102 protein-coding genes, 1 tRNA gene and 1 pseudogene (2 of these 104 only partly in view) are annotated in these 113,825 nt (G+C 71.7%); 60 read left to right on the forward strand and 44 right to left on the reverse strand.

Going from position 1 to position 113,825, the window contains the following annotated elements; all coding sequences use genetic code 11:
- Positions 1-2,736: the 5' portion of an ATP-binding protein gene (locus OHA89_RS27195; RefSeq protein ID WP_266610285.1), read on the reverse strand. It extends 672 nt beyond the left edge of the window; the window shows 2,736 of its 3,408 coding nt (coding positions 1-2,736); its start codon is at positions 2,734-2,736; its stop codon lies beyond the left edge, outside the window.
- 5 nt (positions 2,737-2,741) lie between these two features.
- Positions 2,742-3,050 carry a CU044_2847 family protein gene (locus tag OHA89_RS27200; protein ID WP_266610287.1) on the reverse strand — a complete coding sequence of 103 codons (309 nt, stop codon included), beginning with the start codon at positions 3,048-3,050 and terminating at the stop codon, positions 2,742-2,744.
- A gap of 232 nt (positions 3,051-3,282) precedes the next feature.
- Between OHA89_RS27200 and OHA89_RS27205 the strand changes: the two genes are divergently transcribed.
- The 3 genes from OHA89_RS27205 (at position 3,283) to OHA89_RS27215 (ending at position 5,987) form a co-directional block, all read left to right on the forward strand.
- The gene (locus OHA89_RS27205; protein WP_266610289.1) at positions 3,283-3,507 is read left to right on the forward strand and encodes a hypothetical protein; all 225 of its coding nucleotides are present in this window, start codon (positions 3,283-3,285) and stop codon (positions 3,505-3,507) included.
- On the forward strand, positions 3,504-4,595 hold the full coding sequence (locus OHA89_RS27210; protein WP_406367315.1) for a hypothetical protein: 1,092 nt from the start codon (positions 3,504-3,506) through the stop codon (positions 4,593-4,595). The genes OHA89_RS27205 and OHA89_RS27210 overlap by 4 nt, the downstream gene beginning before the upstream one ends.
- A gap of 96 nt (positions 4,596-4,691) precedes the next feature.
- Positions 4,692-5,987: a DUF1906 domain-containing protein gene (locus OHA89_RS27215; protein ID WP_406367317.1), complete on the forward strand. Its 1,296-nt coding sequence runs from the start codon at positions 4,692-4,694 to the stop codon at positions 5,985-5,987.
- Here OHA89_RS27215 and OHA89_RS27220 read toward each other — a convergent pair.
- Together OHA89_RS27220 and OHA89_RS27225 are read right to left on the reverse strand one after the other, a co-directional pair.
- Complete coding sequence (locus OHA89_RS27220; RefSeq protein WP_266610295.1) at positions 5,984-6,508, reverse strand: pyridoxamine 5'-phosphate oxidase family protein; 525 nt, start codon at positions 6,506-6,508, stop codon at positions 5,984-5,986. The genes OHA89_RS27215 and OHA89_RS27220 overlap by 4 nt on opposite strands.
- A gap of 59 nt (positions 6,509-6,567) precedes the next feature.
- A complete protein-coding gene (locus OHA89_RS27225) occupies positions 6,568-7,134 on the reverse strand; it encodes a PadR family transcriptional regulator (protein ID WP_266610297.1) in 567 nt (188 codons plus the stop codon).
- A gap of 103 nt (positions 7,135-7,237) precedes the next feature.
- Between OHA89_RS27225 and OHA89_RS27230 the strand changes: the two genes are divergently transcribed.
- The 3 genes from OHA89_RS27230 to OHA89_RS27240 all read left to right on the forward strand — a co-directional run bounded on the left by OHA89_RS27230 (position 7,238) and on the right by OHA89_RS27240 (position 9,362).
- Positions 7,238-7,969, forward strand: coding sequence for an SDR family NAD(P)-dependent oxidoreductase (locus OHA89_RS27230; RefSeq protein WP_266610299.1), 732 nt, complete (start codon positions 7,238-7,240; stop codon positions 7,967-7,969).
- Positions 7,970-8,014: 45 nt separating this feature from the next.
- A complete protein-coding gene (locus tag OHA89_RS27235) occupies positions 8,015-8,566 on the forward strand; it encodes a hypothetical protein (protein ID WP_257556763.1) in 552 nt (183 codons plus the stop codon).
- A 67-nt stretch (positions 8,567-8,633) separates the two neighbouring features.
- Complete coding sequence (locus tag OHA89_RS27240; protein ID WP_406367319.1) at positions 8,634-9,362, forward strand: class I SAM-dependent methyltransferase; 729 nt, start codon at positions 8,634-8,636, stop codon at positions 9,360-9,362.
- Here the strand turns inward: OHA89_RS27240 and OHA89_RS27245 are convergent.
- Both OHA89_RS27245 and OHA89_RS27250 read right to left on the reverse strand, forming a co-directional pair.
- Complete coding sequence (locus OHA89_RS27245; protein WP_266610301.1) at positions 9,323-10,342, reverse strand: acyl-CoA dehydrogenase family protein; 1,020 nt, start codon at positions 10,340-10,342, stop codon at positions 9,323-9,325. The genes OHA89_RS27240 and OHA89_RS27245 overlap by 40 nt on opposite strands.
- Positions 10,342-11,487, reverse strand: coding sequence for an acyl-CoA dehydrogenase family protein (locus OHA89_RS27250; protein WP_266610302.1), 1,146 nt, complete (start codon positions 11,485-11,487; stop codon positions 10,342-10,344). Before OHA89_RS27250 ends, OHA89_RS27245 begins: the two co-directional genes overlap by 1 nt.
- Before the next feature lie 102 nt (positions 11,488-11,589).
- Between OHA89_RS27250 and OHA89_RS27255 the strand changes: the two genes are divergently transcribed.
- The 5 genes from OHA89_RS27255 to OHA89_RS27275 all read left to right on the forward strand — a co-directional run bounded on the left by OHA89_RS27255 (position 11,590) and on the right by OHA89_RS27275 (position 16,639).
- Entirely contained in the window at positions 11,590-12,372 is a 783-nt protein-coding gene (locus tag OHA89_RS27255) for an SDR family oxidoreductase (protein ID WP_266610303.1), read from the forward strand.
- Between the two features lie 63 nt (positions 12,373-12,435).
- Positions 12,436-13,086 carry a TetR/AcrR family transcriptional regulator gene (locus OHA89_RS27260; protein WP_374199302.1) on the forward strand — a complete coding sequence of 217 codons (651 nt, stop codon included), beginning with the start codon at positions 12,436-12,438 and terminating at the stop codon, positions 13,084-13,086.
- Positions 13,087-13,103: 17 nt separating this feature from the next.
- On the forward strand, positions 13,104-14,261 hold the full coding sequence (locus tag OHA89_RS27265) for an acetyl-CoA C-acetyltransferase (RefSeq protein ID WP_406367320.1): 1,158 nt from the start codon (positions 13,104-13,106) through the stop codon (positions 14,259-14,261).
- A gap of 393 nt (positions 14,262-14,654) precedes the next feature.
- Entirely contained in the window at positions 14,655-14,861 is a 207-nt protein-coding gene (locus OHA89_RS27270; RefSeq protein WP_030707191.1) for a cold-shock protein, read from the forward strand.
- A gap of 101 nt (positions 14,862-14,962) precedes the next feature.
- Complete coding sequence (locus tag OHA89_RS27275; RefSeq protein WP_266610308.1) at positions 14,963-16,639, forward strand: DEAD/DEAH box helicase; 1,677 nt, start codon at positions 14,963-14,965, stop codon at positions 16,637-16,639.
- Positions 16,640-16,709: 70 nt separating this feature from the next.
- Here the strand turns inward: OHA89_RS27275 and OHA89_RS27280 are convergent, their stop codons facing one another.
- The 5 genes from OHA89_RS27280 to OHA89_RS27300 are packed head-to-tail and all read right to left on the reverse strand — an operon-like array spanning position 16,710 to position 21,064.
- Complete coding sequence (locus OHA89_RS27280) at positions 16,710-17,639, reverse strand: tyrosine-protein phosphatase (RefSeq protein ID WP_266610310.1); 930 nt, start codon at positions 17,637-17,639, stop codon at positions 16,710-16,712.
- A 30-nt stretch (positions 17,640-17,669) separates the two neighbouring features.
- Positions 17,670-18,743, reverse strand: coding sequence for an NAD(P)H-dependent flavin oxidoreductase (locus OHA89_RS27285; RefSeq protein WP_406367321.1), 1,074 nt, complete (start codon positions 18,741-18,743; stop codon positions 17,670-17,672).
- 4 nt (positions 18,744-18,747) lie between these two features.
- A complete protein-coding gene (locus tag OHA89_RS27290) occupies positions 18,748-19,470 on the reverse strand; it encodes a CoA-transferase subunit beta (RefSeq protein ID WP_266610314.1) in 723 nt (240 codons plus the stop codon).
- Complete coding sequence (locus tag OHA89_RS27295) at positions 19,467-20,318, reverse strand: CoA transferase subunit A (RefSeq protein ID WP_215149963.1); 852 nt, start codon at positions 20,316-20,318, stop codon at positions 19,467-19,469. Before OHA89_RS27295 ends, OHA89_RS27290 begins: the two co-directional genes overlap by 4 nt.
- On the reverse strand, positions 20,315-21,064 hold the full coding sequence (locus OHA89_RS27300; RefSeq protein WP_266610318.1) for an enoyl-CoA hydratase family protein: 750 nt from the start codon (positions 21,062-21,064) through the stop codon (positions 20,315-20,317). Before OHA89_RS27300 ends, OHA89_RS27295 begins: the two co-directional genes overlap by 4 nt.
- Before the next feature lie 56 nt (positions 21,065-21,120).
- On the opposite strand from OHA89_RS27300, the gene OHA89_RS27305 reads away from it, so the two are divergent.
- Positions 21,121-21,885: an SDR family oxidoreductase gene (locus OHA89_RS27305; protein ID WP_266610319.1), complete on the forward strand. Its 765-nt coding sequence runs from the start codon at positions 21,121-21,123 to the stop codon at positions 21,883-21,885.
- A gap of 1 nt (position 21,886) precedes the next feature.
- Complete coding sequence (locus tag OHA89_RS27310) at positions 21,887-22,795, forward strand: SDR family oxidoreductase (RefSeq protein WP_266610321.1); 909 nt, start codon at positions 21,887-21,889, stop codon at positions 22,793-22,795.
- Positions 22,796-22,816: 21 nt separating this feature from the next.
- Here OHA89_RS27310 and OHA89_RS27315 read toward each other — a convergent pair whose 3' ends face one another.
- Positions 22,817-23,290 carry a MarR family winged helix-turn-helix transcriptional regulator gene (locus OHA89_RS27315; protein WP_215149958.1) on the reverse strand — a complete coding sequence of 158 codons (474 nt, stop codon included), beginning with the start codon at positions 23,288-23,290 and terminating at the stop codon, positions 22,817-22,819.
- A gap of 108 nt (positions 23,291-23,398) precedes the next feature.
- On the opposite strand from OHA89_RS27315, the gene OHA89_RS27320 reads away from it, so the two are divergent.
- Positions 23,399-24,877 carry an MFS transporter gene (locus tag OHA89_RS27320; RefSeq protein ID WP_406367322.1) on the forward strand — a complete coding sequence of 493 codons (1,479 nt, stop codon included), beginning with the start codon at positions 23,399-23,401 and terminating at the stop codon, positions 24,875-24,877.
- Between the two features lie 121 nt (positions 24,878-24,998).
- On the opposite strand, the gene OHA89_RS27325 is transcribed toward OHA89_RS27320, so the two are convergent.
- The gene (locus OHA89_RS27325; RefSeq protein WP_215149956.1) at positions 24,999-25,670 is read right to left on the reverse strand and encodes an HAD family acid phosphatase; all 672 of its coding nucleotides are present in this window, start codon (positions 25,668-25,670) and stop codon (positions 24,999-25,001) included.
- Positions 25,671-25,827: 157 nt separating this feature from the next.
- Positions 25,828-26,718 (reverse strand): hypothetical protein, encoded by an 891-nt coding sequence (locus OHA89_RS27330; RefSeq protein WP_266610324.1) that lies wholly within the window; start codon positions 26,716-26,718, stop codon positions 25,828-25,830.
- Between the two features lie 152 nt (positions 26,719-26,870).
- Here OHA89_RS27330 and OHA89_RS27335 point away from each other — a divergent pair, with 152 nt between their 5' ends.
- The 7 genes from OHA89_RS27335 to OHA89_RS27365 all read left to right on the forward strand — a co-directional run bounded on the left by OHA89_RS27335 (position 26,871) and on the right by OHA89_RS27365 (position 35,704).
- Positions 26,871-27,623, forward strand: a complete 753-nt coding sequence (locus OHA89_RS27335; protein WP_266610326.1) for a serine protease — start codon at positions 26,871-26,873, stop codon at positions 27,621-27,623.
- Between the two features lie 187 nt (positions 27,624-27,810).
- Complete coding sequence (locus tag OHA89_RS27340; protein WP_266610327.1) at positions 27,811-28,464, forward strand: response regulator transcription factor; 654 nt, start codon at positions 27,811-27,813, stop codon at positions 28,462-28,464.
- 10 nt (positions 28,465-28,474) lie between these two features.
- A complete protein-coding gene (locus OHA89_RS27345) occupies positions 28,475-29,638 on the forward strand; it encodes a histidine kinase (protein WP_323186022.1) in 1,164 nt (387 codons plus the stop codon).
- 89 nt (positions 29,639-29,727) lie between these two features.
- Complete coding sequence (locus tag OHA89_RS27350; RefSeq protein WP_215149952.1) at positions 29,728-30,057, forward strand: chorismate mutase; 330 nt, start codon at positions 29,728-29,730, stop codon at positions 30,055-30,057.
- 86 nt (positions 30,058-30,143) lie between these two features.
- On the forward strand, positions 30,144-32,672 hold the full coding sequence (gene pepN, locus OHA89_RS27355; protein ID WP_406367323.1) for an aminopeptidase N: 2,529 nt from the start codon (positions 30,144-30,146) through the stop codon (positions 32,670-32,672).
- Between the two features lie 237 nt (positions 32,673-32,909).
- Complete coding sequence (locus OHA89_RS27360) at positions 32,910-34,298, forward strand: aminotransferase class V-fold PLP-dependent enzyme (RefSeq protein ID WP_257556783.1); 1,389 nt, start codon at positions 32,910-32,912, stop codon at positions 34,296-34,298.
- Positions 34,295-35,704: a lysine N(6)-hydroxylase/L-ornithine N(5)-oxygenase family protein gene (locus OHA89_RS27365; protein ID WP_266610332.1), complete on the forward strand. Its 1,410-nt coding sequence runs from the start codon at positions 34,295-34,297 to the stop codon at positions 35,702-35,704. Before OHA89_RS27360 ends, OHA89_RS27365 begins: the two co-directional genes overlap by 4 nt.
- Before the next feature lie 13 nt (positions 35,705-35,717).
- Here the strand turns inward: OHA89_RS27365 and OHA89_RS27370 are convergent, their stop codons facing one another.
- On the reverse strand, positions 35,718-37,517 hold the full coding sequence (locus tag OHA89_RS27370) for a bifunctional metallophosphatase/5'-nucleotidase (protein ID WP_406367324.1): 1,800 nt from the start codon (positions 37,515-37,517) through the stop codon (positions 35,718-35,720).
- Between the two features lie 128 nt (positions 37,518-37,645).
- On the opposite strand from OHA89_RS27370, the gene OHA89_RS27375 reads away from it, so the two are divergent.
- Positions 37,646-38,347, forward strand: a complete 702-nt coding sequence (locus tag OHA89_RS27375) for an SIMPL domain-containing protein (protein ID WP_257556787.1) — start codon at positions 37,646-37,648, stop codon at positions 38,345-38,347.
- Between the two features lie 147 nt (positions 38,348-38,494).
- Complete coding sequence (gene pyk / locus OHA89_RS27380; RefSeq protein ID WP_406367325.1) at positions 38,495-39,922, forward strand: pyruvate kinase; 1,428 nt, start codon at positions 38,495-38,497, stop codon at positions 39,920-39,922.
- Positions 39,923-39,972: 50 nt separating this feature from the next.
- Here the strand turns inward: pyk and OHA89_RS27385 are convergent, their stop codons facing one another.
- Positions 39,973-40,224, reverse strand: coding sequence for an EF-hand domain-containing protein (locus tag OHA89_RS27385; protein ID WP_215149945.1), 252 nt, complete (start codon positions 40,222-40,224; stop codon positions 39,973-39,975).
- Positions 40,225-40,285: 61 nt separating this feature from the next.
- Here OHA89_RS27385 and OHA89_RS27390 point away from each other — a divergent pair, with 61 nt between their 5' ends.
- Complete coding sequence (locus OHA89_RS27390; RefSeq protein ID WP_406367326.1) at positions 40,286-40,741, forward strand: MarR family winged helix-turn-helix transcriptional regulator; 456 nt, start codon at positions 40,286-40,288, stop codon at positions 40,739-40,741.
- Here OHA89_RS27390 and OHA89_RS27395 read toward each other — a convergent pair.
- Both OHA89_RS27395 and OHA89_RS27400 read right to left on the reverse strand, forming a co-directional pair.
- Positions 40,738-41,460 (reverse strand): helix-turn-helix domain-containing protein, encoded by a 723-nt coding sequence (locus tag OHA89_RS27395; RefSeq protein WP_406367327.1) that lies wholly within the window; start codon positions 41,458-41,460, stop codon positions 40,738-40,740. The genes OHA89_RS27390 and OHA89_RS27395 overlap by 4 nt on opposite strands.
- 165 nt (positions 41,461-41,625) lie before the next feature.
- Positions 41,626-41,698: transfer RNA gene (locus OHA89_RS27400), tRNA-Leu, on the reverse strand.
- A 101-nt stretch (positions 41,699-41,799) separates the two neighbouring features.
- Between OHA89_RS27400 and OHA89_RS27405 the strand changes: the two genes are divergently transcribed.
- Both OHA89_RS27405 and OHA89_RS27410 read left to right on the forward strand, forming a co-directional pair.
- Positions 41,800-42,456 (forward strand): ANTAR domain-containing response regulator, encoded by a 657-nt coding sequence (locus OHA89_RS27405; protein ID WP_215149942.1) that lies wholly within the window; start codon positions 41,800-41,802, stop codon positions 42,454-42,456.
- 72 nt (positions 42,457-42,528) lie between these two features.
- A complete protein-coding gene (locus tag OHA89_RS27410) occupies positions 42,529-43,701 on the forward strand; it encodes a GDSL-type esterase/lipase family protein (protein WP_406367328.1) in 1,173 nt (390 codons plus the stop codon).
- 60 nt (positions 43,702-43,761) lie between these two features.
- Here OHA89_RS27410 and OHA89_RS27415 read toward each other — a convergent pair whose 3' ends face one another.
- The 8 genes from OHA89_RS27415 to OHA89_RS27450 form a co-directional block, all read right to left on the reverse strand.
- Positions 43,762-44,478, reverse strand: coding sequence for an ABC transporter ATP-binding protein (locus OHA89_RS27415; protein ID WP_257556792.1), 717 nt, complete (start codon positions 44,476-44,478; stop codon positions 43,762-43,764).
- Complete coding sequence (locus OHA89_RS27420; protein ID WP_406368608.1) at positions 44,475-45,461, reverse strand: ABC transporter ATP-binding protein; 987 nt, start codon at positions 45,459-45,461, stop codon at positions 44,475-44,477. Before OHA89_RS27420 ends, OHA89_RS27415 begins: the two co-directional genes overlap by 4 nt.
- A 5-nt stretch (positions 45,462-45,466) precedes the next feature.
- Positions 45,467-47,188 carry a branched-chain amino acid ABC transporter permease gene (locus OHA89_RS27425; RefSeq protein ID WP_406367329.1) on the reverse strand — a complete coding sequence of 574 codons (1,722 nt, stop codon included), beginning with the start codon at positions 47,186-47,188 and terminating at the stop codon, positions 45,467-45,469.
- 5 nt (positions 47,189-47,193) lie between these two features.
- Positions 47,194-48,126, reverse strand: a complete 933-nt coding sequence (locus OHA89_RS27430) for a branched-chain amino acid ABC transporter permease (RefSeq protein ID WP_215149937.1) — start codon at positions 48,124-48,126, stop codon at positions 47,194-47,196.
- Positions 48,127-48,262: 136 nt separating this feature from the next.
- Positions 48,263-49,498, reverse strand: coding sequence for a branched-chain amino acid ABC transporter substrate-binding protein (locus OHA89_RS27435; RefSeq protein ID WP_257556794.1), 1,236 nt, complete (start codon positions 49,496-49,498; stop codon positions 48,263-48,265).
- A gap of 551 nt (positions 49,499-50,049) precedes the next feature.
- Positions 50,050-50,451: a hypothetical protein gene (locus tag OHA89_RS27440; RefSeq protein ID WP_266610344.1), complete on the reverse strand. Its 402-nt coding sequence runs from the start codon at positions 50,449-50,451 to the stop codon at positions 50,050-50,052.
- Positions 50,452-50,623: 172 nt separating this feature from the next.
- Positions 50,624-51,097, reverse strand: coding sequence for a hotdog fold thioesterase (locus tag OHA89_RS27445; RefSeq protein WP_406367330.1), 474 nt, complete (start codon positions 51,095-51,097; stop codon positions 50,624-50,626).
- A 54-nt stretch (positions 51,098-51,151) separates the two neighbouring features.
- Positions 51,152-53,422: an FdhF/YdeP family oxidoreductase gene (locus OHA89_RS27450; RefSeq protein ID WP_406367331.1), complete on the reverse strand. Its 2,271-nt coding sequence runs from the start codon at positions 53,420-53,422 to the stop codon at positions 51,152-51,154.
- A 131-nt stretch (positions 53,423-53,553) separates the two neighbouring features.
- On the opposite strand from OHA89_RS27450, the gene polA reads away from it, so the two are divergent.
- Complete coding sequence (polA, locus tag OHA89_RS27455; RefSeq protein WP_406367332.1) at positions 53,554-56,277, forward strand: DNA polymerase I; 2,724 nt, start codon at positions 53,554-53,556, stop codon at positions 56,275-56,277.
- 36 nt (positions 56,278-56,313) lie between these two features.
- On the opposite strand, the gene OHA89_RS27460 is transcribed toward polA, so the two are convergent.
- Complete coding sequence (locus OHA89_RS27460; RefSeq protein WP_266610349.1) at positions 56,314-57,168, reverse strand: DUF4184 family protein; 855 nt, start codon at positions 57,166-57,168, stop codon at positions 56,314-56,316.
- A 147-nt stretch (positions 57,169-57,315) separates the two neighbouring features.
- Between OHA89_RS27460 and OHA89_RS27465 the strand changes: the two genes are divergently transcribed.
- From OHA89_RS27465 to OHA89_RS27475, 3 genes are all read left to right on the forward strand, one after another.
- A complete protein-coding gene (locus OHA89_RS27465) occupies positions 57,316-58,551 on the forward strand; it encodes a lytic transglycosylase domain-containing protein (RefSeq protein ID WP_406367333.1) in 1,236 nt (411 codons plus the stop codon).
- A 77-nt stretch (positions 58,552-58,628) separates the two neighbouring features.
- Positions 58,629-58,769, forward strand: a complete 141-nt coding sequence (locus OHA89_RS27470; RefSeq protein WP_215149930.1) for an SPW_0924 family protein — start codon at positions 58,629-58,631, stop codon at positions 58,767-58,769.
- Positions 58,770-58,783: 14 nt separating this feature from the next.
- The gene (locus OHA89_RS27475) at positions 58,784-59,758 is read left to right on the forward strand and encodes a DUF3068 domain-containing protein (protein WP_257556801.1); all 975 of its coding nucleotides are present in this window, start codon (positions 58,784-58,786) and stop codon (positions 59,756-59,758) included.
- On the opposite strand, the pseudogene hrpB reads toward OHA89_RS27475, so the two are convergent.
- Positions 59,748-62,338, reverse strand: a pseudogene (hrpB, locus tag OHA89_RS27480) (ATP-dependent helicase HrpB). The gene OHA89_RS27475 and the pseudogene hrpB overlap by 11 nt on opposite strands.
- A 4-nt stretch (positions 62,339-62,342) precedes the next feature.
- Positions 62,343-63,200 carry a class I SAM-dependent methyltransferase gene (locus OHA89_RS27485; RefSeq protein WP_215141544.1) on the reverse strand — a complete coding sequence of 286 codons (858 nt, stop codon included), beginning with the start codon at positions 63,198-63,200 and terminating at the stop codon, positions 62,343-62,345.
- 394 nt (positions 63,201-63,594) lie between these two features.
- Between OHA89_RS27485 and rpsA the strand changes: the two genes are divergently transcribed.
- The 4 genes from rpsA (at position 63,595) to OHA89_RS27505 (ending at position 67,396) form a co-directional block, all read left to right on the forward strand.
- A complete protein-coding gene (rpsA, locus tag OHA89_RS27490) occupies positions 63,595-65,103 on the forward strand; it encodes a 30S ribosomal protein S1 (RefSeq protein WP_266610356.1) in 1,509 nt (502 codons plus the stop codon).
- Between the two features lie 217 nt (positions 65,104-65,320).
- A complete protein-coding gene (locus OHA89_RS27495) occupies positions 65,321-66,259 on the forward strand; it encodes a PAC2 family protein (RefSeq protein ID WP_215141548.1) in 939 nt (312 codons plus the stop codon).
- Between the two features lie 49 nt (positions 66,260-66,308).
- Complete coding sequence (gene coaE / locus OHA89_RS27500; RefSeq protein WP_266610359.1) at positions 66,309-66,944, forward strand: dephospho-CoA kinase; 636 nt, start codon at positions 66,309-66,311, stop codon at positions 66,942-66,944.
- A 50-nt stretch (positions 66,945-66,994) separates the two neighbouring features.
- Positions 66,995-67,396, forward strand: a complete 402-nt coding sequence (locus tag OHA89_RS27505; RefSeq protein WP_215141553.1) for a tetratricopeptide repeat protein — start codon at positions 66,995-66,997, stop codon at positions 67,394-67,396.
- A gap of 195 nt (positions 67,397-67,591) precedes the next feature.
- On the opposite strand, the gene OHA89_RS27510 is transcribed toward OHA89_RS27505, so the two are convergent.
- Positions 67,592-67,849: a DUF6343 family protein gene (locus OHA89_RS27510; protein WP_215141573.1), complete on the reverse strand. Its 258-nt coding sequence runs from the start codon at positions 67,847-67,849 to the stop codon at positions 67,592-67,594.
- A gap of 76 nt (positions 67,850-67,925) precedes the next feature.
- Complete coding sequence (locus OHA89_RS27515) at positions 67,926-68,537, reverse strand: hypothetical protein (RefSeq protein ID WP_406367334.1); 612 nt, start codon at positions 68,535-68,537, stop codon at positions 67,926-67,928.
- A 203-nt stretch (positions 68,538-68,740) separates the two neighbouring features.
- Here OHA89_RS27515 and OHA89_RS27520 point away from each other — a divergent pair, with 203 nt between their 5' ends.
- The 3 genes from OHA89_RS27520 (at position 68,741) to OHA89_RS27530 (ending at position 74,076) form a co-directional block, all read left to right on the forward strand.
- Positions 68,741-69,904: a helix-turn-helix domain-containing protein gene (locus OHA89_RS27520; RefSeq protein ID WP_406367335.1), complete on the forward strand. Its 1,164-nt coding sequence runs from the start codon at positions 68,741-68,743 to the stop codon at positions 69,902-69,904.
- Positions 69,905-70,000: 96 nt separating this feature from the next.
- A complete protein-coding gene (locus OHA89_RS27525) occupies positions 70,001-72,808 on the forward strand; it encodes an SNF2-related protein (protein WP_406367336.1) in 2,808 nt (935 codons plus the stop codon).
- A complete protein-coding gene (locus tag OHA89_RS27530; protein ID WP_323186023.1) occupies positions 72,805-74,076 on the forward strand; it encodes an SWIM zinc finger family protein in 1,272 nt (423 codons plus the stop codon). The genes OHA89_RS27525 and OHA89_RS27530 overlap by 4 nt, the downstream gene beginning before the upstream one ends.
- On the opposite strand, the gene OHA89_RS27535 is transcribed toward OHA89_RS27530, so the two are convergent.
- On the reverse strand, positions 74,045-74,584 hold the full coding sequence (locus OHA89_RS27535; RefSeq protein ID WP_257556808.1) for a 2-oxo-4-hydroxy-4-carboxy-5-ureidoimidazoline decarboxylase: 540 nt from the start codon (positions 74,582-74,584) through the stop codon (positions 74,045-74,047). The two genes, OHA89_RS27530 and OHA89_RS27535, sit on opposite strands and share 32 nt — an antisense overlap.
- 162 nt (positions 74,585-74,746) lie before the next feature.
- On the opposite strand from OHA89_RS27535, the gene OHA89_RS27540 reads away from it, so the two are divergent.
- Positions 74,747-75,391: a chaplin gene (locus tag OHA89_RS27540; RefSeq protein WP_322975560.1), complete on the forward strand. Its 645-nt coding sequence runs from the start codon at positions 74,747-74,749 to the stop codon at positions 75,389-75,391.
- On the opposite strand, the gene OHA89_RS27545 is transcribed toward OHA89_RS27540, so the two are convergent.
- Positions 75,388-76,053, reverse strand: coding sequence for a DUF2293 domain-containing protein (locus OHA89_RS27545; RefSeq protein WP_266610369.1), 666 nt, complete (start codon positions 76,051-76,053; stop codon positions 75,388-75,390). The genes OHA89_RS27540 and OHA89_RS27545 overlap by 4 nt on opposite strands.
- A gap of 138 nt (positions 76,054-76,191) precedes the next feature.
- On the opposite strand from OHA89_RS27545, the gene OHA89_RS27550 reads away from it, so the two are divergent.
- Positions 76,192-76,560, forward strand: coding sequence for a cupin domain-containing protein (locus tag OHA89_RS27550; RefSeq protein WP_257556811.1), 369 nt, complete (start codon positions 76,192-76,194; stop codon positions 76,558-76,560).
- Between the two features lie 43 nt (positions 76,561-76,603).
- Here the strand turns inward: OHA89_RS27550 and OHA89_RS27555 are convergent, their stop codons facing one another.
- Positions 76,604-78,049: a WGR domain-containing protein gene (locus tag OHA89_RS27555; protein ID WP_266610370.1), complete on the reverse strand. Its 1,446-nt coding sequence runs from the start codon at positions 78,047-78,049 to the stop codon at positions 76,604-76,606.
- A 93-nt stretch (positions 78,050-78,142) separates the two neighbouring features.
- Here OHA89_RS27555 and OHA89_RS27560 point away from each other — a divergent pair, with 93 nt between their 5' ends.
- Complete coding sequence (locus OHA89_RS27560; protein ID WP_266610371.1) at positions 78,143-78,790, forward strand: uridine kinase; 648 nt, start codon at positions 78,143-78,145, stop codon at positions 78,788-78,790.
- Between the two features lie 20 nt (positions 78,791-78,810).
- On the opposite strand, the gene OHA89_RS27565 is transcribed toward OHA89_RS27560, so the two are convergent.
- Together OHA89_RS27565 and OHA89_RS27570 are read right to left on the reverse strand one after the other, a co-directional pair.
- Positions 78,811-79,725, reverse strand: coding sequence for a carbohydrate kinase family protein (locus OHA89_RS27565; protein WP_257556815.1), 915 nt, complete (start codon positions 79,723-79,725; stop codon positions 78,811-78,813).
- Entirely contained in the window at positions 79,722-80,639 is a 918-nt protein-coding gene (locus OHA89_RS27570) for a pseudouridine-5'-phosphate glycosidase (RefSeq protein ID WP_406367337.1), read from the reverse strand. Before OHA89_RS27570 ends, OHA89_RS27565 begins: the two co-directional genes overlap by 4 nt.
- A gap of 109 nt (positions 80,640-80,748) precedes the next feature.
- Here OHA89_RS27570 and OHA89_RS27575 point away from each other — a divergent pair, with 109 nt between their 5' ends.
- Both OHA89_RS27575 and OHA89_RS27580 read left to right on the forward strand, forming a co-directional pair.
- Positions 80,749-81,516: a class I SAM-dependent methyltransferase gene (locus OHA89_RS27575; RefSeq protein ID WP_266610372.1), complete on the forward strand. Its 768-nt coding sequence runs from the start codon at positions 80,749-80,751 to the stop codon at positions 81,514-81,516.
- A gap of 92 nt (positions 81,517-81,608) precedes the next feature.
- Positions 81,609-81,995, forward strand: a complete 387-nt coding sequence (locus OHA89_RS27580; RefSeq protein ID WP_215149163.1) for a cupin domain-containing protein — start codon at positions 81,609-81,611, stop codon at positions 81,993-81,995.
- On the opposite strand, the gene OHA89_RS27585 is transcribed toward OHA89_RS27580, so the two are convergent.
- The 3 genes from OHA89_RS27585 to OHA89_RS27595 form a co-directional block, all read right to left on the reverse strand.
- Entirely contained in the window at positions 81,985-83,283 is a 1,299-nt protein-coding gene (locus OHA89_RS27585; protein WP_266610376.1) for an MFS transporter, read from the reverse strand. The two genes, OHA89_RS27580 and OHA89_RS27585, sit on opposite strands and share 11 nt — an antisense overlap.
- Positions 83,284-83,416: 133 nt before the next feature.
- On the reverse strand, positions 83,417-83,980 hold the full coding sequence (locus OHA89_RS27590) for a methylated-DNA--[protein]-cysteine S-methyltransferase (RefSeq protein WP_266610378.1): 564 nt from the start codon (positions 83,978-83,980) through the stop codon (positions 83,417-83,419).
- Positions 83,981-84,050: 70 nt separating this feature from the next.
- Positions 84,051-84,962, reverse strand: coding sequence for a glycerophosphodiester phosphodiesterase family protein (locus tag OHA89_RS27595; RefSeq protein ID WP_266610380.1), 912 nt, complete (start codon positions 84,960-84,962; stop codon positions 84,051-84,053).
- 235 nt (positions 84,963-85,197) lie between these two features.
- Between OHA89_RS27595 and uvrB the strand changes: the two genes are divergently transcribed.
- From uvrB to OHA89_RS27615, 4 genes are all read left to right on the forward strand, one after another.
- A complete protein-coding gene (gene uvrB, locus OHA89_RS27600) occupies positions 85,198-87,342 on the forward strand; it encodes an excinuclease ABC subunit UvrB (RefSeq protein WP_215149159.1) in 2,145 nt (714 codons plus the stop codon).
- A gap of 88 nt (positions 87,343-87,430) precedes the next feature.
- Positions 87,431-88,009 carry a TerD family protein gene (locus OHA89_RS27605; protein ID WP_030762430.1) on the forward strand — a complete coding sequence of 193 codons (579 nt, stop codon included), beginning with the start codon at positions 87,431-87,433 and terminating at the stop codon, positions 88,007-88,009.
- A 28-nt stretch (positions 88,010-88,037) separates the two neighbouring features.
- On the forward strand, positions 88,038-89,966 hold the full coding sequence (locus OHA89_RS27610) for a TerD family protein (RefSeq protein ID WP_406367339.1): 1,929 nt from the start codon (positions 88,038-88,040) through the stop codon (positions 89,964-89,966).
- A gap of 270 nt (positions 89,967-90,236) precedes the next feature.
- Positions 90,237-91,220 carry a TerC family protein gene (locus OHA89_RS27615; protein WP_215149157.1) on the forward strand — a complete coding sequence of 328 codons (984 nt, stop codon included), beginning with the start codon at positions 90,237-90,239 and terminating at the stop codon, positions 91,218-91,220.
- 14 nt (positions 91,221-91,234) lie between these two features.
- On the opposite strand, the gene OHA89_RS27620 is transcribed toward OHA89_RS27615, so the two are convergent.
- From OHA89_RS27620 to OHA89_RS27630, 3 genes are all read right to left on the reverse strand, one after another.
- Positions 91,235-92,557: an MFS transporter gene (locus OHA89_RS27620; RefSeq protein WP_266612455.1), complete on the reverse strand. Its 1,323-nt coding sequence runs from the start codon at positions 92,555-92,557 to the stop codon at positions 91,235-91,237.
- A gap of 148 nt (positions 92,558-92,705) precedes the next feature.
- Positions 92,706-93,362, reverse strand: coding sequence for an MBL fold metallo-hydrolase (locus tag OHA89_RS27625; protein ID WP_266610383.1), 657 nt, complete (start codon positions 93,360-93,362; stop codon positions 92,706-92,708).
- A 41-nt stretch (positions 93,363-93,403) separates the two neighbouring features.
- Positions 93,404-94,096, reverse strand: a complete 693-nt coding sequence (locus OHA89_RS27630) for a maleylpyruvate isomerase family mycothiol-dependent enzyme (protein WP_257556836.1) — start codon at positions 94,094-94,096, stop codon at positions 93,404-93,406.
- Positions 94,097-94,281: 185 nt separating this feature from the next.
- Here OHA89_RS27630 and uvrA point away from each other — a divergent pair, with 185 nt between their 5' ends.
- Positions 94,282-97,260, forward strand: coding sequence for an excinuclease ABC subunit UvrA (gene uvrA, locus OHA89_RS27635; RefSeq protein ID WP_266610384.1), 2,979 nt, complete (start codon positions 94,282-94,284; stop codon positions 97,258-97,260).
- A 136-nt stretch (positions 97,261-97,396) separates the two neighbouring features.
- On the opposite strand, the gene OHA89_RS27640 is transcribed toward uvrA, so the two are convergent.
- Positions 97,397-98,278, reverse strand: a complete 882-nt coding sequence (locus tag OHA89_RS27640; RefSeq protein ID WP_257556838.1) for a carbohydrate kinase — start codon at positions 98,276-98,278, stop codon at positions 97,397-97,399.
- A 75-nt stretch (positions 98,279-98,353) separates the two neighbouring features.
- Between OHA89_RS27640 and OHA89_RS27645 the strand changes: the two genes are divergently transcribed.
- A complete protein-coding gene (locus OHA89_RS27645) occupies positions 98,354-98,785 on the forward strand; it encodes a Rieske (2Fe-2S) protein (protein WP_215142015.1) in 432 nt (143 codons plus the stop codon).
- 13 nt (positions 98,786-98,798) lie between these two features.
- Here the strand turns inward: OHA89_RS27645 and OHA89_RS27650 are convergent, their stop codons facing one another.
- Complete coding sequence (locus OHA89_RS27650) at positions 98,799-99,758, reverse strand: hypothetical protein (protein WP_266610385.1); 960 nt, start codon at positions 99,756-99,758, stop codon at positions 98,799-98,801.
- A gap of 228 nt (positions 99,759-99,986) precedes the next feature.
- Between OHA89_RS27650 and OHA89_RS27655 the strand changes: the two genes are divergently transcribed.
- The 12 genes from OHA89_RS27655 to OHA89_RS27710 form a co-directional block, all read left to right on the forward strand.
- Entirely contained in the window at positions 99,987-100,583 is a 597-nt protein-coding gene (locus OHA89_RS27655) for a papain-like cysteine protease family protein (RefSeq protein WP_215142019.1), read from the forward strand.
- 5 nt (positions 100,584-100,588) lie between these two features.
- A complete protein-coding gene (locus OHA89_RS27660) occupies positions 100,589-101,368 on the forward strand; it encodes a hypothetical protein (protein WP_406368611.1) in 780 nt (259 codons plus the stop codon).
- Positions 101,369-101,519: 151 nt separating this feature from the next.
- A complete protein-coding gene (gene uvrC / locus OHA89_RS27665) occupies positions 101,520-103,514 on the forward strand; it encodes an excinuclease ABC subunit UvrC (RefSeq protein WP_266610386.1) in 1,995 nt (664 codons plus the stop codon).
- A 33-nt stretch (positions 103,515-103,547) separates the two neighbouring features.
- Positions 103,548-104,495, forward strand: coding sequence for an RNase adapter RapZ (gene rapZ, locus OHA89_RS27670; RefSeq protein WP_030388929.1), 948 nt, complete (start codon positions 103,548-103,550; stop codon positions 104,493-104,495).
- Positions 104,492-105,556 (forward strand): uridine diphosphate-N-acetylglucosamine-binding protein YvcK, encoded by a 1,065-nt coding sequence (yvcK, locus tag OHA89_RS27675; RefSeq protein WP_266610387.1) that lies wholly within the window; start codon positions 104,492-104,494, stop codon positions 105,554-105,556. Before rapZ ends, yvcK begins: the two co-directional genes overlap by 4 nt.
- Complete coding sequence (gene whiA, locus OHA89_RS27680) at positions 105,547-106,542, forward strand: DNA-binding protein WhiA (RefSeq protein WP_030009075.1); 996 nt, start codon at positions 105,547-105,549, stop codon at positions 106,540-106,542. Before yvcK ends, whiA begins: the two co-directional genes overlap by 10 nt.
- A 157-nt stretch (positions 106,543-106,699) precedes the next feature.
- Entirely contained in the window at positions 106,700-109,660 is a 2,961-nt protein-coding gene (locus OHA89_RS27685) for a M14 family zinc carboxypeptidase (protein WP_406367340.1), read from the forward strand.
- A 231-nt stretch (positions 109,661-109,891) separates the two neighbouring features.
- Positions 109,892-110,896: a type I glyceraldehyde-3-phosphate dehydrogenase gene (gap, locus tag OHA89_RS27690; RefSeq protein WP_215142027.1), complete on the forward strand. Its 1,005-nt coding sequence runs from the start codon at positions 109,892-109,894 to the stop codon at positions 110,894-110,896.
- A gap of 139 nt (positions 110,897-111,035) precedes the next feature.
- Positions 111,036-112,247 carry a phosphoglycerate kinase gene (locus tag OHA89_RS27695; protein ID WP_266610389.1) on the forward strand — a complete coding sequence of 404 codons (1,212 nt, stop codon included), beginning with the start codon at positions 111,036-111,038 and terminating at the stop codon, positions 112,245-112,247.
- Positions 112,248-112,253: 6 nt separating this feature from the next.
- Positions 112,254-113,030, forward strand: a complete 777-nt coding sequence (tpiA, locus tag OHA89_RS27700; RefSeq protein ID WP_257556847.1) for a triose-phosphate isomerase — start codon at positions 112,254-112,256, stop codon at positions 113,028-113,030.
- Between the two features lie 141 nt (positions 113,031-113,171).
- Positions 113,172-113,402 carry a preprotein translocase subunit SecG gene (gene secG / locus OHA89_RS27705; protein WP_215142070.1) on the forward strand — a complete coding sequence of 77 codons (231 nt, stop codon included), beginning with the start codon at positions 113,172-113,174 and terminating at the stop codon, positions 113,400-113,402.
- Between the two features lie 182 nt (positions 113,403-113,584).
- Positions 113,585-113,825: the 5' portion of an RNA polymerase-binding protein RbpA gene (locus tag OHA89_RS27710; protein ID WP_007263454.1), read on the forward strand. It continues 95 nt past the right edge of the window; only the first 241 of its 336 coding nucleotides appear in the window; its start codon is at positions 113,585-113,587; its stop codon lies beyond the right edge, outside the window.

Genomic DNA, 113,825 nt, shown 5'->3' on the forward strand with positions numbered 1-113,825 from the left:
GATTCCGGTGCCCGTGTCGGCGACCGAGAAGGCGATGAGCTTCGCCGCCTTCATGTCGGCGAGCCGGCTGTGGACGGGCGGCGGCACGTCCGGGCCGGCCGGCTGGATGTCGAGCCGTACCTCGCCGCGGTCGGTGAACTTCACGGCGTTGGCGAGCAGGCTCCGCAGGATCTGGAGCAGCCGCTGTTCGTCCGCGAGCAGGGTCTCCGGCAGCTCCGGCGCCACCCGCACGTGCAGACCCAGTCCCTTCTCCTCCGCCAGGGGCGAGAACGCCGCGTCGAGGTGGTCGGCGACCTGGAGGAGCGGCACCCGGACCGGGACGATCTGCATCCGGCCCGTCTCCGCGTCGGAGAGGTCGAGGATGTCGTCCAGCAGGGAGAGCAGGTCGTGGCCCGCCCCCTGGATGGCCCGGGCGTACTCGACCTGCTTCGCGGTGAGCGTCCCGGCGGCGTTGTCGGCGAGTTCCTGGGCCAGGAGCTGCAGGGAACTCAGCGGAGTGCGCAGCTCGTGCGACATGTTGGCCAGGAACTCGCTCTTGTGCCGGATCTCCAGGGCCAGCAGTTCGTACTGCTCCTGCAAGGTCTGCCGGGCCTCTTCGATCCGGACGGACTGGACCTCGATCTCGCTGTTCTTGCGGGCCAGCCGCGCCGCCTTCTCCTCCAGTTGCCGGTTCGCGGCCTGGAGCGCCCCCTGCCGGTTCTCCAGCATCGTGGACCGCTCGCGCCACTGCTCGGTCAGCTCCTGCGACTTGGTCAGCATCACCTCGTTGTGCCGCTGGACGAGGACGGCGGCCGTGCTGCGCTCGATGAACTCGCTCACCACGGTGGGTACGTCGGTGCTGCGCTCGCTCAGCCAGTGTTCCGCCTCCGACACCCGGGTCGCGGAGAGCAGGTCTCCGTCCGCGGCCCGCTCCTCCATGACGGCGAGCCACTGCTGGAAGTCGGCGTCGGCGTCGACCCAGTCGGCGAGCCTGATCCATTCCCTGATCAGCGCCTCGTGGGCGATCTCCGCCGTCCCCGGCCCGGTCGTCCCGAGCACCACCAGCCGCCGGTCGGGCTCCGCCAGGAGCTGGGCGACGTGCCAGTCCCGGTCCAGATGGGCCTTCAGGGCCGTCACCCGGACCGCGCTGCTCGCCCCGCCGCGGGCCCGCACCATGGACAGCAGCACCCGCCGGATCCGGGCCTCGTCCAGCTGCCGGGCCAGGAACTGGAAGGCCTTCTCGGCGTGCCGGTTGAGCGCCCCCGAGACTCCGCCCAGGGCGTGGTACCCGTCGAAGGTGATCTTCCGTTCCTGCTGCATGGGCCAGAGCTCGGTGAGCGCGAACTCGAGCAGCGGGAGGCTGCCCGGGGCCTTGGCCGCCTCGGCGGCGATGGCCTCGGCGACGCCCTGGCTGTAGACGACTCCGGCCGCGGCGGCCGGTTCGACGATCACCCGGGTCAGCGCCGCCTCGTCCAGCGGGGAGACGTTGAGCTGGCGGTCCTGGATGCGCGGACCGACGGTGGGCAGGTCCAGCAGGTCCGGCAGGAAGTCGGACCGCAGGGTGCAGACGAGCCGGACCGGCGTGTCGTCCATGGTGTCCGGCTCGGGGAACATCCGCTCCAGGAACTCCTGCCGCCGTCCGTGTGCGCCGTTGCTGAGGACTTCCTCGAACTGGTCGCCGATGAGGGCGAGCCGGCGGCCGGTGAGCAGGGCGATCCGGGTGGCGACCGGCCAGAACCCCTCTTCCCGCAGGGAGCGCGCCCGGCTCTCCAGCCGCTCCAGCGTGTGCTGGGCGCCGGGATCCTCCAGGTCCAGCAGCGCGCGGGCCACCGAGTCGTACGGGGCGGATCCCGGCCGGAAGCTCGCGACGGTCCATCCGTCGGCGGCCAGGGCCGGTTCCAGACCGGCCCCGACCAGCGAGGACTTGCCGACCCCGGAAGGCCCGGCCACCACGACACAGGGCTGGTGCACGAGCATCGCCCGGAGCCGTTCGATCTCCCTCTCCCGGCCCACGAACACACCGGCCCGGGCATCGGCCGCGGTGAACGCCTGCAGGCCCCGGTAGGGGCACGGGGGCAGCACGCTGCGTTCCAGTACCTCCGGCCAGGCCGATGCCATTTCCGACAGGGGCACGGCGTACGCGTCCTCGTGCTCGCCGCCCCGGCTCGCGACGGCCAGCATGCCGATCACCGCGTCCCCCCAGCGGTCCGACATGATCGCGGCCGCACCGCTGTAGCCGGGCTGGGTGCGCAGCGCGGACTCACTGGACGTGTCGAGCTGGACCAGGCCGCCGCCGACGGCGCCCCGCAGGACACAGCTGCTCCAGGCGCCGTTGGCCTTGCGCGGGGGAGTCCCCGGATAGCCGAAGACGGACACCTCGGTGCTCTCCGCGAGTCCGTTCCTGGGGTCGACGAGCCGGGCCGGTCCGGCTCCCACCGGCAGGGTGTCTCCGCCCACCAGTACGAGTCCGGCGATGTCGCGGCCCGGCCGCCCGGGCCCCGGAGGCGGATCCCAGGCCGTGACCCGGCAGTTGCGCAGCGGAGCTCCCTCGGCATCGCCGAGCAGCACGAACTCGACCTGGATGCGCGCCTCGTCACCGGGCCGGTCGGAGGTCCCCTTCTGCCGTCCCAGGGCCACGTTGACGACGTGCGCGCAGGTCACGATGTGCTTGTCGCCCACGACGAAGCCCACCCCGACGGGAACGTCGGAGGTGCCCTGCCGGATCTTGACGACGAACCCGTCGCGCCGCGCCCCCATCCGGCTCAGGCGCGGTGCCAGACGAGACGGACGGCGAAGTTCACCTCTGCCGTGCCCTTGGCGACGATGACGCCGGTCTCGCCGCCCATCTTCAGCCCGAACTCGATCTCGGCCTCGTCCGGGCCCAGTTCACGTACGGTCCGGGCGACCTTCGCCAGCGTGGGCTTCACCCGGTCCAGGGCGTCCTGCACCGAGACGCCGGCCCGTCCCATCAGTCCGTCCCCGGCCGCCGCCATCTCCAGGTCGGATCCGGCTAATTCGCCGTCGACCTCGAACACGACGGCGGTCTCTTCGCCGCCGTCCTCCAGCGTCATGCCAATGAGCTGTCCTGCCACGTTCGCCACGCCCCCCATGGCTCCGGGACCGCCTGCGGTCCCCCCTCACCCGACACGCACATCCTGGGGCACCCCGGACCCGTCGCGCAGGGTTATGGCCCAGTTGTGCGGCCGCGCGGGAGAAGGTTCCGCTACCCGCGAGTATTGACTAATAGTCAATACGGGACCACGCTCGGGGCGAGCCGTCGTCTCCGGCATGGGAGGTCGCCCCGTGAGTGTGGAACAGGAACTGGGTCGGTTGGGTGCGCAGTTGGGGGGAGTCGAGCCCCCCGAGTCGTTCCGGGACCTGGACGCCGCGGAGCTGGCGCTGCTCGTCGACGCGCTCCGCGCGGAGCGGGCGCGCCAGGACGGCGGGCTGAACGAGGCCGCCGAGGAGGCGCTCAAACTCGTGCCCGCCCTCGCGCGCGGGGCCGTACGCAAGGTGCTGTTCCGGTGAGCCGGGCCGAGGCGGAGAAGGCCGCCCGGCTGGTGGGCCTGGAGGCCGACGGGCTCGGCTTCCTGCGGCGGCTGCCCAGCGCGGACGTACGCAGGTTCCGCGAGCAGGCGAGCGCCGCGCTGAACGACGGCGCGCCCGAGATGCTCGACCGGATCGCCGCCGCCACCAAGCTGGTGCCCGCCGGGATCGCCGCCGCCATCTCCCAGAAGGCGCTGGGTCCCAGGCTGGCCGCCGCCGTCGCCGGACGCCTGGAGGCGTCACGCGCCGCCGACATCATCGCCAAGCTGCCGGTCTCCTTCACCGCCGAGTCGTGCGCCCACCTCGACCCCAGGAAGATCGCCGGGATCGTGGACCGGCTCGACGAGGGGCTGGTCGTACGGATCGCCGTCGTCCTCGCCGAGCGGCGCGACCACCTCACCATGGGCCGGTTCGTCGGGCACATGAGGGATCAGGTGCTCGGCCGGATCCTGGAGCAGGTCGGCGACACCGACGTGCTGCGCGCCGGGTTCTACGTCGATCAGCCGGAGCGGCTCCCGCGCATCCTGGAGCTGATGGGCGACGAGCGGCTCGCCTCGGTGGTACGGGCCGCCGCGGCCGCCGGGCTCTGGGAGGAGGCCCTCGCCGTCGCCGCCGCCGTCGGCGGGGAGCAGCGACTGCGCATCGCCCAGCTAACCGCCCGCCTTGACGGGCCCGAACTGGCCTCACTCGTGCGGGTGACTCACGAAGCGGGGCTCTGGGAGACGCTGCTGCCGCTGGTCGCACTGCTCGGCGAGGAGGACCGGCTCGCCGTGGCCCGGCTGGAGCCCCTGCGGGATCCGCAGGTGCTGGCCGGGGTGGTCCGGGCCGTCGTGGCGACCGGACTGTGGGGCGAGTTCCTGCCGCTGGCCGGCGTGCTGCCCGCCGACGCGCGCAAGGTGGTCGCGGACGCCGCCGCCGGGCTCGGCGACGCCGAACTGGACGCGCTGGTCCGGGAGGTCGACAAGCAGGACCTGTGGGAGCTGGTACTGCCCCTGGTCGAGCTCATGGACGAGACGGGCAAGCAGCGGATCTTCGACCTGCCCGCCTTCCAGGACCAGCCGGCGCCGTAGGGCGTGTCCTAGGCCACGCGCACTGGGCCGTACGGACCATCTGCGGGGCTCCTCGGCGAAGTTGAGGGGCCCCGCCGTCTGGTAACTATCCGGATCATGGCCCCCATCCGAACGCTGCTGAGCGGCCTCCTCGGCGCCGCCCTGCTGGTCCCCGTCCTCCCCTCGGCGACGACCGCCGCCGCCGACGCGCGAACCATCGACTACGGCGGTCTGCGCCTCGCCGTCCCGGCCGACTGGCGGGTCGTCGACCTCGACCTCGACCCCGACGCCTGCCTGCGCCTGGACCTGCCCACCCTCTACCTCGGCCACGCCGGCAACCAGAGCCAGTGCACCGGCCGGGCCGTCATCAGCCGCGCGGACACCCTCCACCTCGAACCCCTCGACGGAGCACCGCAGCGCGCCGACATCCCCACCATCGCCGTGGACTCCGGGACCACCCTGCCCGAGACCCCGCCCCGGTCCGACAGCAACGAGGTGCGGTACGCCCTGCTCCGGCCCGGGGTCATGGCCACCGTCTCCTACGGGGCCGCGCCCGACGCCGTACGCCGGGTCCTGGCGCGCGCCCGCGCCGTGACCCCCGGAGCCCCGGCGGCCCCCAGGCCCCCCGCCGAGCCCGCACTGGCCACCGACGGCACGGAGCCCCGCAACGCCCAGGAACCCTTCACCGGCGAGGGCTTCGACGCCTGCACCGCCCCCACCCAGAAGTCCATGGACACCTGGCGGGCCGATTCCCCCTTCCGGGCGGTCGGCATCTACATCGGCGGCCGTGCCCGGGCCTGCGCCCAGCCGCAGCTCACCGCCGACTGGGTACGGCGGCAGGCCGACGCGGGCTGGCACCTCATGCCGATCTGGGTGGGCCCGCAGCCCTGGAACAGCTCCAGCACCGGCCTGTCCACCGACCCCTCCGAGGCCGACGAGCAGGGCCGGTCCGCCGCCGACGGCGCGTCGGCCGCGGCCGCGTCGCTGGGCCTGCCCCCGGGCACGGTGCTCTACAACGACCTGGAGAACTACACCGACCGCGAGACCTGGGACGCCCCGGTCGTCGCCTACCTGACCGCGTGGACGGTCCGGCTGCACGAGCTCGGCTACCGCTCCGCCGCCTACGTCTCGGCGAGCTCCGGGGCCAAGACGCTGAGCGCCCACCACCACCAGGCCCCCGAGGCCATGCCGGACGTGCTGTGGGTCGCCCGCTGGAACGGCGCGGCCTCCGTCGGCGACGCCGACATGGGCCTGCCCGCCGGCACCCCGCAGTGGGCCGGCCGGTGCCGCGCCCACCAGTTCCGCGGCGACCACGACGCCACCTACGGCGGAGTCAAGATCAACATCGACCGCAACTGGGTCGACATCGACCCGTCCGCCATCGGGACGGGCGACGTCCTCCCGCTGGCCTAGGAAGCGTCCGGAGCCGGCGGGTCCTCCCGCGGCGGCTCGTCGTCGTCGCCCCGGCGGAGGGTGTGGATGCCACCCGCCGGGGTCCAGGTCCGCAGCACCAGGTCATCGCCCTCCACGATGATGTGGACGACCTCCGTCAGCTCGGCGTGGAAGAGGTGGAAGGGGTGCGGGGTCTCCGTCTCCTCCGCGTACCGGTGCAGCTCGGGCGGGTCCACCAGCTCCACCGCGCGCCCGGAGATCCGTACGTCCCCGTCCGGGATCGTCTCGCCCTCGCCCGGATTGCTGTGCAGGGCGAAGCGCGGGTCGCGCTGGAGGTCCCGGGCCTTCATCGAGCCCGGCATCATGCCGAGCCACAGCTCCCCACCGCGGATGTCGACGTTCAGCCCGGCGACGCGGGGGGAGCCGTCCTTGCGGAGGGTGGCCAGGACGTGGTGCGGATACTGGGCGAAGCGGGCCTGGACGGCCGCTGCGAACTCCGGCTCCGCCTTCTCGAACGCTGCCCAGTTGTTCGTCGTCGTCATACGTCCATCAAAGCGCGTGGCCACGGACGCCGCTGCTCAGGCGCGCACGGTGCCCCCGTCTATGGGTGCCGGCCGCGCCCGCTGCTCAGTGCGTCGAGGTCGTCCAGCATGGCGGCCGCGAGGTCGCGCTCGGAGGCGTAGTACCGCTCGGCCCACTTGAGGGTCAGCGCCGGGTACGCCCCGGCCCGTTCGGCGTCGGCCAGCGCGCGGTCGCGCATCGACTCGGCGAACTCCTGGTGTTGTACGAGGACTTCGCGCATCTGCTCCGGCGCCAGCAGGTGGCCCAGCCACAGGCGCAGCATCGGGCCGTGCTTGAGGACGGGCGGGTCGAGCGGGGCCTCGCGGACCCATTCCCGGACGGCCGTCATGCCCGCGTTGGTGATCCGGTACACCCGCTTGTCGCGCGTGCCGCTCTCCTGGGAGACCGTCCGCGAGACGGCGTAGCCGGCCTTCTCCAGGCGCTTGAGCTCGCTGTAGATCTGGCTGAAGGACGGGCTCCAGTAGAAGAACCGCAAGGACCGGTCCGACCGCTTCTTCACGTCGTAGCCGGAGAGCTCCTCCCCGAAGGAGAGCAGGCCGAGCACCGCCCAGCCGGTCGCGGGGAGCGTGCTCGTCTCGTCTGCCACGCAGCGCAGTCTACGACCGGTCTTCGCAGTGGCCCTTCCTTCGGCAAGCTATGACTGTTAGAAGTATTCCTAATTGAAGGGTGAGCGGGAGAGGGGTGGAACCGTGGGCGTCTCCCTCGAGGGGAAGGTCGTCGTCATCACCGGCGCCGGGCGCGGCCAGGGCGCGGCCGAGGCCCGGCTGTGCGCGGAGGCGGGGGCGCGGGTCGTCGTCACGGACGTACGGGAGGACGAGGGCCGGGCGGTGGCCGCGGAACTCGGCGGCCAGGGGCTGTACGTACGGCACGACGTGGCCGACCCGGACAGCTGGGCGCAGGTCGTCCGGTCGGCGGTCGCGGCCTTCGGCACGATCTCGGCGCTGGTCAACAACGCGGCCCTGTGGCGCACGGCCCACGTCGAACAGCAGCGGCTCGACGACTTCGAGACGCTGCTGCGGGTCAACCTGCTGGGGCCGTTCCTCGGCATCCAGGCGGTCGCGCCCGTACTGCGGACGGGCGGCGGCGGATCCGTCGTCAACATCTCCTCGACGGCCGGACTGGTCGGGATCCCGGGCCACGCGGCCTACGGCTCCACCAAGTTCGGGCTGCGCGGGCTGACCCGGTCGGCGGCGCTGGACCTGGCCGCGGACCGGATCCGGGTCAACTCGGTGCACCCGGGCGCCATCGACACGCCGATGGTGGCCGAAGCGGTCGCGGGCCGGGACTGGTCGCACGTGCCACTGGGGCGCATGGGGCGGCCGGAGGAGGTCGGGGAGCTGGTCCTCTTCCTCTGCTCGGACGCGTCCTCGTACGTCACCGGCACGGAGTTCACGGTGGACGGCGGCATGACCACGGGATGACGGCCCGCCGGGCGGTGTCCGCACGGCCCCGGGCATGATGTGTCCATGTCTGAACTGATGCGGCGGCTCGCGGGCGCGCTGCTCCGCAACTGCCTGCTCCTGGCAGCCGAGTTCGGTGCGATCCTGCTGCTGCGAGGCCCCGGGGGACACTGGGTCCCGATCCTGCTGGCCGTCTTCGTCATCGGCGCGGCCGTACCGCACGGCACCGACGCGGAGTTCGTGGCCCGCAGCGCCGTCGCACTCGTCGCGGTGGGGGTCGCGGTGCTCGGCGGTATCACCTGGGAGGGCCGGACCCTCCACGACCGCGGCCGCGAGGAGACGGCGGTGGTCGTGGAACGCACCATGGCGGAGGACGGCTCCAGCCGTTCCCCGTCCCTGCGGCTGCGCACGGAGGCCGGCCGCGACCTCCCCGGGCCGGTGGCGATGGACCTGCCCGTCGGTGCGCGGCTGGCGGTGACCGTGGATCCCGGCAGCCCGGTCTGGTCCCTCGGCGCGCGCCCGGCCGAACCGCGCTGGGAGGCGGCGGGCACCGGCGCGCTCCTCCTGCTCCAGACGGCCACCCTCGGCCGGCTCTCGCTGCGCCGCCCCCGCGACTGAAACCACGGTGGCCCGCCACCCGTCGCACACGGTGGTGTCGAGGGACGTGATCGAAAACAATGGCCGCATGACGAAACGCGCCCGGTCCTTCGACGCCGCCGCCGCGCTGTACGGCGCGAACCGGCCCGGCTATCCGCCCGCCCTCTTCGACGCCGTCGAGGAGCTCGCCGGCCGGCCGCTCGCCGGGGCACGGGTGGCCGACGTAGGGGCGGGTACCGGGATCGCCACCGGGCTGCTGCGGGCCCGCGGGGCAGAGGTCGTCGCCGTGGAGCCGGGGGACGGGATGGCCGACGAGTTCCGGCGGGCCAACCCGGGGATCCCGCTCGTGCGCGGGGACGGCGACCGGCTGCCGCTGGCGAGCGGCGCGTTCGACCTCCTCACCTATGCCCAGGCCTGGCACTGGACCGACCCCGCCCGTTCGGTCCCGGAGGCCCGCCGCGTGCTGCGCCCGGGCGGCGCGCTCGCGCTCTGGTGGAACGACCTGGACTGCGCCGTCCCCTGGATCGCCGAGCAGGACGCCCGGATCCGCGAGTACCTGAAGGTGATCGGGCTGCCCGCCCGTGAATCCCTGGAGGGGCTCGACCTCACCACCCGGGAGGTCCGCTGGTCGCGGCGGATCCCGCTGGACACCCATCTCGCCAACCAGGCCAGCCACTCCGCGTTCCTCCTCCTCGGCGAGGCCGTCACCGGGGAGTTCATGGCGGCCGAGCGGGAGCGGCTGCTGGCCCTCTTCCCGGACGGAACGGTCGAAGAGTCCTACGTGGTCACCCTTCGCGTCGCCCGCATCGGCGTCTGAAGGACCGCCGCCCGGCAGGCCGCGGGCGTGCCCCACGCGTCCCGCAGCGGGCGGGCCTTGCGCAGCCACAGCGACAGGTCCAGCTCCTCCGTGTAGCCGACCGCACCGTGCAGCTGCAGGGCCGTCCGCGCCGCCGCGTACGCCGCCTCGCCCGCGGTGAGCTTCGCCGCCGCCACGTCACCCGGGGCCGTCGACAGAGCCGCCGCCCACAGCAGCGGCCGGGCGAACTCCAGGCCCAGCAGGGTGTCCGCCAGCCGGTGCTTGACCGCCTGGAAGGATCCGATCGGCGCGCCGAACTGGGTGCGCTGCTTGGCGTACTCCACCGTCCGGGCCAGCAGTGCCTCGCCGACGCCCAGGCACTGGGCCGCCGTCAGCAGCCGCGCCCAGCGGGCGGCCGTCTCCGCCGCCGCCGTCACGGCCGGGCCCGCGGCGAGGAGTTCCCCGCCCGCCGGGACCGAGAGCCCGCGGGCCGGGTCCAGCGAGGCCAGCCGCCCGCCCTCAGGAACGCCTTCCGGCACGCCTTCCGACAGGCGGAGTTCGCCCGCCGCCGACACCGTGAAGCAGTACGTCGCCGCGTCCGCGTCCAGGGCGTACGGGCTCCCGCCCGGCAGCGTCAGCGTGGCCGAGGCCCCGCCCGCGACCAGCCCCGGGAGGAAGCGTTTCGCCGGCCCCTCGTCCCCCAGCTCGGACAGGAGCACCGACGCGGCCGCCGTCTCCACCACCGGCCCCGGCACCCCGGCCCGGCCCAGCTCCACGAAGCCGAGGGACAGCTCCAGCGGCAGCAGGCCGGCGCCGTCGTACGACTCCGCAGCCGCCAGCGCGAACAGCCCCGTACCGGCGAGGCGGGACCACAGCGCCCGCCCGGGCCCGTGCTCGCCGCCCGCCCAGGCCCGTACGACGGCGGGCACGTCCGCCGCGCCCAGCAGGGAGCGCAGGGTGCGCGCGAAGTCCGACTGCTCGTCGGTCGGCAGGAAGCGCATCAGCGGCGGCCCTTCGGAAGGCCGAGCAGCCGCTCGGCGATGATGTCGCGCTGGATCTCGTTCGTCCCGGCGTAGATCGGCCCGGCCAGCGAGAAGACCCACGGTTCGGCCCACGCGCCCTCCGCGAGCTCCGCGTCCGCGCCCAGCAGGTCCAGCGCCGTCTCGTGCAGGGCGATGTCGTACTGCGACCAGAACACCTTGTTCAGGCTCGACTCGGCGCCGACGGTCTCACCGGCCGCGAACCGCGAGGCACCGGCCCAGGTGAACAGCTCGTAGGCGCGCGCCCCGACCACCGCGTCCGCCACCCGGTCCCGCAGCGCTGTATCGGCGGGATCCCCGGCCGACTCCCACAGCGCGACCAGGCGGTCCGCCGCCGCCAGGAACCGGCCCGGGGCGCGCAGCGTGAGCCCCCGCTCGTTGCCCGTCGTCGACATCGCGATCCGCCAGCCCTGCCCCGGCTCCCCGATCACGTCCGCGTCCGGTACGAAGACCTGGTCCAGGAACAGCTCCGCGAAGGCGGGCTTGCCGTCGAGACGGCCGATGGGCCGCACCGTCACCCCCGGCGCCCGCAGGTCGAACATCAGGTACGTCAGCCCCTGGTGCTGCTTCGGCGCGTCCGGGTCGGTGCGGAAGATGCCGAAGGCGCGGTCCGCGAAGGCCGCCCGCGAGGACCAGGTCTTCTGCCCGGACAGCAGCCAGCCGCCCTCCGTCCGGACCGCCCGCGACTTCAGCGAGGCCAGGTCGGAGCCCGACTCCGGCTCCGACCAGGCCTGCGCCCAGATCACCTCGCCGCTCGCCATCGGCGGCAGTACCCGCTCCCGCTGCTCCTCGCTCGCGTGGTCGAAGAGGGTCGGGGCGAGGAGGTTGATGCCGTTCTGCGAGACCCGGCCGGGCGCGCCCGCAGCCCAGTACTCCTCCTCGAACACCAGCCACTTGACGATGTCCACGCCCCGGCCCCCGTACTCCTCGGGCCAGGACACCACCGACCAGCGGTCCGCGTGCAGCAGCCCCTCCCACTCCCGGTGCGCCGCGAAGCCCTCCGCCGTCTCCAGGGAGGGCAGGGGGGAGGCGGGAACGTGCTCGGACAGCCAGGCCCGGGCCTCGGCCCGGAAGGCCGCCACCTCCGCCGTCTGGGTGAGGTCCATCAGGGCCCGCCTCCTTGAACGCCTTCACGGAACGCCTTCACGCTTCCCTAACAACTGTTTGGTAGGTTAACGTACGGCCATGAGCAGCGTCGAGGAGTTCGCATGAACGAGCCCCGGTACACCGCCGGCCACCACCTGCTGAAGGACCGCACCGCCGTCATCACCGCCGCCGCCGGCGCCGGGATCGGCGGCGCCACCGCCCGCCGCTTCCTGGAGGAGGGCGCCCGGATCCTCATCGGCGACGCCCACGCCCGCCGCCTCAAGGAGACCGAGGACGCGCTCGCCGCCGAGTTCGGGGCCGACCGCGTCACCTCCCTCCCCTGCGACGTCACCGACGAGGAACAGGTACGGGCCCTCTTCGCGCACGCCGAGCAGACCCACGGCAGCCTCGACATCGTCGTCAACAACGCCGGCCTCGGCGGCACCGCCGACCTCGTCGACATGACCGACGACCAGTGGTCCCGCGTCCTCGACGTCACCCTGAACGGCACCTTCCGCTGCACCCGCGCCGCGCTGCGCTCGCTCAAGGCGTCCGGGCGGGGCGGGGTCGTCGTCAACAACGCCTCCGTCGTCGGCTGGCGCGCCCAGACCGGCCAGGCCCACTACGCCGCCGCCAAGGCCGGCGTGATGGCCCTGACCCGCTGCGCGGCGCTGGAGGCCGCCGAGTTCGGCGTACGGATCAACGCCGTCGCGCCGAGCCTGGCCATGCACCCGCACCTGGTGAAGGTGACCAGCGAGGAGCTGCTCGCCGAACTCACCGCCCGCGAGGCCTTCGGCCGGTACGCCGAGCCCTGGGAGGTCGCCAACGTCATCGTCTTCCTGGCCAGCGGCTACTCGTCGTACATGACGGGCGAAACCGTCTCGGTCAGCAGCCAGCGCGCCTAGGGGGTGTCTTGTGGATCACGCCGGGCTGATCCACAAGACACCCCCTGGCACCACAATGGGCGCGTGCCTACGAACAAGTCGACGAACCAGCCGGCGGCCGACCCGGCCCCGAAGAAGAAGCCGCAGGTGACGGCCTCGCCCGAGCGGCGCCGCGAGCTCCTCGACACGGCGGCCGAGGTTTTCGCCGCCCAGGGCTACAACGCCACCACCGTCCGCAAGATCGCCGACGCCGCCGGGATGCTCGCCGGCAGCCTCTACTACCACTTCGATTCCAAGGAATCGATGCTCGACGAGATCCTCTCCGCCTTCCTGACCGAACTCTGGGAGGGCTACGACACCGTCCTCGCCGCCGGCCTCGGCCCCAGGGAGACCATCGAGGCCCTCGTCACCGAGTCCTTCCGCGAGATCGACCGGCACCGCGCCGCCGTCGCGATCTACCAGAAGGAGTCCCGCACCCTCTCCGCGCAGCCCCGCTTCCACTACCTCTCCGACTCGCAGCAGAAGTTCGAGAAGGCCTGGCTGGGGACGCTGGAGCGGGGGGTCGCCGCGCAGGTCTTCCGCGCCGACCTCGACATCCGCCTCACCTACCGCTTCGTACGCGACACGGTGTGGGTGGCGGCCTCCTGGTACCGGCCGGGCGGCCAGCACAGCCCCGAGGAGATCGCCCGGCAGTACCTCTCGATGGTGCTGGACGGGATCGCCGTACGCCCCTGAACCGTCAAGGAGTCGTCATGCCCGAGGCCTACATAGTCGATGCCGTACGCACCCCCGTGGGGCGCCGGAACGGCGGCCTGTCCCTGGTCCATCCCGCCGACCTGGGCGCGCACGTCCTGAAGGCGCTGGTCGAGCGGTCCGGGGTGGACCCGGCCGCCGTGGAGGACGTGGTGTTCGGCTGCCTCGACACGGTGGGACCGCAGGCCGGGGACATCGCCCGGACCGCGTGGCTCGCGGCCGGCCTGCCCGAGGAGGTGCCCGGGGTCACCGTCGACCGCCAGTGCGGGTCCTCGCAGCAGGCGGTGCACTTCGCGGCGCAGGGCGTGCTCTCCGGGACCCAGGACCTGGTGGTCGCGGGCGGCACCCAGAACATGTCGATGATCCCGATCGCCTTCGCCTCCCGGCAGGCCGCCGAGCCGCTCGGCCTCACCGAAGGTCCGTACGCGGGATCGGCCGGCTGGCGGGCCCGGTACGGCGACGCCCCGGTGAACCAGTTCCACGGCGCCCAGCTGATCGCCGAGAAGTGGGGCATCTCGCGGCGCGACATGGAGGAATTCGCGCTCCGGTCGCACCAGCGGGCGATCCGGGCGATCGACGAGGGCCGCTTCTCCCGGGAGACGGTGGCGTACGGGGACGTGGTGGCCGACGAGGGCCCGCGCCGGGACACGACGCTGGAGAAGATGGCGGGCCTGAAGCCGGTGGTCGAGGGCGGCACGATCACCGCCGCCGTCTCCTCCCAAGTCTCGGACGGCGCCGCGGCCATGCTGATCGCCTCCGAGCGGGCGGTACGGGAACACGGCCTGCGGCCGCGGGCCCGCATCCACCACCTCTCGGTCCGGGGCGAGGACCCGATCCGCATGCTGTCGGCGCCGATCCCGGCCACGGCCCACGCGCTGAAGAAGACCGGAATGTCGCTGGCCGACATCGACCTGGTGGAGATCAACGAGGCGTTCGCCCCGGTGGTCCTGGCCTGGCTGAAGGAGACCGGGGCCGACCCGGAGAAGGTCAACGTCAACGGCGGCGCGATCGCCCTGGGCCATCCGCTGGGCGCGACCGGCGTGAAGCTGATGACGACGCTGCTGCACGAGCTGGAGCGCACCGGCGGCCGCTTCGGCCTCCAGACCATGTGCGAGGGCGGCGGCCAGGCCAACGTGACGATCATCGAGCGGCTGTAGCCACGACGGGGGCAGGGGCCTCGCCGGTCGGAGACCGGCGCAGGCTGCCGAAGCCCGTAAGGCCCCCTGGGGCCGAGCGGTGCGAGGGGGCCGTGGGGGAGGGGGCCATGTGCGAGGGCGGCGGCCAGGCCAACGTGACGATCATCGAGCGGCTCTAGGGGGTGTCTTGAGGTCCGCCCGGCGCCGGGCGGACCGGGCCCCTCCGCGCGGGAAGGGCGCAGGTCACACCCACTGATCGACACGACCGCGCCGAGGTGTGCTAGCTTAGAGCTCGTTGCAGTTGTGGTACCCATGAACTTTATGTGCGCCTGACGGGAATGTTCCTCAGGCGCTTTTATTGTTTTGCCGGAATCTCCGGATGGGGCCCTTTGCCGCCTATTCAGGAGATTCAAAATGGCACTTGGCACCGTGAAGTGGTTCAACTCGGAAAAGGGCTTCGGCTTCATCGAGCAGGACGGTGGCGGCCCGGACGTCTTCGCCCACTACTCGAACATCGCCACCCAGGGCTTCCGTGAGCTCCAGGAGGGTCAGCGCGTCTCCTTCGACGTGACCCAGGGCCAGAAGGGCCCCCAGGCGGAGAACATCCTCCCCGCCAACTAAGTATTTCAGCTCGCCGGGGTCCGCACCGTGAGGTGCGGGCCCCGGCTTGTCTGCTGTTTCGACCTTTGTTTTACCTGCCGGTTTCAGGAGGGCTTTCTCGCATGACCCAATCCAGCTCCGCACGACCCAGCCGCCGCCCCACCCGGGGTCGAGGTGCGGCCCAGGGGCGTCCGAAGTCTGGCGCGGGACGGCAGAAGTCCGCCCCCGTTGCCAGGCCCCAAGAATTCACCATGCCCGAACCGCTGACCCCGGCGCTCCCGCCGGTCGCCGCGTTCGAGGACATGGACATGCCCGAGGCGCTGCTGAAGACCCTCGCCGCCCAGGGCGTCACCGAGCCGTTCCCGATCCAGGCCGCGACGCTGCCGAACTCCCTCGCCGGCCGTGACCTGCTCGGCCGCGGCCGCACCGGCTCCGGCAAGACGCTGGCCTTCGGCCTGGCGCTGCTGGCCCGCACCGCCGGCCACCGCGCGCAGCCGAAGCAGCCGCTCGCCCTGGTCCTCGTACCGACCCGTGAGCTCGCGCAGCAGGTGACCGACGCCCTGGCCCCGTACGCCACGGCCGTCAACCTGCGCATCGCGACCGTCGTCGGCGGCATGTCGATCAACCGGCAGTCGGGCGCCCTGCGCCGCGGCGCCGAGGTGCTCGTCGCCACCCCCGGCCGTCTGAAGGACCTCATCGACCGCGGTGACGCCGACCTCTCGCAGGTCGCGATCACCGTCCTGGACGAGGCCGACCAGATGACCGACATGGGCTTCATGCCGCAGGTCACCGCGCTGCTCAAGCAGGTGCGGGCCGACGGCCAGACCATGCTGTTCTCGGCGACGCTGGACAAGAACATCGACAAGCTCGTCAAGATGTTCCTGCACGACCCGGTCGCCTTCTCCGTCGACCCGTCCGCCGGTGCGGTCAGCACGATGGAGCACCACGTCCTGTACGTCCTGGACGAGACCGACAAGAAGGCCGTGGCGACGCGTATAGCCGCTCGCGACGGCCGGGTGATCATGTTCGTCGACACCAAGCGCGGCGTGGACCGCATGGTCAAGAAGCTGCTGGCGGACGGCGTCCGCGCCTCCGGCCTGCACGGCGGGCGCTCGCAGCCGCAGCGCAACCGCACCCTCGACTGGTTCAAGACGGGCGAGGTCACCGCGCTGGTGGCCACGAACGTCGCGGCGCGCGGCATCCACATCGACGACCTCGACCTCGTCGTCAACGTGGACCCGCCGACCGACCACAAGGACTACCTGCACCGCGGCGGCCGTACCGCCCGCGCCGGTGAGTCCGGCAGCGTGGTCACCCTGGTGCTGCCCGACCAGAAGCGGGACATGACCCGCCTCATGTCGGACGCCGGGATCTCCCCGCGCACCGCGCAGATCAGGTCCTCCGACGCGGAGCTGGCCCGGCTGACCGGCGCCAAGGAGCCCTCGGGCATCCCCGTGGTGCTGGACGTGCCGCAGCCGACCGCGCCGAAGCCCCGCAACGGCTCCGGCTCGGGCTCCGGCTCGCGCCGCCGCTCCGGCGGACCCCGTACCGGCTCCGCCACGGGCGGCGCCCCGGCGGCCGGCGGCCGCGGCCGCCGCTCCGGCGGTGGCGGCTCCGGGCAGGCCCCGGCGGCCTCCGGGTCGGGCCAGGCCCGTCGTGGCCAGGGCAGCGGCGGCGGGGCCACCGGCTCCGCCGGCCAGGGCCGGCGTACCGGGGGCGGCGCCTCCGGTGGCGCGGCCGCGGCTTCCGCGCGCAGCCGGGTCGGCTCCGGCGGCCAGGGCCGCCGCCGGGCGGTCTGACCCCACCCGTAGAGACGTACGACCACGCCGGGCAGTGCTTTGTGAGCACTGCCCGGCGTCGTGCTGTCCGCTAGCGGACCATCTTGTTCTGGAGCCTCGCCAGCGTCCGCAGGTCCAGGCCGAGGCCGTCCGTCAGGTAGCCGTAGAAGCTGCCGTAGTCGGCCTCCAACTGCGCCGTCGCGGAGTCCAGGTAGTCCTGGCGGACCTCCTGGAGCGGGATCAGCAGGTCCGGGTTCTGCATCCGCCCGGACTGCTTGAGGCCCGCCCGCAGCTGGGCGTCGTACGCGGCGCGGAAGGTGTTCGACGCCAGGTAGTCGCGTCCGGCCGCGTCCTCGGGGACCGCCAGCGCGCGCAGCAGGACGTAGCTCATCCAGCCGGTGCGGTCCTTGCCGGAGGTGCAGTGGAACAGGAGCGGGCCCTGCCCGCCGTCCGCGATCTCCCGCAGGGTCGCCGCGAACTGCGCCCGGTTCTCGGGGCTGGTCACGAAGGTGCGGTAGATGTCGCGCATGTAGGCCTCGGCGCGGCCGCCGCCGAGCATCTGCTCCTGCTTGACGGGGTCACCGCTGGAGATCGCGCCGACGAGGGTCCCGTAGAGGCCGAGGTCGCTGACCGGGCGCGAGGTGGCAGAGAGCCCGGGCGGCAGCTTGTCGGCGCCGTCGTACTGGAGCTCCATCGGGATGCGGAAGTCGACGACCTTCGTGAGGCCGAGACCGGAGACCGTGGTGAGGTCCGCGGCGGTCAGCTTGCTCAGCGCGTCGGACCGGTAGACCAGCCCCTGGCGGATCTGCCCGCCGGTGTAGGTGCGGTAGCCGCCGATGTCCCGGACGTTGACGGCGCCCTGGAGGGGGATCTGGCGGATCGCCTCGGCCCGCAGGTGGTGGCGGAAGCCCGCGCCGGCCGCCGGCGCCGCGGATGCGGTGGCGGAGGCGGCGGGCAGGGTTCCGACGGCGAGGGCGGCGGCGGCCGCCGCGGTCGCCAGGCGGATTCTGGCACGGCTCATGGAGGCAACTCCCGTGACGGAGAAGGGGGATCACCCTGGTGGTGGCAGGGTGCGGAGCGAGTGCAGTGCTTCGAGTGCCTGTTGTGCCTCGGCCATGACGCGGGAGACGAGCTCCGCGCAGGACGGGAGATCCTCGATCACGCCCGCGATCTGGCCCGATGCCATGACGCCGAGGTCCGTACGGCCCTCGACCATGGACGCCTTGAGGAGCATGGGGGTGTTCGCGGCGAGCAGCACCTGGCTCCACGACAGGTCCTTGCCGTGCTTCATCGCGAGACCGTCGCGCACCATCTGCGGCCAGCTCAGGCCGGACAGTTTCCGGAAGCCCGCCGCGTGCCGGACCGCCCGCGCCAGCGCCCTGGCGCGGCCCGCCCGCTCCAGGGAGTCGACCAGCTCGGTGCGGAGCATCCGGTGCGGCAGCCCGTCGACGGCCGTGGTGACGGTGACGTCCTTGACCGTGGCCTTCAGGTACTCGGCCTTGACCGCGTCCGGGACGGTGGAGTCCGAGGTCAGCAGGAACCGGGTGCCCATCGCGATGCCGGCGGCCCCGTACGCCAGGGCCGCGACCAGGCCGCGGCCGTCGCCGAAACCGCCCGCCGCGACCACCGGGATGTCCACGGCGTCGACGACCTGCGGCAGAAGTACGGTCGTGGCCACGTCCCCGGTGTGCCCGCCGCCCTCCCCGCCCTGCACGATCACCGCGTCGGCGCCCCAGGCGGCCACCTTCTCGGCGTGCCGCCGGGCCCCGATCGAGGGGATGACGACCACGCCCGCGTCCTTGAGCCGCGCGATCAGCTCCCGGGAGGGCGCGAGGGCGAACGAAGCCACCCGCACCCCCTCGTCGATGATCAGCTGGGCGCGTTCGGCCGCGTCCCCGGCGTCCGCGCGCAGGTTGACCCCGAAGGGGGTGCCCTCCGGGACCCGGGACCTGACCTCCCGGACCGCCGACCGCAGCTGATCCAAGGTCATCGTCGCCGAGGCCAGGATCCCCAGGGCCCCGGCGCCCGCCGCGGCCGACACCAGGCGGGGTCCGGCGACCCAGCCCATGCCCGTCTGCACGATCGGGTGCGCTACCCCGACCAGCTTGGTGAATGCCGTCTCCATCGGCTCAGACCCGCACTTCGCGGTCGCGCAGGCCCTTGGGGTCGATGACCTCGCGGATCAGGCGCAGCTCCTCGGCGGTCGGCTCCCGCGTGTACGGGACCTGGCCGTCGACGGCCAGGTCGAAGCCGGTGGCCGACCGGACCTGATCGACGGTGACCCCGGGGTGGACGGAGACCAGGCGCATCGAGCGGTCGGGGCCGCTGAAGTCGAAGACGCCGAGATCGCTGACCACCCGGGGCAGGCGGTGGTAGCGGGTCACCCCGGCCGCCTCGGCGCGGTCGTAGCCGACGCCGCTGACCATGTCGACCCGCTCGACGAAGACCCGGGTGGAGTGCTTGGGGATCCAGTAACTCACCGGGTTGTTGAGGGTGTTGACGGGCGCCCCGCGCACCCCGAGGAGCTGGCGGGCAGGCTTCGCCCAGTCGCCGATGCAGGAGATGTTCTGGTTGCCGAAACGGTCGATCTGGCTGGCGCCCATCATCACGTGGCGCCTGCCGCCGGTGACCATGGTCAGGTGGCGCCGGTACGGGAGCCAGCCCTCGGCCGTGCCGTCGAGTCCGACGAGCATGGCCTCGCCGTCGGTCAGGAGCAGGTCGGGGGAGAAGGTCCGCTTCGCGAGCCGGGCACCGAAGGAGGGGACCAGGCCCATCGGGCTGGCGAGCACCTCGCCGTTGTCGCGCCAGGCCTCGGCACATGAGATCACACAGTATTCCGAACGACTGATCACTGCTGCTCCTCGTGCCAGGTCCGGACGGCGGACTGGTAGTCGTGCTCGCTCGCCCCCGACAGGAAGCGCTCGGCGAACTCGGGCCAGGGGGTGGTCGCGTAGAGCTTCTGGAAGGCCTCGTCGCGGTCGTAGTCGGGGACGCAGGAGGTGAAGTGCGCGCCGTTCGGGGTCTCGACGACCCCGGTGACGGAGTGCCGGCTGACGAGGAGGGACTGCGGGGGACCGGCCTTGGTGAGCTCGGCGGTCTCCACGAGCTGTTCGCAGGAGACGTACGCGGCGTCGGCGGCCTCGCAGAACAGGTCGTCGAAGTACGGGTCCGGGCCCAGGTACTGGGCGTTGCCGAGGCGGTCGGCGCGGCTCAGGTGGACCAGGGCGGCGTCCATCCGAAGGGCCGGGACGGCGACGAGCTCCTCGCCGTCGGCGTACGGGGAGGTGACGGTCCGAAGCTCCGGGTTGACCCGCATCACGTCGGAGCCGAGGCCGGCCCGGACGGGGAGGAACGGCAGCCGGTTGGCGGCGGCGTGCAGGCCCCACATGAACATGGCCTCGTCGAGCTCGGTGAGGGTGAAGGCGGCGCGCTCGCGGGCGGCCCGGAAATGGGGCTCCAGCGGGATCGAGTCGAGGGTGGCGAAGGGGGCGACGAGCCTGCGGATCCGGCCCGCGGCGGCCAGCAGGCCCACGTCGGGGCCACCGTACGAGATCACCGTGAGATCGGTGATCTCGGAGCGGAGCAGTGCTCGCACCAGGGCCATGGGCTTGCGCCGCGAACCCCAGCCGCCGATGCCGAGGGTCATACCGCTGCGCAGCTGCCCGACCACCTCTTCGGGGGTCATGCTCTTGTCGGTCATGAACTCGCTTCCTTCCCGAAAGTGTCGCGGACCCGGTCGGCGACCCCGCTGAGGTTGGCCTCGAAGGTGAAGCCCTGCTCGAAGCGGTAGCTGCGGCGCACGTCGACCGGGTCGATGCCGTTGATGGCCGCCTTGGCCAGCCGGATCAGGTAGCCGTCCTTCCGGGCGATCTCGGCGGCCAGTTCCAGGGCGGCGGCCCGCAGTTCCCCGCGGGGGACCACCTTCCAGACCGAGCCGTGCGCGTGCAGTTCGGCCGCGGTCGCGGTGCGCGAGGTGTAGTACAGCGCGCGCATCAGGTGCTGCGGCACGAGACGGGCCAGGTGGGTGGCGGCGCCCAGCGCGCCCCGGTCCAGCTCGGGCAGTCCGAAGGTCGCGTCCTCGCTCGCCACGATCGCGTCGGCGTTGCCGACGAGGCCGATGCCGCCGCCCAGGCAGAACCCGTTCACGGCCGCGACCACCGGCACCTCGCACTCGTACACGGCGGCGAAGGCCTCGTAGCAGCCCCGGTTGGCGCCGATGAGCGAGGCGTGGCCGGCGTCGCGCTGCATCTCCTTGATGTCGACACCGGCGTTGAAGCCACGGCCCTCGGCGGCGAGGACGACGCAGCGGACCTCGGGGTCGCGGCCGGCGCCGCGCAGGGCGTCGGCGAGGTCGTACCAGCCCTGCACGGGGAGCGCGTTGACGGGTGGGAAGTCGACTGTGACGAGTGCGATGCCCTTGCCCGGGCTCGAGGTGGAGACACCCATGAGAGGATCAGCTACCTTTCCACCAAACATTTGTTAGGTGAGGAAGGTAGCAGCCTATGGAGCTCGACGGGAGGGTCGCCGTCGTCACCGGCGGGACCCGGGGCGTCGGCGCCGGGATCGCCCGGTCGTTCCTCGCGGCGGGAGCCGAGGTCGTCGTCTGCGCGCGGCGGCCCCCGGAGGAACCCGTCTCCGCGGACGGCCGCAAGGCCTCCTTCGCCGCCGTCGACCTGCGCAATCCGGCGGCCGTGCAGGACTTCTTCGGCGCGGTCGCGCGCCGGTACGGGCGCCTCGACTGCCTGGTCAACAACGCGGGCGGCACCCCGTACCGGCTGCTGGGGGAGGGCGAGGCGGAACGCCACGCCAGGGTCGTCGAGCTGAACCTGCTGGCGCCGATGACGGCCTCCCTCGCCGCCTACCCGTGGCTGCGGGAGGCACGTGGCTCGGTGGTGATGATCGGCAGCGTCAGCGGCACCCGGCCCTCCCCGGGCACGGCGGCGTACGGGGCGGCGAAGGCGGGGCTGGAGAACCTGGCCCGCTCCATGGCCGTGGAGTGGGCCCCCGAGGTACGGGTGAACTCGCTGGTCCTGGGCATGGTGCGGACCGAGCTGTCGCACCTGCACTACGGGGACGAGGCCGGGATCGCGGCGGTCGGCGCGACCGTACCGCTGGGGCGGCTGGCGGAACCCTCGGACGTGGGGGAGGCGGCGGTGTTCCTGGCCTCGGGCCGGGCGGGGTACGTGAGCGGGGCGAGCCTGCTCGTGCACGGGGGCGGGGAACGCCCCGCGTTTCTGGATGCGGCAACCGTGAACAAGGAGAGCTGAGATGGCGGGACTGTGCGAAGGCAGGGTCGTGATCGTGACGGGCGCGGGGCGGGGGCTGGGGCGGGCCCACGCGCTGGCATTCGCGGCGGAGGGGGCCAAGGTCGTCGTCAACGACCTGGGAGTGGGGCTGGACGGGCTGCCCGGGCCGGATTCCCCGGCCGGCCTGGTCGTCTCCGAAATCCAGGCGCTCGGCGGGGAGGCGGTGGCGCACGGCGGGGACATCGCCACGGGCGAGGGGGCGTCCTCGCTGGTGGAGTGCGCGGTCTCGGCGTTCGGGAGGCTGGACACGCTGGTCAACAACGCCGGGTTCCTGCGGGACCGGATGCTGGTGAACCTGGACGAGGACGACTGGGACGCCGTCATGCGGGTCCACCTGAAGGGGCACTTCCTGCCGCTGCGGGCGGCGGCAGCGTGGTGGCGGGCGGAGGCGAAGGCCGGCCGGCCGGTGGCCGCCCGGGTGGTCAACACCTCTTCGGGGGCGGGGCTGTTGGGCTCGGTGGGGCAGGGGAACTACAGCGCGGCCAAGGCCGGGATCCTGGGGCTCACGCTGGTCGCGGCCGCGGAGATGGGCCGGTACGGAGTCCAGGTCAACGCGATCGCCCCGGCGGCGCGGACCCGGATGACGGAGCAGACCTTCGCGCAGACCATGGCCGCGCCGGTCGCCGGGGCGTTCGACGCGATGGCCCCCGAGAACGTCTCCCCGCTGGTGGTGTGGCTCGGTTCCGAGGCCTCGGCCGGTGTCACGGGGCGGGTCTTCGAGGCGGAGGGCGGCCGCATCACGGTCATGGAGGGCTGGCGCCCCGGCCCCACCGCCGACCGGGACGCCCGCTGGACCCCCGCCGAGGCGGGCGAGGCCACCGTGAAACTCCTCGCCGCGGCGGAGTCCCCGCTCCCGGTCTACGGCTCCTGATGGCGGCCGGGCGGAGCCCGGTCAGGCGTCCGACAGGCGGGCCGCCGCGCGGCGTTGGCGGGTGTTCGAGCCGCGGAGGAAGCGGATCACCGTTTCCAGTTCCTCCGTGGTGAACTCCCCGCACAGTCCGGCGACTTCGCGGGCCCAGTCCTCGTACACCGGCTCCAGCTCGCGGATCTTCTCCGGGCGGACCTCCACCACCACCCGCCGCTTGTCCGTGGGGTGTTCGGCCCGGCGCACGTAACCCTTGCGTTCCAGCCGGTCCACCAGCCCCGTCACCGAGGCCGGGGCCAGGCCCGACTGCCCGGCCAGGTCCTTCGCCGTGAGCGGGCCGTGGCGCAGCAGCAGGTCGATGGTCTTCGCCTCCGTCGCGCCCAGGCCGCGCCTGGCCGCCACCGCCTCGTGGAACATCACCGTCACCGCGCTGGTCTCCCGGCCGGTGCGGTTCAGCTCCTCCAGTACCGCGGCGCGGCGCGCGTCCGCCTCATCGCTCATGAAGGCACCGTACCAAGAATTTAGTTCGCACGAACGAAAGAGTTGCGATCACGCCTGCCCGCGTGTCAGTCTTTCGTTCGCCCGAACGAAATAATTCCGGAGGCCGTCATGATGACCCCCCATCCACGCCGCTGGGCCGCCGCCGTCGTCATGATGGTCGCCGCGCTCATGGACCTCCTCGACGTGACCATCGTCAACGTCGCCATCCCCTCCATCGGCCGTGACCTGCACGCCTCGCAGAGCGCCCTGCAGTGGCTCGTCTCCGCCTACCTGCTCGGCTTCGCCGCCACCCTGATCGTCTCCGGCCACCTCGGCGACCGGTACGGCCGCAAGGCGCTCTTCCTGGCCGGGACGGCGGGCTTCGGCCTCGCCAGCCTGGCCTGCGGCCTCGCCCAGAGCCCCGGCCAGCTGATCGCCGCCCGCGCCGCCCAGGGCGTGATGGCCGCCCTGCTGATGCCCCAGGTGCTCGGTTCCTTCCGCACCCTCTTCCAGGGCAAGGAGCGCGGCGCCGTCTTCGGCATGTACGGAGCCGTCGCCGGCTTCGCCGCGGCCATCGGACTGCTGCTCGGCGGCCTGCTCACCGACGCCGACCTCTTGGGCTGGGGCTGGCGCTCCGTCTTCCTCGTCAACGTGCCCGTCGCCGTGGCCACCCTCGCCGCCGGCGCGGTGCTGGTCCCCGCCACCCGCGAGCGCGGCGCCGGGCGGCCCGACCTGCTCGGCAGCATCGTCCTCGCCGCCGGCCTGATCGCCATCGTGCTGCCGCTGGTCCAGGGCGAGGCCAACGGCTGGCCGCTGTGGGGCTGGCTGTGCCTGGCCGCCGGAGTGCTCGCCGTCGTCGGCCTCGGCATCCTCGAAGCCCGGCGGCGCGGGGCGACCGTACCGCTGCTGCCCGTCCGGGCGTTCCGGCTGCCCGCCTTCTCCTTCGGCCTCGCCGTCCAACTGCTGTTCTCCGTCGGCATGCAGGGCTTCTTCCTGATCTTCGCGATCTGGCTCCAGGGCGGCGAGGGCTACACCCCGATGCAGGCGGGCCTGGTCACCGTCGCCTTCTCGGCCGGCGGCTTCCTCACCGCCCCGGCCGCCGGCGCCCTCGCCGTGCGCTTCGGCCGCCTCGTACTCGTCGGCGGCGCGCTGATGATGGCGGGCGGTTTCGCCGGGGTCTGGTACGCCGTCGCCCACTCCACCGAGGCGCACGCCGGTGCCTGGCCGCTGGTGCCCGGCCTGCTCGTCGCGGGCGCCGGGCTCGGCTTCCTCGTGGTGCCGCTGGTGAACGTGGTGCTGTCCGCCGTCCCCGCCGACATCGCGGGCGGCGCCTCCGGAATCTTCTCCACCGCCCAGCAGTTCGGCGGCGCCCTCGGCGCGGCCGTCATCGGCTCCGTCTTCTTCGGCGCCCTCGCCGGTGGCGGCCCGACCCACGCCCTGACCACCGCGATGCCCTGGGTGAGCGCCGGCTTCCTGCTCAGCGCGGTGCTGTGCCTGGCCCTGCCGCGCACTGCGATCTCACCGGAGGTGGAGGCAGGGGCGGAGGCAGGGGCGGAGGCAGGGACCGGGGCCGAGGGGCGGCCCGGGGTCGAGCCCGTGGTGGCGTAAGCGGGGTGCGTACGGGAAACACGTGCGGGCCGCGGTCACCGACCGCGGCCCGCACACGTTCCTCGGATTCCTCGGATTCCTCGGATTCCTCGGATTCCTCGGATTCCTCGGATTCCTCGGATCAGGACAGCTTGCCGTCGTAGTCCGGCAGCTTGACGGTGAGTTCGGCGTGGCCGCCGACCAGGTCGCTCGCGTTGTTCCCGATGTTGGCGATGATCGTGTAGCCGCGGCCCTCGATCTCGGCGCGCTTGCCCGTCTTGTACGCGCTCACCTCGTCGAACAGGTCCGGCAGATCACGGACGTAGAGCCCCGAGACCGGGTAGCCGACGGCCTTGAGGTTGCGCTCGGTGAGGGAGTAGATGATCCCGGGGCGGGCGGTGACGAAGAAGATCGCCACCCCGCGGTCGTTGGCGTACCGGGTCAGCTCGCGGACCTTGGCGATCGCGGGCGTCGGGAAGGTCCAGAACCAGTGGAAGTCCGTCTCCAGCGAGGAGTTGTCGATGTCGAGGACGATCGCGGGCTTCTCGCCGGCGGGCGAGGCGGCGATGCGCTGCTCGATGGCGGGGCGGACCGCGTCGATGACGGTGGCGACGTCGCGCTGCCAGGTGGCGTAGTCGATGCCGAGGATCGCCGCGTTGCCGCCGGGCGCGGAGGCCGAGACCGACGCGGGTGCGGCGGCCGGGGCCGGGGCCGCCTCGGCGGCGGTGGCGGGCAGCAGGGTCAGGACGGCGGCCGCGACGGCCACGCCGGCTGCGGTGGTACGGGTCGTGCGGGTGCGGCGGGTGCTGCGCATGGGGGGCGCTCCTCGGTCACGTCTTGGCATGTACGCGACCAGAGTTGGCCAGATTCACCCCCATGTCTACTGGCCGGTAGGAAACTTTTCGTGGCCGGGCGGTGAATCAAGGTGAATTCCGCCCCGACAGGCGCCCGGACAGGGCGCCCGGACGGTCCTAGGTGTCGCACTCCAGCACCGTGCGGCACAGCCCGCACCGGGCCCTGAGCGGCCCGCGCACCGGGAGTCGCAGCCGCTGCCCGCACACCGGGCAGGGGAAGCTCACCAGCAGCCCCGCGCCGTCCGGCTCGAAGCGGTACGCCGACCCGTCCGCCGGGGGAGTGCCGGTGCGCCGCGCCCTCGCGTACCGGCGCCGGGCGTGCGCGGAGGCGGCGGCGAGCGGGGCCCGGCGCCGCTCCCGCTCGGCCAGGGCGCGGCCGCGCACGTACGCCTCGTACGCCTGCGGGCTGCTGAACCAGGTGGAGAGGTCCTCGCCGAACAGGCCGGCGCGCCTGGCCAGGACGTAGCCGAACTCCTCCGGGGTGAGGTAGCCGAGCTTCTGGTGGGTGAGCGCGTCCTCGCGGTAGGCGTCGAGCAGCAGCCAGCCGGCCCCGAGGAACGCGGCGGCGGTGTCGGTGAGGATCTCGTTCTCCGCGGTGGTGGGCAAGCGCAGGTCCAGGCGGTGCAGCAGGACGTGGGTGACCTCGTGGGCCAGGGCGGCGGCCAGGTCGCGGCGGTGGACCCGGAAGCGGTCGCTGACCTCGACGAAGTACTCGGGGCCCGCGGCCAGTTCCACCGTGGCCGCGTCCCGCATCGGCCGGAAGGCGACCACCATGCGGGCGTCGGGCAGCCGCAGGGCGCGCACCATCGCGGAGGCCACCCGGTGGGCCCCCAGGTGTAGGTCCTCGTCGCGGCCGAAGGCCGCGTCGGCGGGGGCGAAGCTCGTGTCGTAGGCCCGGATCCCGTCGGGGGTCAGCCGGCGGAACAGCGCCGTGATCGAGGCGCGGACCGTTTCCAGGTGCGGAAATCCGTGCTCGACCGGGCTGCTGTGCCTGCTGTTCTCCGTCATGCCGCCCCCAGAGCGGGAAGTTGTCCGAAAACGCGTTCTTGATGCCCGCCATACATCAGATGTGTCATGGACTCGTCATTCACCCAATGACGCGCACGGCCCAACCCCCCACGAAAGGCAGTGTGTTGACTGTGTCTACCCTCGTGCGGTTCATGAAGCGCACCCTCGCCGTCGGCGCCGTCGCCCTCGCGGCCGTCAGCCTCCAGCCCGGCACCGCCAGCGCCGGCCCGGCCCCCGTCGTCGGCGGCACCCGCGCCGCCCAGGGCGAATTCCCCTTCATGGTCCGCCTCTCCATGGGATGCGGCGGCGCCCTCTACACCCAGCAGATCGTCCTCACCGCCGCCCACTGTGTGAACGGCTCCGGCAACAACACCTCCATCACCGCCACCGCCGGAGTCGTCGACCTCAACAGCTCCAGCGCCATCAAGGTCAGGTCCACCAAGGTCAAGCAGGCCCCCGGCTACAACGGCAGCGGCAAGGACTGGGCCCTGATCAAGCTCGCCCAGCCCATCAACCTGCCCACCCTCAAGATCGCCGAGACCAAGCAGTACGACAACGGCACCTTCACCGTCGCCGGCTGGGGCGCCACCCGCGAAGGCGGCGGCCAGCAGCGCTACCTCATGAAGGCCACCGTCCCCTTCGTCTCCGACGCCAGCTGCCAGGCCTCGTACGGCAGCTCCCTCATCCCGAGCGAAGAGATCTGCGCCGGCTTCGCCCAGGGCGGCGTCGACACCTGCCAGGGCGACTCCGGCGGCCCCATGTTCCGCCGCGACAGCGCCAACGCCTGGATCCAGGTCGGCATAGTCAGCTGGGGCGAAGGCTGCGCCCGGCCCGACTACCCCGGCGTCTACACCGAGGTCTCCACCTTCGCCGCCGCGATCAAGAGCGCCGCGGCCGCCATGTAGCACCCGCCCCTCGTCCTTCCGGCCCCCTGAGAACGGGCCGGAAGGACGAGGCCCCGCGCCCCGTGCGTACGTATCGTCGGCAGCAGTACCGCCCGATGGTCCCCTGTGCGGTTGCGGGCCGGCGCCCGCACCGGTCCCATGGGAACGAAGCGCAGGCGGCAGCGGGCGACAGTGGGGCAGGCAACGCATGGCGATCAGAGTGGTCATCGCGGACGACCAGGAAATGGTCAGGACCGGCTTCCGCATGATCCTCGAAAGCCAGCCGGACATCGAGGTCGTCGCCGACGTCGTCGACGGCGAAGCCGCCCTCACCGCCGTCGCCGAGCACCGGCCCGACGTACTGCTCCTCGACATCCGCATGCCGAAGCTCGACGGCCTCGAAGTCACCCGCCGCCTCTCCGGCCAGGACACCCCGCACATCGTCATCGTCACCACCTTCGACCTCGACGAATACGTCCACGCGGCACTCCACGGCGGAGCATCCGGCTTCCTCCTGAAAGACGCCAGCCCGGCCATGCTGGTTGAAGCGGTACGCGCCGCGGCCGTCGGCGACTCACTCGTCTCGCCCGCCATCACGGTGCGGCTGCTGCGCGAAATGGCCCCACAGACCGCGGCCACCCGGACCCGCCGCCCCGCGGAACCCCTCACGGAACGGGAACGCGAAGTCGTACGCTGCCTCGCGCGCGGGCTCACCAACGCCGAGATCGCCGCCGAACTCTTCGTCTCCCTGTCCACCGTCAAAACCCACCTGGCCAACGTCCAGGCCAAACTCGACGCCCGCAACCGCGTCGAGATCGCCGCCTGGGCATGGGAAAGCGGCCTGGCCGCCACCACGGCGTGACCCCGCCCCCGTGAGCCCCCTGGCGGGATGGGCCCGCCGCCACCCCCACACCGCCGACGCCATCCGCCTCGGCCTCTCCCTCGTCCTCCTCGCCCTCGTCACCTTCGAAGGCGTCGTCCTCGCCCGCCAGCCCAGCCTCCCCCACGCCGCCGTCTGGGCATCCGGCATCCTCGTCTGCCTCAGCGCCGCACCCTGGCCCCGCATCCCCCTCCTCACCCGAGCCTGGTTCGCCGCCGCCGTCACCTGGACCGTCACCCTCTCCCTAATCTTCGGCGACCACCCCCTCATCGTCTGGGGCGGCGGCGAGGCCATCGCCCTCCTCGTCCTGCTCTCCCAGGTCCTGCTCCGCGCCCCCGCCCGCACCGCCGCCGTCCTCGGCCCGCTCCTCGGCCTCGGCTGCATGGCCGTACCCATACGCGACACCGACCCCGGCCGCTTCACCCTCCTCTTCTCCGTCCTCACCGTCGTCGTCGGCGCCTACTCCCTCCTCCTGCGCCTCCAGTCCGACCAGCGCGTACGCGACCTGCGCGCCGTCCGCACCGCCGAACGCCTGGAACTCGCCCGCGAGCTCCACGACCTCGTCGCCCACCACGTCACCGGCATCGTCGTCGAGGCCCGCGCCGCCCGCTTCACCAAGGTCTCCGCCGAACGCGCCGCCGAGATCTTCGGCCGCATCGAAACCGCCGGCGACGAAGCCCTCGGCTCCATGCGCCGCCTCGTCAAGATCCTCCGCGAGAACGACGACGGCGAAACCACCGCAGGACACGGCGCCACCAGCCCCGTCGCCGGCCTCGCCGACATCCGCGAACTCACCGAACGCTTCTCCCGCAGCGGCCCGCCCGTCGTCCTCTACATCGAAGAAGGCCTCGAAACCCGCCTCCCCGGCCACGTGGCCGCCACCGCCCACCGCATCGTCCTGGAAGCCCTCACCAACATCGGCAAGCACGCCGCCACCGCCACCGCCGTCCGCATCGGCCTGCGCACCCTCCCCGTAGGCCTCGAAGTCCGCATCGCCGACGACGGCGGCCACCCCGCCAAACTCTCCGACAACGCCCGCGGCGGCGGCTACGGCCTCGCCGGAATGGCCGAACGCGCCGAAGCCCTCGGCGGCTCCCTCACCGCCGGCCCCACCCCCGAAGGCGGCTGGCTCGTCACCGCGATCCTGCCGCTGTGACAGGAATCGGTCACAGATCTGACCAGTACCCGTCTCACGGATCGACTGCCCCGGGAACCACCCGCCCCCGCCACGTATTCTCGGGAACCATGAACAACAGCGACATCGACAACGGGATCGACGAAACCGTCGCCGCCGAACTCGCCCGCCTGCGGGACAGCATCGACAACATCGACGCGGCCGTGGTCCACATGCTCGCCGAGCGGTTCAAGTGCACCCAGCAGGTCGGCCACCTCAAGGCCAGGCACCAGCTCCCCCCGGCCGACCCGGGCCGCGAGGCCAGCCAGATCGCCCGGCTCCGCCAGCTCGCCGAGAACGCCAAACTCGACCCGGCCTTCGCCGAAAAACTCCTCAACTTCATCATCGCCGAGGTCATCCGCCACCACGAGACCATCGCAGCCGGCGAAGACCAGACCTGACAGGCCCCGGCAGGCCCTGGACGATCGCTCGGACAGGACCTGGAACCCGCTGGGGCCCAGCCGGCCCTTGCGGCAGCATGGGCCCCATGTCCGCACTGACGCGCAACGAAGCGCAGCTCCGAGCACAGCTCCTCGACGTCCACCACTACGTCGTCGGCCTCGACCTCACCGCCGGCGACGACACCTTCGAGTCCGCCACCGTCATCCGGTTCACCGCCAACACCGCCGGAGACACCTTCCTGGAGCTGAAACCGGACCTCCTGCACTCCGTCGCCCTCGACGGCAACCCCCTCGACCCCGCCGCCCTCGACGGCAACCGCCTCCCGCTCACCGGCCTCACCGAAGGCCCCCACGAGCTGCGCGTCGACGCCCGCATGCGCTACTCCCGCACCGGCGAGGGCCTGCACCGCTTCACCGACCCCGCCGACGGGGAGACGTACGTCTACTCCCAGATGTTCATGGACGACGTCCAGCGGGTCTTCCCGGCCTTCGACCAGCCCGACCTCAAGGCCGTCTTCGAATTCACCGTCGCCGCCCCCGCCCACTGGACCGTCCTCGCCAACGGCGTCACCACACGCCTCGCCGACCGGGACACCGACGGCGCCGGCATCTGGCAGTCCGCCGCCACCCCCGTCATCTCCACCTACCTCGCCGCCGTCGCCGCAGGCCCCTGGCACAGCGTGACCACCGAACACGCCGGACTGCCCTTCGGCATCCACTGCCGCCAGTCCCTCGCCCCCCACCTGGACGCCGACGCCGACGAAATCCTCTCCCTCACCAAGGACTGCTTCGACCGCTACCAGGAAAAATTCACCGAGCCCTACCCCTTCGACTCCTACGACCAGGCCTTCGTACCCGAGTTCAACGCCGGAGCCATGGAGAACCCCGGCCTCGTCACCTTCCGCGACGAGTTCATCTACCGCTCCGCCGTCACCGACACCGAACGCCAGACCCGCGCCATGGTCATCGCCCACGAGATGGCCCACATGTGGTTCGGCGACCTCGTCACCCTCGCCTGGTTCGACGACATCTGGCTCAACGAATCCTTCGCCGAATACATGGGCTACCAGACCCTCACCGAAGCCACCCGCTTCACCGACACCTGGACCGAATTCGGCGTCACCCGCAAGGCCTGGGGCTACGACGCCGACCAGCGCCCCTCCACCCACCCCGTCGCCCCCGACCCCGACGACGTCCCCGACACCGCCTCCGCCCTCCTCAACTTCGACGGCATCTCCTACGCCAAGGGCGCCTCCGCCCTGCGCCAACTCGTCACCTGGCTCGGCGAAAAGGACTTCCTCGCCGGGATCAACACCCACTTCGCCCGCCACAAGTTCGCCAACGCCTCCCTCGCCGACTTCGTCGACTCCCTCGCCGCCCACACCGAACGCGACGTCCACGCCTGGGCCCGGATCTGGCTGCGCACCACCGGCATCGACACCCTCACCCCACAGATCGAGGAGAGCACCGACGACGGCGACGGCCCCGGCGGCTGGACCCTCACCGTCGACCGCAAGGGCAGCCGCCCCCACCGCATCACCGCCGGCGTCTACCACCACGACCCCGCCGACGCCCGCACCCTGGAGCGCACCGAACTCCTCCACCTCGACGTCCCCTCCGACGAGGTCCTCTCCGCCACCGGCCCGCGCCCGGCCCTCCTCGTCCTCAACGACGGCGACCTCACCTACGCCAAGGTCCGCCTCGACGAGACCTCCGTGGAAACCGTCCTGCGCGGCCTCTCCGGCATCCCCGACGCCCTCACCCGCACCGTCGTCTGGAACTCCCTGCGCGACATGGTCCGCGACGGCGAACTCGCCCCCGGCGACTACCTGGCCACCGCCGAAGCACACCTGCCCGAGGAACACGACCTGGCCCTCGTCCAGGGCGTCCTCACCTTCGCCCGCACCCAGATCGCCACCCGCTACGTCGCCCCCGAACAGCGCACCGAGGCCCTCGCCACCATCACCTCCATCGCCCGCGACCTGCTGCGGCGCACCGAGGACGGCTCAGACCCCGGCCTGCGCCTGACCGCCGTACGGACCCTCATCGACAGCGCCACCCAGCCCGACACCCCGGCCGCCTGGCTCGCCGACGACGCCGTCCCCGGCGGGCCCGCCCTCGACCCCGAGCTGCGCTGGCGCATCCTGGCCCGCCTCGCCGTCCTCGGCGCCATCGGGGAACACGACATCGACGCCGCCGTCGCCGACGACCCCAGCGCCACCGGCCAGGAAGGCGCGGCCCGCTGCCGCGCAGCCCTCCCCACGGCGCAGGCCAAAGCCGCCGCCTGGGACCGCCTCTTCCACGACGACACCCTCTCCAACTACCTCTTCACCGCCACCGCCCAGGGCTTCTGGCAGCCCGAACAGACCGACCTCGTACGGGAGTACGTGCCCCGCTTCTACCCCGAGGCCGTCGCCCTCGCCGCCCGCCGCGGCCCGGCCATCGGCGAAGCCGCCGGCCGCTGGGCCTTCCCGGCCTACGCCGTGGACGAGGCCAACCTCCAGGCCGGCCACGCCTGCCTCACCGACCCGGACATCCTCCCCCTCCTGCGCCGCAAACTCGTCGACCAACTCGACGACCTCGCCCGCGCCCTGAGGGTGGTCCGCACCGCTTAAGCCCCGCCGGCGATTGAGGCGCGGGGGTCTGGGGGCGGAGCCCCCGGGAAGGGGCGGGGTGGGGGAGAGGCTCCGCGCAGCGGCACCCCCGCCCCGCCCCGCAGGGATCGGCAGGGACCGTCCGGGACCGGCCGGAAATCGATCCCGGACAAACCCCGGCGGTTACCCCATTCGGGTCGGATCGTTGTACCGGCCGGGTGCCCCCGCCCCGCACCCCTCCCAGCCCCGGAGGACCCGATGACCGCGCCGCCCGGCACACTGCCCCCGCTCGCCGGCGGAGCCAACGGCCCCGCGGCCCTGCGGCCCCTCCTCGACACCGTCCTCGAAGCCCTCCGCACCGGAGCCGAGGAGCGCGGCGGGCCACTCCCGGCCGGCGGCCCCGACACCCTCGCGGCCCGCGTCCAGGCCGCACTGGGCGACGTACTCCCCACCAAGGGAACCGGGGACCACGAAGCGCTCCGGACCCTCGTCCACACCCTCGCCGCCGGCGCCGCAGACCCCGCCGACCCCCTCTGCGCAGCCCACCTGCACGGCCCGCCCCTCGCCGTCGCGGCCGCCGCCGACCTCGCCGCCAGCGCCCTCAACCCCTCCCTCGACTCCTGGGACCAGGCCCCCGCCGCCTCCGCCATCGAGGCCCTCGTCACCCGCGCACTCGCCGCCGAGTTCTACGACACCCCCCACGCCGACGCCCTCGTCACCACCGGCGGCACCGAAGCCAACCAACTCGCCCTGCTCCTCGCCCGCGAACGCCACGGCCCACGCCTCACCGTCCTGCACGGCGCCAACGCCCACCACTCCATCCCCCGAGCCGCCTGGCTCCTCGGCCTCCCCCCGGCCACCACCATCCCCACCCCCACCGGCACCCTCGACCCCGCCGACCTCGCCCGAACCCTCGCCGCCACCACCGGCCCCACCCTCGTCACCGCGACCGCCGGCACCACCGACGCCGGACTCATCGATCCCCTCCACCGCATCGCTGACCTCTGCGACCGCCACGGCGCCGACCTCCACATCGACGCCGCCTACGGAGGACCGCTCGCCCTCAGCCCCCGCCACCGCGACAAGGTCACCGGCCTCGCACGAGCCACATCCCTCACCATCGACCTCCACAAACTCGGCTGGCAACCCGTCGCCGCCGGACTCCTCGCCGTCCCCGACACCACCCTCCTCGCCCCCCTCGCCCACCAAGCCGACTACCTCAACGCCACCGACGACACCGAAGCCGGCCTGCCCGACCTCCTCGGCCGCTCCCTGCGCACCACCCGCCGCCCCGACATCCTCAAGATCGCCACCACCCTGCGCTCACTCGGCCGCGACGGCCTCACCCACCTCATCGACCACACCTGCGCACTCGCCCACCACCTCGCCACACGCCTCGACGCCCACCCCCACTTCGAACTCCACGCACCCCCCACCCTCACCACCGTGCTCTTCCGGCCCACCCACGCCGATGACACCCAGGTCGCCACCCTGCGCCGCACCCTCCTGCACGAAGGCCGCGCCGTCCTCGGCCGCACCCACGCCGACGGCCGCCTCTGGCTCAAAGCCACCCTGCTCAACCCGCACACCACCGCGGGGGACCTGGACACCCTCATCGCCCTCCTGGAAGGCAGCACCCACCGATGACCGCCCAGCTCGATGCCCCCCACGACCTCGTCGGAATCGGCATCGGCCCCTTCAACCTGTCCCTCGCGGCCCTCGCCCACGGCCTGCCGCACCAAGGAGCAGGCGAACTCGCCACCGCCTTCTACGACCAGCGCCGCGACTTCCGCTGGCACCCCGGACTCCTCATCGACGGAGCCACCCTCCAAGTCCCCTTCCTCGCCGACCTGGTCACCCTCGCCGACCCGGCCAGCCCCTGGAGCTTCCTCAACTACCTCAAGCACAAGGAACGGCTCTTCCCGTTCTACTTCGCCGAGCAGTTCCACATCCAGCGCGCCGAATACGACGCCTACTGCCGCTGGGTCGCCGGCCGCGTCCCCGGACTCCACTTCGGCCACCAGGTCGACGCCGTCCGCTGGAACCCCGAACGCGACCTCTTCGAAGTCGACTTCACCCAACTCGACCCCGACGGCGAAGCCGAAGCCCTCGGCCGCACCTACACCCGCCACCTCGCCCTCGGCATCGGCACCGCCCCCTACATCCCCGAACCCCTGCGCCCCCTCGCCGAAGCCCCCACCGTCCCCGTCATCCACTCCGCCGACTACCTCGACAACCGCCAACGCATCCTCAGCGCCGAACACGTCACCGTCATCGGATCAGGCCAGTCCGGCGCCGAAGTCTTCCTCGACCTCCTGCGCGCCCGCCCCGCCGGCCGCGAACGCCTCACCTGGCTCGCCCGCACCCCCTCCTTCGCCCCCATGGAGTACTCCAAGCTCGGCCTCGAACACTTCACCCCCGACTACACCCGCTACTTCCACGCCCTGACCGAACCCGTCCGCGACAAGCTCGTCCCCGCCCAATGGCAACTCCACAAGGGCATCGACGCCGACACCATCGCCGCCATCCACGACGAGCTCTACCGCCGCACCCTCCACGGCGGCTGGCCCGACACCGTCCTCACCCCCGGAGTCAGCGTCCGCACCGCCGGCCGCGTCGCCACCACCAAAGTCGAACTCCACCTCGAACACGTCGAACAAGGCACCCGCTCCCGCCTCACCACCGACGCCGTCATCCTCGCCACCGGCTACAAGGAACGACCGCTCACCAGCCTCCTCGCAGGCCTCGACCCCTACCTGCGCAAGGACTCCTCCGACCGCCCCCGCATCGACGACCGCTACCGGATGATCACCGACCCCGCCGTCACCGGCAGCATCTTCGTCCAGAACGGCGAACGCCACACCCACGGCGTCGGAGCCCCCGACCTCGGCCTCGCCGCCTGGCGCAGCGCCGCCATCCTCAACACCCTCACGGGCAAAGAGCCCTACCCCCAGCCCACCCGAACCGCCTTCACCACCTTCGGCCTCGACCAGCGGGAGCACACCCGCCCCCAACCCGCAGGCGAACTGCTCCCACTGGTCGAACACCCCTAGGAAGACCGCCGATCTAGAAGACCGGCACACCCTCCCGAGTCAACCGCCACGCCACCGAAGCGAACTGCGCCGGATCCACCGTCCCCTTCGCCTTCACCCACTGGATGATCGTGTTACGGATCTCGTCCGAATCCGCCCACAACTGCCTGGCCTGCGGAACATGCGGGAAGTTCCCGCCACCCGAGGCCCGGTAGTTGTTCACCGCCAGCACGAACTGCCCCGCCGGATCCACCGGCTTCCCCTCGAACGACAACCCCACGATCCGCGAACCCACCGGCTGCGCCACATCGATGTCGTACGTGAACCCGTACACCGCGTCGTAGTTGTAGTCCGGCGTGCCCTCGGAGTTCGTCAGCTTCGCCGGATCCACCACCTCACCCGGCGCCGTCCGCACGTAATACCGCGCCGAATACTCCAGATAGTCCTTCACCTGCGCACCCGTGAGCAGCCGCGCCTCCAGCGTGTTCTCGAACGGGTACAAGCCCGCCGCATCCCTGATCGTCACCTGCCCGGCCGGGATCGCCGCCGTACGCGAGAAGCACGAAGCCTGCGACACCACCGGAAGCCCCGCCCACTGCGTACCGGAAAGAGCCGCCCGCACCGTCTCCGCCTGCACATGGTTGATCAAATCGATGATCGCCACGTCCTTGACCGGACCCTCCGCCGCAGACATCGCCTGCGTCGAGGTACCGATCACCTGGTTCACATACGCCACGACCTTGCGGTGCTCGTCCGACAGCAACCGCGCGATCTTCGGGTCCTCCGCGACCGTGTTGGAGTTCAACACCTTCGCCGCGACCTTCGCCACCGACCAGCGGCCCTTCTCCCACACCAGCTCGAAGTCGAACAGCGTCAGCCGCTGCCCCCACTTCAGCGGCTCCGACAGCACCACGTCCTTGCCGGACGCCTTGTTCTTCACCCGGTACTCGGGAATCTCCGTGTGCGCATGGCCCACCAGGATCGCGTCGATCCCCGGCACCTGCTCCGCCACCAGCCCCGCCGCGTTCTCGACGTACGGCAGCTGGTCCCCGTACGAGGACGTCCCGCTCGACCCCGAATGCGCCGACACGATCACCACATCGGCGCCCATCGAACGGAGCTTCGGCACGTACTTCGCCGCCTGCTCCTCCAGCCCCGGGAACGTCATCTTGCCCTGCACGTTCGCCTTGTCCCAGATCGCGATCCCCGGGTTCGTCAGCCCCAGCACCGCCACCTTCACGTCCCGCCCGCAAGGCGTCCGCAGCCGGTGCATGCTGTACGGCGGGAACGCCGGCCGCAGCGTCTTCGCATCCAGCGCGTTCGCCCCCAACAGCGGGAAATCACACTGCTCCTCGAACTTCCGCAGCACCGGAATCCCGTAATTGAACTCGTGGTTCCCCAGCGCCGCCGCGTCATAGCCGATCGCGTTCATCGCCTGCGCCATCGGATGCACCGGACCCCGACGCGCCGTGATCGGGTCCACCTTCGCGTAGTAGTACGAAAGCTGCGTGCCCTGGATCGTGTCACCCGCATCGATCAGCAGGGTGTTGCGCCGCCCCTTCTCCGCCCGCACCTGGTCCACCAGCGTCGAGATCTTCGCCAGACCGACGTCGTTGTGCGCCTTGTCGTCGAACTCCTTGTCCGTGAAATAGTCCCAGTTGAAGACATTCCCGTGCAGATCGGTCGTCCCCATCACCGTGAACGCATACGTACGCGGCCCCGGTCCCTTCACACCCTCCTGCGCGGCGGCCGGGGTGCTCGTGGCCCCCGCCAACGCCACGGCCGCACCTGTCGCGGCCGTGGTCCCCAGAAAAGTCCTGCGGTCGAACGCCATGCCATCTCCCCTTTTGAGGCCTGAACAACGCGCGTAGATTCTGACCCACGGGTAACAAGGAGCAACACCCCCACCAGGTTTCGATCCGAACACCGGACCCCTACGAGCGACAGTGCGAGAGTGAAACCATGACCCAGGACGCATCGCACCAGCCCTACGGAACCCCCGAAGTACCCCGCGTCGCCGTCCGCGGCGAAGCCCGCATCGAAGTCGACCCCGAAATCGCCCGCATCGGCATCACCGTCAGCGCCCGCGGCACCGACCGACGCACCGCCCTCGAAGACCTCACCAGCCGCAACAACGCCGTCCTCGACCTCATCAAGAGCTACGGCGACCCCGTCGAAAAACTCGAAACCGGCTCCTTCTCCATCACCCCCGAACTCACCCGCCACGGCCGCGCCGAACGCATCCGCGCCTACCACGGCCGCGTCCACATCACCGCCGAACTCAACGACTTCACCACCCTCGGCGAACTCACCACCCGCCTCGCCGACCTCGAACTCACCCAGGTCGACGGCCCCTGGTGGGCCCTGCGCCCCACCTCACCCGCCCACGGCCAAGCCCGCCGCCAAGCCGTACTCGAAGCCGTCCAACGCGCCCGCGAATACGCCGAAGCCCTCGGCGCCCGCCTCGCCGCCCTCGTCGAACTCGCCGACCTCGGAGCCGAGAACGCCGCCCCCTTCCCCTCCGCAACCGGCGGCGGAATGCGCACCATGGCCTTCAGCGCCGCCGAAGACGCCGGCGCCCCGCCCCTCGACCTCGAACCCCAGCGCCAGACCGTCTACGCCCAGGTGAACGCCCGCTTCACCATGACCCCGCCCCAGCTCTGAAAAACAGGCCCCGAAGCGCACCCGGGGGTGCTCATCAGAGCACCCCCATGCACATTCAACAATTGTCAACAAGCTTTTGCTCAACGGTTGTTGAGTGGACACCAGGAACCAATTTCCTACTCCCTGGTAGGGGAATACGCTCGCCCCATGCGCCGAGCGAAAATCGTATGTACCCTGGGCCCCGCCACCGACTCATACGACCAGATCAAAGCCCTGGTCGAAGCCGGAATGGACATCGCCCGCCTCAACCTCAGCCACGGCACCTACGCCGAACACGAGGAGCGCTACCAGCGCGTACGCAAAGCCTCCGACGAAACCGGCCGCAGCGTCGGCATCCTCGCCGACCTTCAAGGCCCGAAGATCCGCCTCGGCCGATTCCGCGAAGGCCCCGTACTCCTTGAACGCGGCGACGAGTTCACCATCACCATCGAAGACCACCCAGGCGACCGCCACACCTGCAGCACCACCTACAAAGGCCTCGCCACCGACGTCACCACCGGCGAACGCATCCTCGTCGACGACGGCCGCGTCACCCTCGAAGTCACCGCAATCGACGGCCCCCACGTCCGCACCCTCGTCATCGAAGGCGGCATGGTCTCCGACCACAAGGGACTCAACCTCCCCGGCGTCGCCGTCTCCGTCCCCGCCCTCTCCGAAAAAGACATCGACGACCTCCGCTGGGCCCTGCGCACCGGCGCCGACGTCATCGCCCTCTCCTTCGTCCGCAGCGGCCACGACATCCAAGACGTCCACCGCATCATGGACGAAGAAGGCCGACGCCTCCCCGTCATCGCCAAGATCGAAAAGCCCCAAGCCGTCGAAAACATCGACGACATCGTCGCCGCCTTCGACGGCATCATGGTCGCCCGCGGCGACCTCGGCGTCGAAATGCCCCTCGAACAAGTCCCCATCGTCCAAAAGCGCGCCGTCAAACTCGCCAAGCGCAACGCCAAGCCCGTCATCGTCGCCACCCAGATGCTCGACTCGATGATCGACAACTCCCGCCCCACCCGCGCCGAAGCCTCCGACGTCGCCAACGCCGTCATCGACGGCACCGACGCCGTCATGCTCTCCGGCGAAACCAGCGTCGGCAAATACCCCGTCGAAACCGTCCGGACCATGTCCCGCATCGTCGAAGCGGCAGAGGAAGACATCCTCGCCAAGGGCCTCCCGCCCCTCACCGAACGCAGCAAACCCCGCACCCAAGGCGGAGCCGTCGCCCGCGCAGCCGCCGAAATGGGCGACTTCCTCGACGCCAAATTCCTCGTCGCCTTCACCCAGAGCGGAGACACCGTCCGCCGACTCTCCCGCTACCGCTCACCCATCCCCCTCCTCGCCTTCACCCCCGACCCCGCCACCCGCTCCCAGCTCAACCTCACCTGGGGCGTCGAAACCTTCCTCGGCCCCCACGTCGACTCCACCGACGCCATGGTCGCCCAAGTCGAAGAAGAACTCCTGCGCATCGGCCGCTGCGTCCCCGGCGACACCGTCGTCATCACCGCCGGCTCACCCCCCGGCGTCACCGGATCCACCAACCTCGTCCGCGTCCACCGCATCGGCGACGCAGTCCGCTGACCGACACCACGCACCGCGTCGGGCCCTCATCGCCCGACGCGGACACCGGCCTACCAGCCGAAACGCCGATCCACCACAGCGGCGAACTCCTCGAACGTCAACACCGCATCCCCGTTCGCATCAGCCGCATCGAACAAAGCCGACGACGCATCCACGTCCCCCACGGCCCAGAACGGCAAATCACCTTGGGCGGCAAGCGTCGGCCCCTTCGACCGCAGCGCATTGATCACCTCGAACCGCGTCAGCTGACCGTCCGCGTTCAGATCGAGCGCGTCAAACAGCTTGCGAGCCTTCTCACTCATCACAGGGTCCCCATTTCGTATGCCTTGACCTCAAGCCGACTCTAGGTCCTACGGTCGCAGCATGACGATCAAGGACTACCCCCAGGACCAGCTCGCCGCCCAGCCCATCGGCTACTGGAGCCGCGAAGCCGCCACCCTCGTCATAGGCGGCCTCCGCGCAGCCCTAGCCGAGGAGAACCTCACCCAGCCCCACTGGTGGACCCTCAACCACATCGCCGGCACCCCCGGCACCTGGACCCGCACCGCCCTCACCGCGAAGCTGACCCCGTTCGACGACCAGAACACCGACTTCGAGACCGTGTATGCGGACCTCGCAGCCCGTGGCTGGCTCACCGAGACCGACGACCGCCTGACGCTCACGGAATCGGGTGAGGCGGGCCGCCTCCGCGCCCACGCCCGCAACGCCAAGGTCCACGCCCGTATGCGGGAGGGCATCGACGACGCGACGTACGCCGCCACCATCGACACCCTCCGCCGCCTGGTAGCCAACCTGGGCGGGGACGGCGACCTCCCCTAATACTTCGGCCCGATGTGGGCGTCCATCAGCGCCACGGAGTCCTTCCGCGCGATGGAGACGTTGAACGGGTCGCTGCCCCGGGCCAGGACCGTCCACTGGACGCCGACCTTGGTGAGGGTGTCGGTACAGAGCTTCCGGATGTCGTCCGACTTGTTGGTGAAGAAGTACCGGGGGTACTCGTAGCGCTTCTTCACCCCGCCGACCATCCGGGTGGTCCAGTTGGTGACCCGACACCCGTCGGAGTGGATCAGCCCCCGGATGAACTCCCACGGGTGAGCGTCGACGATCTCCTGCTGCCAGTCCTCGAGCACGATCCGCCGCTCGTGCTTCTTGCCGGGCCCGTGCTGCGGGAACAGGCAAGTCCAGTGGCGCGTGTAGGACTTGACCTCGACGCACCCCTGTCTGCGTACGCGGCCTACCTTGGGCAGGGGCATGACGACGTGCATCGCTTCCTCGGCGGCGTCGATGAGCCCTGGCCAGGACGCGTCGCAGAAGATGGACAGGTGGTGCTGCTTGTGCTTCGAGATGATGTGCCCGTCGCCGAGGTAAAGGCCCAGGAGATAGGCGTACGTCCGCTCATCGAATTCCCGGCCCGTGCACTTCGGGCAGTCGGTCGGCCGCTCGTACGCTTCGGCCCGGTGCTTTCGGTCCTGGTGCCGCCACCAGCCGACGGTGCCCCGGGGGATGCCGAAGTGTTCGGCCACCGTCCGGTTGGTCACGCCTCGGCGTAACAGCAGGACCGCTTGTTCGCGTATCGAAGGATTGTGCTCCACAGCCGCGAGCTTCGCCGCTAATCGTCCGGTTGGCCGCAAATCGAAGGTGCGTTCACCGTGACGAGTGAAGATCGCGAAATTTGCTTGGCGACCTTGGAAATGAAGGAGAAGTACCCCGGGTCGGATTCGAACCGACGCTGAATGGGTTTTGAATCCATTGCCTCTACCGCTGGGCTACCGGGGCCCCTTTGAAACGAAGGATACCGAAGACCCTCCGTGTCACAAACATACAGGAGCTCGGTAGGCTCGGGGGAGCAGTAACGCCCCGTATCAAGGAGCCCTCAAGTGACCGCCTCGCACGAGTCGACGCCCACGCCCGACGCCGACCAGTCGCACGTTCCGCCGCTGACGACCCGCGTCGTCATCGCCGAGGACGAGGCGCTCATCCGTCTCGACCTGAAGGAGATGCTCGAGGAGGAGGGGTACTCCGTCGTCGGTGAGGCCGGGGACGGGCAGGCGGCCGTGGAGCTTGCCCGCGAGCACCGCCCGGACCTCGTCATCCTCGACGTGAAGATGCCGGTCCTGGACGGGATCTCCGCCGCCGAGAAGATCGCGGAGGAGTCCATCGCCCCCGTGCTGATGCTCACCGCGTTCTCGCAGCGCGACCTCGTCGAGCGGGCCCGTGACGCCGGGGCCATGGCGTACCTCGTGAAGCCGTTCAGCAAGAGCGACGTGGTGCCGGCCATCGAGATGGCCGTTTCCCGGTTCGCCGAGCTGAAGGCGCTGGAGAAGGAGGTCGCGGACCTCTCGCTCCGGCTGGAGACCCGCAAGCTCGTCGACCGGGCCAAGAGCATCCTGCAGACCCAGTACGGGCTCTCCGAGCCGGCCGCCTTCCGGTGGATCCAGAAGACCTCCATGGACCGCCGCATGTCCATGCAGCAGGTCGCCGAGGCGGTCATCGAGGACGCCGAGGAGAAGAAGCAGAACGCCGCCAACGGCTGACGAATTCTGCTGTGCGCGGCGGGTCGAGGCCCGCACCGGCGGGCCTCGAGTGCCGGTCGGCAGCCTGGGATCATGACCTCTGACGTGACGGAATGGATCACCACGCCCATCGAGCCGCTGCTGCGCGGCGCCCTCGAGGTGGAGCGCACTGAGTACGGCCTGCTGCCGCACCGGATGCCGGCCCGGGCGCGGAAGCAGCACCCGGCCGCACAGTTGGCCACGGTGGAGGCGCAGCCGTCCGGTGTGCGGCTGGTGTTCCGTACCGGGGCGACCGCCATCGAGCTGGACACGATGCCGACGAAGATCGTGTTCGAGGGTGGTCAGGACAGCCCGGACGGGGTGTACGACCTGGTGGTGGACGGTGGGCTGGCGGGCCAGGCGACTGTGGCCGGTGGCCATGAGTTCCGCTTCAACATGCTGACCCTGAAATCCTCAACGCATTCCGGCGAGCCGGGTACGGCCCGTTTCGCCGGGTTGGCGGCCGGGGTGAAGGACGTCGAGATCTGGCTGCCGCACAACGAGCGCACGGAGCTGATCGCTCTGCGTACGGATGCTCCGGTGGAGGTTGCGCCGGAGAGCGGCCGCCGGGTGTGGCTGCATCACGGCAGTTCGCTCAGTCAGGGTTCCAACGCGGAAAGCCCGTCGGGGACTTGGCCGGCGGTGGCGGCGGCTGCGGGCGGTGTGGAGCTGGTCAATCTGGGGCTGGGCGGCAATGCCCTTCTCGATCCCTTCACCGCGCGTGCGATGCGGGACACCCCGGCGGACGTGATCAGCGTCAAGATCGGCATCGCCCTCGTCAACACCGATGTGATGCGGCTGCGTGCCTTCGCCCCGGCCGTTCACGGGTTCTTGGACACGATCCGGGAGGGGCACCCGGACACGCCGTTGCTGGTGATCTCTCCGGTGCTGTGTCCGATGCACGAGGACACGCCGGGTCCGACTGCGCCGGACCCCGACGGGAACGTGATGCGGTACCGGGCGACGGGTGACGAGGCGGAGGTCGCGGCCGGGAAGCTGACGCTGAGGGTGATCAGGGACGAGCTGGCCCGGATCACGGAGCAGCGGGCGGCCGAGGACCCGAACCTGTACTACTTGGACGGTCTTTCGCTGTACGGCGAGAAGGAGTTCGCCGAGCTTCCGTTGCCGGACCGGCTGCACCCGGATGCGGCGGGTCACCGTCTTATCGGTGAGCGTTTCGCGGAGCAGGTCTTCGGTGCCGGGGGTGCGTTCGCGGCGGGTGTCTGATCCTGGACGTGCGTGAGGCCCGCCTCCCCCCGAGGGGAGGCGGGCCTCACACGTGTGTGATCAGTCCTCGCCGAGGTAGGCCTTGCGGACGTCCTCGTTGTGGAGGAGTTCCTGGCCGGTGCCGGAGAGCACGATCTTGCCGATTTCCATCACGTGCGCCGTGTCGGCGAGCGAGAGGGCGGCCTGGGCGTTCTGCTCGACCAGGAGGATCGTGGTGCCGGTCGCCTTGAGTTCGGCGATCGTGGCCATGATCTTCTGCATCATCAGCGGGGAGAGGCCCATGGAGGGCTCGTCCAGCATGAGGAGCTTGGGCTGGCACATGAGGGCGCGGCCCATGGCGAGCATCTGCTGCTCTCCGCCCGAGAGGGTGCCGGCGGCCTGCTTGCGGCGCTCTCCCAGGATGGGGAAGAGGTCGTAGGCGCGCTGGATGTCCTTCTCGATGCCGTCCTTGTCGGTGCGCAGGAACGCGCCGAGCTGGAGGTTTTCGGCGATCGTCAGCCGGGGGAAGATGTGGCGTCCCTCGGGGGAGTGGGCCAGCTTCATGGAGACGATCTTGTGGGCGGGGACGCCGACGAGGGGTTTGCCGTCGAAGGTGATGCTGCCCGCGGTGGGCTTGAGGAGCCCGGAGAGGGTGCGAAGGGTGGTGGTCTTGCCGGCGCCGTTGGTGCCGACGAGGCAGACGATTTCGCCTTCGTTGACTTCGAAGGAGATGCCCTTGACGGCTTCGATCTTGCCGTAGGCGACCTTGAGGTCGTCGACCTTGAGCAGTGCGGTCACTTGGCCTCTCCTTCCGTGCTGGTGGTGCTGGTGGTGCTGGTGGTGCTGGTGGTGCTGTCCGCGTCGGCGTCGGCGTCGGCGTCTGCGTCGGCGTCCGCGTCGGTCTCGGCGTCCGAGTCCGCTGCTTCGGCTTCGGCTTCCGCGTGGGCTTCGGCGGCTTCGACCTCGGCGATTTCCTCGTCGCCGGGCGCGCCCTCGAAGGGGGTGCCGAGGTAGGCGGCGATGACGCGCTCGTCGCCCTGGACCTCTGCCGCCGTGCCCTCGATGAGCTTCTCGCCCTGGACGAGGCAGGCGACGCGGTCGCAGAGGTTGAAGATGAAGCGCATGTCGTGCTCGATGACGAGGACGGCGATGCCCATGTCGCGGATGGCGAAGATGAGTTCTTCGGCCGCGCGGGTTTCCTGCGGGTTCATGCCGGCGGTGGGCTCGTCCAGGAGGATGAGGCCGGGGTCGCTGGCAAGGGCGCGGGCGATTTCGAGCTTGCGCTGTTCGCCGTAGGGGAGGTTCTTCGCGAGGTGGCCGGCCTTGTGCTGGAGGCCGATGAACTCGAGGAGTTCCATGGCGCGCGCTTCGCTGGCGGCTTCGGCCTTCTTGAAGCCGGGGCCGCGCAGGATGGCGGACCAGAGGCCTTCCTTGGTGCGGGTGTGGCGTCCGACGAGGACGTTTTCCAGCACGGTCATGTTGTGGAAGAGCCGGATGTTCTGGAAGGTGCGGGCGACGCCTGCTGCGGTGACCTTGTGGGGTGTGGGCGGCAGGACGGTGCCCTTGTAGCTGACGCTTCCCTCGGTGGGGACGTACAGCCCGGTGAGGCAGTTGAAGAAGGTGGTCTTGCCGGCGCCGTTGGGGCCGATGAGGCCGACGATCTCGCCCGCGTTGACCTGGAGGTCGACGCCCTTGACGGCGGTGAGGCCGCCGAAGCGCATGGTGACGCCCTTGGCTTCGAGAACCGTGGTCTTGGTGGTGGTGTCCGTGGTGGTCGTCATGGTGTTCACGCCCCCGCCTTGGCGGTGGCCAGGTCCGTGGGGGCCTGGTCAGCGGTGTCGTCGTGGTACTCGAGCTGCGCCCGCTTGTTGGCGATGAGGCCTTCGGGGCGGAAGCGCATGAGCAGGATGAGGGCGATGCCGAAGGCGAGGAGCTGGTAGTCCTGGAGGAAGGCCAGTTTCGCCGGGATCAGGAAGAGCAGTGCGGCGCCGAGGATGGGGCCGCGGATGGTGCCCATGCCGCCGAGGATGACGGCGGCGAGGAGGAACGCGGAGTTCGGCGGGACGGGCCCGGCGAAGACGTAGTTCTCGGGGACGACCGTGCTGTTGACGTGTGCCTGGACGGTGCCGGCGAGGCCGGCGAGGGTGGCGCCGAGGGCGAAGGCGATGAGCTTGACCTTGAAGCCGTTGATGCCCATGGCTTCGGCGGCGGTCTCGTCTTCGCGGATGGCGACCCAGGCTCGGCCGATGCGGCTGTTGCCGGCTCGGGCGAAGATCAGGACGACCAGGGCCATGACGAGCAGCATCAGGAAGTAGTAGTTGGCGTAGGCGCCGAGGACGATGCCGCCGACCGTGTGGGACTCCCCGAAGTTCCACCCGAACAGGTCGAGGTGGGGGATGTTGGGGATGCCGTTGGGGCCGTTGGTGATGTCCGGGCCGGAGTCGCCGTCGAGGTTGCCCATGGCGATGCGGAAGATTTCTCCGAAGCCGAGGGTGACGATGGCGAGGTAGTCGCCGCGCAGGCGCAGGGTCGGTGCGCCGATGACCACGCCGAAGATGAGCGAGGCGAGTGCGCCGACGATGACCGCCGCCCAGAAGGGGAGGTGGATGCCGAAGGCGGAGGCGGTGCTGCCGGAGACCAGGGCCGCGGCGTAGGCGCCGACGCCGAGGAAGGCGACGTAGCCGAGGTCGAGGAGGCCGGCGAGGCCGACGACGACGTTGAGGCCGAGGGCGACGGTCGCGAAGATCAGGATGTTGACCGCGATGAGCGTGTAGGTGTCGCCGCTCTGCTGGATGAACGGGAAGGCGATCGCGGCGGCCGCGGTGCCGAGGAGCGTGACCTGGCGGTGCTTCGCGGTGAGGCTGCCGAGCCGGTCGAAGAGGCCGGCCTTGAGGAGGGCGAAGCCCGCGAAGCCGACGGTGAGCAGGTAGGTGACGAAGAGCTGCGGTTCCTTGTCATCGGTGTCGATGCCGAAGGTGATGACGTAGAGGCCGAGGGCGAAGACGCCGGTGATGATGAGGATCTCGGCCCAGGAGGGCAGCTGCTTGGCGGTGGCCGCCTTGTGGCTGTCGTCGGGGAGCTTGTACGCGGCGAGGGCCGGGATGAGCGAGCCGACGAGGGCGACGTAGGCGCCGGGTTCCAGGTGGGCGAAGCCGCCGAGGACCGCGGCGATGGCGATGACCGTGAACCAGGTGCCGGCGAGGGTGCCGAGCGCGAGGACCCAGACGGGCTTACGGGCGCCGGTGGGGGTGAGCCAGCGCAGGCCCTTGACGCCGAGCGCGGAGAGCGCGAAGGCGGCGGTGAGGAGTCCGGCGATGAGGCTGAGGGTCTGGATGGGCGCCGGGCTGCCGTAGTAGGTCAGGTCGCCGGGGAACTCGTCGGTCCAGGTCCAGGCGAGGAAGGCGCTGACGATGGTGAGGAGGCTGCCGCCGATGACCGCGTAGAGGAGTGCGGCGGGGGCGGGGCCCTGCTTGGCGACGGCGGTCTGCGGGGTGGTGTTGGTGGTCATGGTTCTCACGCCCGATCCGCGACGCGCTCGCCGAGCAGGCCTTGTGGCCGCACGAGGAGGACGACGATGAGGAGTACGAACGCCCAGACGTTGGACCAGGCTCCACCGCCGAGCTGCGACATGCCGGGGATCTCTTCGATGTAGGCGATCGAGAGGGCCTCGGCGAGGCCGAGGACGACGCCGCCGACCATGGCGCCGTAGATGTTGCCGATGCCGCCGAGGACGGCTGCGGTGAAGGCCTTCAGTCCGAGGATGAAGCCCATCTCGAAGTTGATCTGGCCCTTGTCGAGGCCGTAGGCGACGGCGGCGACGGCGGCGAACGCGGCACCGATGGCGAAGGCCATGACGATGATGCGGTCGGTGTTGATGCCCATGAGCTTCGCGGTGTCGGGGTCCTGCGCGGTGGCCTGCATGGCGCGGCCGCTGCGGCTCTTGGAGACGAAGACGCCGAGGGCGAGCATGCAGAGCGGGGCGAGGATGAGGACGAAGAGGTCCGCGCGCTGGATGGCCAGGCTGTCGGTGATCTTGAAGGCGGCGCCCTTGAACTCAGGGAAGCTGACGGCCTTCTTGGCGTCCGGGTAGAACTGCCAGACAAGCTGCTGGAGCGCGATCGAGAGGCCGATTGCGGTGATGAGCGGGGCGAGCCGGGGGGCGCTGCGCAGGGGGCGGTAGGCGAAGCGTTCGGCTGCGGTGGCGACGAGGACCGAGGCGAGTGCGCCTCCGACGATCATGACGGGTATCGCGATCAGCAGGGAGGTGCCGGTCGGGAGGATGGCGTAGGCGGTGAGCGCGCCGAAGCCGCCGATCATGAAGATCTCGCCGTGGGCGAAGTTGATGAGCTGGACGATGCCGTAGACCATGGTGTACCCGATGGCGATGAGGCCATAAAGGGCACCGAGGGCAAGGCCGTTGGCCAGCTGTTGCGGCAGTTCGTGCACCGCAGGGCCTCCGATGAGCGTGTCGGATAAGACTCCGCGCGAGGGCGCTGTTTGCGCCCTCGCGCGGCTGGTTTTTTGAGGGGGTCAGGCCGTCGGGACGGACCGGCCCGGGGTCCCGGCTAGCGGGACGTGGGGATTACTGGTTGAAGGTGTCGCTCTTGACGTCGATCCACTTGCCGCCCTCGACCTTGTAGACCGTGAGCTGCTTGTTGGTGGTGTCGCCGTACTGGTCGAAGGCGACCTTGCCGGTCACGCCCTCGAAGGAGACCTTGCCGAGAGCCTCGACGACCTTGGCGCGGGCGTCGTCCGGGAGCTTGCCGTTGTTGGCGGCGACAGCGGCCTTGACGGCCTGGATGACGGCCCAGCCGGCGTCGTAGGAGTAGCCACCGTAGGCGGCGTACGGGTCCTTGTAACCGGCGGCCTGGTAGTCGGCGATGAAGGTCTTGGCGGTGGGGAGCTTCTCGACCGGGTAGCCGATGGAGGTGGAGAGGTCGCCCTCGTTGGCCTCACCGGAGGCGCTGATGAACGCCGGGTCCTGGATGCCGTCGCCGCCCATGAGCGGGATGACGGCGCCGGTCTTCTTGATCTGGTCGGCGAGCAGGCCGCCCTCGGGGTACTGGCCGCCGAAGTAGACGGAGTCGGCGCCGGAGGACTTGACCTTGTCGGCGGTGGAGGAGAAGTCGGTCTCCTTCACGGTGACGTGGTCGGTGCCGACGACCTCGCCGCCGAGCTTCTTGAACTCGTCGGAGAAGATCGCGGCCAGGCCGGCGCCGTAGGTCTGCTTGTCGTCGACGACGAAGACCTTCTTCTTGCCGGCGTCCTTGAAGAGGTACTGGGCGGCGAACTTGCCCTGGACCACGTCGGTGGCGGCGGTGCGGAAGTAGGTGTCGAAGGGGCGCTTGAACTCGCCCTTGCCCCAGTTGTCGCCCTGGCTGAGCGAGGGGTTGGTGTTGGCGGGGGAGACCTGCGCCAGCTTGGCGGAGGCGAAGACGCCCTGCATCTGCTGGGCGACGCCGGAGTTCAGCGGGCCGACGACGCCGAGGACGTCCTTGTTGCCGACGAGCTTGGTGGCGTTGGCCTGACCGGAGGCGGGGACCGCCTGGTCGTCGAGGGCCTCGACCTTGAACTCGATTCCGGGGACCTCGTTGTTCTTGTTGGCCGTCTTGGCCGCGAGGTCAACCGAGTTCTTGATGCCCTGGCCAAGGGCGGAGAGCGAGCCGGTGAGGGGGGCGTCCACGCCGATGACGACGACGGTCTTCTTGCCGTCGGTCTTGTCCCCGGACTTCGCCTCGTCGCGCGATCCGCAGGCGGTGAGGGTCAGTGCTCCCGTGGTGATCACGGTGGTGAGGACGAGCAAAGAACGGTGTCGCACGATTCTTCCTTTCCCTGGCGCGGCTCCCTCTGTGAGGTGCCGTTCGGTCGCCGGGCCGCACTGGGAGTACAGCGGCCGTGCTGGTCGCGCCCAGCGGCGCGGTGACTGGCCGTGACTCTAGGCCCGAGGTGGTGAACACGGGGAGCGGAGAAAGGAGGATGTGACGCTCTTGTTATGCCAAGGCCAAGAATGCGTGGTGGGAGTGTGGACAAAACGGACGTTTTGCGACATGAGAGAACGTCCGCATCGTGAGAAATACCTGCTCCCCTAAGGGGCTTGAGGCCTCCATGCACCTGTCTTAGATCAAATTGCGCCAAATGTGGCTGCGTGTGTCCGGGAGAATTCACCAGGTGGTCATTCACAGGGGAAAAGGCGGGATTACATACGACGTGACCAATACGCAGAGTGATGTGCGAGGGTGGGCGAGGGTGATCCATTTCGCTCGGATGGATCTTGCCCTCGGCGTGAAAGTGCCTCTCACCTGCGGTTCGGCCCCGCGGTGCCGAGTGCCCGGAAGCCGGACAGCGCGCTCGGGAATGCGGTGACCTGGCTCACGCCGGGGGCCGCCAGTTCTCCGAGCTCCACGTCGCACCGTTCTGCTCGGCGCAGCGCTGGGCGACGAGCCGGTCGATCAGCTCAAGTGCCTTGCCCTGTCCGGCAGTTCGCTCCTCGACGCGGCCCGCGGCCACGGCTTCCTCGTGGATCGCGTACTGGTCGTTGGACAGCCCCTTCTGTTCCCAGTCCAGACCGGACCACTTGGTGCCCAGGAGGGTCTCCTTCGCCCAGTAGGACACGAGGCTGGTGCAGATCTGCGCGGGGGAGGAAGGGCTGGGTGCCGGGGTCTCGGTGCCGGCCGCGGGGGGTGGGGCGGAAGGCGAGCATCCGGTCAGGGCGAGCGCGGCCAGCAGGGTGGAGGCGGCGTACCGGACCGTGGAGCGTGGCAGGGTCCCCATGAGGGGAAGGTAGGCGGTCACCATCGGTGACACAACAGCGGCGGCCGGAATGGGCGCGGACTGGCGCATTCCGGTCGGGTTGGGGGCGGACGGGCGCAGGCCCGGACCTGCCGCGCGCGGGGCGGGGTCCGGGCCTGCGGAAGGTGCCCGTGTGCGGTGTGGTGCGGCCGGTTCAGGCTCCGGCAGCGGCCTGGTCGGCCTCGCGCAGCAGGCAGGTCAGGCGGGCGGTGCAGACGCGCCGCTCCTGCTCGTCGCTGATCACGATCTCGTAGGTGGTGGTGGAGCGGCCCCGGTGGACGGGGGTGGCGACTCCGGTGACCGTGCCGGAGCGCACGCCCCGGTGGTGGGTGCAGTTCAGGTCCACGCCGACGGCGATCTTGGTGATGCCGCCGTGCATCATGGCGCCGACGGAGCCGAGGGTCTCGGCGAGCACGGCGGAGGCCCCGCCGTGCAGCAGCCCGTACGGCTGGGTGTTGCCCTTGACCGGCATGGTGGCCACGACCCGCTCGGCCGAGGCCTCCAGGATCTTGATGTCCATCCGCTCGCCGAGGTCGCCCGCCGAGAACAGCGCGGGCAGGTCGATGCCCAGGGCCGCGTACTCGTCGAGGACCTCCTGCGGGAACTTCACTGCGTGCTGCTCGCCCATGGGCCGGCTCCGTTCGTCAACGCTCGTTAACCTGCTTGTCCTGAGGTCGTTCTATCAGGCCGGTTCGAAGCGGATGACGACGGACTTGCTCGCCGGGGTATTGCTGGTGTCCGCAGTGGAGTCGAGCGGGACCAGCACGTTCGTCTCGGGGTAGTACGCGGCCGCGCAGCCGCGGGCGGTCGGGTAGTGCACGACGCGGAAGCCGGGGGCCCGCCGCTCCACGCCGTCCTTCCATTCACCGACCAGGTCCGTGTACGAGCCGTCGGCGAGCCCCAGCTCGGCGGCGTCCTCGGGGTTGACCATCACGACGCGGCGGCCGCCGGTGATCCCGCGGTAGCGGTCGTCGAGGCCGTAGATCGTGGTGTTGTACTGGTCGTGGCTGCGCAGGGTCTGCAGGAGCAGCCGGCCCGCCGGGATGCGCGGGTACTCCACGGGAGCGGCGGTGAAATTGGCCTTGCCGGTCTTCGTGGGGAAGCGGCGCTCGTCGCGCGGGGCGTGCGGGAGCTGGAATCCGCCGGGGCGGGCCACGCGGGCGTTGAAGTCCTCGAAGCCCGGGATCACGCGGGAGATCCGGTGGCGGATCGTCGCGTAGTCCCGCTCGAACTCCTCCCACGGGGTCGTCGAGGCCGTGCCCAGGACGGCGCGGGCCATGCGGGCCACGATCGCGGGCTCGGAGAGCAGGTGCGGGGAGGCCGGGGCGAGGTTGCCCCGGGAGGAGTGGACCATGCCCATCGAATCCTCGACGGTCACGAACTGCTTGCCGCTCTCCTGGACGTCCTTGTCGGTACGGCCGAGGGTGGGCAGGATCAGGGCGCGCCGGCCGGTGACCGCGTGGGAGCGGTTGAGCTTGGTCGACACGTGCACGGTCAGGGAGGCGCGGCGGATCGCGGCCTCGGTGACCTCGGTGTCGGGGGTGGCGCCGACGAAGTTGCCGCCCATGGCGAAGAGGACCTTGGCCTCGCCGTCGCGCAGGGCCTGGATGGAGCGGACCACGTCGAAGCCGTGCCCGCGCGGCGAGGTGATCCCGAATTCCTTGTCGAGGGCGTCGAGGAAGGCGGGCGCGGGGCGCTCGAAGATCCCCATGGTGCGGTCGCCCTGGACGTTGGAGTGGCCGCGGACGGGGCAGACGCCCGCGCCGGGGCGGCCGATGTCGCCGCGCAGCAGGAGGAGGTTGACGACCTCGCGGATGGTGGCGACGGCGTGCTTGTGCTGGGTGAGGCCCATGGCCCAGCAGACGATGGTGCGCTTCGAGGCCAGGATCATGGCCAGCGCCTGCTCGATCTCGGGCCGGGTCAGCCCGGTGGCGGTGAGGGTCTCGGCCCAGTCCGCTTCCTTGGCCGCGGCCGCGAACTCCTCGTAGCCGTGGGTGTGTTCGGCGATGAAGGCCTCGTCGGTGGCGCCGCCCGCCTCGATGACCAGCTTGTTCAGAAGGCGGAAGAGGGCCTGGTCGCCGCCGATGCGGATCTGCAGGAAGAGGTCGGTCAGGGCGGTGCCCTTGAACATGCCGAGGGGGTTCTGGGGGTTCTTGAACCGCTCCGTTCCGGCCTCGGGCAGCGGGTTCACCGAAATGATCTTCGCGCCGGCGGACTTGGCCTGTTCCAGGGCGGAGAGCATGCGCGGGTGGTTGGTGCCCGGGTTCTGCCCGGCGACGATGATCAGCTCGGCCTGGTGGAGGTCTTCGAGGGAGACGCTGCCCTTGCCGATGCCGATCGTCTCGTTCAGTGCGGAGCCCGAGGACTCGTGGCACATGTTGGAGCAGTCGGGCAGGTTGTTGGTGCCGAACTCGCGGGCGAAGAGCTGGAAGAGGAACGCGGCCTCGTTGCTGGTGCGGCCCGAGGTGTAGAACAGGGCCTCGTCGGGGGAGGCGAGGGCGGTCAGTTCCTCCGCGATGACCGCGAAGGCCCGCTCCCAGCTGACCGCCTCGTACCGGTCGCCGCCCTCCCGCAGATACATCGGCTGCGTGATCCGGCCCTGCTGGCCCAGCCAGTACCCGGAGCGCGTGGCCAGGTCGGCCAGCGGGTGCGCGGCGAAGAACTCCGGGGTGACCCGGCGCAGGGTCGCCTCCTCCGCGACGGCCTTGGCGCCGTTCTCGCAGAACTCGGCGGTGTGCCGCTTGTCGCCCTCGGGCCAGGCGCAGCCGGGACAGTCGAAGCCGTCCTTCTGGTTGACCTTGAGCAGGGTGCGGGCGGTACGGGCCAGGCCCATCTGCTGGTGCGCGATCTTCAGCGTGTGCCCGATCGCGGGCAGCCCGGCGGCCGCGCGCTTCGGGGACGCGACCTGCGGCGCGTCCTGTACCGGATCACCTGCGGGCGGCTTGGTGGCCATGGCGCTCCCCTTCGAGCTGTCTGCACGTACGCCTCCGATCCTGTCACGCCCCGCCGACATCGCCGACGCCGGATTTGCCGGGCCCCACAGGCCGTCCGGATTTGTCGGTGGGGGCGCCTAGGATCGGGGGCGTGGCAGAGACAGCATCGAAGAAGACGGACCAGACGACCGCAGCGGACCGCCCCCGCCTGATGCTCATGGACGGGCACTCCCTGGCGTACCGGGCGTTCTTCGCGCTGCCCGCGGAGAACTTCACGACCGCGACCGGCCAGCCGACCAACGCCATCTACGGCTTCGCGTCGATGCTGGCGAACACGCTGCGCGACGAGGCGCCCACGCACTTCGCGGTGGCGTTCGACGTGTCCCGCAAGACGTGGCGCTCGACGGAGTTCCCCGAGTACAAGGCGAACCGCTCCAAGACCCCCGACGAGTTCAAGGGACAGGTCGAGCTGATCGGCGAGCTCCTCGACGCGATGCACGTCCCGCGGTTCGCCGTCGACGGCTTCGAGGCCGACGACGTGATCGCGACGCTCGCGACGCAGGCGGAGGCCCTCGGCTTCGACGTGCTGATCGTCACCGGCGACCGCGACTCCTTCCAGCTGGTCTCCGAGCACACCACCGTGCTCTACCCGACCAAGGGCGTCTCCGAGCTCACCCGGTTCACCCCGGAGAAGGTCGAGGAGAAGTACGGGCTCACCCCGCAGCAGTATCCGGACTTCGCGGCGCTGCGCGGCGACCCGTCCGACAACCTGCCGGGCATCCCGGGCGTCGGCGAGAAGACCGCCGCCAAGTGGATCACCCAGTTCGGGTCGTTCGCGGAGCTCGTGGAGCGCGCCGAGGAGGTCAAGGGCAAGGCCGGGCAGAACTTCCGGGACCACCTGGAGGCCGTCAAGCTCAACCGGGTCCTGACCGAGATGGTCAAGGACGTGGAACTGCCCAAGACCCCGGCCGACCTGACCCGCCTCCCGTACGACCGGTCCGCCATGCTCGGCGTGCTGGACGTACTGGAGATCCGCAACGCCTCGCTGCGCGAGCGGCTGCTCGCCGTGGACCCGGGCGCGGCCGAGGAGGAGCCCCCGGCTCCGGCCGCGGCGAGTGTGGAACTGGACGGCTCCGTGCTCGGCGCGGGCGAGCTCGCTCCGTGGCTCGAGGCCCACGCGGGCGCGCCGCTGGGCATCTCCACCGTCGACAGCTGGGCGCTGGGCCAGGGCAACGTCAGCGAAATCGCGCTGGCCTCGGCCGCAGGGGCGGCAGCCTGGTTCGAGCCGTCCGAGCTGGACGAGGCGGACGAGCGGGCCTTCGCGGCCTGGGCCGCCGATGCGGCGAAGCCGAAGGTGGTGCACAACGCCAAGGGCCTGATGCGGGTCTTCCCCGAGCACGGCTGGACCCTGGCGGGCGTCACCATGGACACCGCGCTCGCCGCCTACCTGGTCAAGCCGGGCCGCCGGTCCTTCGCGCTGGACGTGCTGTCCAACGAGTACCTGCACCGCGAGCTGGCGCCGGCCGCCGCCGACGGGCAGCTGGCCTTCGGCGCCGACGAGACGGCCGAGGCGGAGGCGCTGATGGGGCAGGCCCGCGCCGTCCTGGACCTGGGCGATGCCTTCACCGGCAAGCTCGACGAGGTCGGCGCCGCCGAGCTGCTCCACGACATGGAGCTGCCGACGTCCGAGCTGCTGGCCCGGATGGAGCGGTCCGGCATCGCCGCCGACCGCGACCACCTGGAGGCCATGGAGCAGCAGTTCGCGGGAGCCGTGCAGCAGGCGGTGAAGGAGGCGCACGCGGCGGTCGGCCACGAGTTCAACCTCGGCTCGCCCAAGCAGCTCCAGGAGGTCTTCTTCGGCGAGCTGGACCTGCCGAAGACCAAGAAGACCAAGACCGGTTACACCACGGACGCGGACGCGCTGGCCTGGCTGGCCACGCAGACCGACCACGAACTCCCGGTGATCATGCTGCGGCACCGGGAGCAGGCCAAGCTGCGCGTCACCGTCGAGGGCCTGGTCAAGACCATCGCCGCCGACGGCCGGGTGCACACCAGCTTCAGCCAGACCGTCGCCGCGACCGGACGGCTGTCCTCCACCGACCCCAACCTGCAGAACGTGCCGGTGCGCACCGACGAGGGCCGCGCGATCCGCCGCGGTTTCGTCGTCGGCGAGGGCTTCGAGTCCCTCATGACCGCCGACTACAGCCAGATCGAGCTGCGCGTGATGGCCCACCTCTCCGAGGACGAGGGCCTGATCGAGGCCTTCGCGACCGGCGAGGACCTGCACACCACCGTCGCCTCCCAGGTGTTCGGGGTGGAGCGGTCGCAGGTCGACGCCGAGATGCGCCGCAAGATCAAGGCCATGTCGTACGGGCTCGCGTACGGGCTGTCCGCGTTCGGGCTCGCCCAGCAGCTGAACATCGAGCCCGCCGAGGCGCGCGGCCTGATGGAAACCTTCTTCGAGCGCTTCGGCGGGGTCCGCGACTACCTCCAGCGCGTGGTGGACGAGGCCCGCGCCACCGGCTACACGGCGACGGTCTTCGGTCGCCGCCGGTACCTGCCCGACCTCAACAGCGACAACCGCCAGCGCCGCGAGGCCGCCGAGCGAATGGCGCTCAACGCCCCGATCCAGGGCACCGCCGCCGACATCGTCAAGGTCGCGATGCTGCGCGTGGACCGGGCGATCAGGGCGGCCGGGCTGAAGTCGCGGATGCTGCTCCAGGTCCACGACGAAATCGTGCTGGAGATCGCCCCGGGCGAGCGGAAGCAGGTCGAGGAGCTGGTGCGCCGCGAGATGGGCGCCGCCGTCGAGCTGCGGGCCGCGCTGGACGTGTCCGTGGGCGTCGGCTCCGACTGGGAGTCGGCCGCGCACTGACCCGCCCGCGCAGGGTTCACCGGACGCCCGTCCCCGCTATGCGGTGGGGACGGGCGTTCGCACGTCCTCCCGCGTACTGCCGGCGCGGTCGCCGCGGTGCCGGACCCGTACGAGGACCCCGTACAGCAGCAGGGCCACGGCGAGGCCGCCGCCCGCCCCGAAGCAGACGGTCGGGATGATGTCGAGCGGCGTACGGATCCGGTCGAAGAAGGTGAAGAAGCGGATCACGCGCATCGTGACCCCGGCCGCCACGCACACCACGAGCAGGGCGAGCGCACACCCGATCTCGGCGCGGGTCAGCACCGGCACGGACGCGGGGACCGGGGAGGGCGGCAGCCGGCGCAGGGCGGTCGCCGTGAACCAGAGGAGGGCGCAGGCCGCGATCGCCGAAGTCCCGTACTGGAGGTACGAGTAGAGGGGCAGGCCGAAGGCGAGCGGCTCACCGAGCTCGGGCAGCGCGTTCGTCCCCCAGCGGTCCAGGTGCGTGAAGCTGTCCCACACGACGTGCGTGAGGGAGCCGACGACCGCAGAGAGGTAGAACCAGAGCGCGAGCGAGAGCAGTTGGCGCCCCCGCCACTGCTCGCCGCGCACGAAGGCGTGCACACGGCCCCGCCAGGCGCGCGGCAGGAGTGCGATCAGCGGCTCGCGCAGCAGCAGCCAGCACGCCACGAGGGCGGCCGTGAGCGCGGCGTCGGCGGTGAGCACACCCGGCAGCGAATGCGTGAACGTGCCGTACGACATGACCCCCTCGACGACCGCGTCGGCGAAGTAGAACGTGTCCGGCGCGAACGATCCGAGGACCAGCGCCGAGGCGACCAACGGCCCCCGCGCCCGCCCGGTCCGGCGCACGGCCGGAAGGACGGCGGCCGCATGGCTGAGGGTGAACGGCATGGCACTTCTCCTGGATCTTGTCGGTCCGGCCAGTATGCGCGACCTGCACGGGACGTGGGGATGTGGTGAATTCCACCCCATCGTGCGTGCCCTGTGCAGGCAGTTGACGTAGGGTCACGCGGACGTCGAGGGGGAGGGGTCCGGCTCATGTCGGCTCGAATATTCGGACGTAGGCTGCGCAGGGGCGCGGCGGCAGCCCTGGTCTCCGCGCTGGTGGTCGCCGCGGTGACCGCCTCCCAGGGGCCGGCCGGCGCCCGCGCGGAGCGGATCTCCGCGGCAGGGGAGGGTAGCCCGCAGCCCCTCCCGGAGGCCGGAACCGGAGGGGACACCTCCTACTTCACCGAACTGCCGCCGCTGGTGAGCCCCGAGCCGCCGGCGGTGGTGCTGCCGGACGAGCAGCCTTCCGCCCCCGCCGAACAGGCCGCCGGGACCGTTCCGGCGGTCGTGGACGTGGCCGTGGGCCAGGGCGCGCAGGGGATACCGGCGAGCGTGCTCGCCGCCTACCTGCGGGCGGAGAAGACGGTGGGGGAGAGCGACGCCCGCTGCGGGCTGCGCTGGCAGCTGCTCGCGGCGATCGGCAAGGTCGAGTCCGGGCAGGCGCGCGGCGGGCAGGTGGACGCGTCCGGGACCACGGTGCGGCCGATCCTGGGCCCCGTGCTCGACGGCAACGGCTTCGCGAACATCCCGGACACGGACGGCGGGGCCTACGACGGGGACGCCAGGTACGACCGGGCGGTCGGGCCGATGCAGTTCATCCCCTCCACGTGGGCGGCCTGGGGCCAGGACGCGGACGGCGACGGGCGGCGCAACCCGAACAACGTGCACGACGCGGCCCTCGCGGCCGGCCGGTACCTGTGTGCGGGCACCCGGGACCTGCGGGTGGAGGCGGACCTGGACCGGGCCGTGCTCTCCTACAACCACTCCGCGGAGTACCTGCGGACGGTGCGGTCCTGGTTCACGTACTACCTCAAGGGGACGCACGAGGTCCCGGACGCGGGGGGCACGCCCGCGCCCGCGGTGACACCGCCGAAGCCGGACCCGAAGCCGAGCCCGACTCCCACACCTACGCCGACCCCGTCGCCGACACCCACGCCGACCCCGTCACCGACCCCGTCACCGAAGCCGACACCCACGCCGACACCTACGCCGACGCCGAGCCCGACTCCCACGCCGACTCCCACCCCCACGCCGACGCCGACGCCGACTCCCACCCCCACGCCGAGCCCGAAGCCCACGCCGAGCCCGTCAACGAGCCCCTCCCCGACGGCCACCGCGACGGCGAAGCCCGGACCCAGGCCTTCCCCGTCCACGTCGCCGTCCGGGTCCCCGTCCGCGTCCCCGTCACCCACGCCGGCGGCGACCGGCCCGGGGGAAACCCCGTAGTCGAACGGTTCTCATCTCGCCTCCGCGTTGCTACGGTGCCTCCGCCCTGACGCCCTATCAGATTCCGGAGGCCCGGCATGCGCGCATTCATCGCCGCCGCCAGCGGGCTCGTCCTCGCGGTGCTCCTCGTCCTCGCCATCACGGCGCTCGGGGCGCCCGAAGGCAAGACCTCACCCAAGCCCCTGCTCACCACCGCGCCCCCCGCGCCCGGAAAGTAGAGGAGGGCCCGGCCATGCGACGCAGAGCGAGCCTTGTCCTGCTGGCCCTAGCCGTGTTCTGCGCGGCCCTCGCACCGCTGCTGCGCTGGTACGCGTACCCGCGGCTCGCCAAGATCCCGCCGAACCAGTACCAGGAGATGGTCCTGGAGGCGAAGGACGCGACCCTCCTCGACTACTTCAACGGCATGCAGCCCAAGAAGGTCGACAAGGTCACCATCGTCCAGACCCTCAAGGGCAACGTCGAGGCGTCGAAGGAGATCGAGGCGAGCGCCGGCAAGGACGTCGTCGTCTGGGACACGCTGACGCACATCATCGACCCGGACGGGAAGATGGTCTCCCAGATCCCCGAGCGCTACATCTTCGACGCCCACACCCAGGACCCGGTGCACGCCACCGGCGAGATGGTCGACGGGGACGCCGTCAAGCGCGAGGGCATCGAGTTCAAGTGGCCGTTCTTCACCGAGCCGCGCGACTACCTCTACTTCGACGCGCAGACCCGTACCTCCTCGCCGATCCACTACGTCGGCCCGCGCACGTACCGGGGCATGGAGGTCTACTACTTCGAGCAGACCGTCCCGTGGACCAAGGTCGCCATGCCGAAGAAGATGCCGATCGAGGGCATCGACCCGGCGACCATCGAGCAGACCACCGGCACCACCCTCTGGTACACGACGAAGGCGATGTTCTGGGTCGACCCGGTGACCGGGGCCCCCGTCAACGCCGAGCAGGAGATCCGGCAGGAGATGCGCGGCGGGATCGCGGCGAGCGGCCCCGACGGCAAGCTCACCGCGTTCGCCGGGCACGTGAAGATGCGCGAGGACTACGCGAAGTACACCTTCGACCTGGTCGCCTCGAACCGTACGAAGGTCCTCGCCCTGCACACCTACGCCCCGATCGGCCTGGCGGCCGGCGGCCTGGTGCTCCTCGCGCTCGCGCTGTGGCTGGAGGCGAGGAGCCGGCGCGGTCCGCAGGAGGAGCTCAGCGCCTGAGCCGGGCGTTGGTGTGGCGGGTGGGCTCGGCGGTGGACGGGTCCTCGGGCCAGGGGTGCTTGGGGTAGCGGCCGCGCAGTTCGGCACGGACGGCCCGGTAGCCGCCCTGCCAGAAGGAGGCGAGGTCGGCGGTGACGGCGGCGGGCCGTCCGGCGGGGGAGAGGAGATGGACGACTACGGGCACACCCGCGACCTTGGGGGTCTCGGCCAGCCCGAACAGCTCCTGGAGCTTGACGGCGAGCACCGGCTGCTCGGCGGAGTAGTCCACCCGGATCCGGGATCCGCTGGGCACCTCCAGCCGTTCCGGAGCCAGCTCGTCCAGCCGGGAGGCCTCGCCGGTGGCCCACGGCAGCAGCCGGTTCAGGGCCTGACCGGCGTCGATCCGCCCGAGGTCCGCCCGGCGCCGGGCCCGCGACAGCTCGGGCTCCAGCCATTCACCGGCGCGGTCCAGCAGGGCGCCGTCGTCCGTCACGTCGGGCCAGGCGCCGCCGAGCGTCCGGTGCAGGAAGCCCAGCCGGGCCCGCAGCTGCCGGGCGTCCGGGGACCAGCGCAGCAGGCCGAGCCCCTCGGCGCGGAGTCCGTCGAGCAGTGCGGCCCGTACGAGGGCCGGGTCGGGTTCGCGCAGCGGGCGGGTGGCGAGCTCGATGGCCCCGAGGCGTGTTGCTTCGCGGGCGACGAGCTCCCCGTCCTCCCAGTGCACCGCTTCTCCCTGGTTCCGCAGGTGGTCGGCGGCGGCCAGGGCGGTGTCCTCGTCGATGACGGCGGCGAGGCGGACGCGGGCGGAGGCGGAGTGCGGGGGCCTGTCGGCGACGGCCACGGCCAGCCAGGGCGCGCGGCGCAGCGGCGACCCGTCACGGAGCTCGGCCCCGGTCCCGGAGGCCATGAGGAAGGTCCCCTCACCCTTGGCCTTGGCCACCCGCTCCGGGAACGCCAGGGCTGCGACGAGCCCGGCCGCGGCGTCGTCACTGGGGCCCGGCCACGCATTTTCAGCCCCGCCTGGGGGTCCCCCCGGACGAAGTCTGGGGGAGTTTGAGGCGCGAGGGTCCGGGGGCGGAGCCCCCGTCGGGTCATGCGCGGCCCGCTCCAGGCGGCGGGCTTCCGTGCGCCAGCGGGCCGCGTAGGCGTCGCCGCCCCGGCGGGCCGAACGCCAGGCCGCGGCCAGGTCGTCCCCGTACTCCCGCGGCGGCTCCTCGCTGAGCAGCGCCACCACCTCCGCCGCCCGGCGGGAGCCGACGGCCGAGGTCCCGTCCAGCAGGGCCCGCGCCAGCCGCGGGTGCAGCCCCACCCGGGCCATCCGCAGCCCGCGCGGGGTCGGCCGCCCCGCACCGTCCACCGCGCCGACCGCCACCAGCACCTCCCGCGCCGCGGCCATCGCCCCGGCGGGCGGCGGGTCCAGCAGCGCCAGACCGGCCGCGTCCGGGTCGCCCCAGCACGCCGCCTGCAGCGCGAACTGGGCCAGGTCCGCGATCCGGATCTCCGGCGCCGGGAACGAGGGAGGCGGGCGTCCTCCGCCTCCGTCCAGCAGCGGTACACCGCGCCCGGCGCCTCACGCCCGGCCCGGCCCGCCCGCTGGCGCCCGGCCGCGCGGGAGGCCCGTACGGTCGCCAGCGCACCCAGCCCGCGGGCATGGTCCACCCGGGGTTCGCGGGCCAGCCCGGAGTCCACCACCACGCGCACGCCGGGCACGGTCAGGCTGGACTCCGCGACCGCCGTCGCCAGGATCACCCGGCGGTGCTCCGAGGCCGTCAGCGCCGCGTCCTGCACCGAGGCCGGGGCCCGCCCGTGGATCTGGAGCACCTCCGCGTCCACGCCGCCCAGCTGCCCGGCCACCCGGGAGATCTCCCCGACGCCGGGCAGGAAGCACAGGACGTCGCCGGAACGTTCCGCCAGCGCCCGCCGCACCACCGAGGCCACGTGCGTCAGCTGCGCCGGGTCCACCCGCATCCCGTGCGGGGGCTTCACCGGCCGGGCCGGCGGGGCCCAGACCGTCTCCACCGGGTACGAGACCCCCGCGGCCTCCACCACCGGCGCGCCGCCCGGACGGCCCTGACCCAGCACCCGCGACCACCCGGCCGCATCGGTCGTCGCCGAAGCCGCCACCAGCCGGAGCTCGGGGCGCAGGGTTTCCCGTACGTCCAGCAGGAACGCGGCGACGGTGTCCGCGTCCAGGTGCCGCTCGTGGCACTCGTCCAGGATCACCAGGTCCACGCCGGCCAGCTCCTGGTCCCGCTGGAGCCGCTGCAACAGCACACCGGTGGTGACCACCTCCACCACCGTGTCGCGGCCCACCACCCGCTCCCCGCGCACCGTGAAGCCCACCGAGCCGCCGACCTGCTCGCCCAGCAGCCAGGCCATCCGCCGCGCGGCCGCCCGGGCGGCGATCCGCCGCGGCTCGGCGACCACGACCCGCTGCCGGGGCCCGCCACCCACCAGCCCCGCCAGTACCAGCGGCACCAGCGTGGTCTTGCCGGTGCCGGGCGGGGCGCAGAGCACGGCGGTGCCGTGCTCGTCCAGCGCCGAGACGAGCGCGGGCACGGCCTCCCGTACGGGAAGGGAGCCGAGGGCGGCCTGGCGGATCAAGGGATCAGTCCCTCTCGCATACGAAGATCGCCGTGCCCGGGATCAGGTTGCCGCGCAGCGGGGACCAGCCGCCCCACTCCTGGCTGTTCCACTCGGGCCACTCCGGCTCGACCAGGTCGACCAGGCGGAAGCCGCCCGCCACCACGTCGCGGACCCGGTCGCCGATCGTGCGGTGGTGCTCGACGTACACGGCGCGGCCCTGTTCGTCCTGCTCCACGTACGGGGTGCGGTCGAAGTAGGAGGCGGCGACGGACAGCCCCTCGGGGCCGGGCTCGTCGGGGAAGGCCCAGCGGATGGGGTGGGTCACGGAGAAGACCCAGCGGCCGCCGGGGCGCAGCACGCGGCGCACCTCGCGCATCACGTTCACCGGGTCGGCGACGAAGGGGACGGCTCCGTAGGCGGAGCAGGCCAGGTCGAAGGAGGCGTCGCGGAAGGGCAGCCGCCCGGCGTCGGCCTCGACCAGGGGCACGTCATCGCCGATGCGCAGGGCGTGCTGGAGCTGGCGGTGGGAGAGGTCGAGGGCGACCGGGCGGGCGCCCTGGGCGGCGAGCCAGCGCGAGCACTGGGCGGCGCCCGCACCGATCTCCAGGACGTCCTTGCCCTTGAGGGAGGCGGCGGGACCGAGGAGGGCCGCGTCCGCCTCGTCGAGCCCCTCGGGCCCCCATACGAAGCGGTCGTCGCCGAGGAAGGCGCCGTGCTCGCTCTGGTACTCGTCGGCGTTGCGGTCCCACCAGCCGCGGCTGGCCCGGCTGCTCTCCGCTTCCCCGGCGTCACGCCGGGTGGCCTCGGCGTCGTCGGAGCCGTCACCGGACCCCGGATCGGCGTCGTACGCGTCTTCGGGGGCGTAGTCCTCTTGGTTCATGGGGCCCGTCGTCGTAGTCTGCGAATGTCTGTGGATGTCTGTGGATGACCGCGGCCGTCTGAGGCTCGCCGTGGAAAGTGGCTGGGAAGTGTCATCAGAGCCTCCCCGCCCACGAATTGTGCCGGTTATCCGGCGATCCGCCGGGGGTGTCCGCCTTCGCGCATTGACCGTGTCCGGCTGCCCCCGTATGCTACAAGTTGCGCTGCGAGCCTGTGCTCCTCAGACCTAGCAGGCTGCGCTTGCATCTGTTGATGTCCCCTCGGTTTTCGAGGCCCCGCCGCTCTTCTGCGGATCGGGGGTCTCCTTGGCTGTCCGGTCTTCGGTGGATGCCGATAAGGGCTCCCGGCGTAGCAGTACCTACGACTTTCTGTCCGTAACCGGAGCCCTTTCCCACATGACGAGCAGCACCGAGACCACCGCCACCACCCCGCAGGTTGCGGTCAACGACATCGGCGACGCGGACGCGTTCCTCGCGGCGATCGACGAGACGATCAAGTACTTCAACGATGGCGACATCGTCGACGGCGTCATCGTCAAGGTTGACCGGGACGAGGTTCTCCTCGACATCGGTTACAAGACCGAAGGCGTCATCCCGAGCCGCGAGCTCTCGATCAAGCACGACGTCGACCCGAACGAGGTCGTCAAGGTCGGCGACGAGATCGAGGCCCTGGTTCTCCAGAAGGAGGACAAGGAAGGCCGCCTGATCCTCTCGAAGAAGCGCGCTCAGTACGAGCGTGCCTGGGGCACCATCGAGAAGATCAAGGAAGAAGACGGGATCGTCACCGGTACCGTCATCGAGGTCGTCAAGGGTGGTCTCATCCTCGACATCGGCCTCCGCGGCTTCCTGCCGGCCTCTCTCGTCGAGATGCGTCGCGTCCGCGACCTCCAGCCCTACGTGGGCAAGGAGCTCGAGGCGAAGATCATCGAGCTCGACAAGAACCGCAACAACGTGGTTCTGTCGCGCCGCGCGTGGCTCGAGCAGACCCAGTCCGAGGTTCGCCAGACGTTCCTCACCACCCTGCAGAAGGGTCAGGTCCGCTCCGGCGTCGTCTCCTCGATCGTCAACTTCGGTGCCTTCGTGGACCTGGGTGGCGTCGACGGTCTCGTGCACGTCTCCGAGCTGTCCTGGAAGCACATCGACCACCCGTCTGAGGTTGTCGAGGTCGGCCAGGAGGTCACCGTCGAGGTTCTCGACGTCGACATGGACCGCGAGCGTGTCTCCCTGTCGCTGAAGGCGACGCAGGAGGACCCGTGGCAGCAGTTCGCCCGGACCCACCAGATCGGTCAGGTCGTCCCGGGTAAGGTCACCAAGCTGGTTCCGTTCGGTGCGTTCGTCCGCGTGGACGAGGGCATCGAGGGTCTGGTCCACATCTCCGAGCTGGCCGAGCGCCACGTGGAGATCCCGGAGCAGGTCGTCCAGGTCAACGACGAGATCTTCGTCAAGGTCATCGACATCGACCTCGAGCGTCGCCGGATCTCGCTGTCGCTGAAGCAGGCCAACGAGTCCTTCGGTGCCGACCCGGCCTCGGTCGAGTTCGACCCGACCCTCTACGGCATGGCCGCGTCGTACGACGACCAGGGCAACTACATCTACCCCGAGGGCTTCGACCCCGAGACCAACGACTGGCTCGAGGGCTTCGACAAGCAGCGCGAGACCTGGGAGACCCAGTACGCCGAGGCGCAGCAGCGCTTCGAGCAGCACCAGGCGCAGGTCATCAAGAGCCGCGAGGCCGACGAGGCCGCCGCTGCCGAGGGTGCTGCCGCCCCGGCCGCCGGCGCCAGCGCCGGTGCGGGCATCTCGGGTGGTTCGTACTCCTCGGAGTCGGACGAGACCTCCGGCGCCCTGGCGTCGGACGAGGCCCTGGCCGCGCTCCGCGAGAAGCTGGCCGGCGGCCAGAGCTGATCGCAGCGCGCATCACACTCCGGTGTGAGCCGAGCTGGTTGAGCTGAACGACAAGGCCCGTCCCCTTCGGGGGGCGGGCCTTGTCGCGTTGCCCCGCCCTCCTGCGCCCCATCGGCCCCTTGATCCGTTGCGTTCGCGTGAAACCGGCCAACTGGGGAATGGTGGAGCCTCCTTGCACGTTCTTGGCAGAGAACGCGACGAGGGAGGAGTGGTGACGGTGCTTGATCCACAGGGTCTGTACGAATGGGACGCCAAGGGCCTGGCGGTGGCCGACCTGGCGCTCGCCCAGGACTCGGCCGGGCTGGTCATGCTGTACCACTTCGAGGGGTACATCGACGCGGGTGAGGCCGGGGAGCAGATCGTCGAGCGGCTCCTGGATACCCTGCCCCACCAGGTGGTGGCGCGGTTCGACGCGGACCGGCTGGTGGACTACCGGGCCCGCCGCCCGCTGCTGACCTTCCAGCGCGACCACTGGACGGAGTTCGAGGAGCCCCTGCTGGAGGTCCGGCTCGTCCAGGACGCCACCGGAGCCCCCTTCCTGCTGCTCTCCGGCCCCGAGCCGGACGTGGAGTGGGAGCGGTTCACCGTCGCCGTCCGGCAGATCGTCGAGCGCCTCGGCGTGCGGCTCTCGGTCAACTTCCACGGCATCCCCATGGGCGTCCCGCACACGCGGCCCGTCGGCATCACCCCCCACGGCAACCGCACCGACCTCATGCCGGGCCACCGCAGCCCCTTCGACGAGGCGCAGGTTCCGGGCAGCGCGGAGTCGCTGGTGGAGTTCCGTCTGGCCCAGGCCGGGCACGACGTGCTGGGCGTCGCCGCGCACGTACCGCACTACGTCGCCCGCTCCCCGTACCCGGACGCGGCGCTGACGGTGCTGGAAGCGATCACGGCGGCCACCGGGCTGGTCCTGCCCGCCGTGGCGCACGCCCTGCGCACGGAGGCGCACCGCACGCAGACGGAGATCGACCGGCAGATCCGGGAGGGCGACGAGGAACTGGTCAGCCTGGTCCAGGGACTGGAGCACCAGTACGACGCGGCCGCCGGCGCCGAGACCCGGGGGAACATGATCGCCGAGCCTGCGGAGATCCCGTCGGCGGACGAGATCGGGCGCGAGTTCGAGCGGTTCCTCGCGGAGCGCGAGGGCGAGAACTGACACGCAGGGGGCTGTGGGGGCGTCGGGGGCGGCGTCTAGGCTGAACAACATGCTGAAAGTGGGCCTGACGGGCGGAATCGGTGCCGGCAAGAGCGAGGTCTCGCGACTGCTGGCGGGGTACGGGGCGGTCATCGTGGATGCCGACCGGATCGCGCGGGAAGTCGTCGAACCCGGAACGCCCGGGCTCGCGGCCGTCGTGGCGGCCTTCGGGGAGACGGTGCTGACCCCGGAGGGGACGCTGGACCGTCCGAAGCTGGGGTCGATCGTGTTCGCCGACCCGGCGAAGCTCCAGACCCTCAACGCGATCGTGCACCCGCTGGTCGGAGCCCGGTCGGCCGAGCTGGAGGCCGCCGCGGGGGCCGACGCGATCGTGGTGCACGACGTACCGCTGCTCGCGGAGAACGGCCTGGCACCGCTGTACGACCTGGTGGTCGTGGTGGACGCGGCGCCGCGGACGCAGCTGGCGCGGCTGACCGCGCTGCGCGGGATGGCCGAGGAGGAGGCACAGGCCAGGATGGCCGCGCAGGCCACGCGGGAGCAGCGGCTGGCGGTGGCGAACCTGGTGATCGACAACGACGGGCCGCTGGAGATGCTGGAGCCGCAGGTGCGCAAGGTGTGGGCAGAGCTCACCGCGCGTGCGGCGCAGTCGGTGCACCCGGTCCATCCGGTGCACCCGGCGGAATAGCGGGCGCAGGGCGAGGCGTTGAACGCGCCCGTAGAGGGAAGGAACCGATCGTGTCCGACACCACGCCGCACTCCTCGTCTTCGTCGTCGCCCCAGTCGGCGAGCCCGGAGACGCACGTCATCGACTTCCGGGCCGCCGAGCAGCTGCTCGCCGCACGCGACCCGCGGGGCGCGGTCAAGCTGCTCGACTCGGTCATAGCCGCCCACCCCGAGAACACGGCCGCCCGGCTGCTGCGCGCCCGGGCCTTCTTCGCCGCGGCCCAACTGCGCCCGGCGGAGCTGGAGTTCGAGCTGGTACTGGAGCGGGAGCCGGACAACGCCTTCGCCCACTTCGCGCTGGCCCGCACCCACGAGCGCTCCGGCCGGCCCGAGCAGGCGCGCAAGCACTTCCGGCTGGCCGCAGCCCTCGACCCGCAGCCGGAGTACCTGGAGGCGGCCCGCTTCGAGCAGTAGCCCCGGGGCGGGACGCCCTAGGTCCTGTCCGGGCGATCTTCGCGGGTCAGCCCGCGTGGTCTGGTGCGGTGCATCGCAAGGCGGAGCATCGCAGCTCGTACTTGGCCGTACTCGCGCGATGCGACAACGCGGCGAGGTGCCGTGCCAGGCCGCGCGGGCCCGCGAAGATCGCCCGGACAGGGCCTAGTGCTGCGACTAGTGATGCGGCGGCTCGTACGGGGGGATGTCGGGGCCGGGCTGGTAGTGCGGGCCCTGGTGGATGTGGTGGAGGACGACCGCGAGGTCCACGGCCGCCAGCAGCACGACCGCCCCGCAGGCCGCCGCCCATCCGGGACGGCCGGCCAGCGCGAACGCGACCGTCCCGGCGGCGGCCCAGATCAGCCCCCACAAGCTCAGCCAGAACCGCAGCCGCAACGGACTGCGGGCGGTCACCGGCTCGTTCCCGGAACGCATGGTCATCGCCTCATGTCCATGGTCCCACTCCGGCCGGCGGGAGGCCGGGCTACGGGCTGCGGCTTCGGGCTGCGGGCTACGGGTTGAGCTTGTTCACGGCCTTCGTGGTCGTCTTCTTGAAGTCGGCGACGGGGGCGTGGGACAGGTTGCCCATCTGGCCCCACTGCACGACGGTCACCGTGGAGCCGTCACGCCCGATGCCGTAGAGGTGGACGCCCGGCTCGGATTCCGGGATCGAGGTGTGCACCCCGTAGACGTGCGCGCCCTCCTCTACCGGGAGCTTTCCGTAGTCCTCCCATGAGGCGGTGCCGCCCGGGGTCGTCCGCAGCCAGTCGGCGGCGCAGGTGGCGACCTTGCGTTCCAGGGTGGTGGCCAGCTTCGCGGCGGCCGTGGCGGAGGCGGCCCGTACGGAGATCTGCACGGCGCCGGTGTCGAACTCCGTGCCGAACGTGCGGTGCCAGCTGCCCTGCGCCGGAAGCACATCCTCCAGGCAGAACGGCGCGAACTCCGGGAGCCCCTGGGTGACCTGGCCCGCGTACCAGGGGGAGGTGGGGTGCGGCGGCAGGTCGGTGCCGTTGATGAACCCGGGCGCGGTGGCGGCCGTGGCGGTGGTCGACGCGGTCAGGGCGAGGGCGGCGGCTGCCGCGAGGGCCGCGAAGGCGGTACTGGTGGCGGTGCGTCGGAACATGGTCGGTTCTCCCCGTTTCCTTCGTGTGGCGGTGTGGCGGTGCGCTGGTGCACTGGTGCGTTGTCGTGTGTGAAGAGCCTTTCCCCGGGCCGGGGTGTCGGGCGACGGATTGCGGCACATTCGGGACACTGGAATGGCCGTACGTGCTGTCACCTGGGGGAACACCCCCTGTATGGAACGGAGTCGCGGGACGGGGGAACACCGTGGGCGAGGCGGAACGGTCGGGCGAGACGGAGACGTTCGCACGGCTGATGCGGGAGCTGAAGGAACGCGCCGGGCTGAGTTACGGGGTGCTGGCGCGCAAACTGCACACGAGTACGTCGACCCTGCACCGGTACTGCAACGGGGAGGCCGTCCCGACGGAGTTCGCGGCGGTGGACCGCTTCGCGCGGGTCTGCGGGGCCTCGCCGGGGGAGGCGGTGGAGCTGCACCGGGCGTGGCTGCTGGCGGACGCGCGCAGGCGGGCGGCGGCGCGGACCTCGGAGCCGGTGCCGGTAGCGGAATCAGAGCCGGGGCCGGGGCCTGGGCCGGAGCCGGTCGCCGTACGGCTGCCCTGGTACCGGCGGCGGGCGGCCGCCGTCCTCGCCGCCGGGGTGACGGCGGGCGCCGTGGCCGTGGCGGTGCTGGCGGTGTCCCTGCCGGAACGCGGGTCGCCACCGGGCGCGGGTGCGGGCCCGCGCGCGGGGACCGTCGGGACCGCCACCCCCACCGCGCCGGCCTCCTCCCCTTCCCCGGTGCCCTCGCCGACGCCGACGGCGGTTCCGCTCAAGGCGGCGGTGCGCTCGCACGTGTGGGCCTTCGGCTGTGATCACGCCTATCTGGCCGAGCCGGGGCCCGGGTCGGTCCCCCCGCCGCCCATGGAGGCGGACGCGCCTGCCTGGGCCTCGGCGCAGCGCGCCGTGCACGCCGGGACGCAGATCGTGGAGATCACCCTGCACGGCACGGGCACCGGCAGCGTCGTCCTGGAGGACCTGGAGGTACGGGTGGCCGCTCGGCGCACCCCGCCGGCCTGGAACGTCTACCAGATGTCCCAGGGCTGCGGCGGGGCGCTCACCCCGGCGGCCTTCGCCGTGAACCTGGACGCGCCGCGTCCCCTGGTCCGGCCCGTCGCCGGCAACGACACCGGGAGCGCCGTCCCGGCCCCCGCCTTTCCGCTGCGCGTCTCGGCGTCCGAGCCGGTCGTCCTGCGCGTGGAAGCCGTCACCACGGGGTGCGACTGCGACTGGTCCCTGGACCTGCGCTGGACCGCTCCGTCCGGCTCCGGCACCCTGCGCATCGACGACCACGGACGGCCGCTGCGCACCAGCGCGGCCACGGGGCGTCCCGTGTACGGCTACGCCATGGAACAGGGCCGCTGGGCACGCTGACCCGACGGGGCGTATGCCCAGGTCAGCAGCGTTGTCAGTGGCCGCACCTAGACTCGGTGGACAGGACATCCGTACCGACCGGGGAGGGGCCACGCCATGACAACGCGCGCACTGCTGCGCCACGCGGCCGTCTTCCTGCCCGCCGCGGTCCCCCGCGAGGGGCGCGTCGTGTTCTGGGCGCCCGACGGGGACGCCCTGCCCGAGGCGGGTACGGCGACGACGCTCACCGTGGTCCGTCCGCACGGCGACGGGGTCCGCAGCCGGACCGTGCCCGCCGTGGCCCTCTCCGTCACCGCCGCGCTGCCCCTGCTAGCCCAGGCGCCCCGCAGCCCCGCCGCACACCCCGCCACCCGCGCCTGGGGAACCGCCGCCACGCAGGCGCTCACGCTCGTCGCCCGCGGCCGGCTGCTCCCCGGGCTCACCCCCGAGGGCGTCGACGCCTGGCGCGCCGGCCCGCTCGACGCCCCCGACGTCGACCACCTGCGCGCGGTCGCCGCCGCTCTCCCGTACGAGGGGTACGCGACCCCCCTCGCCGGCCGCCGCCCGCTGCACCTGCCCGAACCGGAGGCGCTGGTCCGCGCCTTCCTTGACGCCGTCGCCGACAGCCTGCCCCGCACCCCGGCCGCGGCCGTGGCCGCCGGAGGGCCGTTCGCCGCCCGGGAGCCGCAGCACGTGCCCGGGATACAGGACTGGGCCGCGCAGGTCGCGGCCGGAGCGGACACCGGTGTCGGGATCTCGCTCCGCCTCGACCTGTCCGCCTTCCACCTCTTCGACGAGGCCGAAGCCGATGACGTGCGGCGTGCCGGGGCCGCCGTGGTCCAGGTGCACAGCCTGGCCGACCCGACGCTGGTCACCGATGCCGGCCACCTGTGGGCGGGTACGGCGGCCGCCGGGTTCGGCCCCCGGGCGCGGATCGACGCCGTGCTCGCGCTGCGCCGGGCCGCGCGGGTGTGGCCGCCGCTGCTGCGCCTGCTCGACCAGCCGGTGCCCGACGCGCTGGCCCTGTCGGATCCGGAGCTCGAAGACCTGCTGGGCACCGCCGCGAACCGGCTGGCGGCCGCCGGAGTCCTGGTCCACTGGCCGCGCGAGTTGGCCCGTACGCTGTCCGCGACCGCCGTCGTACGGTCCACGGCGCCCGGATCCGCCACCGACGGCACCGCCTTCTTCGACGCCGAGCACCTCTTCGCCTTCTCCTGGGAGCTGGCGCTGGGCGGCGACCGGCTCACCCCGGGGGAGATGGACGCCCTCGCGCAGGCCCACCGGCCGGTGGTGCGGCTGCGGGACCAGTGGGTGCGGGTGGATCCGGAGCTGGTGCGCAAGGCGCGCAAGCGGGAGCTCGGCCTGCTGGACCCGGTGGACGCGCTGGCCACCGTACTGTCGGGGACGGCCGAGGTCGACGGGGAGCCGGTCGAGGCGGTTGCGGTGGGGGCGCTGGCCGCCCTGCGGGAGCGGCTGACGGGGGAGTTGGCCCCGCTGCCGCAGCCGGCCGCGCTCAAGGCCACCCTGCGCGACTACCAGGCCCGCGGCCTGGCCTGGCTGGACCTGATGACCTCCCTCGGCCTCGGCGGCTGCCTCGCCGACGACATGGGCCTGGGCAAGACCGTCACCCTGATCGCCCTGCACCTGCACCGCGACCGCCCCGAGCCGACGCTCGTCGTGTGTCCCGCGTCCCTGCTGGGCAACTGGCAGCGGGAGATCGGGAAGTTCGCCCCCGGCACGCCCGTGCGCCGCTTCCACGGCGGCAGCCGCAACCTCGCGGACCTCGCCGGGGGCTTCGTCCTCACCACGTACGGGACGATGCGCGCCAGCGCCCCCCTGCTCGCCGGGCAGAGCTGGGGCATGGTCGTCGCCGATGAGGCGCAGCACGTCAAGAACCCGCATTCGGCGACCGCCAAGGCTCTGCGCACGGTCCCGGCGCCGGCCCGGGTGGCGCTGACCGGCACCCCGGTGGAGAACAACCTCTCCGAGCTGTGGGCGCTGCTCGACTGGACCACGCCGGGGCTGCTCGGTCCGCTCACCGCCTTCCGGGCCCGCCATGCCCGTCCGGTGGAGCACCAGCAGGAGGAGGACGGCGGCAACGAGGCGGCGGTGGCCCGACTCTCGGCGCTCGTCCGCCCGTTCCTGCTGCGCCGAAAGAAGTCCGACCCCGGTATCGCGCCCGAGCTGCCGCCGAAAACGGAAACGGACCATCCGGTCTCGCTGACCCGGGAGCAGGCCTCGCTGTACCAGGCCGCGGTGGACGAGGCGATGGCCGTGATCGAGTCGAGCGAGGGCATCGAAAGACGCGGCATGATCATGAAGCTGCTGGCCTCGCTCAAGCAGATCTGCAACCACCCGGCGCAGTACCTGAAGGAGGCGGAGCCCCGGATCCCACACCGCTCGGGCAAGCTGGCGCTGCTGGATGAGCTGCTGGACACGATCCTGGCCGAGGACGGATCGGTGCTGGTCTTCACCCAGTACGTGACGATGGCCCGGCTCATCGAGCGGCACCTCGCCGCCCGGGGGATCTCCCACCAGCTGCTGCACGGCGGTACGCCGGTGGCGCGCCGCGAGGAGCTCGTCGACCGTTTCCAGGCGGGCGAAGTCCCGGTCTTCCTCCTGTCCTTGAAGGCGGCGGGCACCGGGCTGAACCTCACCCGGGCCGGCCATGTCATCCACTTCGACCGCTGGTGGAACCCGGCCGTCGAAGAGCAGGCCACCGACCGCGCCTACCGGATCGGGCAGACCCAGCCCGTGCAGGTGCACCGGATCATCGCCGAAGGCACCGTGGAGGACCGGATCGCCGAGATGCTGGAGGCGAAGCGGGCGCTGGCCGATGCCGTCCTCGGCTCCGGCGAGTCGGCGCTGACCGAGCTGACCGACCGGGAACTGGCCGACCTCGTCTCCCTGCGGAGGCCCGCATGATCACCGCGCGCGACGACCGCCGCCGCACCTTCGAGACCGTGCCCGCCGGGGCGCAGGCGGTGAGCTGGTGGGGCCTGGCCTGGGTATCGGCGCTGGAGGAGGTCTCCCGCGACCCGGCCCGGCTGGCCCGGGGCCGTATGTACGCCGCTGAAGGCCACGTCGACGCGGTCACCATCACGCCGGGCCGGATCGTGGCGTACGTACGGGGCAGCCGGGCGCGCCCGTACCGCACCGAGCTGGTCCTGCCCGCCTTCGCGGACGCGGAGTGGGACGAACTGCTGGAGGCGGTCGCGGCCGATCCCGCGGCGCTCGCCGCCCTGCTGGAGCGGGAGGTCCCGCAGTCGCTCGCGGGGACGGTCCTGCCCGGCGCGGGCGAGCTCCTTCCCCGCTGCTCCTGCCCGGACCTCGCGCGTCCGCCGTGCAAGCACGCGGCGGCCCTCTGCTACCGGGCGGCCCGGCTGCTCGACGAGGACCCCTTCGTCCTGCTGCTCCTGCGCGGCCGCGGCGAGCGGGAGCTCCTCGACGAGCTGACCCGGCGCAACGCGGCCCACGCCGCGCGTGAACAGCCCGACAAGGCACCCGACTTCCCCGGTGTCCCGGCCCGCGCGGCCCTCGCCCGCACCGTTCTGCCGCCGCTGCCGGCGCCGCTTCCCGCACCCGCGGCCGTGGGTCTGCCGCCCGCGTACCCGGCCGATCCGGCGGCCCCGGACCCGCTGGCCCTGGACCAGCTCGCCTCCGACGCCGCCGTCCGCGCCCTGGCCGTGCTCACCACCGCCGAGGACCCGATCGCCGGTCTCAGCCTCTGGCAGGACGCCGTCCGGCTGGCCTCCGCGCACCCCACGGCCGGGCTCACCGGCGCCGCCCGCACCCTCTACCGGGACCTGGCCCGCGCGACCGGCCGCACCACCACCGACCTCGCCCGGGCCGCCGCGGCCTGGCGGCAGGGCGGCCGCCCCGCCCTCGCCGCCCTCGAAGAGCCCTGGGACCCGCCGGCCGGCCCCTTCGACCGCGCCCGCCCGGCGCTCCTCGCCGCCGCCCAGGTTTCCTTCCGCCCCGACCGCAACCGCCTCACGTCCGGCACCAGCCAGCTCCGCCTCGGCCGCGACGGCCTCTGGTACGCCTACGAGTCCCGCCCGGACGACACCGACTGGTGGCCCACGGGCAGCCCCTCCCCGGACCCGGTCACGGCGCTCACGCGCCGTGGCCAGAGCCCCGCCCACGGCGGCGACGGAAGGTTCAGCGCGTCACTTCGCGAGCCCAACTGCTGAGGGTGGTGAAGTCGCGGTCGCGGAGGCCGTGGCGGGGGTGGATGCGCAGGAGGAGTGCCGGGGACGGGTGATGGGCGGCCACCCACGCGCGGTCGCGGGGGTTGATCATGTCGTCGACCCAGGCGAAGGGGCGGCCCGCCGCCCAGTCGACGAGGGGGCGGGTCTTCCACGACAGGCCGTCCGGGTCGTCGGCGAAAAGTTCCGGCCACTCGATGACAGGAAGATCACCGGGAAGTCCGATGTGCGGGGCGATCATCGTGTTCGCCTGGTGCGTCCAGGCGGTGGCCCACGTGAGTTCGAAGGGCAGGGCCAGCAACCGCCCACCGTGGGAGGGGTGGAGGCGGACCCGCGCGCCGCGCCGGGCGCGGCGGGACTCCGGGTCGCGGTAGGCGAGCCAGACGTCCGGACGCATCCGGTGGCTCCGGTACCCGCGCAGGCCCGCGAAGCGGGACCGGAAGGGGTTGAGAGGGCCGTCCACGTCGAGGAGGAGCAGCGGGCGATCAGTCATGAAGTACGCACTACCCAGTACACGATGGAGTGAAATGCCCACCGGCTCTATAACCCGAATGGGTTCAGAGCGTTGTTCCGGTGCGGGAAGAACACCCGCGGACTTCTCCGGAAGGCAGGGAAACTGATGCGTCACAGTCGTCGGAATGGCTTGATCGCGGCGGTGGTTGCGGGAGGTGGGCTGGCGGTCGCGGGTGCGGGCGGACTCGCCTACGCCGACGCGGACGCGGCTGGGCGGACCGAGCGCTCGCCGGGGCTGCTCTCCGGGAACCTGGCGCAGCTGCCGGTGCACGTTCCGGTGAACGTGTGCGGGAACACCGTGAGCGTGGTCGGTGTGCTCAACTCGGCCGCCGGGAACCGCTGTGTCAACAAGGACCATCCGGAGCCGAGGCCCTCGCACCCGTCGAAACAGGGCGCGGGCAACGGCGGCGGAGCCGTCGCCGATGGGCGCGGAAAGGATTCGCCGGGAGTGTTGTCCGGCAACGGACTCCAGCTCCCGGTCGACCTGCCCCTGAACCTCAGCGGCAACGCGGTGAGCGTCGTCGGCGTCGGCAACAGCTCCACCGGCAACACCTCCGTCAACGGCGAGGTGCCCAGCGGCGGCAAGCCCGTCCAGCCGCCCGCCGTCCAGCCGCCCGCCGTCCAGCCGCCCGCCGCCGAGCGGCCGGTGACCCCGCCCGCGCCGCCGCGGCACACCGAGGCTCTGGCCCACACCGGCGCCGACGCCGTCGGCTACCTGCTGCCGGGCGGCGGAGCGCTCCTCCTCGGCGGGGTGCTCCTCTACCGCCGCTTCGGACTCGCCCGCTAGGTCTGGGCGGGCGGTACGGGGCGCCAGCCGTCCAGGATGGCGTCGATCCGTGCGGCCAGCCGGGCCCGGGCCGCGAAGCGCGGGATTCCCGCCATCAGCAGGGCGTCGTACTCGGTGTCGGTGTGCCGCACGGCGGCGCGAACCGCGTACGAGACCGCGAGTTCGTCCAGGGCCCGGCCGGCCGCGCTGCGGCCCACCCGGCCGCTGCCGCGCACCGAGGCGTGGGTGGCGATGGCCACGGCCCGGTCGGCCGGGCAGCCGGGGAACAGCCGGACTATCTCGGCGGCGAAGGCCGCCGTGAACCGGGTGTCCTCGGCGGCACGACGCAGCCGGTCGCGCTCCCGGCGCCTGGCCCGCGCCTCGGCGTCCGCCAGACAGGCACGCTCGGCGCGGGAAAGGGCGGCGTCCTCGACGAGGAGTCCCTGGCGCTCGTAGCGGCGGCGGCGCCTGTTGAAGCGGACGACCACGGCGGAGAGCGAACTCGCCTCGCGAGAGCGGCGGGTGAGCGCCGCGTCCCCGCGCGGGAGGTAGACCAGGTGCCCGAGATCGGCGCAGTCCAGGCAGCGCGGCACGCCCGCCTCGCGCACGAGGTGCCGGAGCGGGCCCCGCCGGCACTCCGCGCAGTGGATCTGCTTCCCGGACTCGAACACCACCAGGCTCATACAGGGGTGATACCGCTGAAGGGGCCTCATATCACCTGATGAAGAGCGGCGGTTGATGTTCCACCAACACTTCCTCCTTGTCGTGCAGTGCTTCTACCGTGAGCGCGTGGACGGCGGCCGGTCTACCGAGGAGGGCACATGGGCGGGCAGCAGGTGACGGCACGGCCGGCAAGGGCACGCATCCCCGCGGCCCCGGCGGGCCGGGAGATCGTCATACCTCCGGGCGGTTGCACCGGCTGGCACTACCACCGGGTGCGGCTGAACGCCGTCGTCCTCGCCGGAACCCTGACCCGGGTCCTGCACGACCGCACCGTCGAGGTGCACCGGGCCGGGACCACCTTCGTGGAGCCCGCGGGCATCGGGCACATCCACCTGGGCCACAACCTCGGCAGCGACCCGGTCGTGCTCCACGTGACCCCGGCGCTCCCCCCGGGAACCCCCTTCGCGATACCCACCCCCAGCCCGCCCGGTGTCACACCGGCCGTCTGCCGGGAGCACGCCGCGTGAACGAGCCCCGCCGCTTGAACGGGCCCCGTCGCGGGCGGCGGGCTCACACCAGTCGGCGTATCTCCCCGCGCACCCGGTAGAAGCCGCTCGAGGCCGCGTGCAGTCCGTCCACCACGTACCGGGCGCCGGGCTCCCGTATCCCGCGCGGGAACTGCACGTTCCAGGAGGGCTCGAAGCCGCCCGAGACCACCTGCACCCGCATCCGGCCGCCCTGCTGGACGCACTCCACCACCACACCGCCCGCCGGAGCCGCCGCCACCGAGACGGTGGCCACCGCCGCCGCCGACGCGGCCGGGGTGTACACCGGCATGGCCGCCGCCGACTTCACGTCCACCGGCGCCGGCACCGAGCCCTGCTGTGCCGCGGCTATCGCCTGCTCGCTCGCGTCCACGCAGACCAGCGAGCCGTCCGTGGTCACCAGATACAGCCGCCCGTCCCGGTACTGCATCGACAGCGCGGCTCCGCTGCCCGTGCCCAGCTTCCACAGCCGCCGCCCGTCGGCGTCGAAGCAGTACACCGAGGAGGCGAGGTCGCCGGCGAAGACGTGCCTGCCGTCCGGGGAGGTCGCGCACGAGTACACCGCCGCGTCACACCGGTAGGAGGCCTCCACCACGCCCGTCGCCTTGGACAGCCGCTGCACGGTGTTGCGCCCGGTGCCCGCGTACACCGCGTGGTCCTCCTGCCAGCCGAACAGCACCGAGCCGTTCGTGTCGGTGTGCCACAACTCCCGCCCCCCGTCCGGCGCGTACGCGGTGACCCCCTTGCTGTGCCCGTGGTAGACCGCGTCCGCGTCCGCCCGGACCATCCAGGCGTTGGAGCCGTCCGAGCGCCGCGACCACTGGAACTCGTCCTCGTGGTCGATGACCGTCAGCCCGCCGTTGCGGTCGGACACGTTCAGCACGCCCTCCCGGATGTCGAGCCAGAAGATGTCCACATCGGCGGCTATGTCGTAGGCCCCGAACGGCACCTTCGACGACAGGTCGTACACCGTGCCGTCGTCACAGCCCGCGTATATCCAGAACTCGTCCGCCACCAGGCACTTCACCCCGTCCGGCAGGGAGTACCGGGCCAGCACCTCCCCGCCGTGGCTCAGGGTGTAGACGTCACCCGCCTGGTTGCCGACCCAGCAGCGGTCCTCGTCCACATGGATCCCGAAGGCCGAGGAGCCCGTGCGGAACCGCCACAGCACCGGAGCCACGGCCCGCGCCGTCGACGGCGCCGACGTGACCTGGCGGCGGGTCACCGACCGTGCGGCGCGCTGTCCGCGCACGGCCGGGGCGTACCCCTTGCGGATCTTCTCCCCGATCTTCTTCGCGGCCGCCGCCCGTGCCTTGTCCGCAGTCGGGAACGAGGAACTCTGCAGCTGGCCGTCCGCGCCGATGCGCCCGTACCGCACGGAGACGGCCGTGCCGTCCACCGTCACCTCGTAGAACTTGTGCGCAGCGCCGTCGTCCTGGGACAGCTCCAGATACGTCGTCTCCCGAGCCATGACAGACCCCTCCCCAAAGGCCGGGCCGCCGACTGCTTTTCCGCCGGTGATCCCTCGTGAAAAACGCTACGGCCCACCACTGACAATGGGCTCGTGCAGCTGGAAGCGATCACATGGCAGCGAATGGCCGAGCGGCTCGCCGCTCACCTCGACGACCCCGGCACCGCCCCCGAACAGGGCAGTTGGCAGCGGGTGGGCATCGACGGAGCACCGGCCGCCGAGACCGGCGTGCTCGCGGGGAACCTCGCCGACGCCCTGCGCCTGCGCGGACGCCCGGTCCTGGTGGTAGCGGCCGAGGGCTTCCTGCGCCCGGCCTCCCTCCGCTTCGAGTTCGGCCGCCAGGACGTGGACTCGTACCTCGGCGGCTGGTACGACACGGCCGCGCTCTGGCGGGAGGTGTTCGGCCCGACCGACCCGGGCGGCACCGGGCGGGTGCTGCCCGACCTCTGGGACCCGGTGAGCGACCGGGCGACCCGCAGCCCCTACGCCGAACTCCCGCCCGGCGGCGTGCTGATCGTGCACGGCCCGCTGCTGCTGGGCCACTGGTTCCCCTTCGACCTGAGCGTCCACATCCGGCTCTCCCCGGGCGCGCTCGCCCGCCGCACCGAGGAGTCCGCGCGCTGGACGCTGCCGGCCTTCGCGCGCTACGAGGCCGAAACGGACCCGGCGTCGGCCGCCGACGCGATGGTCCGCGCCGACGACCCCCGCCATCCCGCCTGGACGGGCATCCGCGCGCGATAGCGGCACCGGGGTCGGCTCCTTCAAGGCCGGCCGCCCAGCCGGGTCACCGCCAGGGCCGCGGCACGGCAGCCCGCGCGGGCGGCCTCCGCCGGGTCCGCGCCCGCCAGCCGGGCCGCGAGGAAGCCTCCGGTGAAGGCGTCCCCCGCACCCGTGGAGTCCACCGCCTCGGCCGGCTCCGCCGTGACCTCGGCGGTGATCCGGCCCCGCTCGGCCACCAGCGCCCCGGCCGCGCCCCGGGTCACCACCACCAGCGGGATCCGGCGGCTCAGCTGCGCCGCCGCCCGGGCCACCCCGGCCGGCTCCGGCAGCCCGGCCAGCAGCCGGGCCTCGTCCTCGTTGGGCAGCAGTACGTCGGCCCCCGCCACGGCATCGAGGAACCGCTGCGGGCCCAGCTCGGCCAGGAACCCGGCCGAGGCGGGGTCCACGCTCACCGGCACCCCCCGGACCCGGGCCGCCCGCAGCGCGACCAGGGCCAGCTCCCGGCTGCTGTCGGCGAAGAACAGGTACCCGGACAGGTGAAGGTGGGCCACCCCGTCCAGCAGGGACGGCTTCCAGTCGGCGGGGCACAGCCGCAGCGCGGCCCCGCTGTCGGTCAGGAAGGTCCGCTCCGCGTCCTTGCCGACCAGCGCGACCACCGTTCCGGTCGGCTCCTCCCGGTCGATCACCAGCCGCGGCCGCACCCCCGCGTCCAGCAGCGCCCGCTCGTGCCACGGAGCCGACTCGGTACCCACCCGCGCGAGCAGCCGTACCTCCGCGGCCCCGGTACGGGCCGCCCAGCAGGCCGCGTTGGCCCCGGCGCCGCCCGGCAGGGTCCGGATCCGGGCGGCCGTGTCGGTGGCCGGAGCAAGCGGCTCCGGATGCACCGCCACCACATCGGTGACCACGTCCCCGACGACCAGCAGCGCCCCCGGACGGGCCGGTTCCGTACGGGTCATGCCCGCGCCGCCCAGGCCCCCGCGATCCCGGCCCCGAGCTGCACGTTGCCCCGTACCGCCGCCAGGTTCGCCTCCAGCGAGGCCCCGCCCGTCGCCCGCACCAGGAACCCCAGCAGGAACGGTGTCACCGCCTGCCCCGTGATCCCCCGCTCCCGGCACTCGGTGAGCGCCTCGGCCAGCACCCGGTCGTGCAGCCGCGGATCCAGCTGCTCCGCCTCCGCCACCGGATTGGCCACCAGAAGGGCCGACCCCGGGCCGCCCAGGGCGTCCTGAGCGGCCATCACCGCCGCGACCTCCTCCGGCCCCTCCACCGTCCAGTCCACCGGCTCGCCGGAATCGGCCAGGTAGAAGCCGGGGAACCGCCGCGTCCGGTATCCGAGCACGCCCACCCCCAGCGTCTCCAGCCGCTGCAGCGTGGCCGGCACGTCCAGGATCGACTTCACCCCCGCGCACACCACCGTGATCCGCGTCCGCGCCAGCAGCGACAGATCCGCCGACTCGTCCTGCGACTGCGCCCATTCGCGGTGTACGCCGCCCAGCCCGCCCGTGGCGAAGACCCGCAGGCCCGCCCGGGCGGCCAGGAAGGCCGTGCCGGACACCGTCGTGGCCCCCGTGGCCCCCGCCGCCAGCGCGGGCGCCAGATCCCGGTGGCCGAGCTTGCGTACGCCGTCGCCGCCCGCGATCCGCTCCAGCTGAGCCTTGTCCAGGCCCGCGTACGCCACCCCGTCGATGACCGCGATCGTCGCCGGAACCGCGCCTTCCGAGCGGACCAGCTCCTCCAGTTCGAGACCCACCGCCAGATTGCGGGGCCGCGGCAGCCCGTGCGCGATGATCGTCGACTCCAGCGCCACGACCGGCCTGTGCCGGGCGAGCGCCTCGCGTACCTCTTCCGACAGGACGGGCCCGCCGGACATGGATGCAGATCCTGTGTGCTGTGACATGTCCCCATCCATGGCACGGGATTCGCGCCCCCAAACGCGCTCCCGCCCCACCCGTCACAACCTGTCCGAGTAGCGTTGCCCCATGGACCCGCGCGCCTTCTACGACGAGCTGGCCGACCGCTACGACCTCCTGTACGCGGACTGGGGCGCGAGCATCGCCCGTCAGGGCCGGTCCCTCGACATCCTGCTCACCGCCGCGCTCGGCCCGGGTCCGCACGCGGTCCTGGACAGCGCCTGCGGCATCGGCACCCAGGCACTGGGCCTGGCGGCACTGGGCCACCGGGTCACCGGGGCCGACCTGAGCCCCGTCTCCGTCGCCCGCGCAGCCCGCGAGGCCGCCCGCCGCGGGCTCACCCTGCCGGTCCTGGCCGCCGACATGCGGGCCCTGCCCTTCGCGGACGCCTCCTTCGACGCCGTGGTCTGCGCCGACAACGCCCTTCCGCACCTGCTGACGGCCCAGGACGTGCACACCGCCCTGGCCGAAACCCTGCGGGTGCTGCGCCCCGGCGGACTGCTGCTGCTCTCCACCCGCCCGTACGCGGAACTGCTCCGCACCCGGCCACGGAGCGAGGCCCCGCACGTGCGCGAGGGGGCCGAGGGGCGGACCGTCACCTTCCAGCTGTGGCACTGGCACGCCGACGGAGAACGGTACGACCTCGAGCTCTTCCAGCTGCTGCCGGCCGGGGACACCTGGACCACGCGGACGTCGAGCGCCACCTACTGGGCGCTGCCGGAGGAGCGGACCGCGGAATTCGCCCGGGAGGCCGGTTTCCGCGACACGGTCTGGCACGCTCCGGCGGACAGCGGATTCCACCAGCCGGTCCTCGGCGCGCGGCGGCCCGCGCCCTGACCGGGCGCTGGACAGGGTGACTCGTCCGCCCCGGCAGCGCTGGACGATCTGGTCACCCCGGTGGGCGGCAACGGCGGATTAGGGTGCGCGTCATGAGCACCAGTGATCACAGCGCCGACGTCCCCGCCCCCGCCTCCTTCGCCGTCTCCGTCGCGGACGTGCCGGACGCCGAACTGGAGGCCGAGGACCTCGACCCCGAGCAGATCGTCTCCGGCGAGCCGGTCGTGAGCGGCAAGGTGCTCTGGGAGTCGCCGGACGGCAGGCAGGTGCGCGGGATCTGGCAGATCACCCCGGGTGTGGTCACCGACACCGAGGCCGACGAACTCTTCGTCGTGGTCAGCGGCCGGGCCACCATCGAGGTCGAGGGCGGCGGGACCCTGGAGGTGGGCCCCGGCTCCGCCTGCGTGCTCCGGGAGGGCGACAAGACGACCTGGACCGTTCACGAGACGCTCCGCAAGGCCTACCACATCAGCTACTGACGTCGCCCTTCGCGGACGCGGGGTGGCGGCGCGCGGTGAACAGCGCCAGCGCCGCCATCGGCAGCAGCAGACAGGCGCCGATGGCGTTCAGCCAGCCGTAGCTCGCCTGGGCCATGACCAGGCCGGCGGCCGCGCCGCCCACGCCCGCGGCCGTGTTCATCGTCAGGTCGCTCAGCCCCTGTACGGCGGCCCGCGCGGGCTGCGGCACCGAGTCGGTCAGCAGCGCCGAGCCGGAGACCATCCCGGCGGACCAGCCGAGGCCGAGCAGGAACAGGCCCGCCGCGCTCTGGCCGTGGTGCGGTCCCGCCGTGCCGGCGAGCAGGGCGGCGACCGACAGCAGCCCGGCCGCCAGGCCGATCACGGACAGCCGGCCGAGGCGGTCCGCGAGCCAGCCCATCAGGGGCGAGAAGGCGAACATACCGGCGATGTGACCGCTGATCACCAGGCCGACGAGCTCCAGCCCCGCGCCGTGGTGGCCCAGGTCCATCGGGGTCATCACCATGATCGAGACCATGGTGGTGTGGGACACGGCGACGGTGACCAGCGCGAGCCGGGCCCGCGGGGAGGCCTTGACGGCGGCGAATCCGGCGCGCAGCGAGCGGCCCTCGCGGGTCTGCTCCCCGGGCGCGGCCAGCGCACGGGCCGTCAGCAGCGGGTCCGGGCGCAGGAGTATCCCGATCAGCGTGCCGGTGAGGAGGAAGACGGCGGCGGCCCACACGAAGGGGCCCGCCGTCTCGGGTATGGAGGTCCCGGCGAAGCTGCGGCTGGCGGGGGCGGACAGGTTGGGCCCGAGGACCGCGCCGATGGTGGACGCCCACACGACGACGGCGATCGAGCGGGCCCGCCGGTCCGGGGCGGCGAGGTCGGCGGCGGCGAACCGGGCCTGGAGGTTGGCCGAGGAGGCCGCGCCGAAGGCGGCCATGCCGAGCATCAGCAGCGGGAAGCTCTTGATCGCGGCGGCGAGGACGACGAGGCCCGCGCCGGTGGCACCGATCAGGTAGGCCAGGACCAGCCCGGGGCGGCGGCCGCGCGCGGTCATCAGGGCGGCGAGCGGCAGCGAGACCAGGGCGGTGCCGATCACCGCGGCGGTGGAGGCGAGGCCGGCCATGGCCTCGGTGCCGCTGACCTCGGTGGCGAGTACGGGTGCCAGGGCGATGCTGATGGGCACGCCGAGCCCGCCGAGCATCTGGCTCGCGATGAGCACCCCGGTCGTACGCCGCCGCAGCCGGGCCACATCCGGGAGGCCGCCCGGCGCCGTCGGCCGGTCAGTGCCGGGGGAGGCGGTCATGCCGGACACCCCCTGCGCGGGTGGCGGTGCGGGGCGCGGCAGGACGCGCTGCGGCCGGGTGCGGCGGCTGGAGTAGTCACCGCGGCAGTGTGCCACCCCTTACCGCGCGGGCGGAACCGGGTATCCGTCCCGCTCAGAACAACGGCTGCGGAAGGACGCCTTCCAGCGCGAGCAGCAGTCGCTTGGTCTCGACCCCGCCGCCGAATCCGCCGATGCCCCCGTCGTTCTCCACGACCCGGTGGCAGGCCACCACCAGCGGCAGCGGGTTCGACCCCATGGCGTTGCCCACGGCCTGGGCGGCCCCCGGCTGGCCGACGCGGGCGGCCAGCTCCCCGTACCCGACGACCGCTCCGTACGGCACGGAACGGTCCAGTTCCTGGAGCACCTGCCGGTTGAAGCCGGAGCTGAGGCGCCAGTCCAGCGGCAGCTCGAAGCGGCGCAGCGAACCGGAGAAGTACGCGGCCAGCTGACGTATCGGCTCGGCCAGCAGCACTTCCTCGCCCGGCGCGGGCCGCCAGGCGCCGGCGCCGAGCCGGGAGACGAGCGGGCCGATCATCGCGTCGAGCCGGTCCGGCTCGGCATGGAACTCGACCCGGACCAGACCCTCCGGGGTCGCGGCCAGGAGCAGGGGACCGATCTCGCTCGCGACGACGGTCCATTCGAGGTGCGGCCCGCGGGGCCGCTCGGTGCTGTCCACGGGTCCACGGTACGGCGCCCCACTGACAGTGCCGACAAGGCTGACAGTGCCGACAGCGCCGCCGCCCGCGTCAGTAGCCGCCGACGGCCTCCCGGACGACGTCCGGCGCGTTGGTGATGATCCCGTCCACGCCCATGGCCTGCACCTTCCGGGCGGTGGTTGCGTCGTCCACGATCCAGGTGTCCACCTCCATGGCCTTGCCGTGGGCTCCGAGCAGCCCGTGCACCGCCGCGACCCACTCGGCCGAGATCGTGGTGTGCCACGGGTTGATCCGGTCGGTGAACTGCGCGTACTGCGGCAGGTCCGCCACCGTCGGGGTGCCCAGGAAGGCCGTCACGAGGTCCGGGCGCAGTTGGTGCACGGTGCGCACGCAGCCGGCGCTGAAGCTCTGCACCACCAGACGCTGCCGCACGTGGCGCTCGTCGAGCCAGCCCGCCTCGTCGAGCACCTGCAGGGTCTGCTGCTCGATCCCGGGGTAGAGCTCGGGCTTCTTGATCTCCAGCAGCAGCCGCTGCTGGTTGCGCTGCACCCGGTCGAGGTACTCGCGCAGGGTCGGCACCCGGGCGCCCGTGTACTCCTGCCCGAACCAGCTGCCCGCGTCCAGCAGCGCGATCTCCGCCGCCGTGAAGTCCTGGACCCGCCAGGGCTTGCGGTCCGGGAAGACCTGCTCGACGTCCGTGGTCCGGGACAGGGTGTCGTCGTGGACGACCACGAGCTCGCCGTCCTTGGTGCGCTGCACGTCGTTCTCCACCCACTCGAAGCCCAGCCGCATCGCCAGGTCGATCGCGTCGAGGGTGTTCTCCGGGGCGTAGGCCGAAGCCCCCCGGTGGGCGTACACGACGGGGTTCCCCAGGATCCCGGCCGGTCCGGGGGCGGGTCCGGGGCCGGGGACGGTGGCGGCGTACGAGGCCGTCCCGCCCAGCAGGGTGAGGGTGAAGCCCAGGAACGCGGCGGCTGCCGCGGCGGCGGGTCGGACGTACATGTGCGTTCTCCTCGGGTCGTGAGCCCTGTTCCTGCGTCAGACGGGTGCGGAGCGGCAGACGTTGTGGCGATGCACTTCACGGCGGGGCCTTCACCGCGATCATGGGGTTGAAGATCACCGAGCCGCCACCGAACTACGACAAACGGACCAGAACGTGTGAGGGCGGTCCGGCCGGGCGCGCCGCGCGGCCGCGCGCGGATGCGTGAGTGTCAGTGGGGGGTCGTACGGTTGACCCATGCGGCCCGTATCGAAGATCGAACGCACGGTGGCGCCTTTCGAGGTCGTCAGCTCCTACCAGCCCAGCGGCGACCAGCCGGCGGCCATCGCCGAGCTGGAGAAGCGCATCCGTGCAGGTGAGAAGGATGTCGTCCTGCTGGGTGCGACCGGCACCGGCAAGTCGGCGACCACCGCGTGGATGATCGAGAAGCTCCAGCGCCCCACCCTGGTGATGGCGCCGAACAAGACCCTCGCCGCCCAGCTGGCGAACGAGTTCCGCGAGCTCCTGCCGAACAATGCCGTCGAGTACTTCGTCTCGTACTACGACTACTACCAGCCCGAGGCCTACGTTCCGCAGTCGGACACCTACATCGAGAAGGACTCCTCGATCAACGAGGAGGTGGAGCGGCTGCGCCACTCCGCGACCAACTCGCTGCTGACCCGGCGCGACGTCATCGTCGTCGCCTCCGTGTCCTGCATCTACGGCCTCGGCACCCCGCAGGAGTACGTCGACCGGATGGTCTCCCTCAAGGTGGGCGAGGAGACCGACCGGGACCAGCTGCTGCGCCGCTTCGTCGACATCCAGTACACGCGCAACGACGTGGCCTTCACCCGCGGCACCTTCCGGGTGCGCGGCGACACCATCGAGATCTTCCCGGTCTACGAGGAACTGGCCGTCCGCATCGAGATGTTCGGCGACGAGATCGAGGCCCTCTCCACCCTGCACCCGCTGACCGGCGAGGTCATCAGCGAGGACCGCGAGCTGTACGTCTTCCCCGCCAGCCACTACGTCGCGGGCCCCGAGCGCATGGAGAAGGCGGTCCGCGGCATCGAGGCGGAGCTGGCCGAGCGCCTCGCCGAGCTGGAGAAGCAGGGCAAGATGCTGGAGGCGCAGCGGCTGCGCATGCGCACCACGTACGACCTGGAGATGATGCGGCAGATCGGGTCCTGCTCCGGCATCGAGAACTACTCGCTGCACATGGACGACCGCGAGCGCGGCTCCGCGCCCAACACCCTCATCGACTACTTCCCGGAGGACTTCCTCCTGGTCATCGACGAGTCGCACGTCACCGTGCCGCAGATCGGCGCCATGTACGAGGGCGACGCCTCGCGCAAGCGGACCCTGGTCGACCACGGTTTCCGGCTGCCGTCCGCGCTCGACAACCGGCCGCTGAAATGGGAGGAGTTCCAGGAGCGGATCGGCCAGACCGTCTACCTGTCGGCCACCCCCGGCAAGTACGAGCTCTCGCGCGGCGACGGCTTCGTCGAGCAGATCATCCGCCCCACCGGCCTCATCGACCCCGAGGTCGTGGTCAAGCCCACCGAGGGCCAGATCGACGACCTGGTGCACGAGATCCGCCAGCGGGTCGAGAAGGACGAGCGGGTCCTGGTCACCACCCTCACCAAGAAGATGGCCGAGGACCTCACGGACTACTTCCTCGAGCTCGGCATCCAGGTCCGCTACCTGCACAGCGACGTGGACACCCTGCGCCGCATCGAGCTGCTGCGCGAGCTGCGCTCCGGCGAGTTCGACGTCCTGGTCGGCATCAACCTGCTGCGCGAGGGGCTCGACCTGCCCGAGGTGTCGCTCGTGGCGATCCTCGACGCCGACAAGCAGGGCTTCCTGCGCTCCGGCACCTCGCTGATCCAGACCATCGGCCGCGCGGCGCGCAACGTCTCCGGCCAGGTCCACATGTACGCGGACAGCATCACCCCGGCCATGGCACAGGCGATCGACGAGACGAACCGCCGCCGGGAGAAGCAGGTCGCCTACAACACCGCCAACGGCATCGACCCGCAGCCGCTGCGCAAGAAGATCAACGACATCGTCGCCACAATCGCCCGCGAGGAGCTGGACACCGAGGAGCTCCTCGGCACCGGGTACCGGCAGGCGAAGGACGGCAAGGGCGCCAAGGCGCCGGTGCCGGCGCTGGGCGGCAAGGCGGCCCCGGCCAAGGCCGGGAAGGGGGCGAAGGGCGCCAAGGCGGGCGCGGTGCTCACCGACCGGCCCGCCGCCGAACTGGCCGGGATCATCGAGGAGATGACCGAACGCATGCGGGGGGCGGCCGCGGAGCTGCAGTTCGAGGTCGCGGCCCGGATCCGGGACGAGGTGAGCGAGCTGAAGAAGGAGCTGCGACAGATGAAGGAAGCGGGCCTCGCCTGACTCGGAGCCTGTCAGTAGGGTTGGGTCTCAGCCGCAGGTACACGCTGCGCCCCCGTTATCGGGGCGGGCTATGGAGAGGGGACAGCGCGTGACGGTCAACATGACCAAGGGTCAGGCCATCAGTCTGCAGAAGGCGGACGGGGGCACGCTGACCGCGGTCCGGATGGGCCTCGGCTGGCAGGCGGCCAAGCGCCGCGGGCTGTTCGGCTCGCGGACCCGGGAGATCGACCTGGACGCGTCGGCGGTGCTCTTCGCCGACAAGCAGCCGGTGGACGTCGTCTTCTTCCGGCACCTGCAGAGCGACGACGGCTCGGTCCGGCACACCGGCGACAACCTCGTCGGCGGCGTCGGCCAGGGCGGGGACGACGAGGCCATCCTCGTCGACCTGCAGCGCGTGCCGGTGCACATCGACCAGATCGTCTTCACGGTGAACTCCTTCACCGGCCAGACGTTCCAGGAGGTGCAGAACGCGTTCTGCCGCATCGTCGACGAGACCAACGGCCAGGAGCTGGCCCGCTACACCCTCGACGGTGGCGGCCAGTACACCGCGCAGATCATGGCGAAGGTGTCCCGCGCGGGCGCGGGCTGGCAGATGACGGCCCTCGGCAACCCGGCCAACGGCCGTACGTTCCAGGACCTGATGCCGGCGATCCTGCCGCACCTGTAAGCGAAGAAGAGCGGGGGGAGACGGGACGATGGCGGCCGAACTGGTCCGGGGGCAGAACCACGCCCTGTCCGAACACCGGGTGCGGATCACGGTCTCGGCGGGCACACCGGTGCTCGCCCTGGCCGCGCTCGGAGACGAGCGGGGCGCCGTGACCGGCCCGGAGGGGATCGTGCACCCCGGTGCGAGCGGCCTTCCGGGGGTCGAGGCACTGGGGGCACCCCCAGCGGTAGCTGGGGGAGGGTCCGCGGACCGGCACCGGTTCGCCGTCGACCTCGACGCGGTGGCGGCCGAGGTGCACCGCGTCGGCGTCCTGCTCTCCCTGCCCCCGGGCGGTCCGGCCCGGTTCGGTGCCGTGGCGGCCTCGCACGTCGCCGTCACGGATATGGACGGCACGGAGCTGGCCGAGTACACCCTGACCGGGCTGGACGCCGAGACCGCCGTCGTCGCCCTGGAGCTCTACCGCCGCCAGGGGGCCTGGAAGGTCCGCGCCGTCGGCCAGGGCTACGCCGAGGGGCTCACCGCCCTGTTCGCCGACCAGGGGCTCACCGCCCCCGCAGCCGCCGAGCTGGCCGCGCGCGTGCACGCCGGTGTGGCGGCGCCGGTGGCACCCGATCCGGTGGTCCCGGTGTCCGGAAGCCCGTATGCGGGTACGCCCGGCCCCGCGCCCACCCCCGGCCCCGTCCCCACGCCGACGCCCTCGGCCTCGGCCTCGGCGGACACCACGATCAGCTACGCCCACCCCCGGCGCCGCCCGGCCAGCACCGAGCCGCCCGAGCCCGCGCCCAGCGCCGCCCCGGCGCAGGAGCCCGGTCAGCCCCCGAGGCCCGTCGCCGGGGACGCCAGCGGCTGGTCCATGGAGGAGCGGCTCTACAACCAGGTCTGGGGCATGTTCGAGGACCTGGCCCGCACGGTCGCCGCATACCGCAGCGCCGTCGAGTTCGCCGACTCCCGCATGGACCGCGAGCTCGACGAGGCCCTGTCCGACCCGCGCCACCGCCTCGGAGGATCCGGGAACGCCGCCCGCGACACCGCCCGGGCCCGCCGCGAGGAGCTCGTCGCCCAGGCCCAGGCCGTCCTCGACCGGGACCTCGTCCAGCTGATCGCCGAGTCGGAGGTGGTCGAGCCCGCCCTGCCGGCCGCGTACGCCCGCTGGGACAACCCGGTCTGGCACGGCCGGTCGGCCGGGCTGCCCGAGGAGAACCCGCTGGCCCTGCGCCTGGGGGACCTGTACCTGCCCGAGCGCCCCGATCTGCGGATCCCCATGCTGATGAGGCTCCCGCTGGAGCGCGGGCTCTGGATCGACAACGGCCGTACCGGCTCCGAGGCCGCGATGACCATGGACACCGACCGGCTGCGCCGGGCCGCCATGGACATGGCCGTCGCGCACGCGGTGCGGCTGCTCGCGGTCCACCCCGGCGACCGGTTCTCCGTCCATGTCATCGACGCGGCCGGGGCGGGGGCCGCCTCCCTGGCACCGCTCGTACGCGCCGGGGTGCTGGCCGGGCCGCCGGCCGCCGGGGCCGCCGGGGTCACCGAGACGCTGGCGCGGCTGACCAAGCGGGTGGACCTCGTACAGATGGCGGTGCGGGCCGGAGCCCCCGAGGACCTGCCGCCGGACCTGGACACGGCCGACCAGCTGCTCCTCGTACACGACTTCCCGCACGGCTTCGACGACCGCGCCGTGACCCAGCTGCGCTACCTCGCCGACGAGGGGCCGGCGGTCGGCGTGCACCTGCTGATGGTCGCGGACCGTGACGAGGCCTCGGCCTACGGGCCGCTGCTGGATCCGCTGTGGCGCTCGCTCATGCGCCTGTCGCCGGTGCCGGACAACCATCTCGCCGACCCCTGGGTCCACCACGCCTGGACCTTCGAGCCGGACCTGCCCCCGCAGGGCAGCCGGGTCCTTGAGCAGGCGCTGGACCGGGTGGCGGAGGCCCGGCGGCGCGCCCGCCCGTGACGGGAGACGGCAGGTCGATGACCTGTCGCTGACCAGTTCTTGGGACTCCCTTTACCTTATCGGCCTCCGACGGGTACCCTGGTGACCGCGGAGGGGAGTATTCCTGCTTTCCTGCTACGGCGTGCCCGTCAATACGGACCACTGCGGCTCCATGAGCGCAGCCGGTCCCGGGGCGTCGGCCCACGGCCTCCAGGCCGCCCGGGTGGAAGAGACCTCCGGCAGCGATGACGCTGACGAAGTGCTGAGCCATCCGCCGGAGGCGTGTTTACCGTGGAAGTTTCCTGGACCCTGTGGGCGCTGACCATTCTCGGTCTGTCCCTCCTCATCGGCGCCGATTTCTTCATCGGCCGCAAACCCCACGACGTATCGATCAAGGAAGCGGGCACCTGGACGGTCGTCTGGATCGTCCTCGCCGGACTCTTCGGCCTCGGCCTGTGGTTCTTCGGGAACGGTCAGGCCTCCCAGGAGTTCTTCGCGGGCTTCATCACCGAGAAGTCCCTGAGCGTGGACAACCTCTTCGTCTTCGTCCTGATCATGGCGAAGTTCGCGGTGCCCTCACACCTCCAGCAGCGCGTCCTGCTCGTGGGCGTGCTGATCGCCCTCGTCCTGCGCGCCATCTTCATCGCGGCCGGCGCGGCGATCATCGCCAGCTTCTCCTGGGTCTTCTACATCTTCGGCGCGTTCCTGATCTACACCGCGTGGAAGCTGATCCAGGAGGCCCGCAAGGACGAGGAGGAGGACGAGTTCGAGGAGAACCGCCTGCTCAAGTCCGTCGAGAAGAAGTTCGGCGTCGCCGACCGGTACCACGGCACCAAGCTCTTCATCCAGAACAACGGCAAGCGCGTCCTGACCCCGCTGATGGTCGTCATGCTCGCCATCGGCACCACCGACGTGCTGTTCGCGCTCGACTCCATCCCCGCGATCTTCGGCCTGACCCAGGACCCGTACATCGTCTTCACCGCCAACGCCTTCGCGCTGATGGGCCTGCGCCAGCTGTACTTCCTGATCGGCGGCCTGCTCAAGAAGCTGGTCCACCTCAGCTACGGCCTGTCGATCATCCTGGGCTTCATCGGCGTCAAGCTGGTGCTGCACGCCCTCCACGAGAGCGGGCTGCACGTCCCGGTCATCTCGATCCCGGTCTCCCTGGGCGTCATCTGCGGTGTCCTGGTCATCACCACGATCACCAGCCTGATGGCCTCGAAGAAGCAGGCGGCGGCCGAGGCCGCCGCCCGCCCGGAGAGCATCGACGCCTGACCCGTCCTGCGGGGCTATACGGGGGCGGCCGCTTCGGCCGCCCCCGTTTCCGTGCCCGCGGCCGCGTCGGCCCCCGACCGCGGCCGAACGACGGCCGGGCCGGTCTCCGGCAGCAGCGCGAAGCAGCCCAGGCTGACCAGGGCGATCACCGTCAGGTACACGGCCACGCCCCACGGCGGACCGGATCCGTCCGCCAGCGCCGTCGCCACGATCGGGGTCAGCGCCCCGCCCAGTACGCCGCCCAGGTTGTAGCCGACGGCCGCGCCCGTGCAGCGGATCCGCGGGGCGTACAGCTCCGGCAGGTAGGCGCCCACCACCGCGAACATCGTCACCATGCCCAGCAGCGCCCCGACGAAGCCCACCGTCATCAGCAGCGGATCGGCCGTGCCCAGCAGCGCCACCAGCGGGAACATCCACAGCACGCAGGCCGCCGACCCGGCAAGGCACAGCGGCCGCCGGCCGTACCGGTCGCCGAGCACCGCCAGCGGCGGGGTCACCAGGCCCATCAGCGCGACGGCGCCCATGATGCAGGCCAGCACCGCCGTGCGGCCCATGCCGAGGCGCTCGGTCGCGTACGCGAGGGACCAGGTGGTGACCGCGTAGAAGACGGCGTACCCCACGGCCAGCGCCCCGCCGGTCAGCAGGAGCAGCCGCCAGTGGCCGCGGAACACCTCTGCCAGCGGGGCGTCCGCCCGGCGGCCGCTCGTGGCCAGGGCCCGGAACTGCGGGGTCTCCTCCACCGAGCGGCGCAGCCACAGCCCCGCCAGGGCCAGCAGTCCGGCCGCCCAGAACGGGACCCGCCAGCCCCAGGAGGTGAACTGGGCGTCGGTCAGGTTCGCCGACAGCGCGAGGACGATGCCGTTGGCCAGCAGGAAGCCGACCGGAGGGCCGATCTGCGGGAAGCTCGACCACAGGCCGCGCCGCTTCTCCGGGGCGTGCTCGGTGGTCAGCAGTACCGCGCCGCCCCATTCGCCGCCGAGCCCGAGGCCCTGCAGGAAGCGCAGCAGGAGCAGCAGCGCCGGGGCGGCCACGCCGATCGAGTCGTACGTCGGCACGCAGCCGACGGCGACGGTGGCGAGGCCGGTGAGCAGCAGGGAGGCGAGGAGCACCGGGCGCCGGCCGTAGCGGTCGCCGATGTGGCCGAAGACCGCCGAGCCGAGCGGGCGGGCGAGGAAGCCGACGCCGAAGGTGCCGAAAGCGGCGAGGGTTCCGGCGAGCGGGGAGAAGGACGGGAAGAAGAGCGGGCCGAGCACGAGGGCGGCGGCCGTTCCGTAAACGAAGAAGTCGTAGAACTCGATGGCGGTTCCGGCGAGGGAGGCGGAGGCCAGCCGCAGCATCGAAGGGGCAGGTCGGGAGGTGGTACGGGACGGGGAGGGGTCGTGTTGCATGGTGCAGCAGATACCCCTCCCCGGCCGTCAGGACGTGAGTTCGGCCATCATCGACCGGAAGGAGTGCACCGCGTACCGAAGTTGACGGATTGCGGTCCTACCAGCCGCGTTCGCGCCACTCGGTCAGGTGCGGGCGCTCGGCGCCCAGCGTGGTGTCGTTGCCGTGCCCCGGGTAGACCCAGGCCTCGTCCGGCAGCTGCTCGAAGATCTTGTGCTGCACATCGTCGATCAGCGTCTCGAAGGCCTTCGGGTCGCCCCACGTGTTCCCGACGCCGCCCGGGAAGAGGCAGTCCCCGGTGAAGACGTGCGGGTGGCCGTGCGGGTCGTCGTAGACGAGGGCGATCGATCCGGGGGTGTGCCCGACCAGGTGGCGCGCGGTGAGCTCGACCCGCCCGACGCGGACGGTGTCCCCGTCCGCCACCGGGACGTCGGTGGCCACCGGGATGCCCTCGACGTCGTAGGTGCCCGCGTACGTGGTCGCCCCCGTCGCCTCGACCACGGCCTGGAGCGCACCCCAGTGGTCGCCGTGGCGGTGGGTGGTGACGACGGACGCGATGCCGTCGTCCCCGATCAGGCTCAGCAGCGTGTCCGCCTCCGCGGCCGCGTCGATCAGCAGCTGCTCGCCGGTGGCCCGGCAGCGCAGCAGGTATGCGTTGTTGTTCATCGGGCCCACCGCGACCTTGGAAATCATCAGGTCCGCGAGTTCGTGCACGTCGGCCGGACCGCCGACCTTCACCGCTCCGCTGTACGTCATTCTTTGATCCTAGAGGCGTTCGATCCCGGAGGTGCGGGTTCCTAGAGCGGGGGGAGTTCGGGCAGGCCGTCGCCGGCCGTGACGGCCAGATGGGCGCCCCGGAGACCGCGTCCGGCCAGCCAGCCGAGCAGTTCGTCCTTGGGGCCCTCGAGGACCACCGGGGTGCCCTCCGTGCCGCCGGTGTGCCAGACCTCGCCGGGCACGGCCCGCAGCGTGACCGGCGGCACCTCCGGACGTCCGGACCAGCGGTCGGCGAGGAAGGTGATCTCGCGATCGGTGAACTCCTCCGGAAGATCGGAGAGCTCGTAGCCGATGTTGAGGTCCACGTGGTGCAGGTCCACCTCGACCCAGCGGCGGAAGGGCACGTTCGAGGCGAGGTCCGTCACGCCGTTGCGCAGCTCGACGGTGCGGGACCAGTCCTGGTCGCGCTCGGAGGTGGCGAGGAAGCGGGCCCAGGAATCACGGAGGTCCGTCAGGTGTTCTTCCAGGGGCCGGCCGGCGTCCCGCTCGATGTCCGCGTCGCGCGCGGTGGCGCTCTCGTACATCGGGCGCCCCTCGAAGACGTTGACGAGGGCGTCGGCGTTGCGCGCGAGGTGGGCCAGGATGTGGCCGCGGCTCCAGCCGGGGAGGTGTGACTCCTCGGCGAGGGCGGCGTTGTCCAGCTTCGCGACCGCGGTCAGCAGTCGGTCCGTCGCTTCACGTACAGATCGCAGGTCGTGCACATGATCAGTCATGAAGGCGAGCCTAGTGCTCCCCGGCCCCCGGCCACACGATCGGGTGAAGCGGTCTGCGGAGTGCCGTAAATCGAATGTGCGTGCTATACGCTCGAAGTCAGACTCCACCTCCACCGCAGTGGCGCCCCCCATACCCTGGGACGGGGGCCCGTGCCCCCCATCTCTCAAGAAAGGTGCGGACCGGCGTGACCGACCGTCTCATCGTTCGTGGCGCTCGCGAGCACAACCTCAAGAACGTCTCGCTCGACCTGCCCCGCGACTCACTCATCGTCTTCACCGGACTCTCCGGTTCGGGCAAGTCCTCCCTGGCCTTCGACACGATCTTCGCCGAGGGTCAGCGCCGCTACGTCGAGTCGCTCTCGTCGTACGCCCGCCAGTTCCTCGGGCAGATGGACAAGCCCGACGTCGACTTCATCGAGGGGCTCTCGCCGGCCGTCTCGATCGACCAGAAGTCGACCTCGCGCAACCCGCGCTCGACCGTGGGCACCATCACCGAGGTCTACGACTACCTCCGCCTCCTCTTCGCCCGCATCGGCAAGCCGCACTGCCCCGAATGCAGCCGCCCCATCTCGCGCCAGTCGCCGCAGGCGATCGTCGACAAGGTGCTCGCGCTCCCCGAGGGCAGCCGCTTCCAGGTGCTCTCGCCGCTGGTGCGCGAGCGCAAGGGCGAGTTCGTCGACCTCTTCTCCGACCTCCAGACCAAGGGCTACAGCCGGGCGCGGGTGGACGGGGAGACCATCCAGCTCTCCGAGCCGCCCACCCTGAAGAAGCAGGAGAAGCACACCATCGAGGTGGTCATCGACCGCCTCACCGTCAAGGACAGCGCCAAGCGACGGCTCACCGACTCGGTGGAGACCGCGCTGGGCCTCTCCGGCGGCATGGTCATCCTGGACTTCGTCGACCTCGCCGAGGACGACCCCGAGCGTGAGCGGATGTACTCCGAGCACCTCTACTGCCCGTACGACGACCTTTCCTTCGAGGAGCTGGAGCCGCGCTCCTTCTCCTTCAACTCGCCCTTCGGCGCCTGCCCCGAGTGCACGGGCATCGGCACGCGCATGGAGGTGGACCCGGAGCTGATCGTTCCGGACGAGGAGAAGTCGCTGGACGAGGGCGCGGTCTCGCCGTGGTCGCTCGGTCACACCAAGGACTACTTCCAGCGGCTGGTCGGCGCGCTCGCCGGGGAGCTGGGCTTCCGGACCGACATCCCGTGGGCCGGGCTGCCGGTGCGCGCGAAGAAGGCCCTGCTCCACGGGCACAAGACGCAGATCGAGGTCCGCTACCGCAACCGGTACGGGCGGGAGCGCGCGTACACCACGGCCTTCGAGGGCGCCGTGCCCTTCGTCAAGCGGCGGCACTCCGAGTCCGAGAGCGACGCCAGCCGCGAACGCTTCGAGGGCTACATGCGCGAGGTGCCCTGCCCGACCTGTGAGGGCACCCGCCTCAAGCCGATCGTGCTCGCGGTGACGGTGATGGAGAAGTCCATCGCCGAGGTCGCCGCCATGTCGATCAGCGAGTGCGCGGACTTCCTCGGGCGGATGCGGCTCGACGCCCGCGACAAGAAGATCGCCGAGCGGGTCCTCAAGGAGGTCAACGAGCGGCTCCGCTTCCTCGTCGACGTCGGCCTGGACTACCTCTCGCTGAACCGCGCCGCCGGCACCCTGTCGGGCGGCGAGGCCCAGCGCATCCGCCTCGCCACGCAGATCGGCTCCGGCCTGGTCGGCGTGCTGTACGTACTGGACGAGCCCTCCATCGGCCTGCACCAGCGGGACAACCACCGGCTGATCGAGACGCTGGTGCGGCTGCGGGACATGGGCAACACGCTGATCGTGGTCGAGCACGACGAGGACACCATCAAGGTGGCCGACTGGGTCGTGGACATCGGCCCCGGCGCGGGCGAGCACGGCGGCAAGGTGGTGCACAGCGGTTCGCTCAAGGAGCTGCTGAAGAACCCCGAGTCGATGACCGGCCAGTATCTGTCGGGCAAGCGGTCCATCGCGATCCCGGACGTACGCCGCCCCGTGAACGGGGAGCGGAAGCTGACCGTCCACGGCGCCAAGGAGAACAACCTCCAGGACATCGACGTCGCCTTCCCGCTGGGCGTGCTCACGGCCGTGACCGGTGTGTCGGGTTCCGGCAAGTCCACGCTGGTCAACGACATCCTCTACACGCACCTGGCGCGCGAGCTGAACGGCGCCCGCTCGGTGCCGGGCCGGCACACGCGGGTGGACGGGGACGACCTCGTCGACAAGGTCGTGCACGTCGACCAGTCGCCGATCGGCCGGACGCCGAGGTCGAACCCGGCCACGTACACCGGTGTCTTCGACCACGTGCGCAAGCTGTTCGCGGAGACCATGGAGGCGAAGGTGCGCGGCTACCTGCCGGGCCGCTTCTCCTTCAACGTGAAGGGCGGCCGGTGCGAGAACTGCTCCGGCGACGGCACGATCAAGATCGAGATGAACTTCCTGCCGGACGTCTACGTCCCGTGCGAGGTCTGCCACGGCGACCGGTACAACCGGGAGACGCTGGAGGTCCACTACAAGGGCAAGTCCATCGCGGAAGTCCTCAACATGCCGATCGAGGAGGCGCTGGACTTCTTCGAGGCGGTGCCGACGATCTCGCGGCACCTGCGGACGCTGAACGAGGTGGGGCTGGGGTACGTCCGGCTCGGCCAGTCGGCGCCGACCCTGTCGGGCGGTGAGGCGCAGCGCGTGAAGCTGGCCTCGGAGCTGCAGAAGCGGTCGACGGGGCGGACGGTGTACGTGCTGGACGAGCCGACGACGGGTCTGCACTTCGAGGACATCTCGAAGCTGATCAAGGTGCTGTCGGGGCTGGTGGACAAGGGGAACTCGGTGATCGTCATCGAGCACAACCTGGACGTCATCAAGACCGCGGACTGGGTCATCGACATGGGCCCGGAGGGCGGCTACGGCGGCGGTCTGGTGGTGGCCGAGGGCACCCCGGAGCAGGTCGCGTCGGTGGGCGCGAGCCACACGGGCAAGTTCCTGCGGGACATCCTGGGGGCGGACCGGGTCTCCGACGCCGGGTCGCCTCCGGCGCGGGTTGCCGTGAAGAAGGCCGCCGCAAAGAAGGTCGTTGCCAAGAAGGCAGTTGCCAAGAAGGCCGCCCCGGCGAAGAAGACGGCGGCGCGGGCCCGCAAGTCCTAGTCGCCGAGCCGAGCCGAGCCGAGCCGAGCCGAGCCGAGCTGAGCTTGAGCGGGGAAGGGGTCCGGCCTGGTGGCCGGGCCCCTTCGCCGTCTGCGGCGCCGTTGCCGGGCGGCGCGGGGGCCCGGGGCGGAGCCGGCTATCCGGTGAGCTCCGCCGCGTACGGCGGCTCCGCGCCCGCCCGGGTGCAGGTCAGGGCCGCCGCGTGCGCGGCGTAGCCCAGTACGTCCGGCCAGTCGACAGGGCCGTCCTGCGCACCCGAAAGCCGGTGCAGCAGAGCGGCGTTGACGGTGTCGCCCGCCCCGATCGTGTCCGCCACGGCGACCGCCCGGGCCGCCACCGAGTGCTCCGCGCCCTCCCGGGTCCACACCGTCAGCCCCGCCGCGCCCCGGGTCAGCACCACCGCCGACGGGCCCGCCGCAAGCCAGTCGCCGACCCGGCCGCCCAGCCAGGCCGCGTCCTCCTCCGACAGCTTGAGGACGGAGGCGTACGGCAGCAGCCGCGTCAGGAACCGGGCGCGGTAGGCAGCCGGGTCGGCGATCAGCGCCGGCCGGATGTTGGGGTCCAGCAGGGTCAGCAGCCCGCGCCGCGACTCCCGGCGCAGCAGTGCCTCGTACGCGCTCGCGCCCGGCTCCAGAACCAGCGAGCAGGTGCCGAGCGCGAGGGCCCGTACGGAATCGGGGAGGGCGGGCGGCAGGGTGAACAGGCGGTCCGCCGTGCCCTCGACGTAGAAGCCGTACGAGGCCGAGCCGTCCGGGGCCAGCGAGGGCACGGCGAGCGTGGTCGGCTCCGGCCCCCGCTGCACCAGCGACAGGTCCACCCCGGCCGCACGGAGCCCGGCCAGCAGGCTCTCGCCGAAGCCGTCCGCCGAGACCCGCGAGCAGAAGGCCACCTCGGCGCCGAGGCGCCCGAGCGCGAGCGCGGTGTTGTACGGTCCACCGCCCGGCCGGGGCAGCAGCGCGCCCGGCGGCCGCGCGACGGGCACCAGGTCGATGAGGGCTTCTCCGCCGACGACGATCACGCGGGGGAAGCTACCCCATCGGACGGCGGTATCGTCGGGTGCACCGTGCCCCGCCCGTCCCACCAGGAGAGTTCCATGCCCGCGTCGCCGTCCCCCGCCCGCCGTACCGTTCTCAGGGGCGCGGCCGCGCTCGCCGGGGCAGCCGGCGCCGGAGCGGCTCTCGCGGCCTGCTCGACCGAGACCAACAGCGGCGGGAACACCCCCGCGACGCCCACCGCCCCGGTGGAGCTGGGGGCAGCGGCCGAGGTCCCGGTGGGCGGGGCGAAGCTCTACCGGGAGCGGAAGCTGATCGTCAGCTGCCCGGCGGCGGGCGAGTACAAGGCGTTCAGCGCCCAGTGCACGCACGCCGGCTGCGTACTGGACAAGATCGTCGAGGGTGAGGGCACCTGTCCCTGCCACGGCAGCCGCTTCGACGTGGCGACCGGCAAGGTGCTGCGCGGCCCGGCCACCGACCCGCTGCCCGCCGTCCCCGTCAAGGCGGAGAACGGCAAGCTCGTCGCGGGCTGACCCGCGAAGGCGATCAGTCCCAGTCCCAGGCGATCCCGAGGATCCCGCGCCGCACCGACTGCTCCACCAGATGCACCGCCCGGTGCCGGCCGCTCGGGGTGAGGTCCGCGAGGCCGGTGCGCGGGGCCTGCGGCCCGCTGCGGGCGAAGCGGCGGCAGCGCACCGGCAGGGCCGCCTCGTCGAAGCGGACCTGGAGCATGTACTGGCCGCCCGCGTAGCTGAACCCGCGCACGTACTCGCCGCTGCGCGCGCCCGTGCCGTCCTCGATGCCGTAGCCGAAGACGTACGTGTCCCCGCGGCGCAGCCGGGCGTCGAAGAGCAGCTCCGCGACCACCACCCCGGCCTCCCGGTGGCGCCGGATCCGCCCGGTGCGGCAGTTCTCGTACGCCGTCACCTCGATCCGGGACGTGTCGCAGCCCGGATCCCCGTGATGGATGGCGAGGTAGCGGTCGACGCCGTCGCGGTGGGCGCGCACTATCTGCTGCGACTCGCGGGTCCGCATCTCGCCCCCCGGCCCGATCCGGACCCGCTCGTGGTGGCCCAGCGAGTGCAGTCCGCCGTCGGGCGGGAGCTCCATCCCGTCCAGCAGCTGCTCCACCGCGGCGCCCACGCTCACCAGGGCCCGGTAGGGGCGGGCGGCCGGCCGGGCGGGTCCGCGGCCGGATTCCGGGGTGCCCAGCAGCCGGACGAGGGCGCCGTCCGGGAGCTCCAGGATCTGCTCCAGGGCGGTGACGGCCCGCAGGGACTCCGCGTGCCGGGGCCGCCGGGCGCCCTGCTGCCAGTAACTGAGGCTGGTGACGCCGACCTTGATGCCGCGTGCCGCGAGCCGGTGCTGCACCCGGTGGAGGGGCAGTCCGCGCGCGGCGAGGGCGGCGCGCAGGGCCAGGTGGAAGGGGCCGCCGCGCAGCAGCTGTCGTAGCTCTGCCGTTCCCGACGTTCCTGCCGTGTCTGCGGTGTCGCCGGTCGGCCGCATGGCGACTCCTCTGTGAACGTTCACTCGCGTCGGCGCGGGGGATGGCGCGGTGGCTCCGGGGGACCAGGTGACACGGCAGCAACCGTTCACACCGCAGCCCCACCGTTCACACCGCAATATCACCGCGTATTGAAGCGTGTTGACCTGATCGCGACAACACCACGATGCTCCTGCACAGCGTCCGGACGCGCTCCTCCACCCCCACATCCCCACTTCGGGAGGAACGCGATGCGCCACCGAAACCGGCGGCTTTCCCTCGCCGCCTTCGTCTCCGCCCTGCTCCTCGCCCTGCCCCTCAGTGCCGGCACCGCCACCGCCGCCGATGCCGGCACCGAGTCCGCCCTTGCGTACAAGCGCCTGAACATCACCATGCAGGCCCAGCAGAAGACCAACTGGTGCTGGGCCGCCGGCGGCAACACCATCGCCACCTGGTTCGGCCGCGACTACAGCCAGAACCAGTTCTGCAACGCCGCCTTCAACCGTCAGCAGGGCTCCGACTGCCCGAACAATCAGGCCACCCTCGGCAACGTCCAGACCGGCCTGCGCTGGGCGGGCATCAACTCCGGCTCGTACGTGAACGGCTGGCTCCAGTACTCCACCGTCCAGACCGAGATCAACGCCAACCGCCCGATCGAGACCCGGATCCAGTGGTCCAACGGCGGCGGCCACATGCACGTCATCTACGGCTACGACACCGCCAGCAGCTGGGTCTACTGGGGCGACCCGTGGCCCTCCAGCGACCGCTACAACTGGGCCTCGCACGCCTGGTACGTGGACAACAGCACCTTCTCCTGGACCCACTCCCTCTACCGGATCGGGGCGTGACCGCCATGACCCTGCGCGCCACCGCCGCCGCGGTCCTCGCCGCCACCGCCCTCCTCGGCCTCGCCCCGCAGGCCGTCGCGGCCCCCGTGCCGCAGCCCCAGGACGCCACGGCCGAGACCCGGGCCGCCGCAGCGCAGGCGGCCGCCGCCCCCGAGACCCTGGCCACGGTCTCCCGGTTCTTCGCCCGAGAGGGGAAGGTCTCGCTGACGGCCGCGCAGCCTCGAATACAGGGGGAGGTCGTCCCGGTGCACTACCTCTCCCCGGACTTCGTCGCGGGCAAGGCGGGCGCGCCGGTCGCCCGCCTGGAGTTCCTCGCCAGCGAGGCGGTCTCCTCCGACGGACAGCGGGCCGCGCTGTGGACCGCCCGGACGGACGCCGGCTGGCAGGTCGTGAACATCGCCACCGGTGACGACGAATTCCGCTACGCGCAGCTGGGCGCCGCGAAGCTGCCCGGCGGGACGGTGTTCCGGGAGCCGCAGATCGACGCGTGGTACGTGGCCGAGGGGGGCAGGGTGCTGCCGCTGGACGAGGACGCGGAGCGGGCCGTCGGCGCCGGGGGCACCACGCTCGACGGGTACCGGGTGCGGGTGGCTGCCGCGTACGGGGACAAGCTGCCGGGCTCCTCGTACGCCCGGCGGGGTGTCGCGGGCGGCTTCGAGGACGGGCCCTCGGGGGCTCCCGGGGCGCCAGTGGCGCTCGGTGCCGGGGCCGCTGCCGGTGCCCTTGCTGTCGGGGTGCTCGGCGTCCTCGGCGCACGCCGGTTCCGCCGGGCCGCCGGGGCCTGACCTCGCCCCCCCCGCAGGGCCCGGCTCCGCCAGGGCCGGGCCCTGCGGGTCCGCTGCTGGGGGCTCCGCCCCCAGCAGCGGACCAAACGCCGACCGGGCTGGATCTGGCCGGGGCGGTTTGTTGTCAGACCGCGCAAGTAGGGTGGTTGGCATGGCCGACCCTTCCAGTTACCGACCCAAGCCGGGACAGATCCCCGACTCCCCGGGGGTGTACAGGTTCCGCGACGAGCACCGCCGGGTGATCTACGTCGGGAAGGCCAAGAGCCTGCGCCAGCGCCTGGCGAGCTACTTCCAGGACATCGCCGGCCTGCATCCCCGTACCGCCACCATGGTGACCACGGCCGCCTCCGTCGAGTGGACCGTGGTGTCCACCGAGGTCGAGGCGCTCCAGCTGGAGTACTCCTGGATCAAGGAGTACGACCCGCGGTTCAACGTCAAGTACCGCGACGACAAGAGCTACCCCTCCCTCGCCGTCACCCTCAACGAGGAGTACCCGCGGGTCCAGGTCATGCGCGGGCCCAAGAAGAAGGGCGTGCGCTACTTCGGTCCGTACGGGCACGCCTGGGCCATCCGCGAGACCGTCGACCTGATGCTCCGGGTGTTCCCGGTACGCACCTGCTCCGCGGGCGTGTTCAAGCGCTCCGCGCAGATCGGCCGGCCCTGCCTGCTCGGCTACATCGGCAAGTGCTCCGCGCCCTGCGTCGGCCGGGTCACTCCCGAGGAGCACCGCGAACTGGCCGAGGACTTCTGCGACTTCATGGCCGGCCGCACCGGCACCTACCTCTCCCGGCTGGAGAAGGAGATGCACGAGGCGGCCGAGGAGATGGAGTACGAGAAGGCCGCCCGGCTGCGCGACGACATAGGGGCGCTGCGCCGGGCCATGGAGAAGAACGCCGTGGTGCTCGCCGACGCCACCGACGCGGACCTCGTCGCGGTCGCCGAGGACGAGCTCGAGGCCGCCGTGCAGATCTTCCACGTACGCGGCGGCCGGGTCCGCGGCCAGCGCGGCTGGGTCACCGACAAGGTCGAGGCCGTCGACACCGCCGGCCTGGTCGAGCACGCCCTCCAGCAGCTCTACGGGGAGGAGACCGGCGAGTCCGTCCCCAAGGAGGTGCTGGTCCCCGCGCTGCCCGAGGACGCTCCCGCGCTGAGCCAGTGGCTCGCCGAGCGCCGCGGTTCGGGGGTCAGCCTGCGCATCCCGCAGCGCGGGGACAAGAAGGCCCTCATGGAGACCGTCCACCGCAACGCGCAGCAGTCCCTCGCCCTGCACAAGACCAAGCGCGCCAGCGACCTCACCACCCGCTCCCGGGCCCTGGAGGAGATCGCCGAGGCCCTGGAGCTGGACAGCGCCCCGCTGCGCATCGAGTGCTTCGACATCTCCCACCTCCAGGGCGACGACGTGGTCGCGTCGATGGTGGTCTTCGAGGACGGGCTCGCCCGCAAGAGCGAGTACCGGCGCTTCCAGATCAAGTCCTTCGAGGGGCAGGACGACGTCCGCTCCATGCACGAGGTGGTCTCCCGCCGCTTCCGCCGCTACCTCCAGGAGAAGCTGAAGACCGGCGAGTGGGAGGCGGAGGACGGCGACGCGCCCGAGGACGACGGGCGGGCCAAGCGCTTCGCCTACCCGCCCCAGCTCGTCGTGGTCGACGGCGGCCAGCCGCAGGTCGCCGCCGCCAAGCGGGCCCTGGAAGAGCTCGGCGTCGACGATGTGGCCGTGTGCGGCCTGGCCAAGCGGCTGGAGGAGGTCTGGCTGCCCGGCGAGGACGACCCGGTCGTGCTGCCCCGCACCAGCGAGGGCCTCTACCTGCTCCAGCGGGTCCGTGACGAAGCCCACCGCTTCGCCATCCAGTACCAGCGCAACAAGCGCGGAAAACGCCTGAAGGCGGGCCCGCTGGACGAGGTGCCGGGCCTCGGCGAGAGTCGCAAACAGGCCCTGGTCAAGCACTTCGGTTCGGTGAAGAAGCTCCGACAGGCGACAATCGACCAGATCTGCGAGGTCCCGGGCATAGGCCGCAAGACGGCCGAGGCCGTGGCCGTGGCCCTCGCCCAGACGGTTCCCGCCGGTCCCGCCGTCAACACGGCCACAGGAGAGATCATTGAGGATGAGAACCCCGCCCCCGCGGGTGGGGGAACCTTCCGGCAGTAGCCGGAAGACATCGTCCGAACGGGGGACCGAGCAATGACCGAGCACGAGACCACGCACGACCGAGACGGAGCACAGGTGAGTACGGGCACGACAGCGGAGCCCGGCGAGACCGCCGAGGCGGCCATCCCCGAGCTGGTGATCATCTCCGGGATGTCCGGGGCCGGCCGCAGTACGGCGGCCAAGTGTCTGGAGGACCTCGGCTGGTTCGTCGTCGACAACCTCCCGCCGGCGCTGATCCCCACCATGGTGGAGCTCGGCGCCCGCTCCCAGGGCAACGTGGCGCGCATCGCCGTCGTCGTCGACGTCCGCGGCCGCCAGTTCTTCGACGCCCTGCGCGAGTCCCTCGCCGACCTCGACAGCAAGGGCGTCACCCGCCGCATCGTCTTCCTCGAGTCCTCCGACGACGCGCTGGTCCGCCGCTTCGAATCGGTCCGGCGCCCGCACCCGCTCCAGGGCGACGGGCGCATCACCGACGGCATCGCCGCCGAGCGCGACCTGCTGCGCGAGCTGCGCGGCGACGCCGACCTGGTGATCGACACCTCCAGCCTGAACGTGCACGAGCTGCGCGCGAAGATGGACGCCCAGTTCGCCGGGGACGAGGAGCCCGAGCTGCGGGCCACCGTCATGTCCTTCGGCTACAAGTACGGCCTGCCCGTCGACGCCGACCTCGTCGTCGACTGCCGCTTCATCCCGAACCCGCACTGGGTGCCGGAGCTGCGCCCCTTCACCGGGCTCAACGAGGAGGTGTCGGGGTACGTCTTCAGCCAGCCCGGTGCCAAGGAGTTCCTCGACCGCTACACCGAGCTGCTCCAGCTCATCGCCACCGGCTACCGCCGCGAGGGCAAGCGCTACGTGACCATCGCGGTCGGGTGCACGGGCGGCAAGCACCGCAGCGTGGCCATGTCCGAGAAGCTCGCCGCCCGCCTCGCCTCCGAGGGAGTCGAGACCGTCGTAGTCCACCGGGACATGGGGCGCGAGTGACCGCACGGACCCCGCGGCTGAGCCGCCTGCGCCGCCTCACCCCGGGACGGGACGAGGACGGCGTGGGCCGCTCCGGCCGCTCCGGCCGCCGGCGCGGCGCCACGCCCAAGGTGGTGGCGCTCGGCGGCGGCCAGGGCCTGTCGGCCTCCCTCGCCGCCCTGCGCCGCATCACCGGTGACCTGACCGCGGTGGTCACCGTCGCCGACGACGGCGGATCCAGCGGCCGGCTCCGCGAGGAGCTCGGCGTGCTGCCGCCCGGCGACCTGCGCAAGGCGCTGGCCGCGCTGTGCGGGGACGACGACTGGGGCCAGACCTGGGCCCGCGTCATCCAGCACCGTTTCCAGTCCGAGGGCGATCTGCACGGGCACGCGGTCGGCAACCTGCTGATCGTCGCCCTGTGGGAACAGCTCGGCGATCCCGTCCAGGCCCTCGACCTGGTCGGCAGGCTGCTCGGCGCACAAGGCCGGGTGCTGCCGATGTCGGCGGTGCCGCTGGAGCTCCAGGCCCTGGTCAAGGGGCACGATCCGGCCCGGCCCGAGGACGTGGACACCGTCCGCGGGCAGGCCACGGTGGCGCTGACCCCGGGCGAGGTGCTCTCCGTACAGGTGGTGCCGAGCGACCCGCCGGCCGTGCCGGAGGCCGTCGCGGCGGTCCTGGACGCCGACTGGGTGGTCCTGGGTCCGGGGTCCTGGTTCTCCTCCGTCATTCCGCACCTGCTGGTGCCGGAACTGCTCGACGCGCTGGTCGAGACGAAGGCCCGCCGGGTCCTCTCGCTGAACCTCGCTCCGCAGCCCGGCGAAACAGAGGGCTTCTCTCCGCAGCGTCATTTGGAGGTTTTGGCCCGACACGCCCCTAAACTCGCCCTGGACGTGGTGCTGGCCGACGAGGCCGCCGTGCCCGACCGCGAGTCCCTCGCCGATGCCGCAAAACGGTTCGGTGCCGCGGTCGAGCTGGCGCCCGTGGCCAGGGAAGACGGGTCTCCGAAGCATGATCCGGAGCTGCTCGCCGCCGCGTACGACCGTATTTTTCGGATGCATGGAAGGATCGGCCCATGGCGATGACGCCCGCGGTGAAGGATGAGATCTCCCGCCTCCCCGTCACCCGGACCTGCTGCAGGAAGGCGGAGGTCTCGGCGATTCTTCGGTTCGCGGGCGGCCTCCACCTGGTGAGCGGCCGCATCGTCATCGAGGCGGAGCTCGACACCGGGATCGCGGCCAGACGGCTGCGCAAGGACATCCTCGAGATCTTCGGCCACTCCTCGGACCTCGTGGTCATGGCTCCCGGCGGACTGCGCCGCGGCAGCCGCTACGTGGTCCGGGTCGTGGCCGGGGGTGACCAGCTGGCACGCCAGACCGGCCTCGTGGACGGCCGCGGCCGTCCCATCCGGGGTCTTCCCCCACAGGTGGTCTCCGGGGCCACCTGTGACGCCGAGGCGGCCTGGCGCGGCGCCTTCCTGGCCCACGGCTCGCTCACCGAGCCGGGCCGGTCCTCCTCCCTGGAGGTCACCTGCCCCGGTCCGGAGGCCGCCCTGGCCCTGGTGGGCGCCGCCCGCAGGCTCTCCATCGCCGCCAAGGCGCGCGAGGTGCGCGGGGTCGACCGGGTCGTGGTCCGCGACGGCGACGCGATCGGCGCCCTGCTGACCCGCCTCGGCGCCCACGAGTCGGTGCTGGCCTGGGAGGAGCGGCGGATGCGGCGCGAGGTCCGCGCCACCGCCAACCGCCTGGCCAACTTCGACGACGCCAACCTGCGCCGCTCCGCGCGGGCCGCCGTGGCGGCCGGAGCCCGGGTGCAGCGCGCGCTGGAGATCCTCGGCGAGGAGGTCCCCGAGCACCTCGCGGCGGCAGGCCGGCTGCGCATGGAGCACAAGCAGGCCTCCCTCGAGGAGCTCGGCGCGCTCGCCGACCCGCCGCTGACCAAGGACGCGGTCGCGGGCCGGATCCGCCGTCTGCTGGCGATGGCCGACAAGCGTGCCCAGGACCTCGGAATCCCGGGCACCGAGTCGAACCTCGATCTCAGCGAGGAGATGGCCGACAACATGGCCGGCTGACCCACTCGGCTGACCAGCTCGTACCCACTCTGGAGGGGGCCTGCACGATCACTCGTGCGGGCCCCCTTCCCGTACCACGCCCCATTGACATGGGCATGGACTGGTCGTGAGCCTTTCGTCCGGACACTTTCGTGGCAGACGACGCCCAGGGGGGCATATGAGGCACCGAGCGAGATCGATCCTCGCCGTAAGCGCACTCGTCTTCGGCACCGCACTCGCCGCGCTACCCGTGTCGGCGCAGGCCCAGCCCGGCCCCGACGCGGCATCCGGCGCCGATGAGGTCCGGGTCTACGACGCCGACATCACCAAGGAGCAGGTCCCGCTCGTCCTCGCCGCCGGCCAGGACGCGCACGAGCTGGCCGAACGCGCGCCGGAGAGCGGCACCGCCAAGGTCGAGCTCTTCCTCACCGGTGATCAGGCCAAGCAGCTCGCGGCCCAGGGCGTCAAGCTCGCCGAACGCGAGGTCCCCGGCGAGGGACTCGCCCGCGCCAAGGCCGCCGGGGACGGGGTGTTCCGCCCGTACAGCGGCAAGGGCGGACTCCAGGAGGAGATCCTGCGGACCGCCCAGGAGAACCCGGCGCTCACCAAGGTCGTCTCCATCGGCAAGACCGTCCAGGGCAAGGACATCCTCGCCCTCAAGGTCACCAAGAACGCCAAGAAGACCAAGGACGGCGACAAGCCGGCCGTGCTCTACATGTCCAACCAGCACGCCCGCGAGTGGATCACCCCGGAGATGACCCGGCGGCTGATGCACCACACCGTCGACAACTACGGCAAGGATCCGCGGGTCACCAAGCTGGTGGACTCCACGGAGCTGTGGTTCCTGCTCTCGGCCAACCCCGACGGGTACGACTACACGCACGCCCCCGACGGCGAGCGGCTGTGGCGCAAGAACATGCGCGACAACAACGGCGACGGCAAGCACACGGCCGTCGACGGCGTCGACCTCAACCGCAACTTCGCCTACAAGTGGGGCTACGACAACGAGGGCTCCTCGCCCAGCCAGTCGAGCGAGACCTACCGGGGCCCCAAGGCCGCCTCCGAGCCCGAGACCGTCGCGCTCGACGCCTTCGAGAAGCGCATCGGCTTCGAGTACGCCATCAACTACCACTCCGCCGCCGAGCTGCTGCTCTACGGCGTGGGCTGGCAGGTGGCCACCCCCACCCCGGACGACGTCGCCTACAAGGCGCTCGCGGGCACCCCGGAGAACCCCGCGGTCCCGGGCTACTACCCGCAGGTGTCCTCCGAGCTCTACACCACCAACGGCGAGGCCGACGGCCACGCCGCCAACGTCAACGGCGTCATGATGTTCACGCCGGAGATGACCACCTGCCAGACGGCCTCCGCGAGCGACCCGAACGACCGGTGGAAGCCCGAGGACTGCGCCTCCGGCTTCAACTTCCCGGACGACGAGAAGCTCATCCAGGCGGAGTTCGCCAAGAACGTCACCTTCGCCCTGTCGGTCGGCGAGAGCGCCGCGCACCCGGACCGCCCGGAGTCCGTCGTCGGTCTGAGCGCCGCGGACTTCACCCTGGACCCCTTCACCACCTCCTACGTGGCCCGCGGCGAGGACCAGACGGTCGCCGTCACGGCCCGCAAGGCGCTGAAGGACAAGGAGCTCAACTTCCGGATCAACGGCGGCCGTACGCACGACGAGGACCTCAAGGCCTGGAAGGGCGGCGACGTCTACGGCGGCGAGGACAACAACTGGTTCGACGAGTACCGGGCCAAGGTGGACGGCGCGAAGCCCGGCGACAAGGTCGAGGTTTGGTTCACCGGCCGCGACCGCTCCGGCAAGCAGGTCTCCAGCGAGCACTTCACGTACACGGTGGCCGAGCGGCCGCGCGCGGACGTGCTGGTGATCGCGGAGGAGGGCGCCAAGGCCCAGCACGCCCAGAGCTACGTCGACGCCCTGCGCGCCAACGGCCGCTCCGCGGCGGTCTGGGACGTCGCGACCCAGGGGACGCCGCACCACCTCGGGGTGCTCGCCCACTTCCGTACGGCCGTCCACTACACCGGGGCCAAGACCCCGGGCGGTGACACCCAGCTGGCGGTCCGCGACTTCCTGAACGAGGGCGGCAAGCTGATCGAGGCCGGTGAGCTGGCGGGCGGCAACGCCCAGGTCGGCCGCGCCGTGACCAACGACTTCAGCCAGTACTGGCTCGGCGCTTACGGCCGCACGAGCGTCAGCGGCGCCACCGGCTTCACCGGCGCCGGAGTCCTGAACGGGGCCAAGGGCGCGCTCGGCGACGCCGCGGGCAACCCGCTGAACGCCCCCGGCTCCTACACGGTCACCTCCGACACCCTGGCCCCCGCGCAGTTCCCGCAGTTCAAGAGCGCGCAGGCCGGTCAGTTCGGCGGGGTCGTCAACCCGTACGCCCCCTACGCCGGCAGCTGGATGGCCTCGGCCCTCCACGAGGACGACGACTGGAAGCGGCTGACCCGCACGATCGACCTCACCAAGGTCTCCGCCGCGGACAAGCCGCAGCTGAAGCTCGCGATGAGCTGGAACGTCGAGGAGGGCTACGACCACGCCGCGCTGGAGGCCCGTACGGCCGGCGGGGACGACTGGACCACCCTCCCGGACGCGGGCGGCCTGAGCAGCACCACCGTTCCCGAGGAGTGCGGGGCGGGGTTCTTCGTGAACGGCCACCCGTTCCTGCGCCACTACCTCACCCTTGAGGGCGGCAGCTGCACCCCGCAGGGCACCAGCGGGAAGTGGAACAGCTTCACGGCCTCCTCCGGCGGCTGGAAGCAGGTCTCCTTCGACCTGAGCGCCTACGCGGGCAAGTCCGTCGAGGTCTCGCTCTCCTACATCACCGACGGCGGCTCGGGCGGTCGCGGCGTCTTCGCGGACGAGGCACGCCTGAACGTCGGCGGCACGGACCAGCCCGTGGAGGGCTTCGAGACCTCGCTCGGCGACTGGACGGCCCAGGGCGCACCTGCCGGAAGCCCTGAGGTTCCGGGAGACTGGTCCCGGTCGGGAGAGCTGTTCAAGTCCTATGCAGCGGTGACTACGCGTGACACCGTTCTGCTGGGCTTCGGCCTCGAGCACGTACCGGCGGCGGCTGATCGAGCCGTACTCGTCGGTAAGGCACTGCGGGCGCTGAATCGTTGATCAGCAGCCCTCCCGGTGCTCACTCTGAGTGACGGGGAGAAAGTCCCCGAGGTCCCGTACCGGAACAGCCGGTACGGGGCCTCGGCGCGGGTCCCCCGCCAAGTAGGGGGAGTGTCAGGCTCCGGCCGATGTCACTCAAAAGCTCACGGAGAGGTAGGGTCGTAAGCGGTCGGGGACATCCCATACAGCTCGCCGGCGCACTTACCGGCGCACCAACGAGGAGATCGGTTCGTGACGATCCGCGTAGGCATCAACGGTTTTGGCCGAATTGGCCGCAACTACTTCCGGGCGCTCCTTGAGCAGGGAGCGGACATCGAGATCGTCGGTGTCAACGACCTGACTGACAACGCCACTCTGGTGCACCTGCTCAAGTACGACACCATTCTGGGCCGCCTCAAGGCCGAGGTCTCCCACACCGACGACAGCATCACCGTCGCCGGCAACACCTTCAAGACCTTCGCCGAGCGCGACCCCGCGAACCTCCCCTGGGGTGAGCTGGGCGCCGACATCGTCATCGAGTCGACCGGCATCTTCACGAAGAAGGCCGACGCCGCCAAGCACATCGCCGCGGGCGCGAAGAAGGTCCTCATCTCGGCTCCGGCCAAGGACGAGGACATCACGATCGTGATGGGCGTCAACCAGGACAAGTACGACGCGGCCAACCACCACGTCATCTCCAACGCCTCCTGCACCACCAACTGCGTGGCGCCGATGGCCAAGGTCCTCCTGGAGAACTTCGGCATCGTCAAGGGCATGATGACGACGGTCCACGCCTACACGAACGACCAGCGCATCCTGGACTTCCCGCACTCGGACCTGCGCCGCGCCCGCGCCGCCGCCGAGAACATCATCCCGACCACCACCGGTGCCGCCAAGGCCACCGCGCTGGTGATCCCGGAGCTGGCGGGCAAGCTCGACGGCATCGCGATGCGCGTCCCGGTCCCGACCGGCTCCGTGACCGACCTGGTCATCGAGCTCGAGCGCGAGGTCACCAAGGACGAGGTCAACTCCGCGTTCCAGAAGGCCGCCGAGGGCCAGCTGAAGGGCATCCTCGACTACACCGAGGACGCGATCGTCTCTTCCGACATCGTGAACTGGCCCGCGTCCTGCACCTTCGACTCCTCCCTGACCATGGTCCAGGGCAAGAGCGTCAAGATCGTCGGCTGGTACGACAACGAGTGGGGCTACTCCAACCGTCTCGTGGACCTCACGGTCTTCGTCGGTGGCCAGCTCTAAGGTCACCCGGTTCTAAGGTAGGCACCACGATGTGAGCACAGGGTCCGGGCTGCGCGACGAAGCGCCGCACGGGCCCTGTTGCTTGTCTCGTTCTCCCTTCCTCGCCCTTCGCGAGAAGGGCTCAAAGGAGTAGAAACACATGAAGACGATCGACGAACTGCTCGCCGAGGGCGTCAAGGGCAAGCGGGTCTTCGTCCGCGCCGACCTCAACGTCCCGCTGGCCCAGGGCAGCATCACCGACGACGGCCGCATCCGCGCCGTCCAGCCCACGATCGCGAAGCTCGCCGCCTCCGGCGCCCGCGTCATCGTGGCCTCGCACCTGGGCCGCCCCAAGGGTGCCCCGGACCCGGCCTTCTCGCTCGCCCCGGCCGCCAAGCGCCTCGGCGAACTGCTCGGTGCGGACGTCGCGTTCGCCACCGACACCGTCGGCGACTCCGCAAAGGCGACCGTCGCGGCCCTGACCGACGGCCAGGTGGCCGTCATCGAGAACCTGCGCTTCAACCCCGGCGAGACCGCGAAGGACGACGCCGAGCGCGGCGCCTTCGCCGACCAGCTCGCGGAGCTCGCCGACGTGTACGTCGGTGACGGCTTCGGCGCCGTCCACCGCAAGCACGCCTCGGTCTTCGACCTCCCCGCGCGCCTCCCGCACGCGGCCGGCTACCTCATCGCCACCGAGGTCGGCGTCCTGAAGAAGCTGACCGACGAGGTCAAGCGCCCGTACGTCGTCGTCCTCGGCGGCGCCAAGGTCTCCGACAAGCTCGCCGTCATCGACCAGCTGCTCGGCAAGGCCGACCGCATCCTCATCGGCGGCGGCATGGCGTACACCTTCCTCAAGGCCCTCGGCCACGAGGTCGGCATCTCCCTCCTCCAGGAGGACCAGATCCCGAAGGTCACGGAGTACATGGAGCGCGCCAAGGCCACCGGCGTCGAGCTGGTGCTCCCGGTCGACGTGCTGGTCTCCAAGGACTTCCCGGACCTCAAGGGCAAGACCCCGGCCGTCTTCGAGACCGTCGACGCGGACGGCATCCCGTCCGACAAGGAGGGCCTGGACATCGGCCCCAAGACGCGTGAGCTCTACGCGTCGAAGATCGCCGATGCCGAGACCGTGTTCTGGAACGGCCCGGTCGGCGTCTTCGAGCACCCGGACTACGCGGGCGGCACCACCGCCATCGCGCAGGCCCTGGTCGACAGCAACGCCTTCACCGTCGTCGGCGGCGGCGACTCGGCCGCGGCCGTGCGTACGCTCGGCTTCGACGAGAAGGCCTTCGGCCACATTTCCACCGGTGGCGGCGCCTCCCTCGAATACCTCGAGGGCAAGACGCTCCCCGGCCTCGCCGCCCTGGAGGGCTGACACCACATGACCACCCGCACCCCGCTGATGGCGGGCAACTGGAAGATGAACCTCAACCACCTCGAGGCCATCGCCCACGCCCAGAAGCTCGCCTTCGCACTCGCCGACAAGGACTACGACGCCGTCGAGGTCGCGGTCCTGCCGCCCTTCGTCGACCTCCGCTCGGTCCAGACCCTGGTCGAGGGCGACAAGCTGAAGATCAAGTACGGCGCCCAGGACATCTCCGCGCACGACTCCGGCGCCTACACCGGCGAGATCTCCGGCTCGATGCTGTCGAAGCTGAAGTGCACGTACGTGGCCGTCGGCCACAGTGAGCGCCGGCAGTACCACGGCGAGAGCGACGAGCTCTGCAACGCCAAGGTCAAGGCCGCCTACAAGCACGGGCTCACCCCGATCCTGTGCGTCGGCGAGGGCCTGGACGTCCGCAAGGCCGGCCAGCAGGTCCCGTACACGCTGAACCAGGTCGACGGCGGCCTCAAGGACATCCCGGCCGAGCAGGTCGAGTCCATCGTGATCGCGTACGAGCCCGTCTGGGCCATCGGAACCGGCGAGGTCGCCACCCCCGAGGACGCCCAGGAGGTCTGCGGGGCGATCCGCGGCCGTCTCGCGGAGCTGTACTCGCAGGAGCTGGCCGACAAGGTCCGCATCCAGTACGGCGGCTCGGTGAAGTCCGGGAACATCGCGGCGATCATGGCCCAGCCCGACGTCGACGGCGCCCTGATCGGCGGCGCGGCACTGGACGTGGACGAGTTCGTCAAGATCGTCCGCTTCCGCGACCAGTAGGCACGGCGATGAGTATGCGGTAGGACGGATCCGTCGTACCCTTGCGGGGGCCAGGAGGCGCAACAGCAGCCACTGGCCCCCGCGCACATCCAGCACAGCCGGAATGCCAGAAAAGCCAGAAAGTAGGAATCAGCCGTGATTATGGGGTTCTCGATCGCCCTGATCGTCTTCAGCGGCCTGCTGATGCTGCTCGTGCTGATGCACAAGGGCAAGGGCGGCGGCCTTTCCGACATGTTCGGCGGCGGCATGCAGTCGTCGGTCGGCGGCTCCTCCGTCGCGGAGCGGAACCTGGACCGCATCACCGTCGTGGTCGGTCTGCTGTGGTTCGCCTGCATCCTCGCGCTCGGGCTCATGATGAAGTCGAGCAGCTGACCGTTCTGGCCATCCGGCAGTACGGTCGGCTCCGCCCGGCCTATCATTGGGGTCCGGCGTCCATGGCGTGGAAGCAGTAACTCCGCTCACTGGACGTGCGTTGGGCCTTACGTAGACTTGGGCGCCCGCGGCGGAAAATTCCACTCACGCTCCGCGGCACCATCACGCAGGGAGTTACGACCGTGGCAAGTGGCAACGCGATCCGTGGTAGCCGGGTCGGAGCGGGGCCGATGGGTGAGGCCGAGCGCGGCGAGTCCGCGCCCCGCCTGCGCATCTCCTTCTGGTGCTCGAACGGGCACGAGACGCAGCCGAGCTTCGCCAGCGATGCGCAGGTGCCGGACACCTGGGACTGCCCGCGCTGCGGGTTCCCGGCCGGCCAGGACCGGGACAACCCGCCCGCGCCGCCGCGCACCGAGCCGTACA

Source organism: Streptomyces sp. NBC_01546, assembly GCF_045208355.1.
Lineage (GTDB): Bacteria > Actinomycetota > Actinomycetes > Streptomycetales > Streptomycetaceae > Streptomyces.

Bases quoted from the DNA above. Each gene is read 5' to 3' on its own strand.
- OHA89_RS27525 (WP_406367336.1), top strand. From the start codon at position 70,001: ATGACAACGCGCGCACTGCTGCGCCACGCGGCCGTCTTCCTGCCCGCC.
- OHA89_RS27350 (WP_215149952.1), top strand. From the start codon at position 29,728: ATGAACAACAGCGACATCGACAACGGGATCGACGAAACCGTCGCCGCC.
- OHA89_RS27450 (WP_406367331.1), bottom strand. From the start codon at position 53,422: ATGGCCACCAAGCCGCCCGCAGGTGATCCGGTACAGGACGCGCCGCAG.
- OHA89_RS27630 (WP_257556836.1), bottom strand. From the start codon at position 94,096: ATGACTGATCATGTGCACGACCTGCGATCTGTACGTGAAGCGACGGAC.
- OHA89_RS27645 (WP_215142015.1), top strand. From the start codon at position 98,354: ATGCCCGCGTCGCCGTCCCCCGCCCGCCGTACCGTTCTCAGGGGCGCG.
- OHA89_RS27550 (WP_257556811.1), top strand. From the start codon at position 76,192: ATGGGCGGGCAGCAGGTGACGGCACGGCCGGCAAGGGCACGCATCCCC.
- OHA89_RS27655 (WP_215142019.1), top strand. From the start codon at position 99,987: ATGCGCCACCGAAACCGGCGGCTTTCCCTCGCCGCCTTCGTCTCCGCC.
- OHA89_RS27255 (WP_266610303.1), top strand. From the start codon at position 11,590: ATGAACGAGCCCCGGTACACCGCCGGCCACCACCTGCTGAAGGACCGC.
- OHA89_RS27365 (WP_266610332.1), top strand. From the start codon at position 34,295: ATGACCGCCCAGCTCGATGCCCCCCACGACCTCGTCGGAATCGGCATC.
- OHA89_RS27315 (WP_215149958.1), bottom strand. From the start codon at position 23,290: ATGAGCGATGAGGCGGACGCGCGCCGCGCCGCGGTACTGGAGGAGCTG.
- OHA89_RS27650 (WP_266610385.1), bottom strand. From the start codon at position 99,758: ATGCGGCCGACCGGCGACACCGCAGACACGGCAGGAACGTCGGGAACG.
- OHA89_RS27410 (WP_406367328.1), top strand. From the start codon at position 42,529: ATGACCTCTGACGTGACGGAATGGATCACCACGCCCATCGAGCCGCTG.
- OHA89_RS27320 (WP_406367322.1), top strand. From the start codon at position 23,399: ATGATGACCCCCCATCCACGCCGCTGGGCCGCCGCCGTCGTCATGATG.
- OHA89_RS27305 (WP_266610319.1), top strand. From the start codon at position 21,121: ATGGAGCTCGACGGGAGGGTCGCCGTCGTCACCGGCGGGACCCGGGGC.
- OHA89_RS27565 (WP_257556815.1), bottom strand. From the start codon at position 79,725: ATGACCCGTACGGAACCGGCCCGTCCGGGGGCGCTGCTGGTCGTCGGG.
- OHA89_RS27625 (WP_266610383.1), bottom strand. From the start codon at position 93,362: ATGACGTACAGCGGAGCGGTGAAGGTCGGCGGTCCGGCCGACGTGCAC.
- OHA89_RS27485 (WP_215141544.1), bottom strand. From the start codon at position 63,200: ATGAACCAAGAGGACTACGCCCCCGAAGACGCGTACGACGCCGATCCG.
- OHA89_RS27360 (WP_257556783.1), top strand. From the start codon at position 32,910: ATGACCGCGCCGCCCGGCACACTGCCCCCGCTCGCCGGCGGAGCCAAC.
- OHA89_RS27295 (WP_215149963.1), bottom strand. From the start codon at position 20,318: ATGACCGACAAGAGCATGACCCCCGAAGAGGTGGTCGGGCAGCTGCGC.
- OHA89_RS27200 (WP_266610287.1), bottom strand. From the start codon at position 3,050: ATGACGCTGGAGGACGGCGGCGAAGAGACCGCCGTCGTGTTCGAGGTC.
- OHA89_RS27580 (WP_215149163.1), top strand. From the start codon at position 81,609: ATGAGCACCAGTGATCACAGCGCCGACGTCCCCGCCCCCGCCTCCTTC.
- OHA89_RS27595 (WP_266610380.1), bottom strand. From the start codon at position 84,962: ATGTACGTCCGACCCGCCGCCGCGGCAGCCGCCGCGTTCCTGGGCTTC.
- OHA89_RS27610 (WP_406367339.1), top strand. From the start codon at position 88,038: ATGGCGGCCGAACTGGTCCGGGGGCAGAACCACGCCCTGTCCGAACAC.
- rpsA (WP_266610356.1), top strand. From the start codon at position 63,595: ATGACGAGCAGCACCGAGACCACCGCCACCACCCCGCAGGTTGCGGTC.
- OHA89_RS27285 (WP_406367321.1), bottom strand. From the start codon at position 18,743: ATGGAGACGGCATTCACCAAGCTGGTCGGGGTAGCGCACCCGATCGTG.
- OHA89_RS27535 (WP_257556808.1), bottom strand. From the start codon at position 74,584: ATGACTGATCGCCCGCTGCTCCTCCTCGACGTGGACGGCCCTCTCAAC.
- OHA89_RS27465 (WP_406367333.1), top strand. From the start codon at position 57,316: ATGTCGGCTCGAATATTCGGACGTAGGCTGCGCAGGGGCGCGGCGGCA.
- OHA89_RS27265 (WP_406367320.1), top strand. From the start codon at position 13,104: ATGCCCGAGGCCTACATAGTCGATGCCGTACGCACCCCCGTGGGGCGC.
- OHA89_RS27235 (WP_257556763.1), top strand. From the start codon at position 8,015: ATGTCTGAACTGATGCGGCGGCTCGCGGGCGCGCTGCTCCGCAACTGC.
- OHA89_RS27515 (WP_406367334.1), bottom strand. From the start codon at position 68,537: ATGTTCCGACGCACCGCCACCAGTACCGCCTTCGCGGCCCTCGCGGCA.
- OHA89_RS27240 (WP_406367319.1), top strand. From the start codon at position 8,634: ATGACGAAACGCGCCCGGTCCTTCGACGCCGCCGCCGCGCTGTACGGC.
- OHA89_RS27385 (WP_215149945.1), bottom strand. From the start codon at position 40,224: ATGAGTGAGAAGGCTCGCAAGCTGTTTGACGCGCTCGATCTGAACGCG.
- uvrC (WP_266610386.1), top strand. From the start codon at position 101,520: ATGGCCGACCCTTCCAGTTACCGACCCAAGCCGGGACAGATCCCCGAC.
- OHA89_RS27335 (WP_266610326.1), top strand. From the start codon at position 26,871: ATGAAGCGCACCCTCGCCGTCGGCGCCGTCGCCCTCGCGGCCGTCAGC.
- OHA89_RS27220 (WP_266610295.1), bottom strand. From the start codon at position 6,508: ATGACGACGACGAACAACTGGGCAGCGTTCGAGAAGGCGGAGCCGGAG.
- OHA89_RS27440 (WP_266610344.1), bottom strand. From the start codon at position 50,451: ATGGGGACCCTGCCACGCTCCACGGTCCGGTACGCCGCCTCCACCCTG.
- OHA89_RS27475 (WP_257556801.1), top strand. From the start codon at position 58,784: ATGCGACGCAGAGCGAGCCTTGTCCTGCTGGCCCTAGCCGTGTTCTGC.
- OHA89_RS27275 (WP_266610308.1), top strand. From the start codon at position 14,963: ATGACCCAATCCAGCTCCGCACGACCCAGCCGCCGCCCCACCCGGGGT.
- OHA89_RS27325 (WP_215149956.1), bottom strand. From the start codon at position 25,670: ATGCGCAGCACCCGCCGCACCCGCACGACCCGTACCACCGCAGCCGGC.
- OHA89_RS27250 (WP_266610302.1), bottom strand. From the start codon at position 11,487: ATGGACCTCACCCAGACGGCGGAGGTGGCGGCCTTCCGGGCCGAGGCC.
- pepN (WP_406367323.1), top strand. From the start codon at position 30,144: ATGTCCGCACTGACGCGCAACGAAGCGCAGCTCCGAGCACAGCTCCTC.
- OHA89_RS27330 (WP_266610324.1), bottom strand. From the start codon at position 26,718: ATGACGGAGAACAGCAGGCACAGCAGCCCGGTCGAGCACGGATTTCCG.
- OHA89_RS27215 (WP_406367317.1), top strand. From the start codon at position 4,692: ATGGCCCCCATCCGAACGCTGCTGAGCGGCCTCCTCGGCGCCGCCCTG.
- pyk (WP_406367325.1), top strand. From the start codon at position 38,495: ATGCGCCGAGCGAAAATCGTATGTACCCTGGGCCCCGCCACCGACTCA.
- OHA89_RS27340 (WP_266610327.1), top strand. From the start codon at position 27,811: ATGGCGATCAGAGTGGTCATCGCGGACGACCAGGAAATGGTCAGGACC.
- OHA89_RS27375 (WP_257556787.1), top strand. From the start codon at position 37,646: ATGACCCAGGACGCATCGCACCAGCCCTACGGAACCCCCGAAGTACCC.
- OHA89_RS27280 (WP_266610310.1), bottom strand. From the start codon at position 17,639: ATGAGCCGTGCCAGAATCCGCCTGGCGACCGCGGCGGCCGCCGCCGCC.
- OHA89_RS27620 (WP_266612455.1), bottom strand. From the start codon at position 92,557: ATGCTGCGGCTGGCCTCCGCCTCCCTCGCCGGAACCGCCATCGAGTTC.
- OHA89_RS27370 (WP_406367324.1), bottom strand. From the start codon at position 37,517: ATGGCGTTCGACCGCAGGACTTTTCTGGGGACCACGGCCGCGACAGGT.
- OHA89_RS27245 (WP_266610301.1), bottom strand. From the start codon at position 10,342: ATGCGCTTCCTGCCGACCGACGAGCAGTCGGACTTCGCGCGCACCCTG.
- OHA89_RS27545 (WP_266610369.1), bottom strand. From the start codon at position 76,053: ATGAGCCTGGTGGTGTTCGAGTCCGGGAAGCAGATCCACTGCGCGGAG.
- OHA89_RS27530 (WP_323186023.1), top strand. From the start codon at position 72,805: ATGATCACCGCGCGCGACGACCGCCGCCGCACCTTCGAGACCGTGCCC.
- OHA89_RS27445 (WP_406367330.1), bottom strand. From the start codon at position 51,097: ATGGGCGAGCAGCACGCAGTGAAGTTCCCGCAGGAGGTCCTCGACGAG.
- OHA89_RS27420 (WP_406368608.1), bottom strand. From the start codon at position 45,461: ATGACGACCACCACGGACACCACCACCAAGACCACGGTTCTCGAAGCC.
- OHA89_RS27695 (WP_266610389.1), top strand. From the start codon at position 111,036: ATGAAGACGATCGACGAACTGCTCGCCGAGGGCGTCAAGGGCAAGCGG.
- OHA89_RS27310 (WP_266610321.1), top strand. From the start codon at position 21,887: ATGGCGGGACTGTGCGAAGGCAGGGTCGTGATCGTGACGGGCGCGGGG.
- rapZ (WP_030388929.1), top strand. From the start codon at position 103,548: ATGACCGAGCACGAGACCACGCACGACCGAGACGGAGCACAGGTGAGT.
- OHA89_RS27510 (WP_215141573.1), bottom strand. From the start codon at position 67,849: ATGCGTTCCGGGAACGAGCCGGTGACCGCCCGCAGTCCGTTGCGGCTG.
- OHA89_RS27270 (WP_030707191.1), top strand. From the start codon at position 14,655: ATGGCACTTGGCACCGTGAAGTGGTTCAACTCGGAAAAGGGCTTCGGC.
- secG (WP_215142070.1), top strand. From the start codon at position 113,172: ATGGGGTTCTCGATCGCCCTGATCGTCTTCAGCGGCCTGCTGATGCTG.
- tpiA (WP_257556847.1), top strand. From the start codon at position 112,254: ATGACCACCCGCACCCCGCTGATGGCGGGCAACTGGAAGATGAACCTC.
- OHA89_RS27660 (WP_406368611.1), top strand. From the start codon at position 100,589: ATGACCCTGCGCGCCACCGCCGCCGCGGTCCTCGCCGCCACCGCCCTC.
- OHA89_RS27425 (WP_406367329.1), bottom strand. From the start codon at position 47,188: ATGACCACCAACACCACCCCGCAGACCGCCGTCGCCAAGCAGGGCCCC.
- OHA89_RS27460 (WP_266610349.1), bottom strand. From the start codon at position 57,168: ATGCCGTTCACCCTCAGCCATGCGGCCGCCGTCCTTCCGGCCGTGCGC.
- OHA89_RS27470 (WP_215149930.1), top strand. From the start codon at position 58,629: ATGCGCGCATTCATCGCCGCCGCCAGCGGGCTCGTCCTCGCGGTGCTC.
- OHA89_RS27300 (WP_266610318.1), bottom strand. From the start codon at position 21,064: ATGGGTGTCTCCACCTCGAGCCCGGGCAAGGGCATCGCACTCGTCACA.
- uvrB (WP_215149159.1), top strand. From the start codon at position 85,198: ATGCGGCCCGTATCGAAGATCGAACGCACGGTGGCGCCTTTCGAGGTC.
- OHA89_RS27575 (WP_266610372.1), top strand. From the start codon at position 80,749: ATGGACCCGCGCGCCTTCTACGACGAGCTGGCCGACCGCTACGACCTC.
- coaE (WP_266610359.1), top strand. From the start codon at position 66,309: ATGCTGAAAGTGGGCCTGACGGGCGGAATCGGTGCCGGCAAGAGCGAG.
- OHA89_RS27585 (WP_266610376.1), bottom strand. From the start codon at position 83,283: ATGACCGCCTCCCCCGGCACTGACCGGCCGACGGCGCCGGGCGGCCTC.
- OHA89_RS27390 (WP_406367326.1), top strand. From the start codon at position 40,286: ATGACGATCAAGGACTACCCCCAGGACCAGCTCGCCGCCCAGCCCATC.
- OHA89_RS27555 (WP_266610370.1), bottom strand. From the start codon at position 78,049: ATGGCTCGGGAGACGACGTATCTGGAGCTGTCCCAGGACGACGGCGCT.
- OHA89_RS27685 (WP_406367340.1), top strand. From the start codon at position 106,700: ATGAGGCACCGAGCGAGATCGATCCTCGCCGTAAGCGCACTCGTCTTC.
- whiA (WP_030009075.1), top strand. From the start codon at position 105,547: ATGGCGATGACGCCCGCGGTGAAGGATGAGATCTCCCGCCTCCCCGTC.
- OHA89_RS27570 (WP_406367337.1), bottom strand. From the start codon at position 80,639: ATGTCCGGCGGGCCCGTCCTGTCGGAAGAGGTACGCGAGGCGCTCGCC.